Source organism: Anoxybacteroides tepidamans, assembly GCF_014201465.1.
In the GTDB taxonomy this organism is placed as follows: Bacteria; Bacillota; Bacilli; order Bacillales; family Anoxybacillaceae; genus Anoxybacteroides; species Anoxybacteroides tepidamans.
This window is the reverse complement of the sequence record NZ_JACHEP010000011.1, coordinates 1-96,381: the sequence shown is the minus strand read 5'-3', so window position 1 is coordinate 96,381 and position 96,381 is coordinate 1. Positions and strand designations below refer to the sequence as shown.

The following is a 96,381-nucleotide window of genomic DNA, read 5'->3' as shown; positions in this document are numbered from 1 at the left end:
ACAAATACGCTAATAATTGAGGTAACAAGCTTGTCACTCCTTTGTTTGGGTGGTTGTGTGTGTCGTTACCTCAATCATACCGCAAACAACAGGGGGGGCAAGCTTTTTTTATCATTGATTGCGTAAAATCAACAAAAATCAAGGGTATGTCTTTAAAACTTTTGACAGTACCAAAAAGCAAATGGAGGGTTAAATATGGAAAAAATGTTTACAGCGCAATCGACTGTCGGTGAAATCGTCGCAATTTTTCCTAAAGCAAGCGATTTGTTTCAAACATATAAAATCGATTTTTGTTGCGGAGGAAACCGTCCGCTAAAAGAGGCACTAGCCGCGAAAAATTTACCGGTTGAAGACATATTACAACAACTGCAAGAAATGTACCAGCAGTCACTTGAAAAAACTGAAAAAAACTGGCTTGAAGCATCGTATACAGAACTGATTGACCACATTATCCAAAAACATCACCGTTTTTTAATGGAAGAATTGCCGCAGCTTAGCCCGTATGTCACAAAAGTATTGCGCGTCCACGGACCAGAACAGCCACATTTAGTCAAAGTGCACAAGCTGTTCAGCGATTTAAAGACAGAATTAGAACAGCATTTAATAAAAGAAGAAACAAAAGCGTTTCCGCTCATTATCCAATTTGAGCAACATCCGACAGAAAAAAACGAACAAGCAATGAAACAAGCCATTGGTGAACTTGTAGCCGAACATGATACAGCGGGAGATCTCATCAAAGAAATTCGCGAAATCACCAACGACTTCACACCGCCTGCTGATGCGTGCGGAACGTACCAGCTTGTGTACAATCGGCTTGAAGCGTTAGAAAAAGATTTATTTATCCATATTCATCTCGAAAACAACGTTCTCTTTTCGCGCATCCTTGGTAATTAGTAAAAAATGGGATCGCTCTATAAAAGCGATCCTGTTTTTCATCCACCAATATACGACATTTCGATTTTTTTCCGCATTTTCGCTGTTTGTTCCGTTCTCTCATCGGAATAGCGGTCCGTTCTTTTTTTCCACGTATCGATCACCAGTTGCTTGAGCGCCGCTTTGTCCGCTCCTTGCCGCAACAATTGCTTTAACGAAACTCCTTCCGTCGCAAACAGGCACGTATAAAGCGTCCCATCCGCGGAAATGCGCGCCCTCGTGCAGCTTTGGCAAAACGACTCCGTCACGGATGAAATAAATCCGACTTCAGTATTTGTGCCGACGTACCGATACCGGCTCGCCACTTCGCCAAAATAAGCTTGCTCTACCGGCTCAAGAGGGTGAAAGGCCTGAATTTCTTCATATATCTCTTTTTTCGTTACCACTTGCGATAAATCCCAAGCATTAGACGTCCCGACATCCATAAACTCAATAAACCGTAACGCAATTCCTTCCTTCTTAAAATGCTTCGCCATCGGCACAATTTGCGAATCGTTCCAGCCTTTTTTGACAACCATATTCACTTTGACAACAAGCCCTGCCTCTTTCGCTGCCGCAATTCCTTTTAAAATCGGCTGAACACCGACTCCGACGCCGTTCATTTTTTTAAACACATCGTCATCGAGCGCATCAAGACTGACGTTCACCCGCTGCAATCCCGCTTCTTTTAATGGTTTTGCCATTTTGACTAAATGAACGCCGTTCGTCGTTAAAGCGATATCGCGAATTCCTTGAATGGTTGTCAGCCGTTCAATAAACGACGGCAAATCTTTTCTTAGCAGTGGCTCGCCGCCGGTGATCCGAATTTTTTCCACGCCTAATTCCGCAAAACTTTCCGCAATGAGCACCATCTCATCAAACGTTAACAGCTCGTCTTCCTGTAAAAAGCGAAAATTTGGTCCAAAAATTTCCGCCGGCATACAATAGACGCAGCGAAAATTGCATTGATCGGTCACGGAAATGCGCAAATCGCGCAACGGACGATTCCATTTGTCAACGAAAACCGGCTTTGTTTGGCTCATAGCGCATCCTCTTTTCAACATAATTTCTCTATAATAAACGGCTATTATTACTATATGAAACGACACATCATGACACTGTGACATCGCTCACACTGAAAAAACAGTATTAAATGTAAGTATACCATACTTATCATAAAAACGATGCACCGAAATCTAAAATGGAATTTGTGACATTACTGTGACAGTTTTATCATTTCACAGCATAGTGTGATATTCCTCACATCTCCACGAAACTGTTGTTTTTACAATGATAATATAGAAAACATTCCATCAACCACCACCGAGGTGAAAGAAATGTCTGCACTTCAAGCATTTGAAGAAAAGAAACGGTTTGTTCATTTAAAAGAACTGCTTCGTTCGGCCAACCATATACAAAAAATAAAAAAAGGGACGTTTTTATTTCAAGAAGGGATGATCGCCAACGAGCTGTACTTAATTCTTTCCGGCAAAATTCAAACAGGAAAAATTTTCTAAAATAGGAAAGAAATGTGCTTTCGCATTTGCAGTGTTGGAGAAATTATTGGAGAACTAACGCTTTTTACAAATGAACCGAAATATTTATTGACGGCAAAAGTCATCGAAGACGGCGAAGTCGCAGTGATTAAAAAAGATTATTTGGAAGAGCAGCTGCTTCTTAATCCGACGCTCACATTTGAATATATGCAATGGCTCAGCAATCACGCCCGCCGCACACAAACAAAATTTCGTGATTTGATTTTGCACGGCAAAAAAGGAGCGCTTTATTCGACGCTCATCCGCATGTGCAACAGCTATGGCATTCGCTTAAAAAACGGAAGCATTCTCATCGACTTGCCGCTAAAAAATCAAGATTTAGCCAACTTCTGCGGAACGACAAGAGAAAGCGTCAATAGAATGCTGAACTCATTAAAACAAAACGGTGTGATCTCCGTGTCTAAAGGAAAAATTACGATTCACGATCTCGACTATTTGAAAAAGGAAGTTCAATGCGACAATTGCCCAGTGGAAATTTGCCGCATCGAATAGAAGTTTACTCCCCCTCTCATCAGTCGAGCGAAGTGGGGGAGTCTGTTTTTTATCCTTGTAAAAAAAATAAGTGCTCAGGCGGAAGATATAGCTTTTTCTTGCTTGCAAGAAGCGAGTCCCAGTCTTTTTTCGCAACCGTTGCCTGCAGCATAAAATGTTCCGTCTTAATCATTACATCAAAATGATTCATTCGCGTTCGAGTTTGGACGATTTCGTAGTCAAACGTATTCGGACGATCATCCTCCACAAATAATAAATGATTCGCATGAACGCTAAGAAACAAAGGAGATGGCGGGACATTTACATCTTTTACAAGCAATTCAATCCCATTAATGAAAGCGACCATTCCTTCATGGCGCCGTTCAATCGAATCGACGGGAAACAAGTTTTCGTATCCGATCATTCGCGCGGCCGTCACATTCACCGGCCGAGCAAAAACGTCTTCTTTCGGCCCTGACTGTATCACTTTTCCTTCATGGTACATAATGATGCGATCACATAAACGATCCGCTTCTTCGATATTGTGTGTCACAAACAGCACGATGCCGGTAAAATGCTCTTGAATAAACGATATTAATTGTTGTTCAAGCGCTTGTTTCATGTAGTGATCGACCGCCGAGAACGGCTCATCCAGCAGCAACACATCCGGTTCGACAATAAGCGTCCGGGCTAACGCGACTCGTTGCTGCTGCCCGCCAGACAGTTCAGCTGGATAATGACGCTCATAATTTTGTAAACCTATCTTCTTAATCATCTCAGCTACTTTTTGCTCAATTTCCGCTTTCGGCTTTCCTTTCAGTCCGAACGCAATGTTTTGCTGGACGGTTAAATGAGGAAAAAGCGCATAATTTTGAAACATATACCCAATTTTCCTATCTTTCGGTTTCACATTGACTCGTTGCCTTGAATCAAAAAACGGACGGTCATTCAGCACGATCAAGCCTTCATCTGGCGTTTCTAACCCAGCGATGCATTGCAATGTCAAACTTTTCCCGCACCCGGACGGACCTAAAATGCCGGTGATTCCCTTTTCTGCTGTAAACGCAACATCTAGCATAAAATGAGGAAACGCTTTTTTAATCTTTACGTGCAGCATGCGATCCATCCCCTCGAATCATCCGCTTCTCGACGCGTTTCATCATATACAACAGCGACACGGACACGACCGTCATAATCATGACAAGCGCATTCGCTAACCGATGGTTGCCGGCAAGCAATGCGTCGTAAATCGCCACCGGCATCGTCAACGTTTCGTTCGGAATGTTTCCGGCGACCATTAACGTTGCGCCGAAATCGCCGAGCGCCCGTGCAAATACAAGCATTAGCCCAGACGCTACGCCGCGCCAAGAAAGCGGAAGAATGACAACCAAAAAAATATTCCAGTCTGAGCGACCCAATACTTTGGCGGCACGGATCAAATTAGGATCAATACTGGCAAAAGCAGCGCGCGCCGATTTAATTAAAAACGGCACAGCTACTACAAATGCGGCGATCACCGCCCCTAGCGGCGTAAACACAAGCGTCGTTCCGAACGTTTCCTCAACAAATTTTCCGATCGGGCTTTGCCGTCCAAGCAAAACGAGCAAATAATACCCGAGTACCGTCGGTGGTAAAATAACCGGCAATGTCGTCAACGTATCGACGAAGTCAGCGATTTTTCCGCGCGAACGGCTTAAATAGTAAGCGAGCGGTATGCCGATCACGGCAGCAAGCCCCGTCGCCGCTACCGCTACTTTTAACGATAAAAAGAACGGAAATAAATTGAGCGGTTCCACAATCATTGCTCCTTCGGAATCGAAAATCCGTATTTCTTCATAATTTCCCGACCTTCCGAACTGTTTAAAAAGGCGACAAACTGCTTCGCTGCTTCTCGATGTTTCGTTGCTTTCATTACCGCAACCGCTTGCTGAATTGGCTCATGCATCGCTTCATTAATAAGCTGAAAATGAACGTCGCTCGTTTTGACGAGAGAAAGCGCCACAATTCCCGCCTCAGCGTTTCCCGATTCCACGTAAGCCAACGTATCAGCAATATTTTTTCCATAAACTAGTTTGTTCTTTACTTGTTCCCAAATTCCTGCTTTTTGCAACGCCTGCTTCGCCGCTAATCCGTAAGGGGCATGATCGGGATTGGCAATCGCGATTTTTTTTACGTTTTCCTTTAACAAATCGTTCAGCGTACGGACAGAAATATCCGATTTTGCAGCGATGCCAATTCTGCCAAAGGCGTAAACATGCTCCGTCCCCTCTAAAATAAGATGTTCCTTTTTTAACTCATCAATTGCTTGAACATTGGCTGCCGCAAATACATCAAACGGAGCGCCGTTTTTGATTTGTTCCGCCAGCTGTCCGGTCGAACCGAACGAAAAAACGACCGGCGTCCCCGTCTTCGCTTCAAACCGCTTTCCGATTTCTTGAAAGGCAAGCGTTAAATCAGCAGCCGCTGCAACTTTCAACGTGGACGGTTCGTTTTTTGCACCGCATCCACTCATAAGCAAACTCAAAAGCATGATAAAAATAATTCCTCTTCGCAAGCTATTTCCCCCTCTGCCGCCGTTCGAAAAAAAGGGAATATCTTTTTAAGATATTCCCTTCTCTTCTTAACATTTCACTTCCGCATTCTTTCTAGCATAATAGTACCAGTTTAAAACGAAAGATACAACATAAAATGCAATGAAGAAATAAAATGCGGTAATTGGTGTTCCTGTACTTTGCGCCGCCCATCCGAACAATTTCGGAATAAAGAACGAACCGTATGCGGCAAACGCTGCGGTAAAGCCAAGCACCGGTGCTGCTTCTTTCGGTGGGAAGATGATCGGGATCATTTGGAACGTTGAACCTGAACCTGCACCTGCCGCTATAAATATAAACAAGATTAAGAACGAAATTAAAAAGCCGGCAAATTGTTTTTCTGTTGTAAAGTACATAACAGCGGCTGCCCCAAGCCCCATTGTAATGATGACGTATGTTGTCACGCGTGCGCCGCCAAGTTTGTCAGACAACCATCCACCGACCGGACGAGCGGCTGCCGCTAAAAAGGCACCTAAAAAGGCGAGCGATACATGTTCAGGAAACTGTGATTTTAATAAAAGCGGAAACGCAGCTGCGTAACCGATAAACGAACCGAATGTGGCGATATATAACCATGTCATAATCCACATATGTTTCCGTTTAACGATGACGAACTGTTCGGCAACCGACTGTTTCGCGTTCGGAAGATTATCCATTCCAAAATAAGCGATAATTGTGAATACAACGATTGGAATGACCCAAATGAATGCTGCGTTTTGTAACCATACTTCTGTTCCATCGTCCAACACTTGCGCTTCGCCGCCGATTGCCCCAAACACACCTGCTGTGACAATGAGCGGAGTAACGAATTGAACGACCGATACCCCCATATTACCTAACCCGCCGTTAATGCCAAGCGCTGTTCCTTTTTCTTTTTTCGGATAAAAGAAGCTAATGTTCGCAAGCGCGGACGAAAAGTTTCCGCCACCAAGACCGCAAAGCGCCGCAAGCAACAGCATCACCCAATATGGAGTCTCCGGATTTTGTACCGCCATTCCTACTCCAATCGCCGGAATGAGCAAAATTCCTGTCGAAAACACCGTCCAGTTTCTGCCGCCAAATGTACCGACAGCAAACGTATACACAAAGCGGAGCGTAGCCCCGACTAATCCTGGAATCGCTGCCAATGTGAACAATTGTCCTTGCGTAAAATGGAAACCGATATCATTTAACCTTGCAGCGACGACCGACCAAATTTGCCAAACGATAAAGGCAAGAATGTCGGAACAGAAATCCAAAGGTTGCGCCGAGCATGCTTCTTTCCTTCTTTCTCCCAAAACACCGGATCTTCCGGGTTCCAATACGAACCGATTCGTCCTTTTTTCTTCGGCGCCATATTTTCATTTTGTAAGAACGTTTTTGCTGGCTGACTCATACGATTCATCTCCTCTCGTCGTGTATGGTCCTACAACAAACCTAGGTGTTGTTGATTTCATCATAGCGAACTTCAGAAAAATTTTTTGTGAGGTTTATCACAAATTTGACAGTGTCATAGAATTGTAAAAAATAGATCGTTCGCTTATCTCCATAATTACATAGAAAAAGCCGACTCATTCTTTGAGTCAGCTTTTTCGCCATGCTTTTGGAATGTAAACGCAAAACGGTTCGCTTTCTAAATAGTCGCCGGTGACCGCATATGCCCGTGAGCGCGATCCGCCGCAAACGTAGCGAAATTCACAGACGCCGCACTTTCCTTTGTATTTGTCTGGGTTGCGCAAGTCTTGAAAAATTGGGGAGTTACGATAAATTTCAGCGAGCGGCGTTTCTCGTACGTTCCCTGCTTTCACTGGCAACAAGCCGCTCGGATAAACGTCGCCAATATGGGAAATAAAAACGAACCCGTTGCCGTCATTGACCCCTTTTGGCGCGCGCCCAAGCCCGTCGACTTGGCCGTTGAGCCCTTTCATCAGCACATCTTCATAGCGAATTTCGCCTGTTGTTTGTTTTTCGCGCATTTTTTGCTGCAAAACAACGCGGCGGTAATGTTGCCCTGCCGTCGTTTTAATGTCAAACGGTACGCGCTTACTTGTTTCATATAGCCAATGAAATACTTTTTCATGTTCTACTGGCGAAATCATGTCCGTTTCTTTTCCTCGTCCCGTCGGCACGAGGAAAAAGACGCTCCAAAGCACACATTGCAGCTTTTCAACAAGTTCAACCATTTCATCTAATACATGAACATTATATCGAGAGATGACCGTATTAATTTGCACCGGAATCTCTAATTCATGCAAATATTGAATCGCTTTCATCGTTAAATCAAATGATCCGCTCGTTCCGCGAAAATGATCGTGAATTTCAGCCGTCGGCCCGTCCAAGCTGAACGCCCAGCGCGCCAATCCTACCTCTTTTGCCTTACGAATCGCCTCTTTCGTCACGTTGGGCGTCGCGCTTGGTGTCATCGAGACGCGCAACCCTTTATCAATCGCATATTTCGCAATATCATATACATCTGGACGCATGAGCGGATCCCCGCCTGTAAATACAAGCAGCGGCTGATCCATGTCATAAATGTCATCGACTAATTTTTCGCCTTCCTCAAACGTCAATTCGCGCGGGTCGCGATGATATTGCGCTTCCGCCCGGCAATGAAGACATTTTAACTGACAGGCTCTCGTCAGCTCCCAAATCACGATAAATGGATTTTGTTGAAAGTCTCGCACAGCTTCCCCCTCCTTGTTCCCATTGTAAAACATAAGGAGAAAGGATGCGTGTGACGTTCATCACAACATATCTTCTGTCACAATATCGTCATATTCTGCCGCACGATTGATGTTGCGAAAGACACGTTCATCTTCGAAAAAATCCTCTTCCTTTACATAGCGGACACGGCTTTTTTCCAGCAACCAAAACATTCGGTTATTTCCCGCTTTCAACAGTCGCTCGATGTCGCCAATCACCCGATGATGATAGGCGCCAACAAGCGGCTGAACGCGGCCGAAATGAGCGGAAACGACGATATCGAACGAAGCGTCAATGTATGAAACCATGTTTCCGATCGTGCTTGCACGCATATACGGCATATCGCAAGGAAGCACAAATATCCACTCCGCCTCCGTTTGTTTCATCACCGTATAAATCCCCGCCAGCGGACCTTGGCCGCGATATACTTGTTCATCAACAATGACCTTTTCGCTCGTTTCTTGCTGAAAGCGCGAAACAAGCGCGGGATGGCTGACAATATACAGCTCTTGGACAAACGGGCGCAACGCCTCTACGGCACGTTGAAAAAAATAGACCCCATTTTGTTTAGCAAACGCTTTCGGACTGCCGAAGCGGCGCGACTGACCGCCAGCAAGAATCGCCCCGACAATTCGTTTCATGTTGCTCACTCCCGGCAAAAGCTTTTGTTTCACTTTATCACGAAGAAATGAAAAAGAAAAGGTTCCGACTATTCGGGAACCGCTAAATTTTTATTTTTTTCCAATCGCCACTCTCCACACTTCTCGGCCTTCCTCTAAATATTCCCATGTAAATTGTCCTTCCCGTTCCATCATAAATTGATAATGAAGCGGACGCGGGTCGTGGTCGTTCGTTAACTCCATCACTTCTCCTGATTTTAAACTGTCGAATAGACGAAAAATCGCTGGATGTCTATCTTTCGGTTCATATTCAGGGGAATAAATTTTTGCAGCAAATTCGCTCATAAAATGAACCTCCTTTATAGTATAATGATTTATATACACATCATAGCGACTAGATGTTGTCCATGAAGTGACGGGCATCACAATTCGTTATGAAAAATCTCAACATTTGCGAAAGGGGAATAGGCCCTTGGAGGAGTTCGTCGGCTTTTGTGCAAAGTGCGGCAAACCGATTCACTGTTTGTCGGGATTTTTAAACGGTGTCGTAAGCGGCGAAAAAGAAACGTTATACTGCTTTGAGTGTTATGAGAAAAAAGACATAATGAAACATTAACGAAGGAGGACGGAGAACCTCCTTTTTTTCTAAAAATAAAAAGATTGCCCTAAAAGCAAACACTTTCAGGACAACCTTGTACGTTTACTCGACCTCTTTCGCCAAGTCCGGAACTGGTAACGGTTGTTCTTCTTGATGGGTCGGTTTGCGCAACTGGAACAACGCTTTGACGCTAAAGAACTTTTGCGTAGAACGAGTTAATGACGCGCGGACGTTCCAGTTTATTTCCATATACTTCCGCATTTCTTTTCGTTTATTTCGTTTTCATTATAGCGTGGAAAAAAACACAATATGTGAAGTATCGCAAACGTTCCCTATGATTTTCGTCACACGTTCACAAAAAGTTATGATTTATGTCACAGCTCCTCCCTTCAAAACACCGTAAAATTTTGCTTAGAAATTCCATAAGGGAGTGGATCACATGACGAATGATTGGATTAAAGCAAGGCTTAAAAATGTGACACTTTTTCGCAAATTATCCGATCAAGAACTTGATTCGATTGTGAAAATTTCTCAAGTACGTGTCTATAAACCAAGAACGTTCGTCTTTATGCAAGGCGAGCCGCTAGAGCGCGTCTTTTTTATTCAATCAGGTACTGTAAAAATTTATAAAACAGATATAAACGGAAAAGAACAAATTGTGTCGATTTTGCAAACAGGCGAAATGTTTCCGCACGCCGGCTTTTTTCGTCGAGGAACCTATCCAGCCCACGCAGAAGTCATGGAAGAAGCGACGCTCATCGCGATTCCAATTGCTGAATTTGAACAAACGCTTATTTGCTATCCAGAATTGTGTATGAAATTGTTCCGCGTTATGGGAGAAAAAATTATCGACTTGCAAAACCGCTTGGAAGAACAAATTCTCCATAATACGTATGAACAAATTATTTTGCTTTTATTGCGACTGACGAAAACAAATGCGGTCTTGCAAGGACGATTTCACCGCTTAACAACGCATTTTACAAACCGTGAACTCGCCAATATGATCGGTACATCGCGCGAAACGATTAGCCGCACGCTCAGTCAACTAAAACGAAAAGGGCTTATCGATATCGATGACAACGGCTATTACTTAATTGATGCCGAGAATCTTGAAAAAGAGATTTTTTTATAAACTGTATCCGCAAGTGAAAATCAATATCATAATAAATGGCAACATGAAGAGGTGATCGCGATGGGAAAAGTAGTGGAACTAGACGTTCGCGAAGATTTGCAAAAAAAAGTTAGAGCCATTCCAGAAAATTATGAACGCTGTTCAACAGCTCGAAGCAGGCGATACGTTTTTTATTGCACGCTTCATTTCAATCAGCTATGCTGTTTGAGTCATAAAAGTAAAAGTAATTAGACAGCTATGCCGCTTATAAGCGACATAGCTTTTTTTACACATGTTGAATAAACCAATTAACCGTTTCCAAAAATGCTTCCCGTGTCACTTTATGGCCAGCCTCGTCGTCCGAAATGAACTTGAGTTTGTCGTTTGGATAAAGTGGTTTTATTTGTTGGTAAAACTCATATGTATAGTGATAAGGGACGACTTGGTCACGTTCGCCATGCCACATCATAAGCGGACGTCCTTGTAATTTTTCCGGCTGTTGGGAGAGATCATACGTCGTTAAGCGCTCCCTTTCTTTTTTCAACTGTTCGTCTGATAATGGAATCGATAGCCGCATTTGCTTCGCCATCTCAATTTGCGCATCAAAGAACGCTTCATAGTTCGGGCTGCCCATTAATGAAACAGCGGCTTTAATCCAAGGATATGTCGCAAGCGAGCCGAATGTAACGATTCCTCCCATTGAGGTGCCGGCAACACCAATGCGATCTTCTTGAACAAAGTTTTGGTCGCACAATGCTTGTTTCAATTGTCCGACTTCATGAATCGTTTGCACGACAATGTTCCAAAACGATAGTTGTAATTTTTCGTTTGTCAACTGCTGTTCGCGCTCCCCGTGATAAAGCGCATCTGGCAATACGACGCGGTAGCCTGCCTCCGCCAATAAATATCCGAAATGAAGATTATGTTCTTTCGCGCTCGTAAAGCCATGCACAAATATAATGAGAGGCAGTTTTTCTTGCCGCTTTCCTTCTTTAACAACATGCAACACCGGGATATCGGCAATTTTCTCGCTTTGAATAATGACCATACCTGCAAAAACTCCTTTTTTTGTTATTCTCTTTTCTAGTGTAACATGTAGACAAAAATTTTGGAAAAGAGTTACACTATGATAGAAAAGTGAAAGCATCGACCGCGGCACACCTGGCATTGTTCGATATGTTATATCAAAAATATACATGCAAAGGAGCTACTATGGAACGATATTTAATTGCGTTAGATTTAGACGGGACGTTGCTAAAAGATGATAAAACGATTTCTCCATTGACAAAAAAGGTGATCTTTCGGGCAAAAGAAGCAGGACATCTTGTCGTCATCGCGACCGGAAGACCGTATCGAGCGAGCAAAATGTATTATGAAGAATTGGAGCTCGCGACACCGATCATCAATTTTAACGGAGCGTTTGTTCACCACCCAAAAGACGATTCGTGGGGTATTTACCACTCTCCGCTTCAGCTCGAAACGGTAAAGGAAATTATTGAAGTAAGCGAAACATATCGCGTCAAAAACATTTTGGCGGAAGTAATGGATGATGTGTATTTTCACGAACACGATGAAAAGTTGCTTGATATAGTGAAGCTCGGCAATCCAAAAATTGAAATCGGTGACTTGCGGCAAGTGCTAAAAGCCGATCCGACAAGCGTTCTTATTCATAGCGATGAAGAACACGCCGATGACATTCAGCATTATTTGTCCTCTGTACATGCTAATGTGTTGCATCATCGCCGTTGGGCGGCGCCGTGGCATATTATCGAAATCGTTCGCACCGGCATTCATAAAGCGGTTGGATTACAGCGCATTGCCGAATATTATCAAATTCCGCAAGAGCGCGTTATCGCTTTTGGTGATGAAGACAACGATTTGGAAATGATCAAATGGGCAGGATACGGCATCGCCATGGGCAATGCGATCGACCCATTAAAACAAATCGCCAACGATGTGACGAAAACGAACGAAGAAGACGGCATCGGTGTTTATTTAAAAGCGCTGTTAAAGCTGTAACGAATTGCCTTATTATCATTCCCTCGATCCGGTTACAATATGAATGACGCAACGTTGCGTCTTTACTTTTCAAGGGGGAATGCTTCTTGGGTAAACGAAATAAATCAAAACGATTCGTCCAGCAAAGCGTCGATGCGATCGAAAAACACGATGAGCGAATCCCTTATCATATGACATATGCAGAAGCGGAAGAGCGAAAGGCGAAACAAGCGGTAGAAATGTCGCTTGGAGGGGAATGACAATTGGGAAATCGCCTATTCCAAGAAGCGCGAAAAGCGGTCATGAACGCGAAACAAGCAGCAAGCGGACAAGCGGATATCGATGTTACCGAAGCAGTTTCCATCGCCAAAAACGCCCTTTCTTCTGCCTATGCTCATTCCAACTTAGCTGAAAAAACGCAACTGCGTCAGCTGCAGGAAGAGTTGGAGCAATTATCATGAAAGCTGCGGGCTTCCCGTAGCTTTATTCTTTCCGAAAAAACCCAAATACTGCAGTCGTCTGCACAATATTGGTAAACGCCTCAGGGTCTGCTTCTTTAATAATCCGCTCTAGATCAAAGAGCTCGTACCTTGTAAGGACGATCATTAACATATCTTTCTGTTCTTGCGAAAAGGCTCCTTTCGCTGGAATCGTTGTAATTCCGCGCACGAGTTTGGCATGAATCGCTTTTTTCAACTCTCCTCCCTTATTTGTAATAATCATCGCTGTGAGCTTTTGATGGCGCGTATGAATGGCATCAATGACCCGTGTGGATGCATATAGGGTTACAAGCGTATATAGCGCTTTTTCCCAACCGTACACGTACCCTGCTGTCAAAATAATGACGGCATTCAGCGTAAAAAATAGGTGCCGATCGGACGATCTTTCATGCGCGATAACACTAAAGCAATAATGTCAAGCCCGCCGGTAGATGCTCCCCATTTGAGCGTTAATCCGACACCGATCGCTCCGATCACGCCACCAAACACCGCATTCAATAAAATATCATCGGCCACTTTTTTTATAGGAACTATTTCCAAAAATAACGACATAAACATAACGCTCAAAAAGCTGTAAAGCGTAAACGATTTTCCAACTCTTTTCCATCCTAAAATCGCCACAGGAATATTTAGCAAAAACAACAAAATCCCCGTCGAAATATGATAAGGGGTATAATCATCTACAAGTTTCGATGTAAGTTGGGCGATTCCGGCAAATCCGCTCGTATATACGTTCGCGGGAATCAAAAAAAAGTTCATCGCCACGGCGTTTAATAATGCACCGATGATAACAATCGCTAATTTTTTTACTTGTAACCAAACCATTTTTTCACCTCATTAATTAAACGAAAAATTGTATTTTTGCTTTTGAATCGTTACACTTACTTATAAGAGCAAAATTATTTTGAAGTTAAGAAGGTGAACATAATGTCCATTCACATTGTAGCCGATAGCGGCTGTGATTTGCCATATTCTTTTTTACAAGAACGTCATATTTCATTTCTTCCGCTCATCGTTCATTTAAACGAAACCGATTACGAAGATTTTGCCACAATCGATCCGAAACAAGTTTATGATGCGATGCGGAAAGGCGAAGTAGCGAAAACGTCGCAAGCAAGCCCGCTCAAAATGAAAGAATTGTTTACCGAGCTTGCTAAATCCGGCCGTCCTGCCATTTATGTCGCGTTTTCCTCTCAATTATCAGGAACATACCAAACGGCGATGATGATTCGTGAAGAAGTACTTGAACAATATCCTGAGTTTCAATTAACGATTATCGACTCCAAATGCGCCTCGCTCGGTTTAGGGCTTGTCGTAATAAAAGCGAGTGAACTAGCGCAGCAAGGAATGCCGTACGAACAATTATGCGAAACAGTTTCTGCATATTGCCAGCATATGGAGCATATTTTTACCGTTGACGATTTAGAATTTTTAGCGCGCGGAGGACGAATCAGCAAAACGTCTGCCTTTGTCGGCGGGCTTTTAAACATTAAACCGCTGCTCCATGTAGAAGATGGAAAACTCATCCCACTTGAAAAAATTCGCGGCCGTAAAAAAGTATTAAAACGAATGATTGAACTAATGGAAGAGCGCGGCGACGATTTACAAAAGCAAGTCATTGGCATTAGCCATGGCGATGATGACGAAGAAGCGGCGTTGGAATTAAAGCGGATGATTGAAGAAAAATTCGGCTGCACCCGCTTTTACATTTCGCAAATTGGCGGAGCGATCGGCGCCCATGCCGGCCCAGGCACGCTGGCGCTCTTTTTCTTAAACGAATACATCGACGCATAACCGTCCAAACTATCGGTGTATGATTAGAAAGGAGTGCACCGAGATGCCGCATACGAGCGACAACGATAAAAAAGCGCGTGACAATCAAGCGAAACATCATGAAAAAAATATGCTTCGCGAAAAAAACCGCCAAGCAGGAAAACGCGAATATTCGAAAAAAACGAACCATCTGTAAAAGAGGATGTCCCAAAAGTGACGGGACATCCTTTTTTATTACTATTATACGCACGGAATAACAACAGACAAACTATATGTTGTGTTTCGTTTAAGGGATCGCGACCTTTTGAATCATCCTCTTTTGGATCATTATTCTTCTTTAACAATATACGTCCATCCGTTTTCTTGATATACTTTGTTTGCTTTCATTAAACGCCCCAGCGCCCGTTTGAAGGCCGCTTTGCTCATGTGGAAGCGCGCTTTAATATCGTCTGGGTCGCTTTTATCATGGTACGGCATCGCCCCGCCGCGACTTTCTAAATAACGATAAATCATGTCCGCATCTTCATCTAAGCTTTCATGTTTGCGCGGAAGAAGCGACACGTTCACCGTCCCGTCTTCTTTTACCCCGATTACTCGTCCTTCGACTAGTTCGCCAAGGCGCGGTTCTTTGCGGCGTTGTGATTCATGAATAAAGCCGATATAACCGACGTCCGAGAAAAGAAAGGCACCGGCTTTTATTAAACGATACACACGTCCGCGAACATTTTGGTTAAACGCCGATTCCGGTGCTTTCACCGCTAGTTGCCTCATTACCTCATCTGTCGCAAGCTGTGCCAATAGACGTCCCCGCTTATCCGTTTTTAACGAACAATACAGCTCGTCCCCACGCTTTGGCCATAATTCCAAAAGCGGCGGCAAATCGTCGATCGATACGAGCACATCTTTCGAAATGCCGATATTGACAAACACACCAAGCTTTGGCACGACATCGGCTACCTCGACCCAATCATATGTACCGTTCGTAATTTTCGGTGTTTTCATTGTAGCGCACAACCGTCCTTGATGATCGTGGTACAAAAAAACCGTCACTTCCTCTTCGAGCGCAAGCGGGCGTTCCATTTCGCTTTTATGAAGCAACACTTCTTCCGTTCCATTCGTCAAAAAATACCCAAACGGCACTTCTCGTTTTACTGTTAATGTCATCATTTCTCCAGCTATCATGGTGGCATCTTCCTTTTTATTGTTTCTCATGCTACATTTTACTATAATAAAAACAAAATGACCAAATCTTGTTGGAGGTAATATATGTCGAAAGAAAGTTCATTTGATATCGTATCCAAAGTAGACCTTTCTGAAGTCACGAATGCGGTAAATATTGCGTTAAAAGAAATTCAAAACCGCTATGACTTCAAAGGAAGCAAAAGCGACATTTCGCTCGAAAAAGATGAGCTCATTTTAATTTCCGATGACGAGTTTAAACTTGAACAATTAAAAGACGTATTAATTGGTAAACTTATCAAGCGCGGTGTTCCGACGAAAAACATTCAATACAGAAAAATCGAGCCTGCTTCCGGCGGAACAGTGCGCCAGCGCGCCAAACTCGTCCAAGGCATCGACAAAGACAACGCCAAGAAAATTAATACGATTATTAAAAATACAGGATTAAAAGTAAAAAGCCAAATTCAAGAAGATCAAATTCGCGTCAGCGGCAAAAGCAAAGACGATTTGCAAAAAGTGATCGCCGCCATCCGCGAAGCCGACTTGCCGATCGATGTGCAATTTGTGAATTACCGTTAAGAAGGTCATATGCCTTCTTTTCTTTTTCAAAAAAGAATAGTTGAATATTTCAAAAAAATCCGTTACATTTATATATTATATATAAATATTTTTACAACTGCATACGCAATCTTATCGAGAGAGGGGGAGGGACTGGCCCTGTGAACCCTCAGCAACCTGACGCATGTCAAGGTGCTAATTCCAGACAAGCAATATGCTTGAAAGATAAGAAGGAGAAAAATAAAAGTCTTCTTCTTAGAAGGCTTTTTTATTTTATTTGGAAACGGGGGAATACAAGTGGGTCTTTTAGAAGACTTAAAGGAACGAATCGTCATCGCCGATGGAGCGATGGGCACGTTATTATACTCGCACGGAGTCGATCGTTGTTTTGAAGAATTAAATCTATCCAAACCGGATGAAATCGTTCATATTCACGAAGCTTATATCGCTGCCGGCGCGGAAGTCATTCAAACGAATACGTACGGCGCTAATTATGTCAAGCTCGCTCGCTACGGGCTACAAGATGACGTCCAAGCAATCAACCGCGCCGCTGTCCAGCTCGCTAAACAAGCAGCAATGGGACGCGCCTACGTCCTCGGAACGATCGGGGGCTTGCGCAGCATTAACAAAAGTGCCATTACGCTCGAAGAAGTAAAGCGCACGTTTCGCGAACAATTGTACGTACTTTTGCACGAAGATGTGGACGGACTGCTGCTGGAAACGTATTACGATTTGGAAGAGTTAAAGACGGTGCTCGCGATCGCCCGAAAAGAAACGGACAAACCGATTATCGCCCATGTTACCCTTCATGATGCCGGCGTATTGCAAGACGGAACTCCACTTGCAGATGCGCTGACGCAATTGGAACAACTAGGCGCTGATGTCGTCGGACTAAACTGCCATCTCGGCCCGTATCATATGATTCGCTCGCTTGAAGAAGTGCCGCTTCCGACGAATGCCTTTTTATCCGCTTACCCGAACGCAAGCCTCCCGGACTATCGCGACGGCCGCCTTGTGTATGAAACGAACGCCGACTATTTCAAAGAAACAGCATTGGCGTTTCGCGACCAAGGGGTTCGCTTAATTGGGGGCTGCTGCGGAACGACGCCAAAACATATTGAAGCGATGGCAAAAGCATTAACCGACCGGACACCAATTGAGCAAAAATGTGTCAAACAACGTGCGGTAAACATCTCCGTTCAATCGCCAGACCAAAAAACGGAACCGCCGCTTCAAGACATCGTTTGTCAGCGCCGATCGGTCATCGTTGAGCTAGACCCGCCAAAAAAACTTGGCATTACGAAATTTTTGGAAGGTGCTAAAGCGCTCAAAGAAGCGAACATCGATGCGTTAACGCTTGCTGATAATTCATTGGCAACACCGCGCATTAGCAACGTCGCCCTTGGTACGATCGTCAAACAACAAATCGGCGTTCGCCCGCTCATTCATATTACGTGCCGCGACCGCAATTTAATCGGCTTGCAATCGCATTTAATGGGATTGCATACGCTCGGCATGACTGATGTGCTCGCCGTCACTGGCGATCCGTCGAAAATTGGCGACTTTCCTGGAGCGACATCCGTTTACGATTTATCATCGTTCGATTTAATCCAGCTCATTCGCCAATTTAATGAGGGGCTGTCGTACTCTGGACAGCCGCTTGGGCAAAAAACGAACTTTTCTATCGCTGCGGCGTTTAATCCGAACGTCCGCTATTTAGATAAAGCGGTACAGCGTCTCGAGAAAAAGATTCAGTGCGGCGCCCATTATTTTATTTCCCAGCCTTTATACTCTGAGCGGCAAATTGAAGAAGTGTACGAAGCGACAAAGCATTTGAAAACGCCGATTTATATCGGCATTATGCCGCTCACCAGCGCGCGCAATGCCGACTTCCTTCACCACGAAGTGCCAGGCATTACGCTTTCCGATGACATTCGTGCGCGGATGGCGGCTTGTGCGAACGATCCAATCCAATCGGCAAAAGAAGGGATTGCGATCGCCAAATCATTAATCGATGCAGCATTTGACTTGTTTAATGGAATTTACTTAATTACACCGTTTTTACGTTACGAAATGACCGTCGAACTCGTTCACTACATTCACGAAAAAGAACGGTCCGCAAAAGAAAGGAAGGTACTTCATGGCTAGTCTACAGCTATACGAACAGCTGCAAAAGAAAATTTTAATTATTGACGGCGCGATGGGGACAATGATTCAAAGTGCCGGGCTGACAGCGGCCGATTTTGGCGGCGAAGAATACGAAGGATGCAACGAATATTTGTCGCTTACCGCTCCGCACGTCATCGAGCACATTCACGAAGCGTATTTGGAAGCGGGCGCGGACATTGTTGAAACGAATACGTTCGGCGCCACCAACATCGTTCTCGATGAATACGGCCTCGGTCATTTGGCGCTTGAGTTAAACATTCAATCAGCGAAACTCGCCAAAAAAGCGGCCGAGAAATATTCAACGCCGGACTGGCCGCGCTTTGTCGCCGGCTCGATGGGACCGACAACGAAAACGTTATCCGTTACAGGCGGAACGACGTTTGCGCAATTAATCGCTGCGTACGAAGAACAAGCACGCGGACTGCTGATCGGCGGCGTCGACCTGCTTCTTTTAGAAACGTGCCAAGATACATTAAACGTCAAAGCGGGATTTATCGGCATTTCACAAGCATTCCAAAAAGTCGGAAAAACGGTACCGATTATGATTTCCGGAACGATTGAGCCGATGGGAACGACGCTAGCCGGACAAACGATCGAGTCGTTTTTTGTCTCTGTTCAACATATGAAACCGTTCGCCGTCGGGTTAAACTGCGCGACCGGTCCGGAATTTATGACCGATCATTTGCGCTCGCTTGCCCAATTAGCCAACACCGCCGTCAGCTGTTATCCGAACGCCGGCCTTCCGGATGAAGAAGGGCATTACCACGAAACGCCGGAGATGCTTGCGAAAAAAATCCAACGCTTTGCCGAAAAAGGCTGGATTAACATCGTCGGTGGCTGTTGCGGAACGACGCCCGATCATATTCGCGCCATCGCCGAAGCGGTCCGTGATCTTCCACCGCGGGAAATTCCGTCATCGTTTGACATGCACGCCGTTTCCGGCATCGATCCGCTTCTTTATGATGAAACGATGCGTCCGCTTTTTGTCGGCGAACGAACAAACGTCATTGGCTCGCGCAAATTTAAGCGACTCATCGCTGAGGGGAAATATGAAGAAGCAGCGGAAATCGCCCGCGCCCAAGTGAAAAACGGCGCGCACGTCATCGACATTTGCTTAGCCGATCCGGACCGCGACGAAAAAGAAGATATGGAACAATTCATCCAACAAGTCGTCAAAAAAGTGAAAGTACCGCTTGTGATCGATTCAACCGATGAAAAAGTGATCGAATGCGCTCTTTCCTACTCGCAAGGAAAAGCGATTATTAACTCGATTAACTTAGAAGACGGCGAAGAACGGTTTGAAAAAGTCGTCCCGCTTATTCACAAATACGGCGCCGCGGTCGTTGTCGGCACGATCGATGAACAAGGAATGGCGATTCATGCCGAACGAAAACTCGAAATCGCCTTGCGCTCATACGACTTGCTTGTCAACAAATACGGCTTATCGCCGCACGACATTATTTTTGACCCGCTTGTGTTTCCGGTTGGCACGGGCGATGAACAATATATCGGCGCTGCCAAAGAAACGATTGAAGGCATCCGCCTCATTAAAGAACGGCTGCCGCACTGTTTAACGATGCTCGGTATCAGCAACGTTTCGTTCGGCTTGCCGCCGGTCGGACGCGAAATTTTAAACTCTGTCTTTTTGTATCATTGCACACAAGCCGGTCTTGATTATGCGATCGTTAACACCGAGAAATTAGAACGGTTTGCTTCCATTCCAGAAGAAGAAGTAAAAATGGCCGAAGCGCTGCTTTTTAACACGAACGACGAAACGTTGAATACGTTCATTCAATTTTACCGTGACAAAACGAAAGAGCCGAAAAAAACGAATGCCAACTTAACGCTGGAAGAGCGGCTTGCAAACTATGTCGTCGAAGGCACGAAAGAAGGATTGTTTGCCGATTTAGAATTGGCGCTACAAACGTACAAAAGCCCGCTTGATATCATTAACGGACCGCTCATGGCCGGCATGGATGAAGTCGGGCGATTGTTTAATGATAACCAGCTGATCGTAGCCGAAGTATTGCAAAGCGCAGAAGTGATGAAAGCTGCCGTCGCTTTTCTAGAGCCACATATGGAAAAAACAGAAACGAGCACGAAAGGAAAAGTGCTGCTCGCAACCGTTAAAGGCGATGTGCATGATATCGGCAAAAACTTAGTCGACATCATTTTAAGCAACAACGGCTTTCACGTCGTCGATTTAGGCATTAAAGTAACGCCGCAGCAGCTCATTGAAGCGGTGCGGGCCGAACAGCCGGACATGATCGGATTATCCGGGCTTCTCGTCAAATCGGCGCAGCAAATGGTGCTCACCGCCCAAGATTTAAAGCAGGCGGGCATTTCGCTGCCGATTTTGGTGGGCGGCGCGGCGCTGTCACGGAAGTTTACCGAAAATAAAATTGCGCCTGAATATGACGGCATTGTGCTCTATGCGAAAGATGCGATGGATGGACTAGCTCTTGCTAACCGTTTGCAGCAAAACGAGGTTGAATATGAGCGAAAAGAAAAAAGTGCGTCTATATCCGAGCAAACGACGCAAACAATAACGATCACTAAATCAAACGTATCAACAGACGTTCCCGTATTTGTGCCGACCGATTTGGAACGCCACGTCTTAAAAGACGTTCCGCTTGCCCATATTGAGCCGTACATTAACTGGCAAATGCTATTAGGCCATCATCTCGGCTTAAAAGGGAAAGTGAAAAAACTGCTTGCCGAGCAAAATGAGAAAGCCGTGGCATTGAAACAGCTTCTTGACGAGCTACTTGATGAAGCAAAACAGCAGCAATGGATCGTTCCATCCGCTGTCTATCAATTTTTCCCGGCACAAAGCGACGGAAATAAAATCTATATTTATTCGCCATCGGACAACAAAACCGTCATCGAAACGTTTGAATTTCCGCGGCAGCCGAAAGCGCCATACCTTTGTTTGGCAGATTATTTAAAATCCGTCGACAGCGGCCAAATCGATTACGTCGGCTTGTTTGCCGTCACGGCCGGAGCAGGGATTCGCGAACTGGCGCAACAATGGAAAGAAAGCGGGGAGTTTTTGAAAAGCCACGCGATTCAAGCGTTAGCGCTTGAAGTTGCCGAAGGATTGGCCGAGCGCATCCACCAAATCATGCGCGACCGCTGGGGCTTCCCGGACGATCCCGACTTTACGATGGAAGATCGCTTTGCCGCCAAATATCAAGGGCAGCGCTTCTCGTTCGGCTATCCGGCCTGCCCGAACTTAGAAGATCAAGAAAAACTGTTCCGCCTCTTGCGCCCTGAGGAAATCGGCATTCATTTAACAGAAGGGTTTATGATGGAGCCGGAAGCATCCGTATCCGCGATCGTCTTCGCTCATCCGGAAGCGCGCTATTTCAATGTATTGTGAAAAAGCTGGCCTAATGCGGCCAGCTTTTTACGTGCCTTTGATCGATGTCCCATATTTTTGATGAATATGTCCCTCTCTCGCTTGCTTTCGAATCTGATCCCATTTTCTTGCGCTTTTAATGCTTTTTGGCGGCATACTGCCAAATAACAATAACAACGGATGCTTTCTTTTCAACTTTACCATCACATCCTTTTTTTACCTTATATTACCTCACATTATAACATATCCAATTTTGAAGCACTTCAAATATTTTTTTTACATTGTTCCATACTAACGATGAAATAACGATTCGAGGAGGAATGACGATGGTCACAAAACAACAAGCAACGCTGCCGCCGCAGCATCAAAACCGCCAGCCGGGCTTGCAGACGGAAATGAACCCGCAGCCGATTTCTGAGGACCCGAGTTATCGCGGCAGTGGGAAACTAAAAGATAAAGTCGCGCTCATTAGCGGTGGTGACAGCGGCATCGGCCGAGCGGTCGCCATTTACTTTGCTAAAGAGGGGGCGGACGTCGCAATTATTTATTTGAATGAACACGAAGATGCAGAAGAAACGAAACGGCAAGTTGAACAAGAGGGGCGGCAATGCCTGCTCATCGCTGGAGATGTCGGTGACGAGCATTTTTGTAAAGAAGCGATCAAACAAACGGTTCAGACGTTTGGCAAGCTTGATATCGTGGTCAACAATGCTGCGGAGCAACATCCGCAAAACAGCTTACTTAACATCACATCGCAACAATTAGAAAAAACGTTCCGCACGAACGTTTTTGGCTACTTCTATTTAACAAAAGCCGCGCTCCCTTATTTAAAAGAAGGAAGCTCAATTATTAACACCGCTTCGATCACCGCTTATGAAGGACATGAACAGCTGCTTGACTATTCGGCAACAAAAGGAGCGATTGTGACGTTTACACGGTCATTGGCCAAGTCGCTCGTTCAGCAGGGCATTCGCGTCAACGGCGTCGCGCCTGGCCCGATTTGGACGCCGCTTATTCCATCGACGTTTTCGCGCGAACAAGTAGCAACGTTCGGTTTCAATACGCCGATGAAACGCCCCGGACAACCGGAAGAAGTCGCACCAAGCTATGTCTTTTTAGCGAGCGATGACGCTTCTTACATCACAGGGCAAATGATTCATGTCAACGGCGGCAAAGTTGTGAATGGATAGAGGAAGATTTTTTAACAAATTCGCACATTTAATGTTAAGTTTTCTAACATTTTTCTTGATTTTTTGTCAACAAACCGATTATGATGAAAATGTGCATTGTTTCATATTCGACCTTTTGAACGCAAACAAAAGGTCTCCCTCTCTTCCCTGTGAACTTGCAACGATTGTTGCAAGTTTTTTTATCATAAGCGTGGATTATCCATTATTATACTATTGTAGTAGCGTGGTGAAAACGAAGAATAAACTAAGTCCCTAAACAGGAATTCCAGCGGACAAATGAATGGGGGCCACAAAGCGGACAGCGGTCGAAAAAGGGCAGAAAAGCAATCGATCAACTAATAATTAATCAACACACCTAAAACAATAAAAGACCACAAACACGTGGTCTTTTTGCTTTTATTTTCGAACGTAGTCGCACGAAAACCGCTTAACCAGCTTGTGCGGGATGATGATCCGTTTGACCGGTTCGTTCGGTTTTGCAATTTTTTCGATTAAATTTTTCGCTGCTTCATACCCAAGCTGGAAAATGTGAATGTCGACTGATGTTAATGGCGGGCGCGACATTTCCGCAAGCAGCGTGTTGTTAAAGCTGACGAGCGAAATATCATCCGGAACGCGCAAATTCATTTCATCGAGCAATTTTAATACGTCAAGTGCCATTAAATCGTCAACAACGACTAAAGCCGTCGGCGGTTCGCCGAGCGAAAGCAATTTTCGCATTCCTTCTTGATTCGCTTTTTGCAAAAATTCTTCGTAAATAATATAATCTTTTCGATAAACAAGCCCTGCTTCTTGCAATGCTTCTTTATACCCTAGTAATCGGTCAGCGGTCACTAAATACGTTTCGTTGCCTCCAACAAACGCAATCCGTTCATGGCCAAGCCCAATTAAATATTGCGTCGCTTCTTTTCCAATCCCGTAGTTGTCGTTGTCAACGTGCGTAATTTGCTCGGCTCTTTGATGCGGTTTCCCTATTACAACAAATGGAAAATTGTTTTGCTGCAAATATTTCATGAGCTTATCGTTAACGCGCGAATAGAGCAAAATCACGCCATCGACACGCCGACCTTGCAGCATTTCAATAACCTCTTCATAAATCTCATCTTCTTTTTCCCCCGTCGACATTTGCAGCGCATATTTTTTTTCATGCGCTGCTTTGCTGATGCCGCGAATGACTTCAGGAAAAAATGGATGCTGCAACGCTTGATCCGCTGAACTTGGCATGACGATCCCGATCACTTGTGAAGTTTGGCTTGCTAGGCTGCGGGCGATAAAATTTGGATGGTAACCAAGCTCTTTCATCGCCTCCCGCACTTTTCGTTTCGTTTTTTCACTAATTCGCGGACTGTCTGCGATCACTCGTGAAACCGTGGAGGGAGCCACATTTGCTCGTTTTGCGACATCTTTAATCGTAACATTCATTCCACACCCCCCCTTTCATGATTTATTCGCTTTTAATCCATAATATACACCGTTCGTTGTCCCATGTTCCATATTGTTCTTTTCCATTGACCATAACTTTCGTCTGTTCTGTTGCTCCATGGACGGCAAACGACAACTTCCAGCTTGGCTCGTATGTTCCTTCCGTTTTCATAGCGATATAAATGAAATGTTCGCCATATTCCATGTCGATATACATCCGAAAATAATGTCCTTTTTCGTAAGCAAACGTCTGTCCGTCATCATCATATAACGTATACGCCGCTTTACCTTCATCAGCCTTATACACATGAATGACGCGACGCTCATCTCGCATGTCGGTGGAACGTTTCACATCCCCGAACGCAATCGCTGAACCTTGTTTTACAAAAATTGGCAATGTATCTAGATCAGCATGAATGAGATGATAGTTTCCGCCTTCGAACACATCGTTTGTCCAATAATCGACCCACTTTCCTTTCGGCAAATACACAACGCGGTGAGTCGTGCTTGGCGTCATGATCGGCGCGATCAGCACATTGGCACCGACAAGAAACTCATCATACAGATTATACGTATTTTCATCATCCGGATACTCAAACACTAGCGGTCTCATGATAGGAACCCCTGTTTCATGCGCCTCCGCAAACAGCGTATATAAATGCGGCAGCCATTCATAGCGCATTTGTATATATTTTTTAATAATGCGCTCATACGTTTCACCGAATGCCCACGGTTCTTGACGGCGGAACCCGATGGCGCAATGATTGCGGAAATATGGCATAAACGCTCCCACTTGCGTCCAGCGCGTCAAAAGTTCTCCATTTGTATGATGGGCAAAACCGCCGACATCCGGCCCGCAAAACGCCACACCCGATAATCCTAAATTCATGCACATCGGCAGCGACATTTGCAAATGCTCCCAAAAGCTGCGGTTGTCTCCCGTCCACACGGCTGCATAGCGCTGAATGCCGGAAAAACCAGCACGAGTCAACAAAAACGGCCGCTTCCCATTCAATAGCTTTCTCATCCCTTTATACGTCGCTTCTCCCATCATTAAGCCGTACACGTTATGAAGTTCGCGATGTGTTTTCCACTCCCCATCATAATCGTGCATGACCGTTACATCCATTGTTTTCGTTTCATTAAACACCGATGGCTCATTCATATCGTTCCAAATGCCTTCTATCCCTAAATCAGCATAAAATTGATGATTTTCTCCCCACCATCTTCGCACTTTTTTATTCATAAAATCCGGAAACGCGCTTTTTCCCGGCCATACTTCGCCAAAGAAAATGTCCCCTTCAATATATTTACAAAAACAATCTCGACGTACACCTTCTTGGTAAATGCGATATTCCGGATCCACTTTCACGCCAGGATCGACAATCGTCACAACGCGAATCCCTTCTTTTTTCAAATCTTGAATGAGCTGTTTCGGATTCGGAAAACGGTTTCTGTCAAATGTAAACACGCGATAGCCGTCCATATAATGAATATCTAAATAAACAGCATCTAACGGAATATCTTTTTCGATAAACGTTCGCACCAATTCTTTTACTTCTTGTTCCGTTTCATAGCTATAGCGCGATTGATGATATCCAAGCGCCCATTTTGGCGGAATCGGCATCCGCCCCGTCAAATCCGTATATTGCTCGAGCACGTCTTTCGGAGCTGGACCAGCCAAAATGTAATAGTCAATGGCTCCGCCTTCTGCAGAAAAACAATACTCATCATCAGCCGTTTGAAAATCAAACGTTGTTTTATGCGTGTTATCGAAAAACAAGCCGTGCGCCTGTCCGTTTCTTACTGTCATAAAATACGGATGCGACTGGTAAAGCGGATCCGTTTCTGGATTGTGCGGCGCATACACATCCGTATTCCACATCGTCATCTTTTCGCCACGCTTATCAAGAAATCCCGTTTTTTCACCAAAGCCATAAAAATGATCGGCTTCATCCATCCGTTTATAACAATAGACATGTCCTTGGTGCGTAAACGCCATTCCTTTTTTGCCTTCTGCGACAAGGAGGCGCCCTGCATCATCATAAACAAAGACACGGAACGGACGCTTTTGCAGCACGACGGTCAATTTCGCTGATGTGAGCGTAACGGCTTCATCTGTTTCGCGCGCTGCAACTTCCACTTTTTCCGGCTGTTTGATAACCGCAACGCTCGTTTTTAAACTCGTTTCTTGGAAAGGATGAAAAACGATGCGCACGATATCCTCACGATAAAAACGAATTTTGACAACACCTGTATCGCATGAAAAAGAAAAAACATGTTTTTCCCGCGAAAAAGCAAGCATATTTCCAATATCGATCAAGCGTCCTTCATTCGTTTCATCATTTTGTTCTGGCAAAATCGCAAAACTTGTATCTTCAAGCATCTGCCCCGCCTCCTACGTCGTCTGTTTCGACCGTTTTTTTGCATAATATAAAAACCAGCCAAATAACACGTAAATCGCTATTAACATGGCAATAAACGGAATATTCAACCCTGTCTTTTTCGCAAGCACATAAATTTCGGCAGTTTCTCGATTCAAAATTACATCATATCCATTTTGATCACTCCGAACTAAATCACCGGCAAGCAGCCCACGGAGCTCTTTTCCAGGTTCAAGTTGGTCGTTTGTCAAATGGGCTTTTTGCGTTTTTCCTGTATTGTTAATAGCGATGACCGCGGTTTCTCCTTTATACGTCCTCTTAAAGACGGCCATTCCGTTTTTCTCATAAAGCAACGTAAAATCGCCACGCCGCAATGACGGAAGCTGTTTTCGCAATTCCCCTAACTTCTTAATATAATCCACAATTTCTTGATCCGTACGGAAATTCATTAGCCGGCGATTATCTGGATCTTTTCCACCGTCTAGCGCAATTTCTGTTCCGTAATACATGATCGGTATGCCCGGTGCCGAAAACAAATACGTTAATCCGAGCTTGATTCTCGTAATCGGATTTTGTTTATTTTCTAAAGCTAATCTCGTAAAACGAACCGTATCATGATTGTCTAAAAACGTCCCGAGCAAATACGGACGCTCGTAAAATGATTCGTTTCTTTGCCACACGCTATAAAGCGGATCGAGCGACTGATCAGCCTTGCTGAAAATTTGCGACGCTTCTTTATAAAATGGAAAATCAACAAATCCGTCGATTCCGTATTTTCCGTAATCGGCAATGTAGCGCGGATCGTCATGCCACACCTCACCGAGCAGGAAAAAGTCTTTTTTGACCGATTTGACTTCTTTCGAAAATTCTTGCCAAAACGATTTTGGCACATGCTTGACTGTGTCAAGGCGATAGCCGTCGATGTCCGTCTCTTTAATCCACCATTTGGCGACATCGATTAAATAGCGTTTCACTTCCGGATTTTCTTGCGCTAAGTCCGGCAGACCGAACAGCCAGCCGTTTTCAACCTCTTGTTGATTGGTCCAGTTGAAAATCTCTTTTTTTTCATGAAACCAATCTTTTTTCGTCGGATCGTTCAACCAAGGATGATGAGGCCCGGTATGATTCACAACAAAATCTAAAATGACTTTTATATCGCGCTTATGCGCTTCTTTCACTAACGTTTTTAAATCGTCCAACGTACCGAAGTGCGGATCGACTTTATAAAAATCAGAGATCCAATAGCCGTGATAGCCGCCCGGTTCATTTTGAAAAATCGGCGTCAGCCAAATTGCTGTAAAGCCCATTTCTTTAATATAGTCGAGCTTAGCAGTCACTCCTTTTAAATCGCCGCCGTGATACGCTTTCGGATCATTTACGTTCACGTCTTGGTCATTCGTTGGGTCCATATTGTTAAATCGATCGACCATAATAAAATAAATCGCTTCATCTTGCCACATTCGCTCGTTGTTCGTTGCTGCTTGCGCCGGGATCGCAAACGAAAGCAACAGGACAGCGACAAAAGAAAAAAATGCTTGTTTCATTTCTTCCCACTCCCTATTCATTCCACATCTACTGTTTTAATATAGCTTGAAACAGTGCGAAAGGAAAGAACCTAAACGATTCTTTCCTTCTTTTCTTATCCTTTTGTTCCACCGGCTGTTAATCCAGATACGAAATACTTTTGGAATGAAAGGAAGAGAATAGCGATTGGCACGGCGATCAATACAGAACCAGCAGCAAACGTTGTAAACTCGCTTCCAAATTGTTTTGCTACTAAATCGTATAAACCGACCGCAAGCGTATATTTTTCTTTACTACGAAGCAACACACTCGCCAAAATGAAATCACCAAATGGAGCAATGAATGTAAAGAGCGCAATAACTGCAATAATTGGTTTCGCCAGCGGCATAATGATTTGAAAGAAGATACGCAAATGCCCCGCACCATCAATTCTCGCAGACTCATCCAATTCTTTCGGAATTGTATCCAAATATCCTTTCATCAGCCACGTATTCATCGGAATAGCGCCGCCAACGTACACAAGAATAAGCCCTAAATGCGTATCAATTAATCCGGTCAACAATCCAAGAACATAAATCGCAATTAACGCCGCAAAATTTGGAATCATTTGTAAAATCAAAAACGTCATTAAGCCATTTTGCCGTCCGACAAAACGATAGCGAGAAAATGAATAAGCTGTCAAACTGACTAAAATAACAGAGAAAATCATCGTTAGTGTTGAAATTTTTAGAGAATTCCAATACCAAAGTAAATAATCACTTTTCGACGTGTCAAACAGTTCTTTATAGTGAGCAAGCGTTGCATTATCAGGAATCATTTTTGATCCAGATAAACTTTGCCCTGGGTTAAATGATGAACCGATCACCCAAAGAAGCGGATACACAATGATGACCGTCATCGCCAAAATAACTAAATACGACAATGTTAAGCGGATAATTTTTTGTCTTTTCATGCTCATATTACATCATATCCTCTTCTTTAAATGATTTTGTTCTTCTAAATTGCCATAATGCTACTGATACAACAACGAGAGATAAGAGCAACGTAATGGCCGCCGCTTTTGAATATTGGGCAGATGTCATCGTTAAGCGGTAAATCCACGAAATTAAAATGTCGGTTGCCCCTGCGTTTTGCCCAGACACCGCAGGACCGCCGCCATTGAATAAGTAAATAATGTTAAAGTTGTTGAAGTTAAACGTATATTGTGTAATTAAAATTGGTGCGACTGCATACAAAACGAGCGGAAGGGTAATTTTAGTGAATTTTTGCCACGCTGTTGCTCCGTCGACAATTGCTGCTTCGTACAATTCATTCGGAATCGCTTGCAACACTCCGGTTGTCATCGCAAAAATGAACGGAAACCCAAGCCACGTTTGAATGAAAATGAGCGCCACTTTCGTCCAAAACGGATCAGTCATCCAGTCAATCGCATCGATACCGAACGCAGCCAAAATCGTTTTATTAATGACTCCAAACGATTCGTTAAACATTCCAGAGAAAACAAGAATTGTCACGAACGCTGGTACAGCCCATGGCAAAATGAAAATGGTCCGGATGATCGCCTTTCCTTTTAAATCCTTTTGATTGACAATAATCGCCAAGAAAATGCCGAGAGCGATTTGCAGCGTCGTCGCTCCAAACGTCCAAACGATCGTCCATGCTAATACGTTAATGAACGTTTTACGCCAAAGGTCAAGCTTCACTAAGTCAATAAAGTTTTGAAAACCGACCCAATCGACTAATTTGGCTGGAGGCGAATGATATAAATCGTAGTTCGTAAACGCAAGAAGTACAACGAAAATAATCGGGAAAATCACGACAAACACTAAAAGAATAAAACCTGGTGAAATCATTAAATATGGAAAACCGCTATTGACAAGTGTATGATATTGCTCGCGCAATGAATTGATTTTCAGCCCTAAATCACGCTTTTGCCCATTTTTGTACGCATCATACAAATTAAATGCGTAAAAACCAAGCCCAAATACAAGAACAATGGCCGCTAAAATTCCTTCTACAAGTAAAAAAATAGAATGGTCGCGACCGATCACTGTCCCAAGTGTCACAAGTCCCCACAAACCGATATCAAGCAAATTCCCAAACACAATATAATAGGAAGCCGCTAAAATAAGAAAAAGAATTCCTTTCACATATTGACGATTATATAATTGCCCCAGTCCTGGAACAACGGATAAGCCGAGGGCGATCTTTCGGTGTTTGGATTGATACATTAGTGTTTCCATGTTATTGTCTCCTTTCTAAAACATCGCGAGGAGCGAAAGGCAAACCGTTTTATTGTGAATAAATAAACAAGCGACAGAAAGTTGAAGCAGTACCTCTAAAAAGAGGTACCGCTCACCTTTTACTTGCTTGGGTGGTTCGTTTCAATGTTTGTTTTAATCGTTTTCACCGCGTCATCCAACGCTTTTTTCGGTTCAGCTTTTTGATTGGCGACTAGTTGAAGCGCTGTTGCCATTGGACTCCACACTTCCGCCATTTCCGGAATGTTTGGCATTGGAACGGCATATTGCGATTGAATTGCTACTGCTTTTGCTCCTTCATCGTTCGCAATTAACGGATCGTTAATTAACGATTTCACCGGCGGAATTTCTTTTGTCAACTCAAAGCGTTTTTTCGCATTTTCTTCGTTTGTAAGGAATTCAATTAATTTTGTTGCCCATTCCGGATTTTTCGAGAAGGCAGATACGTGCCATCCTTTTACACCCATAAACGTTTTGACATGTTCGCCATTTGGCAATGTCGGCATCGGCGCTACGCCGATATCAATGCCGGCATCACGCATGCCTTGGAAAGCCCACGGACCGTTCATGACAGACGCAACTTTTCCTTCGTTAAACAAGCCGTCCATCGTCGAACCGCCGTTTTCACCGATAATTCCTTTCGGGAACAACTCTTTGTACCATTTTTGAATATACTCTGTACCTTTTACTGCTCCTTCATTATTTAAACCGATGTCGTTGCGATCTAACGTACCGTTATTGTCTTTAAATACATAACCACCCATACCTGCAATAACACCGTGTGCAAAGTAGAAGTTATCCCAAAGCGCTAAGAAACCGTATTTATCTCCTTTTGTAAATCCTTTTGCAAATTGATATAGTTCATCCATCGTTTCTGGAGCTTTGTCCATCAATTTTTTATTGTAAATAAATACAGGTGTTTCAACCGCTTTTGGCAAACCGTAAAGCTTTCCGTTATAAGTTTCCGCTTTCAGCGATGACTCTGTAAACGTATCCAATACCGATTGATCTACGTTGATTTCGCGAATTAATCCTTCTGTCACAAGTTGACCGATTTGATCGTGCGGAACAGTAATGACATCAGGTCCTGTTCCTGCTGGACCGTCTAAACGAAGCTGATCGCGCTGTTTTGTTGCCATTTCTACTTCTTTGTACTCGACTTTAATGCCGTACTTTTGTTCAAACGCTTTAATAGCTGGCTCTAATGCCACTCCGCGCTTCACGTCTTCCCAAACAACAAGCTTATCTGGTTTCGGAGGCATGCCATCTTCTGTTGTGGCTGTCTTGCTTTCACCTTCGTTGTTTTTTGGCTTCGTTGCCTCTTTATCCGGACCACATCCTGCCAACACCCCTGCTGTTAAAGCAAACGATGAAAAAATAGATACCATCTTCTTCATTTTCGACCCCTCCTAATGATTTAAAAAATAAATACAAAAATACAAACGCTTTCACAATTCCACAAAAATATATGGTTGCGAAAACGATTGCACAACTCTTATTACTAATTATACAACCATTTATCGTTTTGACAACTGTTTTTTAATATTTTTTGAATGTCCGTTGACTTTTTCTTTTTCATCCTTTACTCTGAACATAAAAAGCTTGAAAGGTATTTTTTGGTCGCATATATAACAGAACAATAAAAAAAGATTTTAAGCGCAATCGATTGCACTAAAATATATGATATCGGGAGTTGATAACATGCTAAAAGAAGCAATTTACCATCGTCCAAAAGATCATTTTGCTTACGCTTATGATGACAAAACACTGCACATTCGCCTTCGAACAAAAAAAGATGATATGCAATCCGTGTTCCTTCTATATGGTGATCCATACGTGTGGGAAGATGGAAAATGGCAATTTGCTAAAAAAGAGATGATGAAAAGCGGTTCTGACTCGCTATTCGACTATTGGTTCATTGCGATTACACCGCCATATCGCCGTCTCCGCTACGGCTTTGAATTGTGCAGCGGGGAAGAAAAGCTCATCTATACGGAAAAAGGGTTTTTCAACATACCACCTTCTGACGACATCGCCTATTATTTTTGCTTCCCGTTTTTAAATAAAATCGATGTCTTTCAGGCGCCGGAATGGGTAAAAGATACGGTTTGGTATCAAATCTTCCCGGAACGGTTTGCGAACGGAAACGAGTCGCTAAACCCGCCCGGAACACTTCCGTGGGGCAGCGCAGACCCGACACCGACAAGCTTTTTTGGCGGAGATTTTGAAGGGATTATTCATCGTCTTGATTATTTAGTGGAGTTAGGAATTAACGGCATTTACTTTACTCCTATTTTTAAAGCGCCGTCCAACCATAAATACGATACGATCGACTATTTTGAAATCGACCCGCAATTTGGGGACAAACAAACGTTTAAACGGCTCGTTGACCTTTGCCATCAAAAAGGCATTCGCGTCATGCTCGATGCGGTATTTAATCATAGCGGCTATTATTTTGCTCCGTTTCAACATGTGCTCAAGCATGGAGAAAAGTCGAAATATAAAGATTGGTTCCATATTCGCGAGTTTCCATTACAAACTGAACCGCTGCCGAACTACGATACATTTGCCTTCGTGCCAACCATGCCGAAATTAAATACGGAAAATCGAGAAGTCAAACAATATTTATTAGATGTCGCGACGTATTGGATTCGCGAATTTGATATTGACGGCTGGCGTTTAGATGTCGCAAATGAAGTCGATCATCAATTTTGGCGCGAGTTTCGCCAAGCGGTAAAAACAGTCAAACCGGATGTCTATATTCTCGGCGAAATTTGGCACGATTCAATGCCATGGTTAAGAGGCGATCAATTCGATGCGGTGATGAACTACCCGTTTACGAACGGCGTATTGCGTTATTTCGCCAAAAATGAAATCACAGCAAGCGAATTTGCCCACACGATCACGAACGTACTTCATTCATATCCGAACAACGTGAATGAAGCGGCTTTTAATTTACTTGGCAGTCACGACACGCCGCGCATTTTAACGGAATGCGGAGAAAACAGAGAAAAAGTGAAGCTCATGTTCACGTTCCAACTTTCGTTCACAGGTACGCCGTGCATTTATTACGGCGATGAAATCGGACTGACCGGCGGGCAAGACCCGCTTTGCCGCAAATGTATGGTGTGGGAGGAAGAAAAACAAGACCGCGATTTATTCACTCACGTCCAAAAGCTTATTTCGCTGCGAAAAGCATACCAATCTTTCACTCGCGGCGAGCTTCGCTTCATCGAAACGAACGACGAGACCAATCATCTCGTTTATACGAAAACATATGAAAACGAAACAATTGTATTCATCATCAACAACAGCGAGCGGGAAATCGATGTTGCACTTCCGTTTTCGCTAAAAGGAAAAAAACTTACGAACCTATGGACAAACGAACAATTTGCCGCTGAAGCAGATCAGTTGAAAGCAACGCTTCCGCCATACGGTTTTCTCATTTTAAAAATCGAGGAATGGAAATAAGCGAGGGAATCCCCTCGCTTTTTATGTGCGGTGAACGGTGCGGCGATATTCAGTCGGTGTGACCCCTTCGATTTTTTTAAAAAGCCGCGACAAATAAGCGCCATCTTCTATACCTACCCTTTTGGCAATCGCATCGACCGTTTCGTTCGTTTCCGCCAGCCATTTTTTTGCTTTCGCCAGCCGGTAATGATGCAAATATTCAATCGCGCTCATTCCCATCGTTTTTTGCATACAGCGCGTAATATAGTCTGGATGAAAGCGCAACGATTGAGCGAGCAATTTCATATCAACCGGCTCCCTATAATGCTCATGAATGTATTGAATCGCTTCCGCGCACACTTTTTCCGAGGCTGTCGGAATATGCAACGCCTGCTTTTGTAGCTGCAAAAGAAAATCGGAGAAATATATTTGCTGTTTCAATGGACTATCCGGAGCGCCATCTTCATTTAAATCAACGATTTGTTGCAATAGTTGTTCGACCCGCTCTTTTTGTTTTATTTTTCCGTATTGCGGCACATGAAACGCATATTGCACGGCTTCTACATACGTCGCTTCCCGTTCGATAATATCATGCCAGCTCAGCTCCTCTTTTTCGACCATTTTATAGTGTTGTTCGATCGTAAAATGGAGCCAAATAAATAACGTGTCTTCCGTACACTCACGATAACCATAATGTTCGCGCTGTGGAATAAGAATGACATATTCCCCTGCGCCTATTTGAAAAAAACTGCCTTCTTCCGCCATGTACAAACATCCTCGTTTCACATACAACAAATCAAAAACAGAAAACGTTCGCCGAAAATGCTTTTTTCCTTTCGCAAATACCGCCTCTCCCCCTTTAATAAACGTTGGAAACGGCGGCAAATGAAACACAATATGTGCCATCTCTCTCCCTCTTTATGTCGGAAATGTACAAATTGAATCGTGTTGTTCTCTTTTTATTATGCCATAAAACCGATACACTGAATATAGTTTTTACGTCGGAATGTGTAAGGGGGTTGTCTTGTTGAAAAAAGAAAGAAAGCTATCTTTATTTGTGTTAACATGGCCGATCTTTATCGAAACACTTTTGTATATGCTCATGGGAAATGCCGATACACTGATGCTTAGCCAATATTCTGATGATTCGGTTGCCGCTGTCGGCGTAGCGAATCAAATCGTTTTCCTCGTCATCGTTATGTTCGAATTCATCGCAATGGGAACATCCATTTTAGTGGCTCAATATGTAGGGGCAAAAGACGAAAAGAGCACGGCCGAAGTATCTCTTGTATCGATTAGTGCCAATTTTTTATTCAGCCTTTTATTAAGCCTAATACTTTTGCTGTTTGGAAAACAACTATTATATGTCATGAAATTGCCTGCTGAATTATTGCATGAAGCATACTCTTATTTAGGAATCGTCGGCGGCTTTTTATTTGTGCAAGCGCTCATTATGACGATTGGGGCCATTTTAAAAAGCTACGGGTATACTCGCGATACGATGTACATTACAATTGGCATGAACATTCTTAACGTCATTGGAAACTATCTTTTTATTTTCGGTCCGTTCGGAATCCCGGTTTTAGGCGTCCAAGGAGTGGCGATTTCGACAACAGTCAGCCGGGTGATCGGACTTATTGTCATTTTCGTTCTTTTAGTAAAACGGACGAATCTGTCGTTTTCCCCATCGCGGCTTGTTTCGTTGCCGCTGCATCACGTTCGCAACTTGTTGAAAATCGGCATCCCTTCTGCCGGAGAACATTTAGCATATAATACGGCCCAGATGCTTATTACGTACTTTATTACATGGATCGGCACGGAAGCATTAACAACGAGAGTATATACACAAAATATTATGATGTTCGTCTGGTTGTTCGGAATTGCGATCAGCCAAGGAACACAAATTCTCGTCGGTCATTTTGTTGGCGCTGAGCAATATGAAGACGCGTACGAACGATGTTTAAAAAGTTTGCGCAGCGCCATCATCATTTCCATTGCGATGGCATCGATTTGCTTCGCATTCTCTGATTCTCTTCTTTCAATTTTTACAACGAACAAACAAATTATTGAAACGAGCAAAACGCTTTTATTGTTAACGGTCATTTTAGAGCCAGGACGCTCATTCAACCTTGTTATTATTAACTCGCTCCGAGCCGCAGGAGATGTCAAATTTCCTGTCTATATGGGGATTTTATCGATGTGGGGGGTGAGTGTAACTATTTCATATGTTCTCGGCATTTATTTCGGTTTAGGGCTCGTAGGAATATGGATTTCCTTCATCGCCGATGAATGGCTGCGCGGGTTGCTGATGCTATGGCGCTGGCGCTCTAGAGTATGGCAAAACAAATCGTTCGTGCACCAAAACATTGGAACTGCATAAAAAAGGAGAAGCTGCATTTGCTTCTCCTTTATTCTTTAATGTGAATTCCGTAATGTTCAAACCATTCGTGAACTTGGCATAAATACGCCAACAGCTGCGGGCCTGTCATTAACTGGCCAAACCATGGTGCTTGAAATGATGTTCCTCCCGTTTCGATCATTTTTTTTAACTTTTCCGTTTCAAAAAATTCATACAACACTGATGAGCGGTCGCTCAATATTTCTGCTAATCTTTTTTTCACGAGTTCGGTATACAAAGGGTGGTGCGTTTTCGGATATGGGCTTTTTTTCCGATATAGCACATCTTCCGGCAAAATACCTTCAAGCGCTCGGCGCAATATTCCTTTCTCGCGCTTTCCGTACATTTTCATCTCCCACGGAATGTTCCACACGTATTCAACTAGGCGATGGTCCGCAAACGGTACGCGTACTTCCAAGCTTGCTCCCATGCTCATTCGATCTTTCCGATCCAAAAGCGTTGTCATAAACCAAATCATATTTAAATAAAACAGTTCTCTCCGCTTTGCTTCGGCAGCACTTTCTCCTTCTAATCTTGGAACTTCTGCTAACGTTTCTTCAAAGCGTGTTTGTACATACTCATCTAACCGTAATCGCCGCTGCCATTTTTCCTTTAGCAACCCGATGCGCGCCTCCGTTGACCTCATCCACGGAAAACCGTTCCGCATCAAATCATCCGGGCGATGAAACCACGGATACCCGCCAAAAATTTCATCCGCACATTCTCCAGATAAACTGACAACGAAATGCTTTTTAATTTCCCGGCAAAACCAAAGCAGCGACGAATCAATATCCGCCATCCCTGGTAAATCGCGAACGATAACCGCTTCCGCTAAATAAGCGGCTAAGTCGTGCTGGGAGATCACACAACGATGATGAACTGTTCCGAACGTTTTCGCCATTTTTTCAATCCACGGGCCGTCCGCATTTGGTTGGAAATCGTTCGCCTTGAAATATTGGTCATTCCCTTCATAGTCAATCGAATACGTATGAAGCGGACCTTTTCCTTCTTTTTCAAAGATGGTCGCTGCGATTGCGGTAATCGCACTTGAGTCCACGCCGCCAGACAAAAAGGTGCAAACAGGCACATCAGAAACGAGCTGCCTTGTGACGGCATCTGTAAGAAGAAAACGGACGTTTGCGACTGTTTCTTCAAGCGAATCGCGGTGAACATCGCTTTTGACGTTCCAATAACGCCATATTTTAAATCGCTCTCGTGAGTATATGAGCACATGAGCTGGGCGCAATTCGTTGATATGGCAAAACACGCCGTGTCCAGGAGTCCGCGAAGGCCCTAATCCGAATACTTCCGCTAATCCTTCCCGGTCCAATTCTGTTTTGACATCCGGGTGGGCTAAAATCGCTTTTATTTCAGAGCCGAACAATAGGCTGCTTCCAACATGACGATAAAAAAGCGGCTTAACCCCTAAACGGTCCCGCGCTAAAAACAATTGTTCACGCTTTTCGTCCCAAATCGCAAACGCAAAAATTCCATTTAAATATTCCACGCATTGTTCCTGCCATTCGATATAAGACGTTAATAACACTTCCGTATCGGAATGCCCTTGAAACGTATAGCCTCTTTTCACTAATTCTTCGCGGAGATCCTCGGTATTGTATAACTCTCCATTGTAACAAATCGTGTAAGTGTGACCGTTTTTCTGTCTTGTCATCGGCTGGATGCCGCCTGCCGGATCGACAACGACAAGCCGTTTATGTCCAAACGCCACATGTTCAGCCAACCAATGGTTTGTATCATCCGGACCGCGCTTCGCTAACGTTTCGGTCATTTTTTCGATCGTTTTTCGTTCTGTTCGCATCTCTCGTCGGAAATCCACCCAACCGGTGATCCCACACATATGAATCAATCCTTTCTGTTCATCAACGTAAAAACATGTCACTTTCCCATATAATATGCAGCAACGCAACATCAGGCGCCTTTCCTTTTCCTGCGAAAAGAACATTTGCCTATTGCGGTTAGGCAAGTTGCCTCAGCCTCTCTCATTGTATGCAAGTGCAGGTATTTCGATGAATTGTCCGATATGGGTGAATAAAGAGAGGAAAAATCGGCGAAAACGAGAAAAGAGAAAGGAGATGAGAAATATGAATTTTGAACAGCGTCTTGCGTATATCCCTGAACAAAAACGTGCTCATATACAGGGGGAAATCGAATGTGTGAATGACGAATGGATTTTTTTTGACGAGGAAAACGAAGAAGCGGCGCTCATTGAAGAAATGACAGAGGGAGAAATCGAAATTTTCCGCTTCGGCGAATGGATTCGCGGCAAATGGCAAGAAAACGGAATGATCCATTTAGGTGCGACAACCCTTTCGCTGCATGGCGGTGAAATCGTCCGTTTTCGCAAACCGTTGCCGTATGCGTACTGTCAGTGGTTAGAAGCTCTCCCCGAGAAAACATTTTTCCATTTTGTTGAATGGCTCAATGATCTTCATTTTTCATTATATGACTGCCTTTATTGTTACAATGGTCTTTTGTTTTCCAAACATTTAGGAATGAACTTTATCATTTATGATAATACGGAATTGATCGGTAACGTCCAACATTATTATGAACGGGGGGCAACGCATAAAGACCGCTTTGAAATGACTTTTAATACAGGAAATCGGTTTATTTGCACACAAATCGGGTAAAACGACAACCTCGTATGAGATTGTCGTTTTACGAAAAAATATGAAATCCTAGCGGCAACTTTAATCCTAAATATAAAACGATAATAAACACAATCGCTAGTTGAATCCAAGCCATTTGCGTATTTTTCCCTTTTTTCGCGCGAATCAGCACCATCTCCATCGCTCCAATCACCCATAGCCCCATGACGGCTTTTACGATGTATAGCGGCGGAATGGACGCGAGCATATATAATAAAACAGCTCCGGTAGCGATGATCAAAAGATAGAAAAGGCGCAACACCATATGCACCATTTTCACTTTTGGCGAGCCCGCGTTTTGCAAAGAAAGCGCCACAAAAAATAAAATGAAAGCGATGACCCACGTTGTAATATGCGCATGCGTCATTGTTTTATTCTCCTTTCCAATACGTTTACTCCCATCATAACACGTTTTATTAAAAAAACGAAATATATAGATGCAATTTGGAACTTTAACGTTTTCATCTTTTGATTGAAGTAATCGGTATTTTTCGACTGTCGGGTGACCGAACAGCACCGCTTCCAGACAAATGCATTTGTCTTTGAAGCGGTCGGTTGTTCGGTCCTCTGTCACGCGAAGGCAAGTCACAGACTTGCCTCCGACAGTCGAAAAAAGTCGAAAAATAGGAAGTCTGCTTTTTCGTTAGCCATAAGTTAAACCTTCTATACCTCTCTAACAACCTAACAATCTTTTTGATATAATGTTATGAAGTAATGTATAAAATATTGTAAGTAGGAGGAACGTGCATGAGTAAGACGACGGAAATTATTCATTTAACTGAACAGTACGGAGCTAACAATTATCACCCACTTCCAGTTGTTCTTGCAAAAGGTGAAGGTGTATGGGTAGAAGATCCTGAAGGGAATCGTTATATGGATATGTTAAGCGCTTATTCTGCTGTCAATCAAGGCCATCGTCATCCGAAAATTATTCAAGCGTTAAAAAAACAAGCGGATCGCATCACATTAACATCCCGGGCGTTCCACAACGATCAATTGGGGTCTTGGTATGAAAAAGTGGCAAAATTAACAGGCAAAGAGATGATTTTGCCGATGAACACTGGCGCTGAAGCAGTCGAAACAGCAGTAAAAGCTGCACGACGCTGGGCCTATGATGTAAAAGGAGTACCTGCTGATCAAGCGGAAATTATCGTATGTGAAGACAACTTCCACGGCCGGACGATGACAGCGGTATCAATGTCTTCCAATCCTGAATATAAACGCGGCTTCGGTCCGATGCTTCCAGGCATTAAAGTCATTCCGTTTGGCGATGTCGAAGCATTAAAAAAAGCGATTACAGCAAATACAGCGGCCTTTATTTTCGAACCGATTCAAGGAGAAGCAGGCATTAACATTCCTCCAAAGGGGTTTTTAAAAGCTGCGTACGAAGTGTGCAAAGAAAACAATGTTCTATACATTGCTGATGAAATTCAATCCGGTTTAGGCCGTTCGGGAAAAATGTTTGCGTGCGATTGGGAAGAAGTCGTTCCGGACATGTACATTCTCGGTAAAGCGTTAGGTGGTGGCGTATTTCCGATCTCTTGCGTCGCAGCAAACCGTGACATTCTTGGCGTCTTTAATCCAGGTTCACATGGCTCTACGTTCGGCGGAAATCCACTTGCTTGTGCCGTTTCGATTGCTGCCATTGACGTACTTATCGAAGAAAAACTAGCCGAACGTGCATTAGAATTAGGTGATTATTTCCAAGAAAAACTACGTGAAATTCAACATCCAAATATTAAAGAAGTACGCGGCCGCGGGTTATTCATCGGTGTCGAATTGCAAGGACCAGCCCGCCCTTATTGCGAAAAACTGCAACAGGAAGGCTTGTTATGCAAAGAAACACACGACACTGTCATCCGCTTTGCTCCTCCGCTCATCATTACAAAAGAACAACTTGACTGGGCAATTGAGAAAGTGAAAAAAGTATTTAACGAATAAAAGAAAAGGGCCTCCCAACATTGGGCGCCCTTTTCTTTTACTCGCCAATCGCGTTGCGGAGCGTGCCAATTCCTTCGATCGTGATTTCGACGACATCGCCCGTTTGCAAAAAGCGTGGCGGTTTCATTCCTTTTCCGACTCCTGCCGGCGTTCCTGTTGCGATGATATCGCCCGGCTCTAATGTCATTCCTCGCGAAATCGTCGAAATAATCGTTTCAATTGGGAAAATAAATTGCTCGGTATTCGCTTTTTGCCGCGTTTCTCCATTCACTTTCGTTTCAATATGTAAGCGGTTTGGATCTGGGATGAGCGACTTATGAACAATCCACGGTCCCATTGGACAAGAAGTATCTAAGCTTTTTCCAAGCAAAAACTGTTGATGCCGCTGTTGCAAATCGCGGGCAGTGATGTCGTTAATAATCGTATAACCAAACACATAATCAAGCGCTTCCTCTTCTTTAATTCCTTTTCCTTTTTTGCCGATGACAACCGCTAATTCTCCTTCGTAGTCTAGTTCATTTGTTACATGCTCATGACGCAAAACCGTTGCTTCATGTCCAACAACAGTTGTCGGTACTTTCGAAAATAACATTAGATATTTCGGAATATCGTCCGCACTTCCTAGTTCAATCGCATGTTCGACATAGTTTTTCCCGACGCAAAAAATATTTTTCAACGGACGCGGAATCGGTGCTAATAAACGGACGCTCTCTAACGGATACACATATTGTGCAGAAGGATGCTCCTTTGTCCATGCAACGATCTCGCTTACTTTGTTTATAAACGCCTCCCCTAGCGCTATGCACTCGATAAGCGTTTTAGGAAGCGTTGCGTAATGATCGATCGCTTGTTCCGCTAATCGTAAATCAACAACTTCGTCATTTTCTTTCATAACACCTACAAATAACTCTCCATTTCGCTCTGCTGTGACAAATTTCATCATGCTCCTCCTTTTTTCGTTCGTCTCTATGATTATTCTCTTTTTTCTTTACAAATCCTACTAAAAAATTTGTAGAAATATGTAATATTATGTCTTATTTTAACGAATCTCTTTCCTTTTTTTCCATTCGATGTATAATGGTTATAACTAAATCAGTCGTTGTACAAACAATTGAAAGGATAATAACAAAACGTTGGTGAAAAACGATGATCATATTGATGATTGAAGAAAAGCGACAACAAATGATCAAATTAGCTTTAACATATGGTTTTACGGCAAAAGAAACGCTTCAATGCAGCCAAGAGTTAGATATGTTAATCAATCAATACGTAAAAGAAACATTACCGATGTTCTCGAATAAAGAACATCCTCTGTCACTTGTCCCTAAGTAGCTGAGGGACTTTTTTTATGGTGAACGCCGAAGCAGCGGTCGTTTCCCATACGTAGCAGTTCTCCACATCCATTCAATAGGACCCATATGAAACGACTTCAACCATTTTTCGCTAATGATAGCTTGTGTGACATAAATCACAACCGTCCCAACCGCTCCATAAAAAGGGCGGACGCTTCCATACAGCCCGAACCCATAGCTATAAAATAAAAACGTACAAAGTACTGATTGAAATAAATAATTCGTTAACGACATACGGCCGACAGAAGCAAAGTAGTCAAATATTTTCCATCGTTTCTTTTGAAGAACAAGCCAGATCACCGCTGCATAAAATATAGAGAGAGCCGGACCACCGAATACATCTTGCACGTATTCGGTCCACACGTTCTTTCCAAACAAATATGGCAATAGTTTTAACGGCATTCCGATCCATAAAGAAACGATGGCTGTTCTTTTTATTGTTGCGATCGACAGAAGCGATCGACTTTGCGCGACATAACCGCCAAATAATCCCATTGCTAACAACATCATCACGATGAATAAAAATCCTTCGATATTGTTCACATATATCCAATCACGCCAACGCTGCCAAAAAATATCGGAGATCGTCCCATCCCGGTAATTCCTTAGCGCTTCCATCGCTAATGACTCGTAATGAGCAGACGTCTCGGCTTCCCCCGATAGAACCGCAAACCCTAATAGCAAACTGATGACGAAATAAGGAATAAAGCAAATGATTGATGCTGCTAGCCACATGCGTGAAGATGCTTGGTGAAAAAGCAACAACAGTCCTCCCATCGCCGCATAAGTGATTAAAATATCTCCATGCCAGATGAAGAAGGCGTGAATACAACCGATCACAAATAAGGCAACCATTCGACGAATGAACAAGTGTGGAAACGACAATCCTTTTTCTATAGCTCGTTCACGAAACACGACCATACTAAAACCAAATAAAAACGCAAATAGCGGATAAAAGCTTGCTTGTGCCGCCACATCAATCAGCGTAACCGTCCAGCGGTCAAGCGGACTTTGCCACCACTCTTCTAGCTCGATGTACATGATCGGTGAATGAAAATCGAGCATATTCACAAAAAAAATTCCTAAAATAGAAAAACCTCTTATCACATCAATTTCCTTGATTCTCAACATAACCCTCCTCGCAAAGGAAAAAAGGCTCCGCATCGTTGCGGATGCCTCATTTTCATGTTTAATTAACATATCGCCCTATTTTTCCATGTGTTTGCCAATATTCGTTTCGTAAATGCACTTTTTGAATTTTCCCTGATGCCGTTTTTGGAAGTTCATTCACAAATGTCACGCCTGTAATCGCTTTGAAGTGGGCTAATTTCTCGCGGGAAAATGCGATCAACTCTTCTTCAGTGACGTGATGTCCTGGCCTAATCACTACAAACGCATGCGGCGTTTCTCCCCATTTTTCATGAGGAGCAGCAATGACGGCTGCTTCTAATACAGCTGGATGTTCGTAAAGAACGCCTTCGACTTCAATGGAAGAAATATTTTCACCACCACTAATAATAATATCTTTTTTTCGATCGACGATGTCAATGTTTCCATATTGATCAACCGTCGCCATATCTCCTGTATGAAGCCAGCCGTTTCGAATCGTTTCCATCGTCGCCTCTGGATTTTTCCAATATCCTTTCATGACGCCGTTGCTTCTGACAACTACTTCTCCAATCGTTTGTCCGTCACGCGGCACTTCTTCACCATGCTCATTCACGACTTTTACTTCGCAGCCGATCATCGCATGTCCCGCTTTTGCTTTCATGCGATATTGTTCATTGAGCGGCAAATGGCTTAAATGAGAGCGAATCGTTGAAACAGTGCTGAGCGGCGATGATTCAGTCATGCCATACACTTGAATAAATTCCCATCCGAGTTCTTTTTCGACGCGCGTCACAAACGCTGGCGGCGGCGCCGAACCGGCAATGACGACACGAACAGAATGGTCGATCGTCGGCACATGCTGTTCGTAATATTGCAAAAGCGAATTTAACACAGTTGGTGCCATATGCATAACGTTAACCTTATATTTTTGAATGTAGTCAAAAATAAGCTCAGGCGCCGCCTTGCGCAAACAAATATGCGTCGCTCCGTTCGCTGTATAATAAAACGGCGAACCCCATCCGTTGACGTGGAACATCGGCAATACGTGCAAATAGTTGTCACGGTCAGAAACACGAAGATGATGCATCGTCACTAACGCATGGATATAATTGTTTCGATGCGTCAACATGACTCCTTTTGGATTTCCTGTTGTCCCGCTTGTGTAAAGAAGGCTGCACACATCGTTTTCATTGATATCTGGACGCTGAAACGAGGCAGTTGGAAATTGAGCCAGCCACTCATCGTAAGCGGTTTCATTTGTTTCGTCGTCTTTATAATGAACAATGATTTTCTCAACTGTTTCCAGCTTGTCCTTAATCGGCACAATTAAATGATATAGTTCTTGGTCGACAAACAACACTTTACTTTCGCTATGGTTCAAAATAAACAAATAATCGTCAGGCTTTAAGCGAATGTTCAATGGAACCATGACCGCTCCAAGCTGGAACACGCCGTAAAAACCTTCTAGCATTTCAAGCGTATTCGGCGCTAAATATGCAACGCGATCGCCTTTCTGTACCCCTAACTCCCGCAACCCGTGCGACAGCTGGTTCACTCTTTCGTTCAGCTGCCGATATGTAAATTCATTTCCATCACAAATAACCCCTGTTTTTTCGCCATACAGCGACACGGCTCGATCTAAAAAATGAGTCAATACTAACGGCACATTCATTTTCCCCATCCCCCTATATCAAATGTTAGAAAATTCAATAAAATTATAACATATTTTTCAAGAAAAAGCGTTACAAAATTGTAACGCTTTCACTTATTGGCGACATTGCTTGATCCGTTCACATCCGCGTCGATCGTATTCGTTACACTGCAAAACGTATTCGTTTGTAAAAAATCTCCCGTGTTGCTTCCACCTGCTCCGGAATTGGATTTTGATGTACTTTTCGGTGCAATTTGCAACACATCTCCCATATTGACTGTACCGTTTCCGCCGACGCTTGTTACTTTCACCCCACCAATGATTACCGCTGGCACGTCCATCATCCTCTTCACCTTTTATTACTTTATTTTATGAATTATAAGAAGAAGCGGTATGGACATCCATCCTTATTCAACACTTTCTTTCCTGTTTCATACAATACAATAAGACGAACGGGAAAGGATGTGAACGTATGCCATCTTTTATTGGCGGACCGATCAAAATTACAAATGTCAGCGGCGACGGAACGGTGAACTTTGGTGACGTACTACAAATTACGCCCAAAAGCACAATCAAATCTCATTTAGGCTCAGGGGGAGGAAACAACGGAGATTTTATGCAAACGAATACATTTGTTAGCTTTACCAACACGGCCGATCCAGATGTCGCCGATGCAAACAATGTCGCCAACAACTAAAATCACACTTTCCCGCCCATGCCCATAAAATAGAGCAAGAACGAAAGAAAGGTGTATGGCTATGCCTGCGTTCGTTGGAGTAGTAAAGCTGAACAGTATTGGGAGCAGCGGGGTGTTCCATATCGGAGATGTTTTTGCGATTTCGCCATATAGCGTCGCCAAAACGTTTGCCGGTGCTGGTTCTTTTAATACAGGGAACGGTTTGCACATATATAACTATTACAGTAACACGAACACAAATGATGCAGATATAGCAGACGAAAACATCGTTGGCAACGTATAAAGGAGTGGAACGATGAACTTTTACATCAACCAAAGTATATGGATTTATCAATTTAAAATCGGATCTGTCTCGAACTCATCCGTGTTACAAATCGGTAGCGCTGGCAGCATTCAAGCTCATTCGACATTAAGCAATACAGGAGGGTTTGCTCAGCCCGCCCCTGAAGCAAAAATCACAGCGGCAGTCACTCCATTGGTTCCTCTTCATTCTGCGACTCGTGAAAAAACCTTTGCAGAAAGTGATGACAACAACCTATAGCTAATATACTTGAAAGAGAAGGGACCTTTGAGAGGGTGATTGTCCACATGAGCGCTTCGTTTCCACACGATTATTTTACAAAACTGCAGCAATATTTAATATGGCAAACAAATAAAATCAAACAGCTCGAACAACAGCTTGCCCGTCTTGAAAAAGAGATTCAGGAAATAAAGCAACATCCACAAACGACGATTGAAAAAATTGAATATAAATTTGATCAGCTAAAAGTCGAGACGTTGGAAGGAACGCTAAATATTGGACTCACTCCAAACGGAGCAGGGACGATTGAAGACTTTGTAGTCAGTCCGGAAAAAACAGTCGTTCCAAAGCCAGAGCCTGTGTTACTCCGCAACATTCAAGCAAAAGTGAACCAATATTTAACTAGTGATTGCAAAAAAATATTAGAGCAATTAGAAGAAAAATACGCCTATCCTCTCGATGAAACGTATCGACAATTTATTCTGCAAGACATTCATCGTCAAATAGACGAACGAATTCGTTTTTATTTGCAACAAAAAATGAACAGCGGCTATGTTCCAGATCCGAATTCTTCAGAAGATGTCGAAACGGAAATTTTCACAAAAATGAAAGAAGATATTGAACAATCTCTAGAAAGCTTTATCAAACATCTGCCAAAACAAGGGGGGAAACTATGAACTATACGGTCATTAACCGTGAAGTGCAAGTCGGCGATATTTATCTCACCGCTGTAACGAGCTCATCGATCTTTCTAATTGGCGATGTCGATACAATTCACTTATCTTCCGCTTTTGATACTCCGCCCGAATCATTGATTATCGGTCCGCTCGTTCCGCTTGCTCCAAAAGGATCATAAAATTTATTATGATGAAAGGTTGTTCATATTGTGAAACGATTATCGATGGTTCAGCAACTTAATAGTAAAACGATCCTTCTTAGCTCCGTTCTGCAAATCGGCGATTCTCGGGAAATTACCACTCGCTCGAACATTTTAGCTGTTCAACGGCAATATGAACTTTTTTTCGGAAATGAAGGAGAAGGAACGTTTCCTGTTTTTACGAAACCGATTCCTAAATTAGATGTTTCTGTACCTCTTCACATTCATCGGCTCAATGAATCACCTGTTCTTTCCGTTCGCTCGATTTACTTGATCGCCGCTTCGACGGCATCAGTCGTTCATATTGGCTCCACCTCCACTATTAACGGTGAAACTAGAATCAAACATATTCGCCAATTAGCAGATTCTTCTTCCACTTCTTCTATTCCGCAAGCGACGATTCATATAACAAAGGATGGGTGAATATGCCTGCGGTTGTTGGTCCGATTAAAATTACAAATGTAAGCAGCGGCGCCGTGTTTCAAGTCGGCGATACGTTATACATCGCTCCAAAAGTGGCGACGAAAACACAAGCAGGGTCTGGAGGGTTTAATACAGGAGACTTCATTATTACAAATAACGGTATTAGTTTTACGAACTCTTTCGATCCCGACGTGTTTGACAGTAATGTAGCCGGCAATAATTAAAAAAGGTTGAGAAAGTTTCTCTCAACCTTTTCGTTTTCCTACATAACTTCTAATGTGACGCGCGTGCCGCGTCCGGACGGTTCCGCTGGCTCGACAATGAGCCGTTTCGGCAGACGAACGCGCAATTCTTGAACATGGCTAATGACACCGATCGCCATATCGTTTGATTGCAATCTTTCTAGAGCTGAAATCACGACATCTAACAACTCGCCGTCAAGAGTACCGAATCCTTCGTCCAAAAAGAAAAACTGCAATGGATATTCGCCGCGCAGTTGAATTTGTGCGGATAATGCGAGCGCTAGTGACAAGGAAGTTAAAAATGTTTCCCCACCTGACAACGTCGTCACTGGACGGCGAACCCCGCCGTTTGCGTCGTCGCGAATGATAAAACCGCCTTCTGAGTCGACTTCAATCGCATATCTTTGCCGCGTCAATGCCCCAAGCCGCTCAGATGCATCGCGGGTGACATGTATCAATTGTTCTTCGGCAATAAACTCGACAAAGCTGTTGCCACGCAACACGTTTTGCAACTCGCGATATTGATTCACTAATCGCTCCACATCGACACGTTGCCGCTCCAGTTCCTGAAAACGAGCATGTTTTTCGATTAACTCTTCGACTTTTGCTTTCGTTGAAGCGGTGCGCTTGATTAATTCCGTCATCTTCTCTTCCTCTTCTAGACGTAACCGCTCTGTTTCTAGCCACTGCTCTTCTTTTATTTCGGCGCCGTTCATGATTTCTGTGAGCCGTTGCCATTCGTTTTGCCATTTTAGCCATTTTTCACGGTATTGCGCCACTTTATTAGAAATTATTGTTTTTTCTTCCGTTGTTAACAATGCTTGACGAATTTCATCGTTCGTGGCAAATTCGCTTCGCTCGAGTTGTTCACTCCATTCGGCATGTGTTTGTTCGAATCGCTTTTCACTTTCAGAAAGCGCCAATTGTGCCGCCTGCTGATTCGCTTCTAACATTTGATATTGCCGCTGTGAATGAGCCCATTTTTCATATGCTTCTTCTTCTTGTTTTTGCAGTTGCAACAGTTGCTGTTCGATTTCTGCTAATGAATGCTGAAGCTCTCTCCAGTGAATGGAAATCGGTAATACCCGTTCATATTCTTGATGTTGTTGCTGTTTCATTTGCCGCAACGTTGAGCATTCTGTTTTTTCTCGTGCGAGCTGTTGCCATTGTTCTTTTAACTTTTCGCGCTCCGCACTTTTTTCTTCTAAAAAACGAACACTTTTCTCAATCCTCTCTTGCAGCGATTGTGCCTCTTTTTCAGCATCCTGCAATTGTTTCATCATTTGTTCGATCGTTTCAAACGATAGATCGTGATACGTTTCCAACCATTTTTTCAGCTTTTCTTCTCGCACGCGTTCCCGTTCGGCATATTTCTCGATCCGTTCGTTGATCTCTTGCTCGAGAGCCGCTTGTTGGTGCAAAACATCTTGCCGCCTTGTTTCGAGCATTTTTCGTTGTTTAAGTATATCATTCGTGTCTTCGCGGCATTGCAAGTAATCTTGATGCAGCGCTTTTATTTCAACGGAAAGGTGGTGCAGCTGTTCAGCGATCGAACAATTTTGCTCGCTTTCCATTTCTTTTTTCGCTTTTTCTATATGGCTTATGGTAAACGGTTGTTGCTCTTCTTGCATCATCATTTCCGCTAACTGCTGAAACTGCATTTTCAACGCCTGAAATGGTTGAACAAGCGCTTGTGCTTGCTCAAACCATTCTGCCCATTCCGCCAGCTGTTGTTCGCCGGTATGACTGCTTGGCGGTTGCGCAGGAGCAGGATGATGAATAGAGCCGCAAACAGGGCAAGGGCTTCCGTCTTCTAATGTAACAGCTAGCATCGATGCCGCATGACGAATGCGTTCTTGCTCGGCTAATTTTTGTTTTTGCTTGATTTTATAGAGAAGCTTTTCTAGTTGTCCTTCGCACTCACATATGCGGTGATAGAACATTTCGATTCGTCTAAAATGTTCATGCTCTTTTTTCTTTAAGTTCTCCCATTGCCGCACATGCGCATTTTCCATTTGCACAAGTTGATCATAGCGCGCTTGCTTTTGTCGCCATTCTTCTTTAGTCTCTTGTAACAGTTGATCGAGCGTTTGAATATCCTTTTTCTCTTCATATGCCCGATACATGCGCTCTTTCACTTGCGCGTCTACTTGTTTTTGCTGCCATTCTTCTTTTAATCTTTTCTGCTTTTCTAGCGCCCGTTCATAAAGATCGGAAAGCTGTTCGAAAGCTTGTTTCGCCTGCTCTTCTTTTGCAGCGATATGTTCGATTTGTTTGTTCATCTCATCGATTTCTCGTTCGATTTGCTTCATTCGCTCCAACAGTTGTTGCGCCTGCAAGAGCTGTTCTTTTTTTTGTAACCATTTCGGTTCTTCTTCATTTTTTTTTGCTCGGATCAAGCGATATGCTTCCGTCGCTTGTTCATATTGCTGTCGCGCAATGTATAATTGCTTTTCCATCGTTTCAAGTTCGTTTGTCCATTTTTCGACTTCTCGTTTTGCTTGTTCGTATTGTTGAACGTACGGAAGCAGCCGTTCCGCTTTCTCGGCTTGCTTTTGCTTTTGCTCGAGATGAACGATCATTTCTTCTTCTTGGCGACACATTTCTAATTGATGTTTTACGTACTCTTTTTCTTTTTGCCATTGCCATAGCTGTTTTTCTCGTTCATAGCGCTCGTTTATTTGTTGAAGCCGCAACTGTTGCTGTTCAAGCTCCCGTTCAAGCGCCGATAATTGCCGTTTTTGCTCATCGACCGTTTCTTTTGAAGCATCTCCAAGCCCTGTTTGCTCCGCTCGAATCGTTTCTAATTTTGCCGTTGCTTTTGTCAGTCTTGCCTTTAATTTTTTATTTAACTCATCCCCGTATCGCTCAAGGTTAAAAAGCCGCTGTAACATTTGCCGCCGCTCGACACCTTTCAGCGATAAAAATTCAGCAAATTTCCCTTGCGGCAACACGACCGCTCGGGTGAAGTCTTTCATTTCTAAGCCAAGCAGCTGTTTGATTCGTTCATCGACCTCTCTTGCTTTATCCGCTAACACAACTCGTTCGGTTCCTTCTTCAATTAGGCGGCTTGCGGCTGTTTTTACACGAAGTTCATCGCTTCGTTTAAAACTTCGTTCAACCGTGTATCGCTTCTTCCCATTGGCGTTAGCTAACTCAAACGTAAATGAAACGGACAGTTCGTTTTCCGCATGATTCATAATTCCGTGCGTATTGTTTGCAGCTCGTTCAACATTTCCATATAGCGCCAATGTCATCGCATCTAAAATGGAAGATTTTCCGCTCCCTGTCGGCCCAAAAATGCCAAAAAGACCGCCTTCGCACAGCTTTTCAAATTCAATCGTTTGCTTTTCGCGAAAGCTATGTAATCCCGCAACCGTTAAGCGAATCGGCTTCACTGGTCGTCACCATCCTCGTCTTCATCGGCAAGTAGTTCGAGAAACAGCTGAACAAGTTCATTCGTCGGTTTCGCTCCGCCAGTTTGTTTTTCATAAAAGCGTTCAAACAATGTTTCAATCGCGACATGTTCCCGCGTTTCCTGCACCATTTCTTCTTTCGTTAAAAAATGCGGGCGAATATATATAAATCCATCATACAGCTTTCGCAAACGATGAATTTCTTCTAATGTTAATGAATGTTCGACATTAATTTCTAAGTCAATCCACGCGTTCCGGTCCTTTCCTTCGTCAAGCCACCGATACACTTGTGCTACGCCTTCGGTCGCTTTCCATTTGACAAGTGGCCGGCCGCTTGATAACAGAATTTCCGACACGTTCGCTTCCTGTCTAGGATGCACATCGACAATGGTGACTGATTTGGCGTATCCCGCTTCCGAAAAACTATAAGCAAGCGGCGAACCGGAATAACGGGCGGGCATGCCCGAACGCCCCACGCTTTGTGGACGGTGCAAATGTCCAAGTGCAACATATTGTGCCCGTGACGGAAAGCGCTCCGGTGAAACGGTGTAAGCTCCGCCGACTTCAATCGGCCGCTCCGAATCCGATGTCGCTCCTCCTGCTACATAAAGATGGCTCATAGCGATATTGACGGTATCATCGCGAAAACGTTCGTTCATCGCCGCAAATATTTCACCTACTTTTTCATCGTACTGCTTGCGCAACTGTTTTTCGTCATTTTCAGATGCAAGCAGTTGTGCCAACCGTGATTCGGATGGATACGGAAGCGCGGCAAGCACTAACGTTTCCTCACACGATGGAACGTAAATCGTCTGAACATCGGTTGTCGGCAATCCGAGCAATGTAATCGAATGTGCCGCCGCCAACACGGAGGTAGCGGAAAGGCGGTCAGGATGATCATGATTGCCGGCAATCACGACGACAGGACGTTTTCCGTTATCAGAAAGTCTTGCAATACTTTCATAAAACAATTGTTCCGCCGCTGCTGGCGGATTGACGGAATCAAACGCATCTCCTGCTATCAACACAACATCAATTTGTTCTTGTTTAACAATGGACACAAGTTCGTCCACAAATTGCTCTTGTTCACGAAATCGGCTCCGGCCTTCGAGCGTTTTTCCTAAATGCCAATCGGCGGTATGCAAAATTCGCAACGTTCTCCCCCCCTACATTGGAAACAATTGTGCACAGTCAAAGACATAGATGTAGCATTCATCGACGCGCTTTTTCCAAATTTGTTCGACCGCCCGGCGATACAGCTCCATTTGCACGTGATACCGCTCTTTGATCAACGTCTGGACGTTGTCCGCCCAACGCACATGATCTGTTTTAAAATCGATTAATACGAAACCTTGTTCATCTTCAAATACGCAATCGAATACACCTTGAACGAGTACCGTTTCTTCTCCATCTCCCCATTGTGCATATGTCTCATGGGCAGAAAGCGCTAAGTTAAACGGCACTTCGCGTTCCACAAGCGCTGCTTGGCGCAATCTCCGTCCGATGTCGGTTTGGAAAAATGTTAAAATACTTGCGATATCCACTTCTCTCGCCTGTTCCTCCGTCAGCCATTCGCCATGAACCATTTTAGTGATTTGATCGCGAATCGTTTCTTCCGTGACATCTCGTTTTAGATCGATATGCTGCATGACAAGGTGCATGACTGTTCCTTTTTCAGCAGGGCTCAATTTCTTCGCCTGCATAAAACGAGGGCGTTCGATGATTTCAGTGCGAAACGGACGCAACAAAGCTTGATCTCCATGAACCCCAAACGTTTCCCGTTGCCGTTTTAATTCAGACACCGTCTGTTTAGCGCGCGAAACGGTGGACGACAAATACGGATAAATCCAGTTCATTCGCCGAACCACTTCTTCATACAGATCGCTTTGAATCGGAATGCGCTCAACTCGTTGCATTAATTCGCTCATTTGCTCCGTTGCTTGCTCTCGCTTATTTTCTTGCTTATAAATTTCAGAAGCTGCAACAACTTGAATCACCCATTTCGACGGATGATCAGCAATTTCGTTTTCTGCGATGCGACCGTGACGAAGAATGGAGTCATCGGTGTGGCGGACGAGCGAATACCCGATCCAATCTAAATAGCACTTCGCTGACGCTCGAACATAGTCCGGCAACAACCAATCGTGATGCGCACAAACAGATTGCCAGCGTTTTTTCTCATTTTCCAGCTTTTTGACCGTTCCAACTAAATACAACTTTTCTTTTGCCCGCGTCAAGGCAACATACAAAACGCGCATTTCTTCTGCGAGCAATTCCAACTCTAGCTTTCTTTTAAGTGCCAATTGCGCAACCGTCGGATAGCTTACACGCAGGCGAGGATGAACAAAGTGCGCGGCAAAACCGAGATCTTTATCCATTAAATAGTTCCGCCGTAAATCTTGCATATTGAAGTTTTTTCCTAATCCCGCGACAAAAACGACTGGAAACTCAAGCCCTTTACTTTTATGGATCGTCATCAGACGAACGACATCCTCTTGTTCACCGAGCGATCGTGCGGCTCCAAAATCATTATTGCGCTCTTGCATACGTTCAATAAAACGTAAAAAGCGAAAAATTCCGCGAAATGATGTTTTTTCAAATTGGCGCGCCTTTTCATACAATGCGCGTAAATTCGCTTGCCGCTGCTTTCCACCCGGCATCCCGCCCACATAGTCATAAAAGTTTGTATCGCGATAAACCCGCCAAATCAATTCAGCTAGCGAGCTTTGCCGCGCGGTCGTCCGCCAAGTTTGCAATTTTTGAGCAAACGAATCTATTTTTTTATACAATGCCCGCTCTTTTTCTGTCGCCGGCCGTTTTTCTAAAAAGGCTAAAAATGCTTCATAAAACGATCCTTTCGTCTTTTCAAGACGTAAAAGCGATAGCTCGTTTTCATCTAATCCGACAATCGGAGAGCGCAATACCGCAGCAAGCGGAATATCTTGATATGGATTGTCAATCACTTTTAATAGCGACAACATAATTGACACTTCCGTCGCCGCAAAATATCCGTCGGAAAGTTCCGCATAAATCGGAATGCCTTGTTTTCGAAACTCTTCCATGATTGGCGATGCCCACGGCATAGACCGCAACAAAATCACAATGTCACGATACATCATACGCCGCTCTTTTTGCAAATGGCGATCGTATACGTAAAATGGCTCATCGATCAGTTGTTTAATTTTTTGCGCCATCCAGCGCGCCTCTAGCTGAGCATTTTCTAGTTCTTGCTGCTCGTTTTGTTCCTCTTGTTCTTCTGTACCGTTATCCGCCCGATCGATCAAAATGCATTCGACAGGCTGCTCTTTTTCCGGATAATACGTTGCCCCAAAACGCAATGCGGCATCATCGTCATACGCAATTTCTCCCACCGTTTCTCCCATGATCTGCTTAAAAATAAAGTTCGTTCCGTCTAAAATTTCACGGCGGCTGCGGAAGTTTCGCGCCAAATCAATACGAACACCTGCGCCCTCACCGCTCGTTGAAAATCGTTGGTATTTTTTTAAAAAGAGAAATGGCTCTGCTAAACGAAAACGGTAAATCGACTGTTTTACATCTCCAACCATAAATAAATTACCCATTGCTTCATCGTCGTGAATGACAAGCTGTAAAATCATTTCTTGTACCATATTGACATCTTGATATTCATCAATAAGCACTTCGACAAACTGCGCACGATAATCAAGAGCTGCGTCGGAAGGGATCGGCCGGTCAGGCGTTGATGAAGGATCGCGCAAAATTTGCAGGCAGTAATGCTCCAAATCAGAAAAGTCGACAATGCCTTTTTCTTCTTTCCGCTTTTGCAACCGCTCGGCCAATTGCTGAACAAGATCCACGATCGTCGCCACCACCGGCTTCATCTCCCGCAAATGGCGAAGCCACGTTTCAGGTTTAAAGGAAAACAATTCTTCTTTCACATCTTTCATTTTTGCTTTTGCCTTGTCTCTTAACTCTTTTATTACTTCAATGAGTTCTTCATCATATTCTTCATTTTTCGGCTTTCGTTTTGCTGTCGCCCATGCAAGCGATTGAAATGCTTCATAAAGCTTCTGCCACGAATCGTTTCTCGCTTTCTCTAATTCTTGCAATTTTATCAGATCATTTTCCAATGTTTCACGGAGATAGACTGGGCCATTCGGCTGATTCGTCAGTTCAAGCGCTTGTTGAATCATATGCTGAGCTGCTTGCAACTGAAAATCGATATATTGGAATAAATAGCGGGCAAACGGAAGCTCGTCGATCGTTGCATTATCCGCTATATCATACATCGTGACAAGCCCGTTGAGCCATTCGTTCGAATACGGATGAGAACGTGAAAATTCGTATAAGCGTAAAATAATTGTTTGCAAATCAGCATCGGTCCGGTCGCTCGTATAGCGGTCGACAACGTTCAAAAATGCCTCATTTCCTTCTTTTCCGTATTGCTCTTCAAACAGTTCCTCTATGATTTCTTCTTTTAACAATTCAATCTCCGTTTCATCAGCAATTCGAAAAACAGGATCAATATTAATGAGGTAATAATACTTGCGAATGACGTCTAAGCAAAATGAATGAATTGTTGAAATCAACGCTTTTTGCAATAAGCTGAGCTGCCGCCGCAAATGAAGCGAATGCGGATGCTCGGCAAGCGCTTTTTCGATCCTTTCCCCGATTCGTTGACGCATTTCCGCTGCCGCCGCATTCGTAAATGTCACAACGAGCAGCCGGTCGATATCAATCGGATGTTGTTCATCGAGTATTTTTTGAATAATCCGTTCGACAAGTACAGCTGTTTTTCCTGAACCAGCCGCTGCGGCAACGAGCGTATGCGCCCCATCGGTTGCGATCGCGCGCCACTGCTCGTCTGTCCAATGGACTCCTTGCGGTTTTGGCGGAAGCATGTTCCCCACTATTCTTCACCCCCGGTTTCACGCAACTGTTCTAATGCTGCATTTTTTAATAGGCGATAACGGTCTTGTTCAAGCGATTCATCAAACTGACAAACGTTTCTAAATTCGCAATATTGGCAGGCGGTCTCGTTTTTCCGCTTATATGGCGCAATATCGACAACTCCGTCTACCATTTGTGTTCCGACTTGTTGGAAAATGGTACGAACATGACGGCGTAACAGCGCAAAATCTTTTTCCGACACAACAGCAGAAGTTTTCGAAACCGACCCGTCTTTATTGATTTTCACTGGAACGATCGCCGAGCCTTTTCCTGCATCGAGCGTTTGATCCATCAATCGTATGGCTTCATCGTCATCAAGCAGCAAGCCGTTCATTTTAAAGCTTTCAAAAATTTTTTGTTCCGCTTCCTCTTCCTTTAAGAGCACATTTTTACTTTTAATCATCGGATTATGAATATGGAAATAGAGCACTCCTGCCGGCAAGGCGTTGGCGCCGACAAGCCGCTCCGCGTACTCAATGACAACGTCTAAATACGCAAGCATCTGTAGCGCCAGCCCGTAATAGATTTCAGTAAAATCTAGCTTTTTATTGCTCGATTTATAGTCGATAATGCGCAATAAAATTCCTTTCGAACTTTTTGCTTGGTCGATGCGGTCGATTCGCCCGACAAGCTCCAGCGTTGTGCCATCCGCTAGTTGAAACGTTAACGGAGGAAGCGGTCCGTTATCACCAAACTGCAACTCTACTTCTAACGGCGCAAATCCGCTCATTTTCGCTTGTTCACTTAATACGCTCGCCGTTCGCGCCATGATGTGATGCAATTTGCGCTTTACGTAATGATAGCGATGCGAACTAAACAAAATTTCCTGTTGAATGTATGGGGCAATCTGCTCGACCGCCTCATACGACAGTTTCTCGCAATCTTGTTTCGATAAACTTGCCCAGTCCAGCTGCTTCGCTCTAATGCGTTCGGTAATCATCTTGAGCGCATAATGAAACAGCTGGCCGATATCAGGGGCTTCTAGGCGAAATACGTTGCGCTCTTTTAAACGAAGGCCGTATGAAGCAAAATGAGCAAATGGACAACGGTTAAATTGCTCCACGCGGGAAACGCTCGCTTTTACTTTATGCCCATACAGCTTTTTACTAATCTCTCTTTCTAGCTTTTTCGGTTTATTTTCATAGAAAAGCGCACTTAATACTTTTTTCGCGCGTTCCTTCCATTCATTTTCTTCCGCATAAAGGTTATATACATCCCACCAAATCGGCTCAATTGGGTATTGCCGCTTCCACGCTTGCAGTTGAACCGCCAAAAACCTGAGCGTCATCAAATGGTTCGTGATGAACGAAAGCTGTTCGTCAAGAGATAAGCTAAGCGGCTCATTCCCCCACTGTTTTTCTTGAATGGCCGGAAAGATTTCTTTCATTCTTTTGATGAACATGGATGGCAATAACGATTTTCCTTCGTCGTCAGCAAGCGGATACGTCATGTACAACCGTTCTTTTGGACTGGCAAGCGCTAAATAAATCGCAAACGGTTCGTCAAGCAACTGCTCTTTGCTTGTCGGGGCGACACGCACGGAAAGATGATGAAGCAGCTCGCGGTCTTTTTCCGACAGCATGCCATCATCGCTTTTCTTTGCTGGAATCACCCCGTCGTTCACGCCAACGATAAATACGCATTTTACGTCCGTCAGGCGCGAACGATCAAAATGGGCAATGAGCACTTGGTCGAGTGCCGGTGGTACAAGCGAAAATTGCAAGCTGTCTAATCCTGTTTCAATAATCGTCGCAAACAGTTTAAGCGGCATCGTTTCATCTCCGAGTATTTCAACGTATTGATCAAGCAGTTCAATGACAGCACTCCACGCTTGTTCATGATGGCGCGCCGCAAGTAATTCTCCTTTTTGTTCTGCTTCATCGCGAAGTTTTTCGAGCTTTTTCGGAACGTGCAATTGCTCAAAGTACAAATAAAGCGCCTCGCACATTTGCTGGCCTGTTTTCGCCTTTTGTAGCCGTTTTTGCAGCGTCATAAGCGGCGCAGCCACTAGTTCCCGCCATTGGTTCAGCTTTTCTTCATATTCTTTTTCTTCATCTGTTTGTGGCACCGAAATGCCTTCAAGCCCTTGGTAGCGCCGATACGTCCATCGCTCCATCCATTTCGCACCGTAAATTCCTTGTGCCAATACATAATTTTCGAGCTGGTCTATCGCCTCGCGCATCTTTTGAAGATCGCTATCAATAGGGAAAAAAAAGTCGGTTTTCGCTGCGCGAAAAACGGCTTCATATCGCCAGTTTGTGTTAATCACATCCAAGCTTGCGCGAACGAGTTCAATAAATGGATGATGCATCATCGGCTCTTTTTCATCAATAAAGTACGGAATGTTATAATCGGCAAAAACCGTTTTAAACACATCACGATACGCTTCAGAATTGCGAACTAGAAGCGCCACATCGCGATACCGGTATCCTTCATCACGCACAAGGTACATAATTTCGCGCGCAATTCCTTCAATTTCCGCGCGGCGATGCGTCGCTTGGTACAACTGAACCGAATCGGTAGTTTCCAAAAACGGGACAGCTGGCCGGGCATCGTAATGTGTTTCTAAATGACGCAGCGCTTCGTCGCGATGACGCACATTTTCACGTAATATCTGTACTTCCTCTATCGGTACGTTGTTCAAAAGCGCCATATTACGAAGATCGTGATATGTTTTTCCCGTCATACGAAATAATTGTAGTTCGTGAGGGGGGTGTTCATTATATGGTGCATCAACAGTTAAGGCGACCGTCACACGCTTTGAAACACACAATAGCTGCTCGAGAACCATATACTCTTGCGGGGTAAAGTGATGAAACCCGTCAACATAAATTTCTGCTTCTTTTATGTAGCGGGAGTGCGGAATTTTTTCCGCAAGAAGCCGCAAATAATCTTCCGAATCGACATATCGGTGCATCAGCTGGCGTTCAAATTCGTCATAGATCAACTGCAAGTCTTTTAGCTTATCCGCTAACACTTTTTCTGCCGCATTGGCGTGATGGCGCAATTGCGCTTCTGTTTGTTGAAGTTGCACCGGTGTAATGCAATATCGCTTACATTCAATCAGCATCGCTTCGAGCTGCTCAATAAAACCGTTTTTATCTGCTGCACGCGCAAATAAAGTAAGCTCATCTTTGCATTTTTCTACAATTTTTCTTAAAAGCATGCGCACGCCTGTCTGGTTTAAATGGTAGCGGCTCATGCCGCCTGTTTCTTGTAAGACGCGCCAAGCAAGCCGGGTGAAACTCAATACTTGAGTGCGAATCATCCCGCCAAGCCCAGGTGTATGAATGAGCGCATATTCCGATTGAAATGTCATTTGCTCTGGAACAAGATAAATAATCGGTGTGCCAGTTGGTTGTTGTTTTAACTTTTCACGAATTTCATTCAAACATCTCGTCGTTTTTCCGCTTCCTGATCTTCCAATTATAAAACGAAGCGACATACAATCATCACCTTTATTTTCCATCGTTTTCTTTATTTTAGCACATATGTTCGTTTGTTTGAAAGAGATATGTCGAAAATTCCTGTTTTCCATAAAACAAAAAGAAAAAGGTATTCTTGAAATGTTATACTTCAATGAATACCTTTTCCTCAAAATCGGGTCGCAAATTCATCAAACGGCCAATAACGAGCATTGACTTTTCCGACAATTTGGTTCATTTTCACGAATCCAAAATGGCGGCTATCCCAGCTGTTTAAGCGGTTATCTCCTAATACGAACACGCGCCCTTTTGGCACCGTTTTTTTTCCTGTCATTTCTTCAAGCGTAAAATCCCCGGTTAATTTTCCATCGATCAGCCTGCGCTTATACGGCTTTAAATACGGTTCCTCTACCGGTTTTCCGTTAACGTATAGCACGTCATTTTTATAGGCGATTCGGTCTCCCGGCAAGCCGATAACACGTTTCACATAATCTTCTTGTTTGTTCGCATGAAATACAATAATATCAAACCGCTGAATGCTCCCAAACTTACTGATAACGAGTAAATTTCCATCTCGAAGCGTCGGCATCATCGACTCGCCTTCAACGACATAATTCGTAAAAAGCAGAAACCGGATGGTAAGAATAAGCAACAATCCGATTCCCCATATAACAGATTTTCTCCGATGAATTGGTCGTTTGTTCATACCATCGTCCACCCGGTTTAAGAATTTCCCTTGCTTGTTTTTTCCGTCAACGAAAATTTTGCTTCTACTTTTTTTCCCGCATACCATAAGAGGAAAATAATCACAGCAACAGCTACTGTACGAAGCGGTTGTTTGACGAGCGCTACAAGGTCATATCCGATAAAACTGATCGTAAAAATCATCACCATTTTCCCAAATAGCGCCGCTAAAATAAACTGCTGCCTGCTAATGCGTGATAACCCGGCTACTACGTTAATAATCGCTGACGGTGTAAACGGAAAACAAAATAATAAAAACAACGGACCGAATCCATGGCGCTCTACCCAATTTACGAGTTGCCTCACTTTTTGATGGCGGCTTAAAAATTGAAAAAATCGCTTTTGCCCTATTTTTCTGGCAAGCAAAAAGACAAGAATCGATCCAAGGCAAGCGCCAATCCATGAGATCATAATTCCTTGCCACAATCCAAAAGCAGCTGCGTTCGCCATTACAAATACGAACATCGGAAGTACAGGAAAAAATGATTCTAACAGCGTAACGATAATACCCGGCAGCATTCCAAAAGAGCGATAATGTTCTAGCAATTCTAATACGTGTTTTAACGTAAACCACTGTTTTAATGTTTCAACGTCCATGAATACTCCCCATTCACATTGTTCCTATCATTTTTATTTTACACGGTTGCGCGGGGAATATAAATAGAGGGAGCTTGAACAGATGTTAAAAATTTAATTCATGAATCTTTTGGTTTATACAAATCTAAATCTGAATCCAAATCCTTTATTTTGTCCAAATCTTTTGTTTTGTCCATTCGAAACAAATATTGCATTTTTCGTTCGCGAGCTTCCACGCGCTCGGACAATTTTGTTCGTAGCTGTGCGGTACGGTATAGCTGGTTCACAAATGAATGGTAGGAAACATCGAGGCAAATGCTTCTTTCATTTTTAAAATATACGGTTGTCCGTTCTCCGCGAGAGGGCTCATACTTGAGTACGTGCATATGTGAGATCCACACGCAACGCGCGTCGTTCGGAGAAGTCGTTGGAAACACATAAATTTCGTTAAGTGGTTCGATTGCAATCGGAGCTTTGTGCGTAATCCCGATAATTTCTTTTGTTCCGTCTCTTCTTCCTTTCAAATTTGCTCCATAGTACTGGCAGCTTCGAGCGATAATATCAATTGGTTTCATTTTGACGATATATTCACCGTCTTCTTCAATGACCTTCGAATAGAGACGATCATGAAAAGGATGTGGTAAAATTGCCATTGTGTAACGACTCACGATAAAACCATCGACAACAACAATTTCATTGACTTTCATCATTCATCCACCCCTTACACCATACAAATTATTTTTACGATTCCATCATATCATTAATAGTTATATTTTTCTATATTTTCAAAAAATAATGAGCGATTTTCTAAAAAATCGCTCACGAGTTATGAAAAATTTGTTTGATTTCTTCTTCCGCCAAATATTCGTTCGCTTGTTCGATTGACGTATGCTCTCCTACCGATCCGCCAGCATATGCTTCCTCATCCAAAAATGTCTGTCGAAAATGGAAATCCGTGCTCATCCGTATTTCGGGATTTAAGACCGTATCAAGCGGCAATTCGCGTTCTTTTTTCTCCATTTTGTAACACCTCCTTTTTTTAGCATGTTTCATTTTGCTCAAAACATGCACTATAAATAAAAGGCCCGCATGTTTGCGAGCCCTTTCTCTTTCTATCTATATTTATTACGTCTCTATATAAAATCCCCCATTTTCCCCTTTAAAAGACATTAAGCTGTCGTAAATTGCTCTTCTTCTGTTGAGCCTTTTAACGCAACCGTTGATGATTGACCACCAGAAATGACTTGTGCGACTTCATCAAAGTAGCCCGTACCGACTTCGCGTTGATGTCTTGTCGCCGTATAGCCGTATTTTTCAGCCGCAAATTCAGCTTGTTGCAATTCCGAATATGCCGCCATACCGCGTTCTTTGTATCCGCGCGCCAATTCGAACATGCTGTAGTTGAGCGCATGGAATCCTGCCAATGTAACAAACTGGAATTTATATCCCATTTTACCGAGCTCTTTTTGGAAGTTGGCGATCGTTTTATCGTCCAATTTTTTCTTCCAGTTAAAGGACGGTGAGCAGTTGTATGCCAATAGTTTGCCTGGGAATTTTTCATGAATCGCCTCTGCAAAACGGCGAGCTTCTTCGAGATTCGGTTCGCTCGTTTCGCACCAAATTAAATCTGCATACGGCGCATACGCTAAGCCGCGAGCGATCGCTTGATCAAGACCTGCTCTCGTGCGGAAAAATCCTTCCGGAGTGCGCTCGCCTGTAATAAATTCTTGATCGCGCGGGTCAATATCGCTCGTAATTAAATCAGCCGCATTTGCATCTGTACGAGCGATTAAGACCGTTGGAACGCCCATCACATCAGCAGCAAGCCGCGCCGCAATTAAGTTGCGGACTGCTGTTTGCGTTGGCAATAACACTTTTCCACCTAGATGACCGCATTTTTTCTCCGAAGAAAGCTGGTCTTCAAAGTGAACGCCTGCTGCTCCTGCTTCAATCATTGCTTTCATGAGTTCAAATACGTTTAGCTGCCCGCCAAATCCTGCTTCCGCATCCGCCACAATCGGCAAGAAATAGTCAAGATCTCCGCTTCCTTCCAAATGTTGAATTTGGTCAGCACGTTGAAGCGCTTGATTAATCCGTTTGACGACATGCGGTACGCTGTTGGCTGGGTATAAACTTTGATCCGGATACATGTGGCCTGCTAAGTTTGCGTCTGCCGCCACTTGCCAACCGCTCAAATAAATGGCTTTTAGCCCTGCTTTCGCCTGTTGGACTGCTTGGTTTCCTGTCAACGCCCCGAGCGCATGCACATAATCTTCCGTATTCAATAAATGCCAAAGTTTTTCCGCACCGCGGCGAGCAAGCGTATACTCGATATCAATTGATCCGCGCAATTTAATGACATCTTCCGCTGAATACGGACGGACAATGCCTTTCCATCGTTCATCCATTTGCCAGCTTTCTTCTAATTGTTTTACTCTCTCATCACGTGTCATTCCCGTTTCCCCCTCTGTTTGTGTGATTTTTTACCGTCTGCAGTTTCATAAATGACAGATCGACGGCAACATGTCTCATTCTCCCATCTTCATGCATCCATTTGCGTTCTCTCCCCCGCATGAAGAAGTAACATTTACGTCGCCATAATCCCCCGCCTCTCTTGTTATAATACAAGTAACTTTTTGTACGTTGTTATTATATAACAGAATCACAAAAAAGAAAACTGTTTTTTAAAAAAATTTCAAAAAAAATAAACAGAAAGGTGTTCCTTTCTGTTCAATCTCCGCGCTTGATCCGTTCTAAAAACACAATTCGTTCCAAAATGCTCGGATGCGTATAACGGAATATTTTCACAATGATCGGCGGATTCACTTGGTTTAGACCTTCTTTTGTTAACTTTTGAAATGAAGAAATCGCCGCATCCGCATCTTTTGTCAGTTTAATGGCATACTCGTCAGCGGCATGTTCCTCATATCTCGATACCATATTGACAACAGGGCTTACGGAAAAGTTGAGCACAGAAATAACGAGCAAAAACAGCGGAAGCGAGGCGAGAGCGCTTATTTTATGAAGATGAAAGTATTCTCCCCATCTGCGAATGAGCCAGTTCATCACCCGCCCCGCCACGAACAAACCAGCAAACGTAAGAACGATATAGCTGGCCACTCCCCAATACACATGCTTCATGACGTAATGCCCCATTTCATGCGCCATAATAAACAATACTTCCTTTTCCTGCAATCGCTGTAATGTCGTATCCCATAACACGATGCGGGCATGAGAACCGATTCCGGTTACATAGGCGTTTAAGGCATTCGTTTTTTCAGACATATTGACTTCAAACACATGATCAGACGGAATATCGGCTTTTTCTGCCAATGCTAAAATTTTGGCCTCTAGTACCTTATCTTTTAACGGATAAAAATTGTTATAAAGCGGATCAATCACAACTGGTTGAATAAACATAAAAAAGATCGTAAACGGCACCGACACCATCCACGCATACAGCCACCAGCGCTTTTCAAAGCGGCGAATGAGCCCGTACAACACAACAACGAGCAAAAACAGCATCACGGTATTAACTAAAAAATCCGTAGTCTCATCGCGCATCCAACTAAAAACCGACTGCGTACTGACGCCATATGCCCGCGAAATGCGATAGCTTATAAAATCAAACGGCAGCGTCAGCACTGACATAATAATAGAAAGCCAAAATACATAAAAAGCCGCTTGAACTACAAACGATTTCGTTGCCTTCTCCGACCATGTTTGCAGCGCTTTGGCCACCCCTAGCCATAACACCGCCAAATAAGCGAGCCAGTCATAAGGAACAGACACAAAAAATAAAAAGTTTTTCCACTGCGAATACTGCTCGCTTAAAACTTGCTCTCTCGGCGTTAAAAACGTAGCCGGATCCGCGGTCGTTCCTTTCCATTCGGCAGGAATGGACGAATCAGCAAACGAAAATAAATACCATGCCATTCCTATACAATACAAAACATAAATGATGATCGCCCAACTGATGATTTTTTTCATAAAATCCTCCTTTTTATGGACAACGCTACTATTTAGTTTAATCCTTTTTCTTTCGATTAGAACGTCAGACAAAATTCAAAATCATGATTCGTTTTTCTTTTCGTTTTCATGTATGATAAAAAACAAAGGGGGGACTCGCGTGAAAAAAATTTATTGGACGTTAGGTAGCTTGTTTGTCATTTTCGTAGGTGCCGGCATTTTTTATTTTTCTGTGTATCGCCAGTGGCAAATGGAGCTTCCTCGCAATATCACGATGGAAACAGCATGGGGAGACGAATATCGTTTTAGCGACATGAAACCGAAAGTGCGGCTTCTTGAGTTTATTTATACAAATTGCCCTGATATTTGTCCAAATACGACATTTGAAATGACAAAACTCCGCCAAAAGTTAGAACAGCAACATGTATTTGGCAACAAAGTCGAGTTTATCACAATTACAATTGATCCAAAACGCGATACGCGTGAAAAACTGCAAGCATACGCGAAAACGTTTGGCATTCAGTCAAATGATCAAGGATGGATTTTGCTTCGTGGAAACGAAAAAGATACAAAAAAAGTGGCCGATTCGTTTGACTTCCAATACCGTGACCCTGGAAACGGCATGCTCATCCACACAACCAATACATATTTGCTTAACGAGAGCAACCGGGTAATTGAACAATTTGGCATGGGCAAAAAGGGATTTAACGTTCAAGATGCATATAAAACAATTATGGATGAAATACAATAAACCACCGATGAGATCGGTGGTTTTTCTAAATCACCCCATATAGACTTAAAACCACAACAGAAGCCAGCACAACAACAATAACGTTCGCCCCGAGCCAAGCGGCCACAAAGGCGCTGATAAATCCGAGAACGCCAAACCATATATCTTCATGAATAAAAAAAATGCCCGGCACAATGAGCGCTCCTAACGTCGCATACGGAACGTTTTTTAACACCCCTTGCAAAAACGGCGGCAGCTTCACCCGATGGAAAACGGCGAGCGGAAGCATGCGCGGAATGTACGTCACAAGCCCCATGCCAAGAATCATCCAAGCGATTTCACTACGCATCATGTTTTCCCTCGCTTTCTTTTGCAATATATTGAACGATGACCGCTGCCAAGAGTGTCGCTATAACAATCGCCCATCCTTTCGACATATGGAACAATAGAAGCAAAACCGAATTCACAACCGCCGCCAGTCCAGCCAGCCAAATCGTTTTTCGCTGCTTTTTTAACGCTGGAACGAGCAGCCCGATAAACATCGCATACAAAGCGACTGACATACTTTCTTGCAAGCTTTGCGGCAATCTTGCCCCGACGAGATGGCCAATGCCGGAATTCACGACCCAGCTTCCGTAAGACAAGGTAATCAGTCCAAACATATACGAAGCGCTCACATTGCCTTCTTTCATTGCCGCCACCGAAAACGTTTCATCGGTAATGCCGAACGCATACAACGCTTTTTTCCATAGCGCATCAGATTCCGCTTTTTCGTTCAGCGAAGCAGACATCAAAAAATGGCGGATGTTTAAAATAAACGTCGTCAGCACAATTTCAAATACCCCTGTACCGAGCGACAGCAAATTTAACGCGATGTATTGCGAAGCGCCCGCAAATACGATCATGCTCATCATCACCGTTTCAGAGAGCGTCAGTCCCGTTGTTTTTGCAAGCAATCCAAATGTGAGGGCAATCGGCATGTAGCCAATCGCAATGCTTATCCCTGCCTGCGCCCCTTGGCGAAACGACGACAATTTTTTTGTGGCCAAGATCGTTTCCACTTTTTTCTCCCCCCTGTTCCTCTTCTATTTTCATAAAATTTGCTCCTTTTTTCAACCAAAATCCGCTACAAAACAAGATTTGACGATCTTCGTTCATTCTATTATGGTAGAAAATATATAGATGCAATTTAGAACTTTAACGTTTTCGTCTTTTATGGAGTAATCGGTATGTTTCGACTGTCGGGTGACCGAACAACACCGCTTCCAGACAAATGCATTTGTCTGTGAAGCGGTTGGTTGTTCGGTCCTCTGTCACGCGAAGGCGTGACGAAGGCAAGCGACAGACTTGCCTCCGACAGTCGAAAAAATAGGGAGTCTGCTTTTTCCTTAGCCATAAGTTAAACCTTCCAGTTGTATTTATATAGATTGACAAAGGGGACTGGAATCGCTATGAAGCCATTTATCATTCGTTTGCTTGTTTTTGCCGTTTTATGGGCGGGATATTTATATGAACATTTCCAACATGCTAGCAAGCTTCCGCTTCTTTTATTTATCAGCGCCTGCGCCATCGGTGTCTATTTTTTCTTATCTATCACCAAACATCCTTTCTTTTTGTTTATTTTGATCGATTTTCTGATTTTGCTGGAGGAATGGCTTAGTCCACTGCCGAAAAATATGTACGTCCTACTATTGTTTCTTTATCTTTATGTCGAGGCTATTTTCCAACTGAGCATAAAAAAGTTTCGTTTATTTACCGCGGTTACTTTTTTATTTTCTGCGATCGTCACGCTGCTTTTTCAAAACAAAGAAGTTGAATGGCTGATCGCATTCGCCATTTTTTCCGCCATTTCCATCGTCCTCAACGAATATGTATATGAAAGAGAAGAACAACAAGAAATGTATGAACGGCTATTAGGAGAATACCGGCGGCTAAAGCGGCTGAACTACGAAACGGAGCGGTCTGCACGCCTTGAAGAACGAACAAGAATCGCCCGCGACATTCACGATTCGGTCGGACATAAACTAACCGCCCTGCTCATGCAGCTTGAAATGCTGTCAATCTGTGAACCGAAAGATGAATATGAACAACTAAAAATGCTTGTACGCGACAGTCTCGAAGAAACGCGGCAGGCGGTCAAAGCGCTGCAAACCGAAGAAATTGAAGGCATTTCCTCGGTGCTGCAACTGATTCGTAAATTAGAATCGGAAAGCCATATTATGGTTCATTTCACGACAAAGCAAGGCGTTTTAACGGTGAAACTTTCGAATGAGCAAAACATTGCGCTATACAGGGTCATTCAAGAAGCGCTCACCAACGCTATGCGCCATGCGCAATCACGTGAAATCTTTGTCACATTAGGGAAATCGGCAATCGGCGACTTGGAGTTTTCTATCAAAAATCGCATTGCTGAACCGAAGCCGTTTCAATTCGGTTTTGGATTAACAAATATACAGAAACGGGTAAAAGGAGCAGGCGGAACGGTGCATATTTTTCAAACGGACTGCGAATTTATCGTTCAAGGAACAATTCCGGTCAAGGAGGGATTCAATGATTAAAATTTTATTAGCAGAAGATCAAATGCTTGTAAGGCAAGGATTAAAAATGATGATTGAGCAAGATGCCAATCTTCGAGTCGTAGCCGAAGCAGAACACGGATTGGAAGCGATGCAACAAATCGAAAAACATATCATCGATCTTGTGCTCATGGACATCCGAATGCCGGTCATGAACGGATTGGAAGCAACGAAAATAATCAAAAAACGGTGGCCAAACATTAAAATTTTAATCTTAACAACGTTTAACGATGACGAATATGCCGTTCAAGCATTGAAGGACGGAGCGAGCGGATTTTTGTTAAAAACGGCGGAGCGGGAAAAGTTAATCCAAGCCATCTATAGCTGTATGAAAGGCGGAATGGCGATTCATGAAGAGGTAGCAGCGAAAATGGTGCCGCGTTTATTAGAAAAAGAGAAACCGAAGTCGGCAAACGTTCCATTAACACCCCGCGAACTGGAAATTGCGAAATTGGTCGGACAAGGAAAAACGAATAAAGAAATTGCCGCTGCTCTTCATCTATCCGTTGGAACCGTGAAAAACTACATTACGCAAATTTTACAAAAATTAGAATTGCGCGACCGCACCCAGCTGGCCATTTATGCAGTAAAGCATGATCTTACATAACCGTCGAACGAATGAAGACGGTTTATTTTTTTGAAACATGACTCAAGTCACCGTTTTAGTCATGAAATGATGACGGAAGATAGTAAGCAGACAACGAAAAATATCGTAACATACATATCAGATGGAAGGAGGAGGAGCATGATGTTAGAAGCTGTTGAATTAACGAAACATTTTAAGCAAACAAAAGCAGTAGACCGTGTCAACTTATATTTAGAGCAAGGGGAAATTGTCGGTCTATTAGGACCTAATGGAGCGGGAAAATCAACGACCATTTCGATGATCTCGACGCTCATTCCCCCGACGAGCGGAGATGTTCGCTTTCATAACGAAAGCATCATTAAAGAACCAGCAAAACTTCGTAACGTATTAGGGATCGTTCCGCAGGAGATCGCTTTATATTCCGATTTATCAGCGAAAGAAAATTTGCGTTTTTTCGGAAGAATTCACCGTTTATCAGGCGCAGAACTAAACAAAAAAGTAGATGAAGTATTAGCGCTCATCGGTTTAACCGACCGGCAAAACGATTTAGTTAAACATTTTTCAGGCGGAATGAAAAGACGGTTAAATATCGGCGCCGCCCTCCTGCACGAGCCGAAATTGCTCATTATGGATGAACCAACCGTCGGCATCGATCCGCAATCACGAAACTACATTTTAGAAACGGTCAAACGGTTAAATCAGGAGAAGCAGATGACGGTGTTGTACACAAGCCATTACATGGAGGAAGTCGAGTTTTTGTGTGACCGCATTTACATTATGGATAAAGGATGTATTATCGCTTCCGGAACGAAAGACGAAATTAAAAATATTTTATCATCGGAACATACAGTAGAAGTCAAAGTGGAGAAAGTAAGCGAATCCTTTCTTCACGCACTACGCTCACAGCCTGTTATTCATCACATCACCGTCCAAGAGCGGACGATCACCGTTTTATCCCCTAAAGAAATCAATGTCTTCCGCCTGTTATTTCAATTAGCGGAAAAAACAAATACAGTGTTTACTTCCGTTGAAATTAAAACGCCAACATTAGAAGATGTTTTTTTGCATCTTACAGGCCGGGCATTACGGGACTAGGGGGAATCGACATGATCGGAACCTTTGTCAAAAAACAATTGCTATTATTTGTGAGAAACCGCCATGAACTGCTCATTCTGCTTGGCATGCCGTTTGTATTAATTACGATTTTAGGTTTTGCACTTGGAAATATCATGGATGGCAATGACGGCCAGCCTGCAGTTCATGCAAAAATTGCGTTTGTGAATGAAGGCGATGAACAACAAGATATACAAAAATTCACGCATGAAGTGGAAGCAATGAGGATGCCGGAAAACGAAAAACAACTGTTGATCGAAGCCGCTCGTTCGCTGTCACCAATAACGGTACTAAAACAGGATGTATTCGGCGCCAAACCGTTGAAGAAATACATTCGCATCGTCGATGTCCCGCCGGCACAGCTAAACAAGGCCCTCCAAGATGACGAATATACGGCGATCGTTCGCTTACCGGATGAATTTACGTATCAAATGCTGAAACATCTGTTTTTCCAACAAAAACAGCCGACCAACCTATTCTTTTATGTCAACGAAGAAAAAGCGTGGACATCAGAAATAGTCGGACAAATCATTTCTGAGTTTCAGCAGCATTATTCGCTTGTCTCCGCTCTTGGCAAAGCCGGAGTGAAGGAGTTCGCGATCCCTGACATTCATGTGAACGGAAAAATAGAAACGATCACTAAAAAAGAACCGATTCGCGCCGTGACGTATTATATGATCGGCATGGGAGTCATGTTTGCTCTGTACGTTGCTTCCAACGTCGGAAGCTACGCGTTTGAAGAGAAGCAATCCCACGTATTCGATCGAATGTTGCTGGCCAACGTATCAAAATGGTCATATATGACTGGCATTTTCATTTCCGCTATGCTGCTTTCGTTTTTACAGCTCATGATTTTATACGGCGCAACGTCCATCATCTATGGGATTACATGGCCGGATGTAGCCGCGTTTTTGCTCGTTACAGCTGCATTATCATTCGCTGTCGGCGGCTTGGCTGTTTTGTTAACATCCTTGAATTTCCGGACAAATTCGGAACAAGCATCCCGCTTTTTCCAAACCGTCTTAGTGACGATGTTTTCGCTTGTTGGCGGCAGCTTTTTCCCTGCCGGCCAATTATCCAATTTCATAAACACGCTCGGGGCATTTACGCCAAACGGGGCGAGCATGAGTGCTTACTTAAAGCTGCTGCAAGGATATCATTTAGCCGATGTTGCATATTCCATTGTTTATTTATGTATCTTTAGCGCAGCAACGATGGTTTTGTCCGTATGGGCCTTTCCAAAAAGGGGGAATGAAGCTTGATCAGCATTTTAACAGCAAAATTTCGTTTATTTTTAAGAAACCCTTGGATGGTCATCGTCATGTCAATCGTTTGTATCATCATGGCTACCATAATTGGCGCAGCAAGCGAAAAGAAAGTAAAAATTCCTGTTTACAGCACCCTTTCTGCTCAAGAAACAAACGAGCTTCTTCATACATTGAACGAATCTCATTCGTTTCGATTCGAGCAGATGGATGCAAAAAAAGTTCGCGCGCTCGTTCGCGAAGGGAAAGCGGCGGCAGGGCTGGAGCTGGCGGAAAATGATTTTACCTTAATTATCGCATCTCAAACAGCAAACACGTTCTTTCTTCGCGAGTATTTACAAAAAGTCTATGGCGAAAAAGGACAGGCAAACGCAATCGCCAAGCAATTGCATCTTTCAACTGAACAAACAACCAAAATCGTCAAAGAAGCAAAAAAGCATCCAGCATTCACCATACAAACAATGAGTTTTCGCAGCAAAAATGCTGTGATCATTGATCCGCAAATGCAGCCGATTTTTGGTTTTTCTCTCTTTTTCGTGATTTACACGGTGGCGTTTCAAGTGCTGCAACTGCTGAAAGAAAAGAAAGAAGGAGTATGGAACCGGATGATCCTCTCCCGTTTAAAAAAATGGGAGATATATACAGGTAATTTATTCTATAGCTTTATAATTGGCTATATGCAAGTCGCTTTAATTTTTTCGGTGTTTCGTTTTGGGTTCGGCATTGATTTTCATGGCCGATTCCCCGAACTACTATTGTTATTAGTGCCTTACGTATTTGCGATCGTTGCGTTTTCCATCCTGCTTGTCGGGCTTGTGAAAAATGAACAGCAGTTTCAAGCGCTCATTTCCTTGCTGTCCGTAAGCATGGCGATGATCGGCGGAGCATATTGGCCTTTAGAAATCGTTTCTTCCAACATCTTATTAATGTTATCAAAAATCGTTCCGCTGACGTACGGAATGGAAATGCTAAAAGGCGCCGCTGTCTATGATCGTTCACTCACGGAATTACTATACCCGATGAGCATCTTGTTTTTGATGGGTGTCGTATTTATGGGAATCGGGATTAACTTAACAGAAAGAAAAAGCAGTTAATGTAAAAAAGTACCGAACACTCGGTACTTTTTTACGCTTCTGTAGACGTTAATTGCTCTTTCAACGCTCTTCGCAAAATTTTTCCGGTCGTATTTTTCGGAAGTTCCGCTAAAAACTCGATCGAGCTTGGAACTTTATATTTCGCTAAATGCTCGCGACAATATTCGATCAATTGTTCTTCCGTTAAATTCGGGTTTCTCGACACAACAAAGCACTTGACTGCTTCGCCGAAATTCGGATCAGGAACGCCAATAACCGCCGCTTCGACAACATCTGGATGGCTATATAATACCTCTTCCACTTCGCGCGGATAAACGTTATAGCCGCCGACAATAATCATATCTTTTTTCCGGTCGACAATGTAAAAATAACCTTCTTCGTCCATTTTCGCCAAATCACCTGTATATAGCCAGCCATTGCGGATCGTATGCGCCGTTTCTTCCGGCATTTTATAATACCCTTTCATGACGTTCGGGCCGCGCACAACGAGTTCGCCAACTTCGCCAACCGGAACTTCTTCACCAAATTCGTTCACAACTTTATTCTCAACGTTCATAATGCTTGTACCAATCGAGCCTGGTTTTCTTGGGCGATCGAGCGGGTTAAAGCACGTCACTGGCGACGCTTCCGACAATCCGTATCCTTCGGAAACGATGACTTTAAATTTTTGTTCAAAGTTTTTGAGCAACGCGACCGGCATCGACGCCCCGCCAGAGATACAAAGCCGAAGCGTTTGCAAATCTTCCGCTTTTCCTTCTTCATATTGATAAAGGAAATTGTACATCGTCGGCACACCAGCAAAAATCGTCGCTTTTTCTTCTCGTGTAAGCTGAAAAATTTTCGCCGGGCTGAATTTAGGGACAATGAGCACCGTTCCGCCGTTCATGAGCGGCGCGTTTAACGCGACCGTCAAGCAAAACACATGAAACATCGGCAATGCGGCAATGACGCGGTCTTCTCCGTTAATTTTTAAATAGTTCGCCGTATCTTGTGCGTTGCTGTAAAGATTTCTATTCGTCAACATCGCTCCCTTTGGTTTGCCGGTCGTTCCTGACGTATACAAAATAACCGCGACATCGTCATCCGCAAGTTCCGGCCCTTTATAATGAGCGTCCCCCGACAACAACAATTCTGTAAACGATTTCATTTTTCCTGTCAATGAAATGCCTTGTTCTTTTCCTTGCGGTGTTTCACAAACGATGACATGTTCTACTTTCGGCAGGAGCGCTGCCATTTTCACAAATAATGGAACGAGCAAATCTAAGCCAATGACCGCTTTCACGTCCCCGTTATTCAAAATATAGCTGATTTCATCCGGCGTATAAATCGGGTTAATCGGAATGACCGTCGCTCCTGCGCGCAATGCTCCGTACAATCCGATAACAAAATACGGCGAGTTTCCTAATAATAATGCAATATGATCCCCTTTTTGAATGCCAAGATGGCGCAACCCGCTAGCAAACTGTGATACTGCCGCATTTAACTCGCCATATGTACACCGCTCCCCTTCGTACACATACGCCTCCTTATGCGGCAGCTGCCCTGCCACCTCTGCCAACCGTGAAGATAAATTCATCAAACTCCCTCCCCCATTTACTTTGTGAATGAATCATCATTCATTTTATAATTAAAAAAATTCTAAATATATTATATTTTAAAAAAGAACCATAAGCAAGGGAACGGGCTCACGAAATAGGATAATTACTCAATTTTTTAGCTGCCACTTTTTATGTAAAAAAATACTATAAAAAATAGTACTTACCTATTATACCTATCGTTGTTAAAATATATATGTAACCAAAATCATCTAGGGAGGATAGATAAATGAGCAATGATCTTAAGGAGCTATCTATGTCCGAATTAGAATTAATCGAAGGAGGGATTAGTTTTTCAAAAGTTGTTAGTACTGTAGCCTACTATGGATTTGTTGGTGGGATAGGAACAATCAGTGGATTAGCTGGTGGAGCAATTGGCGGACCAGTAGGTGGAGCAATCGGAGCAAGGGTAGGTGCAGCCGCTGGAACCATTGTAGGCGGATACGTTGGGGACCTAATCTGGAATGCGACCCACTAATGGCTAGTAAGTTTTTTTATTTGTTCGTTGCATTTTTGATTGCGTTATTTCTTGAATTATATGTAGAAACGAAATTTAAAATTAGGCAAAATATTATAAAAAGGCTAGGTCGTTTCCCAACTATCATCATTTTATTTTTCCTTATCATATCCATCCACTATATCGTAGCAGCGATTAACCAAACAATAGTCGAACATCCTTTATTTATTTATATTATTGTTGTATTAATCGGCTATTTTATTCCAAAGAAAGGAGATCAATTGTGAGTAATTATGTAGAACTAAATGAAAAAGAGTTAGTAGAAGCATATGGTGGAGGGCTTGCTGGCGCGCTTATTGGCGGCTTTCTCGGCGCGGGGATTGGATTTACAGCAGGATATGCTACAGTAATTGCGGGACTCGTATCAGGGAAAATGACAGGAAAAGAAGCAAGAGGAGTGCTAAAAGATATGTCAATGGGTGGATTTGGGATAGGGGCTACAATCGGTGGCGTTTCACCTACCCCGTAACATTGTTGACAAAAGTGGCTGAGCCAAAAGATCAAAAATACAATAGTTGTAAATGTGTTTCACGCATATATACGGCTATAAAAAAGGGTGCCCGTTACTTTTGGGACACCCTCTTTTGCCGCTCATGGCAAAGGAATATATCCATTATGAAACTGTTTTTCTTCTATCTGTAGCAAATAATACGACATTAATTGTAACGTGTAATCCTTCTTCGCTTTGTCGACATTCAACATCAATCCTTTATAGTCGTGTTCAGAGATCAAACCGATTTGCCATTGTTTTTCGTAATAGTCTTGCTCTGACAGCGTTTGTTGATACACATCATATGCATCTTCGTATTTCGCATATAAACGATCAAATTCTTCATATCGTTTCGCTAAAAATTTTTCTAGATTTTTTGCTGTTGCATTTAATTCTGCCTCTGCCATTTTTACATACTGCTCCATTTGTTGCTTTTCGATTTGATTGGTTGCCTGACCTTTTTTGTCATTTGCTAATTTTAAGCTTTCTTGCTTCTTTAAATACACAAAGGAACGCTGAACAAGATTCTTCATATCTTTTGGGTTCTCGATTTTACGAAAAAATGAATCTGGGACAGATTGGAATGTAACTTGCTGTGTCATCGGGATATTTAAGTCTATTTTTAGTTGGAGCTCTAGAACTCCCCTTTCTTTCTGAACATTTTCGATCTCCTTCCTCTTATTTTCCCATTCCCGTTGCTTTTTTCTCAACTCGTCTTCACTCGCCTCTCCTATCTTAACCATTGCTTCTACTCGCTTCACGTCGTCTGCTAAAAATTGTACTTCCTTTTGTAAGTAGGCGATTTGTTCATCGTATGACAAAATGGAAATATATTTTTTCGCAAGTTGATATCGAATGAACTCTTTTGCTTCTTGTTCATCTATTTTCGTTACGTTTTGGTTGCTTTCTAACTCCTTTATGAGCAATGCTAGCTGTCTTTTCTTTTCTTGTATATCTTTTTGCAAAGCCTTTATTTGTTCTTGAGAAGCTTGATAGTTTTGCTGAATGATTATATTAAGCGATTGGTTAATGCCGATCTGAATGGCAATTTGTTGATCAATGATTTGCTTTTCTTCTTCGGATGCTTTCTCATAGTTCGGATATAGTGTTAAAAAATACTCTCTTGTCGTTGGTAATAACTTCAACGGCTCTAGCGTAGGTTCCTTGAGCTCATTTAAGCTTTCTCGAACAGTTTCTTTTTGTGCATTTAGCATCGCCCATTTATACGTATAAACGAGAACATCGTTTGATTGCTTTACACCTTCGTCTAAAACATAATCCAATGTCAATTGTCTTGGGATTACTTCACTCGCCTTTACATGCATAGGGAAAAGAACAAATATGAATAAAATAAAACTTAGCTTCATCCTCGACATCATTTCTCACCTAACTAAGCAATAAAGTACTAAAAACAAATGCATTCCAAATAATATGGTACATTATTGAAGTATATAACGACCGTGTCAAGCGATAAAGTACAACCGTAATAACTCCTATAATCGCTCCATTAATAGGATAACCGAAGTGTGCTAATCCAAATATAATTGAAGACACAACAAGCCCTACATAAAAATGATACTTTTTCTCTAAAAAACGATGAAGAACGCCACGGAATAGCAGTTCTTCTTTAATTGGCGTAACAAGGATAACAGCTAACCCAATAAGAACGAATTCGAACGTGCTTTGCGCTCCTTGAAGCCCCATCACTTTTTCTTGCGCTTCCGGATTTTCAAATCCAATCACACGGAATGAAATAAATTGTACAGCGTACGTTATGAAAATTGCCAATAGGATATACAAATACGTTTTCCATTCATAAATTGCCTTTTTATCGAAACTCCCTCTAAGAAAAACACGAACTTTTTTAAACAAGAGAAGTGCTATCCCAAACATAAGCGCATCAATAAAAAGCCCTACGTACCCTTGAAGTGCATTCAACAATCTTTCATTATTTGTTACACCGCCAATAATGCCAAAAATAACTCCAACCGCAAACGACATTCCCAAAAACGAAAGGAAAAATAAAATCATCGTTTTCCACGAAAGAGCCCGTCCTTCTTTTTTTTCCGTTACTAATGATTGTTCTTGCTCTTGTTGTAATAATTCACTCATTTTTCTCTCTCCTATTCTTTTAAATTTATTTTTTCTAAAATATAGTGCAAAATCTTTTTCGAATCTGTGACAACAAGCGCCTCTGCTTGCATTCCGACTTTAATCTTTGCTTTTTTTCCTTTATAGCTCCGTAAAAATTGATTTTGAACGGTTGCTTCTACGATATAGTAGCTCATCCCATCCTCTTGATTAACCGTTGAATCTGTGCTTATTCTCATAATTCTTCCTTCAAGCTCCCCGTACTCTCGATATGGGAGTGCAGCAAAATGATAGTTTACTTTATCACCAACTTTCATTTTGCTTATATCTTTATTCAGTACATAAATGATCATTTTATATTGGGACTGGTGATCTGGAATCACAGTTAAAATCGGGTCATTCGGATGAATCATATCTCCCTCATTGACGGTTTTAATGGTATTGACAACTCCATTAATCGGCGCGGTAATGCGATAATTTCGAAGTTGAACAAGAACGTCATTGAGTTTTCCTTCAAGATCTTTTACAAGTCTTTCTTGCTGCTTGATCGATTGGTTAATCTCTACCAATTTATCTGTTTTGAATTTTTCTAATGAGGTCTTTTCTAAGTTTTCTTGCAAAGAAATTTCTTGATTGAGAGATTGCGTTTTCTGCTGTAAGTCATTTTTTAACGATTGAATTCCTTGTAGCTGTGGCTCGATTGTACTCGCTTTTTGCAGTTTTTGCAGTTGGACATTCATTTCATTGAGCTTCTGTTTGTTCGTTTGTATATCTAACCGAACCGATTGTAATTTCCCATTAATATAATTTTCCAACTCTAATTTAGCCAGTTCATACTCTATTTTGCTTTGTTCAATTTTACTCTTTGGAACATATTGCTCTCCTAAAAAAATCAATCTGTCATACTCATTTTTCTTTTGCTGTACTGTTTTTTGCAGTTTAAGAACAGTATTTTGAAAGTCCATATATTGATTTGCATAAACAGACGTTGCGTTCGTAAAGTAATTTTTATTTTCTAAATAACTTTTTTCAAGCCGTTGTAGATCGTGGACGATATTACTGAAACGTTCGATTTCTTTATGTAACGATTGGATGGTGAGTTGCTGCTCTCTTTGTGTGGCAAACAGTACTTGTTCTTTTTCTTTCGTTTCATTTTGTGAAAGATTCACATTTTGTTTTTCTTTCATTAATCCAAGACGAATTTGTTTCAATTCACCACTTAATTTTTCATAGTCTACTGCGTACTTCATGTATGCTTCATAATAGTCATTATCGTTTTTCGTAAACAAATTTTTATGTTGCTCAACACTTTTTTTAAACGTACGCAGTTGCTCTAACTCTTCTTTCGCTTCTTGGAGCTGTTGCTCAATCATTTGTTTTTGAACATCAAGTTCGCTTGCATCTAGCTCGAGCAATACGTCTCCTACGTGTACTTTCTTCCCTTGTACATAGTTCACTCGCTTCACTTTTGCAGATACAGGCGTCTGAATCGTGCTAACGTTTTCATTTGGTCGAACAACAGCCTTCGCTTTCGCAACAATATCCATCTCACCAAAATAAGCCCACAACATAAACGACACAACAAACAAACATAGCAAAGCAATAAAAACAGGAACAAACGGATGCGGTTTTGCTTCTAGCAATTCTCTGCTATCCGTTAACTCATTCATCTCTCGTATATAAGCGTTCATGTTTAACACCCTTTACATTGTTGCAATTGGACTTGGTTCATGTGGAATTTGGTTTTTCCATAGTTCATAATACTTTCCTTTCATATTCATCAGTTCATCGTGTGTCCCTGTTTCAATAATTTCACCGTGCTCCATCACATAAATTTTGTCGCATCTCATAATTGTACTTAAACGATGGGCGATAATAATGGTCGTCATCTCTCGGCAATATTCATAAATCGTTTCAGATATTGCTTTTTCCGTTGTAGAATCAAGATTGCTCGTCGCTTCGTCCATAATTAAAATATCAGGCTTTTTTAAAATGGCTCTCGCGATGGCTAGACGCTGTTTTTGTCCACCAGATAAATTAGACGCGTTTTCCTCAAGCATCGTTTGATAACGTAACGGCAAATGATTGATAAATTCATGGGCATGACACACTTTCGCCGCGTCGATAATTTCCTCTAATGAAACGTCGCGTTCCATCCCTAAACATAAATTTTCTTGAATCGTTCCACTAAAGAAAAAGTTTTCTTGCGGAATATACGCAATTTTTCGTCTTAATCGTTCTAAGTTCATATCCTTAATGTTGATATCATTAATTAAAATATCGCCCTTTTCATAGTCATAAAATCGCATGAGCAGCTTAACAAGCGTTGTTTTTCCCGAGCCGCTCTCGCCGACGAGTGCTATTTTTTCTCCTTGGCGGATATGAAGGTTAATATTTTTCAATATGACATCTCTCGTTCCGTAACGAAATTGTAAATCTCTAATGACAATGTCGCCTTTTAAACTTTCCACTTTTATTTTTTTCTCTTCATCTTTCGATTTTTCGATTTCTAAATCTAAAATTTCCCCTAATCGATCTGCTGCAACAACGGCTGATTGGATCATCGGCTGTAAATTAATTAAGTTTTGGATCGGTTCAAGAAAATAAGCTAATAAAGCGTTATAGGCAATCAGTTGCCCGACCGTCATGTTTCCTTTTAGCACTTCATTTGCCCCGACCCAAAGAATGATGATTCCTCCGACAAGTTGCAAATATGTTTTTAATGATGATTGGAAATTGTTCATCATCCCATGCGAAAATACAGTCTTCAGAAACGAAATAAACTTTTGCTCTGTTTTAAACTTCGCTTCTTCTTCCGCATGATACGCCTTTACCGTCTCAATTCCGTTCATTGACTCTACAATATAAGATGTTAACTCCGCGTTTTTCTCCATTTCTTTTCTATTGACATTTTCAAACGGTTTATGGAATGCCCATACAATCAACGCATATAACGGAACTAACAAAACAGTAACACCGAACAGAAACGAATTTTGTGCATATAAAATCGCTCCACCGATGACGACCATGAACGTATCAATCATGATTGTCAACGTCGCTCCAGAAATCGCATCTCGAACCTTTGAAGCGTCCATTAGTCTCGAAATGATTTCCCCTACTTTTCTCGTATTGAAAAAATTCATCGGCAACGATAAAACGTGATGGTAGTATCCTAAAACGAGTCCAAGATCTAACTTTTGGCTTAAGTAAATTAAAAGATATGTACGAAATGCGTTCAACAACACCTTAAATGTATATAAAACGATCATGCCTATCGATAAAATATGTAGCGTCTTTTCAAGGTTTTCCGATAAAATATCATCAATCAAAAACTGGAAATAAAATGAACCGACAACCCCTAATATCGTAAATAAAACACTCGCTAAAAAAATTTGCAGAAGAATGCCTTTTTGCGGCTTAAGCATGCCAATGAAACGCTCAAATAATCCTTTCGTTTCATCCCTTTTTTCAAATGTCGGAGCTGGTACGAGCAATACAAGAATCCCCGTCCATATTTGAAAAAACTCCTCAGGCGACATTTTCTTTAACCCTTCGGCAGGATCGGCAATAACAATTTCTTTGTTTGTAATTTTATGAATGACAACATAATGCAATAAACTTTGATTCACAATGACATGAGCAATCGCTGGTAACGGAAAAGGTTGAAAAAGACTTTCTTGGTTTCCTCGAACCCCTTTTGCTGTAAACCCAAGCTGCTCCGCCGCTTTAATTAAACCGTATAAATTCGTTCCTTGCTTATCTGTACCAGCAACTTCTCTTATTTTCGATATCGGCACTTTTAACCCATATTGCTTGCATACCGTAGCCAAACAAGCTGGTCCGCAGTCTTTGATGTCGTGTTGTTTGATACAGTAGTATTTGTTGAAAAAAGAAAACATAGTGACTACACCTCAAAAAGTTAGAAAATGAAAGAAGAACTATTTATTTTTGAACATTTATAAAATCACATACCGTCTCTCTTTATGATCTTTACTGTTTCAAATGTCAAAAATCCAAAAACTATCAATCCTATTACGATCATAAATGTATTTTGCACTTCATTCGATTCATCAACGATTCCTTCTGGAAGCAGCCCATCAATACACAGCAACGAGAACAGAAACAATTCAAAAACAAAAAAAGGGATATAAATCTTTTTTTTACTCACATAATAAAAATAAGCGATTAAACAAAACATAAAATAATTCGCAAACGCCAATGGATCCCAGATCCTTAGAACAATAACGAAAGCACCTAAAAAGAGATTAATGAAAATAATGGTCGCAACCCACATATGCGTATTCCCTCTCAATCATAACTCCCCCTTCTATACTTATACGGATCGCCGCACTTCTAATGCTCCTCTTGGATAACATCACCTGTACAAGCAATAAGTTGCAATTAGGTATTTTAAAGGCTCTTCACCAAAAATTGTACTTGATTTTTTCATAACATACCTTACTTATGCTTCCAAGAAAAAAACAGTAAACAAATAATTTTTTGCATACACTTGTTCAGAGAAGTGTACCGTCTGTCAAGTACATGTTGTGGTGATGAACCATTTTAAATGTTTCGTTTTTTCATCTCGAAACAAGATATGGTGATTGATCAACTGGCAGGAAAACAAAATTACAATCTATACTCGTGGTGCTAGTTGAACGCTAGCGTTCAAACGGCAACCTATGGCTTTTGGAACTTGACCCGGTCTGCAGGAACAGGAAAGCGCTCTTGCGTGGGTGATTCTCCTTTGGCATGGTAGGTCGCACTTTCATTCTGCAGGTGATCGACCAGGCAAGGACTTTTTTGGCGTTGGCTCAAGTTTATCTAGCACCAGGGGTAATCCATATATTTAGTTTTTCGCCGAAAATAAACAATGTTCATTTACAAAACAGAAGTAAGAAATGGTAATAAAGTGCACTAGTTTAAGAACCAGTGCACCTCACATTATTATCTAAATTTAATCATCATTCCTACCATTTAATCGCCTTTCCCACCGTATATCCTGCAAAGGCAGTTCCTGATAAGCCAGCTAACGCGATTACACCAACAGGAACTGTTACAGGAGCACTAGAAATTGCAAGCATGGTTGCTCCAAAATATGCAACTCCTTCTAATACCTGTCCCCATTTAACTTTAACCCCACCATCCACCAGAACCATTTCCTCGAAAGTTAGCTCATTGAATCCAATTGACACATTTTGTAACATACTCTCCCTCATCCTTTCCTATATAAAGATTATTATTATGTAAAATTCCCCTCGCTCTGTTTTGATAACTCGAAACGGAGCGTATCAGGAATTTTAAACAGAGTAAAGTCAATTTTCCAAATCGATATCATAAAAATACAATTTTTTCAGAACACAATTGATGTATTAGTTTAAGTTGATTGAGAAAACGGTTTACATATGTCAGAAAAATCAATCTCTATTCATATACAAACTGAAGTTTTATCTTACATCCAATTGTCCGCTAATCCTGTTACGTACCGACCTATATTAACATGAGTACAGAAACAGAACGATATCGCAACTTATATAAACAATTCATATTTTAGAAGGATTAATACCGATATACACATCAATAACAGGTAGCTCCCCGTTAAAAAAGCTTGTATCGTTTATATATACATTATAAGCTGTTGTAATGGGTTGCAATTTATTTCGACTGATGAATCCAATCAATTGATTATATACGTTTTGTAATCCAACAGGATCACCAATATATCTTGTACTAATGGCATTAACAAGATGAAAAACTTCCTTGAAGACATATCCTTTCGGTAATTCTATCTTCTTATCGATTGGAATCAATATCTCCATGTCGAATACACTTTCATCTCCCACTGATTCAACATTAAATGTTGTAGTTATTAGAGGTCCTTCCTTATTTACATTCATTCCCTCTAGTACCTTTATCATTCTAGTAAGCACGCCATTAAACTGAGATTGCTTAATTTTCCCTCTGTAAGAAACAACATTACCGAATATAATTTCTTGGTTCGTTAATATCTCGAGCATATACCTTCCCTCTTTCAAATATAGAAACATTGCATTGGTTCTACATACACAATAAATAGAATACATAAAACTGTAAAGTACTAATTTTTTTAGTACCCTCCTCCTGTATATGAAATAAAAGTTATTTAAGTTAAATTTTTTAAAAATATATTGAACTTTTTTATAAGTCGTGCTATTATGAAACCGTCATTTTTTACCTTTCTATCCAAAGGAAGTGGGAGTATTCGTAAGTGGGTGGCATGCTTGTTAGATGGGATTGGCTTATATTTATTGCATCACCAAAAAAGCAGCAATTCTCAATTTACACGTTATGACCGACCTTTTTCTCACAATATACATTGGAATATTGTTTATCCGACGCCGGAAATACCTGATGTCCACTTTGAATGAATTATGAAATTCACCGTTTTTCATTTCAAAGTCCGATGAAATCTGGAGATGAGATAAACGATCGGGTTCAAGGGAATGTTTATTTCCACTCTTCTCGCTCTCCTGTTCACATTGTTGTTGTCCACGGTTGGAGAATGGATCAATGGGAAAAAATCAATCGATTATTCTTAAATCCCTTTGACAAATCGGGATTTCACATGTGGCAAATGATTCTTCCTTTCCATTTTGACAGAGCTTATTCCACATATAGCGGGGAATATATGATTAGCGCAAATATCAAGCGTTCCGTTTTTGCAGTTGGGCAAGCTTTGTTATCCTTTATCTACTCCCACTCATTATTATCGAGGAGTGTATCATTTTGCTTCTATTATTCGTTCTGTTATGGGTTGGTGGGACGACCATTTTACTTATCGACCATCGAAATTCCGCTTCGAAATGGGCAAGCGCTGTCGCTTTCGTCGGTGGTGCCGGCGGATTATCTGTCGTCATCGAAGAAAATATGTTGCCACATACCACCTTTCCTACCGTCGTAAAACTTATCATAGATTTATTATCATTCATTTGCCATTATGTAACACCTTACGCGTTTCTTATGTTTTCCATCACATATTCTGGACTCATTTCACCGATCTATCAAAAGCGATTAGCATACATTCTTTTTATACCGATTTTATTTATGGCAATAAAGTATCCGATATATCCAATATATATCGTCCCTTACCACATCGCATTATGGTGGGTCGTTCCTTATATCTTGTTTGGAGTGTGTCTCCTTTTATTTGCTTACATGAAAGAAACACATCCTATCTTAAAACGAAATCGTTTCTTTACAAATCTCATTTTTATTCCTCCGATTTTATTTGCCGTAACAACAAACTATATTTTACGTGCATTCGGTAATCATGATAGTTGGCGCTATAACGCAAATATCATTATCATTTCTTTTATGCTTTTTATTGTCATCTTATTTAAATATGGGTTACTACATATTCACTTGAACGCGCATCTATATGGAAAGCGATCGATGCAATCGATATTTACTGGAATAGCGATGCTCAACCATAAATTAAAAAATGACATAAATAAACTTCAATTATTTTGTCACACTATTGAACAATGCGCCAATGAACAAAATGATGATGACATGCTTACAAATATACAAAATATGAAGAGTACCATTGAACGTTTGCAACTTACACTTTCCGATTTTCAGTCGAAGATCACCATTCGTTCATCCGAGAAAAAACGTGAAAATATCGCAGAAATTATGGAAGAGAGCATTTTATCGCTTCAACCAATGCTCCAACAAATTCAAATAGAAAAAAATTATGATCGACCTATCGTCCTTTACTGCGACAAACAACAATTAAAGGAAGTATTTACAAATATGATCGTTAACGCAATTGAAGCAATGCCAAATGGCGGGACAATTAAAATCAACTTTCAAGAAAACTTTCGCTATTATATGATACAAATTTCTGATACAGGAACAGGCATAGACAAACAAACGTTGCCACATATTTTTGAACCGTTTTTCACGACGAAACGAAACAAAAGTCAAAACTATGGAATTGGACTAGCGTATTGTTGCTATGTCGTTCAGCAGCATGGTGGGTTTATTGACGTAGAGAATACAAAATGTGGTACAACATTTTCACTTAAATTCCCAAAGTGCTCTTTTTTGAAGTAAATGGAGGAACAAAGATGAGTAACATTCACGTATTACTTGTCGAAGATGATCAAGATTGGATTCAAATTATTTCAGAAGAATTGAATCGTTATCAAGGCATTGAGATTATCGGTGTAGCGACTTGTAGTGAAGAGGCATTGACAGTCATTCATAAAAAAAATGTTGACGTTGTGTTGATGGATATTTTTTTAGAAGATGACTGTGACGGCATCCAATTAACTGCTCAACTATTAGAAATGAAAAAAGATATAAAAGTCATTATGCTCACTTCTTCAGATGAAGATGCGATCATTTTCCAGGCTTACATGGCAGGAGCAATTGACTATGTCATCAAATCAGAATTTTACGAAATCATAGACGCTATTCGTGCTGCGTACAAAAATCGCTCTCCTATACGTCCAACGATTGCACATAAAATAAGAAAAGAGTTTTGTAGGTTAAAAAAAAAGGAACAAATGACACGCCCCCTTACGAAAACAGAAGTTGCTATTTTAAAATTGATCGACCAAGGATACACCCAACAAGAAATCGCTAATCATTTAGTGATATCTGTGCAAACGGTGAAAAACCACGTAAATCGAATTTTAAAAAAGCTAAATGCGAAAAACGGCAAGTGTGCGGCGAGCAAAGCAAAAGATATAGGGCTATTTGGAAATAAATAGCCCTACCAAGTTGCCCTCAAAAAAACGAAAATGCATCATTGCTAGTTAGTCCTCGGCATCTCCCCTAAAAACATTTGCTAAATCAATCGAAAGTCCTTCAAATAAATGAACAGAGATACGGTCGTCTTTAAAATATGTGCCTCGATGTGCAAAAACCCCGCTTTCAAGACAATACACATCAATCGTTTCATTAAGAAGGATCTACAATCCAATATTCCTTTACTCCCGCTCTTTGATAGCGATTGAACTTAATGACTTTATCCTTTTTGACCGTTAATTTAGAAATAATCTCAATCACTAAATCAGGCGCACCGACAATCCGTTTATCGCGAATTTTGTTTTGGTCGCATACAACAACAAGATCAGGTTCAACCCATTCTTTTATTTTGGTTACATCGTGATCTTCATCTGTCAAACATACGTCGATGGGAGCCCCAAACACACTGCACGGTTTGCCTCTGAGATATATATTAAATTCTGTCAATAACTCTCGTTGTACTGCTTGATGCCTTGTCGTTGGAGCAGGTGACATATTATAAATTTGGCCGTCGATCATTTCATATCTGACATCTTCCTCTAAAGCTAAATACTCTGCATAAGTAAGAGAGTCCTTCCCTTGAGGTATTGCCATATGTTCCACGCTCCCATCATCATATGATCTTATTTTTCATTATGTCACCAAAGCTTTAATTTTCCTTGTAATCTATTTTAGCCGATTTTATGCTTCCCACACCAATCCTGTTTTCGCAAGTTGTACCGTTCCTGCGAACACTGCGCTTGCCTCGCTGACCAGTTGCGTATGTTCACCAAAGTGCGGCAAGTGCGTAAGCCAAAGTTCGCTGACGTTGGCATCGCGGGCAATGGTCGCTGCTTCTTCGCTCGTCATATGCCCCGCTTGCGCCGCATTTTGCCCTGCGTAAAAGTTGCATTCGCAAATAAGCAGATCGGCATGTTGAGAAAACAGCGCAAACTCTGGGATGTAACTTGAGTCAGCGGTATAGACGACCGTTTTGCCGCCAGCCGTAATCCGCATCGCATAACAAATCGCCGGATGCACTGTTTTCATAAACGTAATCGTAAACGGTCCGACCGCTAGCGGTTTTTCCGGATCGTACGCGATCGCTTTTGTCACTCCTTTATGGGCAAGCCTTGTAAACCCATCGCGGTCGAACGAATGCGCGTAAATCGGAAGCTCAGGCAAAGCAGCTCCAAGATTCGTCTTAATGAGCCGCGCATACTGTAACGGCCCGATATCAGCGACATGATCGTGATGGTAATGCGACACGATCACCGCATCCAACTCTTCCACTGACACATAATGTTGCAGTTTCGAAAGCACGCCGCTGCCGCAATCGACTAGCAGACGAAACCTGTCATGCTCAAACAAATAGCCGGACGTTGCTTCATTGACAGCTGGGAAGCCACCCCAATAACCAATAACCGTCACTTTCATTAATATCCACCTCAACTATGTATTCTTTCTTTTATGATACATAATTCTCCAACATTTTGCATCATTGCAGAAATTTGTTTTAAAACAGATATTGACTTATTTGATTCTGTTATAATACAATATAATTAACAAATCAACGGAGGCGATCGAAATGTTAATGAAAATTTCCGAGTTTTTCAAAAACCTACCGCGCAAAAAATGTGCAGAATGCGGAAAAGAAATCGAAGAACAACATGAATGCTATGGAAATAAGTGCAACGACTGCTTAGGCATTACGTATCATCATTAATATAAAAAAGGATGCTCTCCATGTGAGCATCCTTTTTAGTTGAAATCGATTCCAGTTCTCCCTTATTCTTTTACCGATCCAGACGTTAAACCAGATACAATCCGACGTTGGAACAATAGCACCATAATGACAAGCGGAATCGTCACAATCACCGTCGCTGCGGAAATTTCTCCCCACGGAATCGTATACTGCCCTTGGAACATCGCAATTCCGACCGGAACGGTTTTATATTTTTCTGCTGTATTAATTGTTAGCGCAAATAAAAACTCGTTCCATGCCGCAATAAAGACGAGAATCGATGTCGTAAACACTCCAGGCACGGCCAGCGGCAAAATGACTTTAAAGTACGTTTGCATCGGTGTCGCGCCGTCCATTTTCGCCGCTTCTTCTAAATCAAACGGAATTTTGCGGAAAAACGTCACTAACAGCCAAATTGACAAAGGCAACGCAAACGTCGTATACGGAATAATCAACCCTAAATAACTGTTCGTTAAGCCGAATTTTTTCACAAACATATAAATTGGTGAAATCGTCGCAATTTGTGGAAACATCGACACCGCTAACACAATCCCGAGAATCACCGCTTTTCCTTTAAACTCAAGCCGGGCGATCGCATACGCTGCAAATGCCGCGACAAACACCGTATAAACGGTCGTAATTGTCGCCACAACGGTACTGTTCCATAAATAGCGTAAAAACGGGTAGTTCACAAATACAGACACATACGACTTCAATGTCGGATGGCTTGTAAACCAGTTAAATGCTTTGTCACCAAACAACTCGCTCAACGGTTTAATGGAGCTAAGCAAAATCCATAAAAACGGAAACATCACGAAAAACACGAACACAGCTAAAAACACGTAAAATAGCGGGCCTGCTTTTTTCTGCATAATCTCACCCCTTCTTTATCTTTTCGCACTATCAGAGAGTAAGTCCGCACCTAACAATTTAATATAAATAATCGAAATAATGGCGACGCAAATAAAGACGATAACCGCTAAAGCTGAACCGCTTCCAAAATTCGTTTGCGAGAACATGACTTTATACGCCAAAATCGAAATCGTTTCCGTCGAGTTTGCCGGACCACCGCCCGTTAATACGAAAATTAAGTCGAAGACACGGAACGCATCGAGCGTGCGGAATAATAGCGCTACTAAAATGCTTGATTTTAATAACGGCAACGTAATTTTCGTGAATTGCTGCCATTTTGTTGCCCCGTCAATTGAAGCCGCTTCATATAAAGAGCTTGGAATCGTTTGTAAGCCCGCAAGCAACAATAATGCCATATAAGGAGTCGTTTTCCATACGTCAGCGAAAATAACGGCAAACATCGCACCAATATCTGTCGTCAACAAATCTCCCATTCGATTGACAAGACCGATATCTTCAAAATATTTCGCAACAATCCCGTTTTGACCGTCATATAAAAACTTCCACATTAACGCGGATACCGCCGTCGGAATCGCCCACGGAATCAAAATCGTCGCCCGCACGAGCCCGCGGCCGAAAAACGCTTTATTAATTAAAAGCGCAATTGCTAATCCTAATACAAGCTCAGCGGCAACCGAAATGACCGTAAAGACAGTTGTATTCCATAATGCTTTCCATAGACGCATATCGCTCAGGCTGTCTTTGTAGTGTTTCAATCCGACAAAGTTTGGTTCAATGATCACATCTTTTAACCCTTGAGCAAGCCCGACGACTTTGTCTGGCTGTTTCAATTCTCCTGCGTCCCTCATCTGTTCAAGTGTTTTGACGACATCATGTACCGCATCGGTAAATTGATTGGCCGCTTGTTTATCGAGTTCCACAATTTTGATATCATCACTTGGGGATTCAAAGTTATTTAATGCTTCATCGACTTGGTCGTACCGATTCGCTACTTCTTCGTTCGCACGAATCGTTTTATCCATTTTTTGCAGTTTTTGTTCGACGTCGGACAACTTTTCTTTGGCGTTTTCATCAGCAGTCGCCATTTCCCGCTTTAACGAACTTTTTAAAAATGGATAGTTTTGCAAATACCCTTCTAAATCAAGGCTATAATTTAAGTGAATCGACGATTTAGTTGGATCGTTTAACCGGTAGTCAAACAAGCTATAATAAAACGATTGGATAACCGGCCAAATCGCTACTGCTAAAATGAGCAACATCGCCGGCGCCACAAGCGAATAGCCTAATATGCGCTCCGTCCGCTTTTCGTTCCTCATCGATGCTTCTTTTTTCACTGATCTTCCCTCCTAACATAAAGGATCAGGCGTGTTGATTAACCAATTAAAACCGGTTGACATCGCTCTATTCCTAGCTTTTCTGCCGTTGTCGGCAAACGAACCGTTTGCCGACTGGGCATGCTGTACGCATGCCCTCCTCGAACAATGAACGCTTTGCAGGCAAATGACATTTGCCCGCCGGCGTTCTTGTTCGAGGGATGTGGCAGAAAAGCTTGTGTTCAGCCATATGATTCTATGTTTTTTATTAAAATAATGGATAATAAACACTCGTGACTTGCAGCATAAAAACACCCCTATGTGTTCTGCTGAAATTCAATCATAAAGGAGCACTTAGATGAACGGCATTACGACACATATTTTAGATTTAACACATGGAACACCTGCTAAAAATGTAAAAGTCTCATTGTTTTTCCTAGAACATGGGCTGGAAACGAAAAAAAGACTGTTACAAACAACGACCACTAACCAAAATGGCCGCGTTGACCAACCTTTATTAAAGCAAGATGAAATGATTCCGGGAGAATACGAACTTTTATTTTACATCGGTGATTATTTTCGAGAAAAAGGATTGAAACTAGAGGTACCTATGTTTTTAGATAAAGTGGTTGTTCGCTTTGGAATTTCCCAACCGAATTCCCATTACCATATTCCGTTGCTCATCTCCCCTTGGGGATATCAAGTATATCGAGGAAGCTAAATTATGAGGGCTGATTCAAGTAAACATTGAATCAGCCCTTTATTACGTTCTCATCAATCACCATAAAAATAAAAAATCCCGCACGTTTTGGCGGGAAAACCTGTATTATGATTGACTTAGTTTCTGAACAGCCCTGATGATTCCACCGTAGCCGGTACATCTGCAAAGATTCCCTGATAATCCTTCGAGAATTTGCTCCTCAGTCGGATGTGTATATTGATCAAACATAGCTTTTACAGCCATGATCATTCCTGGTGTACAGTATCCACATTGAAAGGCTCCTTCCTCCAAAAAAACCTTTTGAATCGGATGAAGGCCATTCTCTCCTAATCCTTCAATTGTTATAATTTCTTTTCCATTTGCTTGGTAGGCTCTCACTAAACAAGAATTGACTAATTTTCCATCCATCATAACTGAACAGACACCGCAACGGCCAATTCCACAAGAAATTTTTGTACCTGTTAATTGTAATTCTTCCCTTAAAATATCAACAAGACGCATAGTTGCATCGACAACTAATTCTCGTGGTTGTTCATTAACAATAAGAGATATTTTGATCAACGAGGAACTGGATTTTTCTGCTATTTTGTTGTCAGCCATTTTCTCAACTCCCTTCTGTTCACTGCTTTCACAATTTCTTCACGAGACAGGGGCAGCTTAGTAACCCACAAGCCAATCGCATCATAAACAGCTTTAGCAATCGCCGGAGCAACAGCCACCGTTCCAATTTCACCTACACCTCTTGGACCGTACGAATCTCCCTCCCACAATTCCTCTATAGCTGTTATATCCATAGAAAGCGGAATATCGTTTATAGTAGGAATAAGATAAGAATCGAAATTTTCTGTCACATACTTTCCCTTTTCCATTACCGCTTCTTCTAGCAACGTATATCCTAATGCCATCACTGAACCGCCTTCAATTTGTCCTAAGTAGCCTGTTGGATAAATGACAGGACCTGCGGCAACCGCCTGTTCTAAATGTTTCACTCGTACTATTCCTGTTAATACATCTACTTCGACTTTCGCCGCACAAGCAGCAAAAGAATATAGATAATGCCCTCCAGGAATGGAATGAGGGGTTGTTGGGAAATGAAACTCCGTCTCGATTTGGATAGGATCATCCTTCGTTTCATCGGCCATTTGTTTATAAGTGATAAGGAGCTCTGAATCCGATTTATGCCGGCACCAAATGCCGATTGGTCCTAAATACAATCGATCGACCGGCACCCCAGTATATTGTGAAGCTTTCTCTAATAGTCGTTGTGTAAAAGGAATTTTCATTCGTTGCAGCGCATGCCATACCATGCTCGTTCCCCGTGAAGCGGTAGAAGAACCGGAACGAGGAACATGATCCGTATCGCCAATTGTGATTTTTACATCATTTGCTGAGCAACCTATTTCTTTTATTACGAGCCGTTCAATGACGGAAAGCAGCCCTTGGCCAAATTCTTCAAATCCGAAAGCAATTTCAATTTTTCCATCCTTATTTAACGATAGACGTCCCCCTGCTGGATCTAAACGTCCAAATCCAAGTCCTCCTCCGTGCATCGCAATGGCAACGCCTACACCTGTTTTTGTCCACGGATTGGTACTTTGCTCTCTTTCACTTAAAAGAGGAGATTGACTAATCGCTTTTAAAACTTGTGCCGCCCCATCAGTAGGGGCAATTTCTTGCCCTACCGGACCTAAATCATCAGCTTTGCGAAGATTTCGTTTTCGCAACTCCATTGGACACATTCCGAGCTCGACTGCCAAACGATCCATTTGCCCTTCCAACGCAAAGGTTACTTGATTTCCTCCAAATCCTCGGAACTCTCCAGCAACACCGTTGTTTGTATAAACACTTAACCCTTCAACATACACATTTGGTATAATATACGGTCCTGTTGCATGCTCGACAGCAAAATCCAATACGGCTGGACCTAACGTAGCATAAGCACCCGTATCAGCAATAATCCGCACTTGATGAGCAACAATTTTGCCACTGCGATTAGCACCGGTCTTCATCGTAATCTTCATTGGGTGCCTTTTTAGTCCAGATCTAACAGATTCGCGTCTGCTTTGGTGAATTTTCACCGGACATCCAGTTTTGATTGCCAATAATGCACCGTACGGTTGAATATTCAACTCATCTTTTCCGCCGAAAGACCCGCCCATCGGACTAGAAACCACTCTAATTTTACTTTCAGGAATAGCTAAAATTCGGGCTAATTGAAAGCGATCTTTATATCCATGCTGCGTTCCAACATATACAGTAATTCTTCCGTCCTTTTCTGGAACAATGACCCCTCCTTCTGTTTCCATATACGCATGCATTTGACGAGGTAACTCATACGTTTCTTCCACAATACAATCACATGTTCGGAAAGCTTCTTCCACATCTCCTTTTTGATAAGAAGCTTGATGCAGAATATTTCCGTCAGGATGTAATCGAGGTGCTGAAGGAAGAAGAGCCTTTTCTGGATCATCGATAACAGGCAAAGGCTCATATTCTACTTCAATAAGTTGCAGCGCTTTTTCCGCTATTTCTTCCGTTTCTGCTGCCACAGCGGCAACCGCATCTCCTACATACCGCACCCGTTCATCACACAAAACCGGTTGATCTGGAAAAATTAATCCAAAACGATTAAGCCCCGGCACATCTTTACTAGTAATAACCGCTTTCACTCCCGGCAGTTCTTCCGCTTTTTTGGTAGAGATAGAAATAATTTTTGCATGAGGATACGCACTACGCAAAATTTTTCCATATAGCATATTAGGAAAAGAAAGATCTGTTAAAAACTTTAAATTACCCGTTACTTTATCTACCCCATCTGGTCGGATGAAGGAACTCTGTAGATTACTAGAATAGCTAAAATTCATGTTCACGTTCACCCCTCCAATCTACTTAATTCGGAAATAACGATATTGGCTGCCGTCCAGCGCCGATAGTCACCAGAATAAAAAACATCAGAAATGGGATGAAATTCATTAAGAATCGTGTCATATACATTTTTTAACAACAAAGGCTTTATCATTTGACCTATGAGCAATTGCTCAGTTTCTTTTAACCGTTGCGGGCGATTATCTCCCCCACCTACTGCCAAACGAACAAAATCAATGATCCCCGCATCATTTTGGCCTATCACCCCTGAAACGGTTACAACCGATCCCGAAAAAGCCTCTCTTCGGCCTACCTTTTTATAAAATTGAGTAACAAATGAAGAGTGACGATATTCCGGCAGAATGACGCCAGTAAGGAGAACCTCATTATTTTGTCTTGTGTTCAACCAATGATCTAGTTTTTCGATTTTTATTGTTTTGCCATCAAAGTATGATACTTCCGCATCCAGCGCTAAGAGAGCGGGAATAGCATCACCAAATCCATAAACTACATTTCCACCAATCGTTCCTAAGTTACGAATGGCTGGTGCAGCAATTTGCTGAATTGCTGTTGATAATAAAGACCACTTTTCTTTAATAACAGGATGATTGCGGCAAGTAGCCAATTTTGTCATCGAACCAATCTGCAGAAAACGTTTTGCTCCTTCTGTTTTGTAGTTCATTCTCTCAAGTTCTTCGACTTTTTCAAGACTTATCAATTGAGGTGGATAAGATACCCCCTTTTCCCATTGAGTTTGCAGCAACGTTCCACCAGCAACAAAGCACGATTCCAAATGAAACTTTTTTCGTAATGACCACGCCTCTTCAATATCCGTTGGGGTCCAAACTTTTGCCGCCAATACTCTCATTTTTAACCCCTCCTTCTCTTGCCAATTGATAGTCTTCTTTTGTATCAATATCAAAAAACGCTTTCCGATCTTTATAGGTAATGGAGATGCCGTTTAGATTCGAATTTTGACGTATCATTTGTTGCGCACCCACATCTCCTTTTAATGTCTTTAATGATTGAAAAAGCCTTTTAGATAGCAAAACGGGAGGCCTCAACACCCCTTGAAACATAGATGCAACAAAATCTAATTGTTCATCGGTGTTTAAATGTTGTTCATATTGAAAGATTAGTTCGTTAATCATGTCTGTCGTAATAAATGGTTGATCAGCAAGAAGAACTACAACCCCATCTGCTTTCTCCTCTTCCGCCTTACATAAACCCGCTTTTAAAGAAAACGATTGCCCCTTTCCTGCTTCGCGACAAGGAACAACCGTCCAACGATTTCTTAATTTTTCCGTTCGCAATCCATAGTCAATCCAATCTAGAGGGTCATCTTCTCTTGTTATAACGAAAACATGATCAAGCTCAGATGTAACGGCTGTATATAGAGACACGCTTCCGATTGCCTTATCCTTAAGAGGAAGCGAAAGTTTATTTTCTCCCATTCTCTCGCTTTTTCCCGCTGCTAAAAAAATTCCGGTAATTTTAACGAATTTCATAACAATGGCACCCTGCCTTTTAACGGTTTCTTTTTTAGGTGAATTAATTCAGCGAGAATACTAATCGCAATTTCTTCAGGACCTTCAGCGCCAATTGACAACCCGACCGGTGTGCTAATTTGAGGCGGCAATTCTGTAAAATTAAGCAATCGGGAAGTTCGTTGTTTAGAGCCCATAACCCCAATGTACCGTAAATCTTTTTCTATTAACAATTGCAGCAGTTCTTGATCTCGTTGAAATTGATGGGTTAAGATCACTACAAAATCTCGGGAAGTAAACTGTAATTTCATTACGGTTTCTCGAAGGGAACCAACAATAAGCTGGTCTGCGTCAGGAAAATTTTCTTTATTGCATAACGCCGCTCTCCAATCGCATACAGTAACAGAAAAACCAGTTTTTGCTGCAAAACTAGCAAGGCAAGCCGCATCACGTCCAGCGCCGAAAATAATAAGCCGCGGTTTTGGTTGGAAACAATGAAAATAACAAAAAGAAGATAGTTCTTCGACATAAACTAATCCACTTTTATGATTCTTTAAATCTGGTATATTCTTTGGTATAGAAACATTCCATTCTCCAAACATATTCGTATCATCTACATAAAATAAGTAGTCAGATACTGAGAATTTGGCTGTGAATTTTTTTATAATTACAACTGATATACCGCGATCTAGAAAATCTTTTAAAGTACGGAGATGCTTTCGAAAACGGTCATCTATACACTCTAAAAGCACATGGACAACCCCATTGCAACCTGCGCCTTGTCCCCATGATAAGTCATCTTCGCTCTTCATATCATATTTAATACATTGTGACTGTCCTTCCCTTAACAATTTTGCCCGCTCTACTAAATCATTTTCGAGACAACCGCCGCTCAAAACCCCGATTTGCCGGCCATCCTCCCGAATAAGCATAGACGTGCCTTCTTTTTGATAAGCAGAACCTTCTACATGAATAATCGTAGCTAATACGTCTGATGCGGAAGGTATGGTTATAACCTCTAAAATGTCATGTATATATTCCACAAAAATCCCCCTTCCAAATAAGGTCATTGCCTTATTTTCACTAAATTAGGACAGAAAATCTAGGAATAGAGCGATGTCAACTGGTTTTTAATGGTTAATCAACACACCTGAAACAATTTATAAAAACGGGATGCCCTTTTTCCGCGAGCACCCTTTTTTCGTTCTATTCTCTTAAGAATACAAAGTATGCAAGGAAAATAAAGAACAGTATATAGAGAATCGGATGCACTTCTTTGCCGCGCCCTTTTAAAATC

At 42.4% G+C, this 96,381-nt stretch carries 90 protein-coding genes, 3 pseudogenes and 1 riboswitch; of the genes and pseudogenes, 38 read left to right on the top strand and 55 right to left on the bottom strand.

Annotated features, from left to right (window positions below):
* Positions 1-195 precede the first annotated feature (195 nt).
* Positions 196-894 carry an iron-sulfur cluster repair di-iron protein gene (ric, locus tag HNQ34_RS10765; RefSeq protein WP_183254368.1) on the top strand — a complete coding sequence of 233 codons (699 nt, stop codon included), beginning with the start codon at positions 196-198 and terminating at the stop codon, positions 892-894.
* 38 nt (positions 895-932) lie between these two features.
* Here ric and moaA read toward each other — a convergent pair whose 3' ends face one another.
* Entirely contained in the window at positions 933-1,955 is a 1,023-nt protein-coding gene (gene moaA / locus HNQ34_RS10760) for a GTP 3',8-cyclase MoaA (protein WP_221277389.1), read from the bottom strand.
* 294 nt (positions 1,956-2,249) lie between these two features.
* On the opposite strand from moaA, the pseudogene HNQ34_RS10755 reads away from it, so the two are divergent.
* Positions 2,250-2,960 (top strand): annotated as a pseudogene (locus HNQ34_RS10755) (Crp/Fnr family transcriptional regulator).
* A 49-nt stretch (positions 2,961-3,009) separates the two neighbouring features.
* Here the strand turns inward: HNQ34_RS10755 and HNQ34_RS10750 are convergent.
* From HNQ34_RS10750 to HNQ34_RS10720, 7 genes and pseudogenes are all read right to left on the bottom strand, one after another.
* Positions 3,010-4,056, bottom strand: coding sequence for a sulfate/molybdate ABC transporter ATP-binding protein (locus tag HNQ34_RS10750; RefSeq protein ID WP_183254364.1), 1,047 nt, complete (start codon positions 4,054-4,056; stop codon positions 3,010-3,012).
* Positions 4,037-4,735: a molybdate ABC transporter permease subunit gene (gene modB / locus HNQ34_RS10745; protein WP_183254362.1), complete on the bottom strand. Its 699-nt coding sequence runs from the start codon at positions 4,733-4,735 to the stop codon at positions 4,037-4,039. The genes HNQ34_RS10750 and modB overlap by 20 nt, the downstream gene beginning before the upstream one ends.
* A gap of 2 nt (positions 4,736-4,737) precedes the next feature.
* Positions 4,738-5,493 carry a molybdate ABC transporter substrate-binding protein gene (modA, locus tag HNQ34_RS10740; RefSeq protein WP_246364071.1) on the bottom strand — a complete coding sequence of 252 codons (756 nt, stop codon included), beginning with the start codon at positions 5,491-5,493 and terminating at the stop codon, positions 4,738-4,740.
* Positions 5,494-5,559: 66 nt separating this feature from the next.
* Positions 5,560-6,866, bottom strand: a pseudogene (locus HNQ34_RS10735) (NarK family nitrate/nitrite MFS transporter).
* Positions 6,867-7,092: 226 nt separating this feature from the next.
* Entirely contained in the window at positions 7,093-8,193 is a 1,101-nt protein-coding gene (locus HNQ34_RS10730; protein WP_183254360.1) for a TIGR04053 family radical SAM/SPASM domain-containing protein, read from the bottom strand.
* A 60-nt stretch (positions 8,194-8,253) separates the two neighbouring features.
* A complete protein-coding gene (locus HNQ34_RS10725) occupies positions 8,254-8,853 on the bottom strand; it encodes a molybdenum cofactor guanylyltransferase (protein ID WP_183254357.1) in 600 nt (199 codons plus the stop codon).
* A 90-nt stretch (positions 8,854-8,943) separates the two neighbouring features.
* Positions 8,944-9,177, bottom strand: coding sequence for a DUF2249 domain-containing protein (locus HNQ34_RS10720; RefSeq protein ID WP_183254355.1), 234 nt, complete (start codon positions 9,175-9,177; stop codon positions 8,944-8,946).
* Positions 9,178-9,304: 127 nt separating this feature from the next.
* Here HNQ34_RS10720 and HNQ34_RS10715 point away from each other — a divergent pair, with 127 nt between their 5' ends.
* On the top strand, positions 9,305-9,448 hold the full coding sequence (locus HNQ34_RS10715) for a hypothetical protein (RefSeq protein ID WP_183254353.1): 144 nt from the start codon (positions 9,305-9,307) through the stop codon (positions 9,446-9,448).
* A gap of 84 nt (positions 9,449-9,532) precedes the next feature.
* On the opposite strand, the gene HNQ34_RS10710 is transcribed toward HNQ34_RS10715, so the two are convergent.
* Positions 9,533-9,679 (bottom strand): hypothetical protein, encoded by a 147-nt coding sequence (locus HNQ34_RS10710; RefSeq protein ID WP_183254351.1) that lies wholly within the window; start codon positions 9,677-9,679, stop codon positions 9,533-9,535.
* A gap of 190 nt (positions 9,680-9,869) precedes the next feature.
* On the opposite strand from HNQ34_RS10710, the gene HNQ34_RS10705 reads away from it, so the two are divergent.
* Positions 9,870-10,562 (top strand): Crp/Fnr family transcriptional regulator, encoded by a 693-nt coding sequence (locus HNQ34_RS10705; RefSeq protein ID WP_183254350.1) that lies wholly within the window; start codon positions 9,870-9,872, stop codon positions 10,560-10,562.
* Between the two features lie 265 nt (positions 10,563-10,827).
* Here the strand turns inward: HNQ34_RS10705 and yjfP are convergent, their stop codons facing one another.
* Positions 10,828-11,589, bottom strand: a complete 762-nt coding sequence (gene yjfP, locus HNQ34_RS10700) for an esterase (protein WP_183254347.1) — start codon at positions 11,587-11,589, stop codon at positions 10,828-10,830.
* A gap of 164 nt (positions 11,590-11,753) precedes the next feature.
* On the opposite strand from yjfP, the gene HNQ34_RS10695 reads away from it, so the two are divergent.
* The 3 genes from HNQ34_RS10695 to HNQ34_RS10685 all read left to right on the top strand — a co-directional run bounded on the left by HNQ34_RS10695 (position 11,754) and on the right by HNQ34_RS10685 (position 13,000).
* On the top strand, positions 11,754-12,560 hold the full coding sequence (locus tag HNQ34_RS10695; RefSeq protein ID WP_183254346.1) for a Cof-type HAD-IIB family hydrolase: 807 nt from the start codon (positions 11,754-11,756) through the stop codon (positions 12,558-12,560).
* Between the two features lie 86 nt (positions 12,561-12,646).
* On the top strand, positions 12,647-12,799 hold the full coding sequence (locus HNQ34_RS10690; RefSeq protein ID WP_183254344.1) for a hypothetical protein: 153 nt from the start codon (positions 12,647-12,649) through the stop codon (positions 12,797-12,799).
* A gap of 3 nt (positions 12,800-12,802) precedes the next feature.
* Entirely contained in the window at positions 12,803-13,000 is a 198-nt protein-coding gene (locus HNQ34_RS10685; protein WP_183254342.1) for a DUF3813 domain-containing protein, read from the top strand.
* 22 nt (positions 13,001-13,022) lie between these two features.
* Here the strand turns inward: HNQ34_RS10685 and HNQ34_RS10680 are convergent.
* Positions 13,023-13,864: pseudogene (locus HNQ34_RS10680) on the bottom strand (YitT family protein).
* Positions 13,865-13,966: 102 nt separating this feature from the next.
* On the opposite strand from HNQ34_RS10680, the gene HNQ34_RS10675 reads away from it, so the two are divergent.
* Together HNQ34_RS10675 and HNQ34_RS10670 are read left to right on the top strand one after the other, a co-directional pair.
* Complete coding sequence (locus HNQ34_RS10675) at positions 13,967-14,833, top strand: DegV family protein (RefSeq protein ID WP_183254340.1); 867 nt, start codon at positions 13,967-13,969, stop codon at positions 14,831-14,833.
* 43 nt (positions 14,834-14,876) lie between these two features.
* On the top strand, positions 14,877-15,008 hold the full coding sequence (locus tag HNQ34_RS10670) for a DUF3941 domain-containing protein (RefSeq protein ID WP_183254338.1): 132 nt from the start codon (positions 14,877-14,879) through the stop codon (positions 15,006-15,008).
* 131 nt (positions 15,009-15,139) lie between these two features.
* On the opposite strand, the gene HNQ34_RS10665 is transcribed toward HNQ34_RS10670, so the two are convergent.
* Positions 15,140-15,994 carry a CvfB family protein gene (locus tag HNQ34_RS10665; RefSeq protein WP_221277386.1) on the bottom strand — a complete coding sequence of 285 codons (855 nt, stop codon included), beginning with the start codon at positions 15,992-15,994 and terminating at the stop codon, positions 15,140-15,142.
* 84 nt (positions 15,995-16,078) lie between these two features.
* Between HNQ34_RS10665 and HNQ34_RS10660 the strand changes: the two genes are divergently transcribed.
* The 3 genes from HNQ34_RS10660 to metH all read left to right on the top strand — a co-directional run bounded on the left by HNQ34_RS10660 (position 16,079) and on the right by metH (position 22,100).
* A complete protein-coding gene (locus HNQ34_RS10660) occupies positions 16,079-16,570 on the top strand; it encodes a YajQ family cyclic di-GMP-binding protein (protein WP_183254337.1) in 492 nt (163 codons plus the stop codon).
* Between the two features lie 108 nt (positions 16,571-16,678).
* A riboswitch (SAM riboswitch) is annotated at positions 16,679-16,781 on the top strand.
* Between the two features lie 65 nt (positions 16,782-16,846).
* Positions 16,847-18,697 carry a bifunctional homocysteine S-methyltransferase/methylenetetrahydrofolate reductase gene (locus HNQ34_RS10655; protein ID WP_183254335.1) on the top strand — a complete coding sequence of 617 codons (1,851 nt, stop codon included), beginning with the start codon at positions 16,847-16,849 and terminating at the stop codon, positions 18,695-18,697.
* A complete protein-coding gene (gene metH, locus HNQ34_RS10650) occupies positions 18,690-22,100 on the top strand; it encodes a methionine synthase (RefSeq protein ID WP_183254333.1) in 3,411 nt (1,136 codons plus the stop codon). The genes HNQ34_RS10655 and metH overlap by 8 nt, the downstream gene beginning before the upstream one ends.
* 27 nt (positions 22,101-22,127) lie before the next feature.
* Here the strand turns inward: metH and HNQ34_RS10645 are convergent, their stop codons facing one another.
* Entirely contained in the window at positions 22,128-22,283 is a 156-nt protein-coding gene (locus HNQ34_RS10645) for a hypothetical protein (RefSeq protein ID WP_183254331.1), read from the bottom strand.
* Positions 22,284-22,405: 122 nt separating this feature from the next.
* Here HNQ34_RS10645 and HNQ34_RS10640 point away from each other — a divergent pair, with 122 nt between their 5' ends.
* Positions 22,406-23,269, top strand: coding sequence for an SDR family oxidoreductase (locus tag HNQ34_RS10640; protein WP_183254330.1), 864 nt, complete (start codon positions 22,406-22,408; stop codon positions 23,267-23,269).
* Between the two features lie 396 nt (positions 23,270-23,665).
* On the opposite strand, the gene HNQ34_RS10635 is transcribed toward HNQ34_RS10640, so the two are convergent.
* From HNQ34_RS10635 to HNQ34_RS10610, 6 genes are all read right to left on the bottom strand, one after another.
* A complete protein-coding gene (locus HNQ34_RS10635; protein WP_183254328.1) occupies positions 23,666-24,691 on the bottom strand; it encodes a LacI family DNA-binding transcriptional regulator in 1,026 nt (341 codons plus the stop codon).
* 22 nt (positions 24,692-24,713) lie between these two features.
* Positions 24,714-27,077, bottom strand: coding sequence for a glycoside hydrolase family 31 protein (locus HNQ34_RS10630; protein WP_183254326.1), 2,364 nt, complete (start codon positions 27,075-27,077; stop codon positions 24,714-24,716).
* A gap of 12 nt (positions 27,078-27,089) precedes the next feature.
* A complete protein-coding gene (locus tag HNQ34_RS10625) occupies positions 27,090-28,619 on the bottom strand; it encodes an alpha-amylase family glycosyl hydrolase (RefSeq protein ID WP_183254323.1) in 1,530 nt (509 codons plus the stop codon).
* 95 nt (positions 28,620-28,714) lie between these two features.
* Positions 28,715-29,557: a sugar ABC transporter permease gene (locus HNQ34_RS10620; RefSeq protein ID WP_183254321.1), complete on the bottom strand. Its 843-nt coding sequence runs from the start codon at positions 29,555-29,557 to the stop codon at positions 28,715-28,717.
* Between the two features lies 1 nt (position 29,558).
* A complete protein-coding gene (locus HNQ34_RS10615) occupies positions 29,559-30,842 on the bottom strand; it encodes a carbohydrate ABC transporter permease (protein WP_183254320.1) in 1,284 nt (427 codons plus the stop codon).
* 119 nt (positions 30,843-30,961) lie between these two features.
* A complete protein-coding gene (locus tag HNQ34_RS10610) occupies positions 30,962-32,257 on the bottom strand; it encodes an extracellular solute-binding protein (protein ID WP_183254318.1) in 1,296 nt (431 codons plus the stop codon).
* A gap of 304 nt (positions 32,258-32,561) precedes the next feature.
* Here HNQ34_RS10610 and HNQ34_RS10605 point away from each other — a divergent pair, with 304 nt between their 5' ends.
* Positions 32,562-34,331 carry an alpha-glycosidase gene (locus tag HNQ34_RS10605; protein ID WP_183254316.1) on the top strand — a complete coding sequence of 590 codons (1,770 nt, stop codon included), beginning with the start codon at positions 32,562-32,564 and terminating at the stop codon, positions 34,329-34,331.
* Positions 34,332-34,352: 21 nt separating this feature from the next.
* On the opposite strand, the gene HNQ34_RS10600 is transcribed toward HNQ34_RS10605, so the two are convergent.
* Positions 34,353-35,216: an AraC family transcriptional regulator gene (locus tag HNQ34_RS10600; RefSeq protein ID WP_183254315.1), complete on the bottom strand. Its 864-nt coding sequence runs from the start codon at positions 35,214-35,216 to the stop codon at positions 34,353-34,355.
* A gap of 121 nt (positions 35,217-35,337) precedes the next feature.
* Between HNQ34_RS10600 and HNQ34_RS10595 the strand changes: the two genes are divergently transcribed.
* The gene (locus HNQ34_RS10595) at positions 35,338-36,690 is read left to right on the top strand and encodes an MATE family efflux transporter (RefSeq protein WP_183254313.1); all 1,353 of its coding nucleotides are present in this window, start codon (positions 35,338-35,340) and stop codon (positions 36,688-36,690) included.
* 28 nt (positions 36,691-36,718) lie between these two features.
* Here HNQ34_RS10595 and asnB read toward each other — a convergent pair whose 3' ends face one another.
* A complete protein-coding gene (gene asnB / locus HNQ34_RS10590) occupies positions 36,719-38,566 on the bottom strand; it encodes an asparagine synthase (glutamine-hydrolyzing) (RefSeq protein WP_183254389.1) in 1,848 nt (615 codons plus the stop codon).
* Positions 38,567-38,810: 244 nt separating this feature from the next.
* Here asnB and HNQ34_RS10585 point away from each other — a divergent pair, with 244 nt between their 5' ends.
* Positions 38,811-39,359, top strand: a complete 549-nt coding sequence (locus tag HNQ34_RS10585) for a DUF2777 domain-containing protein (protein ID WP_183254311.1) — start codon at positions 38,811-38,813, stop codon at positions 39,357-39,359.
* Between the two features lie 28 nt (positions 39,360-39,387).
* Here HNQ34_RS10585 and HNQ34_RS10580 read toward each other — a convergent pair whose 3' ends face one another.
* On the bottom strand, positions 39,388-39,744 hold the full coding sequence (locus HNQ34_RS10580; protein WP_183254310.1) for a YisL family protein: 357 nt from the start codon (positions 39,742-39,744) through the stop codon (positions 39,388-39,390).
* 380 nt (positions 39,745-40,124) lie between these two features.
* Between HNQ34_RS10580 and HNQ34_RS10575 the strand changes: the two genes are divergently transcribed.
* Entirely contained in the window at positions 40,125-41,318 is a 1,194-nt protein-coding gene (locus HNQ34_RS10575) for an ornithine--oxo-acid transaminase (RefSeq protein WP_183254308.1), read from the top strand.
* Positions 41,319-41,355: 37 nt separating this feature from the next.
* Here HNQ34_RS10575 and HNQ34_RS10570 read toward each other — a convergent pair whose 3' ends face one another.
* The gene (locus HNQ34_RS10570) at positions 41,356-42,258 is read right to left on the bottom strand and encodes a fumarylacetoacetate hydrolase family protein (RefSeq protein WP_183254306.1); all 903 of its coding nucleotides are present in this window, start codon (positions 42,256-42,258) and stop codon (positions 41,356-41,358) included.
* 206 nt (positions 42,259-42,464) lie between these two features.
* On the opposite strand from HNQ34_RS10570, the gene HNQ34_RS10565 reads away from it, so the two are divergent.
* On the top strand, positions 42,465-42,650 hold the full coding sequence (locus HNQ34_RS10565) for an aspartyl-phosphate phosphatase Spo0E family protein (RefSeq protein WP_183254304.1): 186 nt from the start codon (positions 42,465-42,467) through the stop codon (positions 42,648-42,650).
* 14 nt (positions 42,651-42,664) lie between these two features.
* Here HNQ34_RS10565 and HNQ34_RS10560 read toward each other — a convergent pair whose 3' ends face one another.
* The 3 genes from HNQ34_RS10560 to HNQ34_RS10550 all read right to left on the bottom strand — a co-directional run bounded on the left by HNQ34_RS10560 (position 42,665) and on the right by HNQ34_RS10550 (position 45,766).
* A complete protein-coding gene (locus tag HNQ34_RS10560) occupies positions 42,665-43,798 on the bottom strand; it encodes a DUF418 domain-containing protein (RefSeq protein WP_409978367.1) in 1,134 nt (377 codons plus the stop codon).
* A gap of 61 nt (positions 43,799-43,859) precedes the next feature.
* Entirely contained in the window at positions 43,860-45,452 is a 1,593-nt protein-coding gene (locus HNQ34_RS10555; protein ID WP_183254300.1) for a long-chain-fatty-acid--CoA ligase, read from the bottom strand.
* Positions 45,453-45,541: 89 nt separating this feature from the next.
* Positions 45,542-45,766 carry a spore germination protein gene (locus tag HNQ34_RS10550; protein ID WP_183254386.1) on the bottom strand — a complete coding sequence of 75 codons (225 nt, stop codon included), beginning with the start codon at positions 45,764-45,766 and terminating at the stop codon, positions 45,542-45,544.
* Between the two features lie 137 nt (positions 45,767-45,903).
* Between HNQ34_RS10550 and HNQ34_RS10545 the strand changes: the two genes are divergently transcribed.
* The 7 genes from HNQ34_RS10545 (at position 45,904) to HNQ34_RS10515 (ending at position 48,172) form a co-directional block, all read left to right on the top strand.
* Positions 45,904-46,128: a spore germination protein gene (locus HNQ34_RS10545; RefSeq protein WP_183254298.1), complete on the top strand. Its 225-nt coding sequence runs from the start codon at positions 45,904-45,906 to the stop codon at positions 46,126-46,128.
* A 61-nt stretch (positions 46,129-46,189) separates the two neighbouring features.
* Entirely contained in the window at positions 46,190-46,411 is a 222-nt protein-coding gene (locus tag HNQ34_RS10540) for a spore germination protein (RefSeq protein ID WP_183254296.1), read from the top strand.
* Between the two features lie 12 nt (positions 46,412-46,423).
* A complete protein-coding gene (locus HNQ34_RS10535) occupies positions 46,424-46,669 on the top strand; it encodes a spore germination protein GerPB (protein WP_183254294.1) in 246 nt (81 codons plus the stop codon).
* A 47-nt stretch (positions 46,670-46,716) separates the two neighbouring features.
* On the top strand, positions 46,717-47,325 hold the full coding sequence (gene gerPC, locus HNQ34_RS10530) for a spore germination protein GerPC (RefSeq protein ID WP_183254293.1): 609 nt from the start codon (positions 46,717-46,719) through the stop codon (positions 47,323-47,325).
* Entirely contained in the window at positions 47,322-47,504 is a 183-nt protein-coding gene (locus HNQ34_RS10525) for a spore gernimation protein GerPD (RefSeq protein ID WP_183254291.1), read from the top strand. Before gerPC ends, HNQ34_RS10525 begins: the two co-directional genes overlap by 4 nt.
* A 30-nt stretch (positions 47,505-47,534) precedes the next feature.
* Positions 47,535-47,948, top strand: a complete 414-nt coding sequence (locus HNQ34_RS10520; protein WP_183254289.1) for a spore germination protein GerPE — start codon at positions 47,535-47,537, stop codon at positions 47,946-47,948.
* Between the two features lie 2 nt (positions 47,949-47,950).
* On the top strand, positions 47,951-48,172 hold the full coding sequence (locus HNQ34_RS10515; protein WP_183254286.1) for a spore germination protein: 222 nt from the start codon (positions 47,951-47,953) through the stop codon (positions 48,170-48,172).
* A gap of 38 nt (positions 48,173-48,210) precedes the next feature.
* Here HNQ34_RS10515 and HNQ34_RS17795 read toward each other — a convergent pair whose 3' ends face one another.
* The 10 genes from HNQ34_RS17795 to HNQ34_RS10465 all read right to left on the bottom strand — a co-directional run bounded on the left by HNQ34_RS17795 (position 48,211) and on the right by HNQ34_RS10465 (position 65,270).
* Complete coding sequence (locus tag HNQ34_RS17795; protein WP_183254285.1) at positions 48,211-51,588, bottom strand: SbcC/MukB-like Walker B domain-containing protein; 3,378 nt, start codon at positions 51,586-51,588, stop codon at positions 48,211-48,213.
* The gene (locus tag HNQ34_RS10505; protein ID WP_183254283.1) at positions 51,585-52,760 is read right to left on the bottom strand and encodes an exonuclease SbcCD subunit D; all 1,176 of its coding nucleotides are present in this window, start codon (positions 52,758-52,760) and stop codon (positions 51,585-51,587) included. The genes HNQ34_RS17795 and HNQ34_RS10505 overlap by 4 nt, the downstream gene beginning before the upstream one ends.
* 12 nt (positions 52,761-52,772) lie before the next feature.
* Positions 52,773-56,486 carry a helicase-exonuclease AddAB subunit AddA gene (gene addA / locus HNQ34_RS10500; protein ID WP_183254384.1) on the bottom strand — a complete coding sequence of 1,238 codons (3,714 nt, stop codon included), beginning with the start codon at positions 56,484-56,486 and terminating at the stop codon, positions 52,773-52,775.
* 8 nt (positions 56,487-56,494) lie between these two features.
* Positions 56,495-59,980: a helicase-exonuclease AddAB subunit AddB gene (gene addB, locus HNQ34_RS10495; RefSeq protein WP_183254281.1), complete on the bottom strand. Its 3,486-nt coding sequence runs from the start codon at positions 59,978-59,980 to the stop codon at positions 56,495-56,497.
* 149 nt (positions 59,981-60,129) lie between these two features.
* A complete protein-coding gene (lepB, locus tag HNQ34_RS10490; RefSeq protein WP_183254279.1) occupies positions 60,130-60,666 on the bottom strand; it encodes a signal peptidase I in 537 nt (178 codons plus the stop codon).
* Positions 60,667-60,683: 17 nt separating this feature from the next.
* Positions 60,684-61,301, bottom strand: coding sequence for a TVP38/TMEM64 family protein (locus HNQ34_RS10485; protein ID WP_183254277.1), 618 nt, complete (start codon positions 61,299-61,301; stop codon positions 60,684-60,686).
* A 98-nt stretch (positions 61,302-61,399) separates the two neighbouring features.
* Positions 61,400-61,987: a competence protein ComK gene (locus HNQ34_RS10480; RefSeq protein ID WP_183254382.1), complete on the bottom strand. Its 588-nt coding sequence runs from the start codon at positions 61,985-61,987 to the stop codon at positions 61,400-61,402.
* A 112-nt stretch (positions 61,988-62,099) separates the two neighbouring features.
* Positions 62,100-62,300 carry a hypothetical protein gene (locus HNQ34_RS10475; RefSeq protein ID WP_183254275.1) on the bottom strand — a complete coding sequence of 67 codons (201 nt, stop codon included), beginning with the start codon at positions 62,298-62,300 and terminating at the stop codon, positions 62,100-62,102.
* 149 nt (positions 62,301-62,449) lie between these two features.
* Positions 62,450-63,733 carry an isocitrate lyase gene (gene aceA, locus HNQ34_RS10470; RefSeq protein WP_183254273.1) on the bottom strand — a complete coding sequence of 428 codons (1,284 nt, stop codon included), beginning with the start codon at positions 63,731-63,733 and terminating at the stop codon, positions 62,450-62,452.
* Between the two features lie 277 nt (positions 63,734-64,010).
* Positions 64,011-65,270 (bottom strand): M48 family metallopeptidase, encoded by a 1,260-nt coding sequence (locus tag HNQ34_RS10465; protein ID WP_183254271.1) that lies wholly within the window; start codon positions 65,268-65,270, stop codon positions 64,011-64,013.
* 139 nt (positions 65,271-65,409) lie between these two features.
* On the opposite strand from HNQ34_RS10465, the gene HNQ34_RS10460 reads away from it, so the two are divergent.
* Positions 65,410-66,000: an SCO family protein gene (locus HNQ34_RS10460; RefSeq protein ID WP_183254269.1), complete on the top strand. Its 591-nt coding sequence runs from the start codon at positions 65,410-65,412 to the stop codon at positions 65,998-66,000.
* A 25-nt stretch (positions 66,001-66,025) separates the two neighbouring features.
* On the opposite strand, the gene HNQ34_RS10455 is transcribed toward HNQ34_RS10460, so the two are convergent.
* Both HNQ34_RS10455 and HNQ34_RS10450 read right to left on the bottom strand, forming a co-directional pair.
* Entirely contained in the window at positions 66,026-66,328 is a 303-nt protein-coding gene (locus tag HNQ34_RS10455; protein WP_183254380.1) for an AzlD domain-containing protein, read from the bottom strand.
* A complete protein-coding gene (locus tag HNQ34_RS10450) occupies positions 66,321-67,040 on the bottom strand; it encodes an AzlC family ABC transporter permease (protein WP_183254267.1) in 720 nt (239 codons plus the stop codon). Before HNQ34_RS10450 ends, HNQ34_RS10455 begins: the two co-directional genes overlap by 8 nt.
* 390 nt (positions 67,041-67,430) lie before the next feature.
* On the opposite strand from HNQ34_RS10450, the gene HNQ34_RS10445 reads away from it, so the two are divergent.
* From HNQ34_RS10445 to HNQ34_RS10425, 5 genes are all read left to right on the top strand, one after another.
* The gene (locus HNQ34_RS10445) at positions 67,431-68,537 is read left to right on the top strand and encodes a sensor histidine kinase (RefSeq protein WP_183254265.1); all 1,107 of its coding nucleotides are present in this window, start codon (positions 67,431-67,433) and stop codon (positions 68,535-68,537) included.
* Positions 68,530-69,162: a response regulator transcription factor gene (locus HNQ34_RS10440; protein WP_183254263.1), complete on the top strand. Its 633-nt coding sequence runs from the start codon at positions 68,530-68,532 to the stop codon at positions 69,160-69,162. The genes HNQ34_RS10445 and HNQ34_RS10440 overlap by 8 nt, the downstream gene beginning before the upstream one ends.
* Positions 69,163-69,303: 141 nt before the next feature.
* Positions 69,304-70,236, top strand: a complete 933-nt coding sequence (locus HNQ34_RS10435; protein ID WP_183254378.1) for an ABC transporter ATP-binding protein — start codon at positions 69,304-69,306, stop codon at positions 70,234-70,236.
* Between the two features lie 11 nt (positions 70,237-70,247).
* Entirely contained in the window at positions 70,248-71,516 is a 1,269-nt protein-coding gene (locus HNQ34_RS10430; protein ID WP_183254261.1) for an ABC transporter permease, read from the top strand.
* Positions 71,513-72,613, top strand: a complete 1,101-nt coding sequence (locus tag HNQ34_RS10425; protein WP_183254259.1) for an ABC transporter permease — start codon at positions 71,513-71,515, stop codon at positions 72,611-72,613. Before HNQ34_RS10430 ends, HNQ34_RS10425 begins: the two co-directional genes overlap by 4 nt.
* A 31-nt stretch (positions 72,614-72,644) precedes the next feature.
* Here HNQ34_RS10425 and HNQ34_RS10420 read toward each other — a convergent pair whose 3' ends face one another.
* On the bottom strand, positions 72,645-74,189 hold the full coding sequence (locus HNQ34_RS10420) for a fatty acid--CoA ligase family protein (RefSeq protein WP_183254257.1): 1,545 nt from the start codon (positions 74,187-74,189) through the stop codon (positions 72,645-72,647).
* Between the two features lie 248 nt (positions 74,190-74,437).
* Here HNQ34_RS10420 and HNQ34_RS10415 point away from each other — a divergent pair, with 248 nt between their 5' ends.
* The 3 genes from HNQ34_RS10415 to HNQ34_RS10405 are packed head-to-tail and all read left to right on the top strand — an operon-like array spanning position 74,438 to position 75,194.
* Positions 74,438-74,686: a hypothetical protein gene (locus tag HNQ34_RS10415; protein ID WP_183254255.1), complete on the top strand. Its 249-nt coding sequence runs from the start codon at positions 74,438-74,440 to the stop codon at positions 74,684-74,686.
* Positions 74,686-74,952 (top strand): hypothetical protein, encoded by a 267-nt coding sequence (locus HNQ34_RS10410; RefSeq protein WP_183254254.1) that lies wholly within the window; start codon positions 74,686-74,688, stop codon positions 74,950-74,952. Before HNQ34_RS10415 ends, HNQ34_RS10410 begins: the two co-directional genes overlap by 1 nt.
* Positions 74,949-75,194 (top strand): hypothetical protein, encoded by a 246-nt coding sequence (locus HNQ34_RS10405; RefSeq protein WP_183254252.1) that lies wholly within the window; start codon positions 74,949-74,951, stop codon positions 75,192-75,194. Before HNQ34_RS10410 ends, HNQ34_RS10405 begins: the two co-directional genes overlap by 4 nt.
* Positions 75,195-75,316: 122 nt before the next feature.
* On the opposite strand, the gene HNQ34_RS10400 is transcribed toward HNQ34_RS10405, so the two are convergent.
* From HNQ34_RS10400 to HNQ34_RS10370, 7 genes are all read right to left on the bottom strand, one after another.
* Positions 75,317-76,591, bottom strand: coding sequence for a TolC family protein (locus tag HNQ34_RS10400; RefSeq protein ID WP_183254250.1), 1,275 nt, complete (start codon positions 76,589-76,591; stop codon positions 75,317-75,319).
* 10 nt (positions 76,592-76,601) lie between these two features.
* On the bottom strand, positions 76,602-77,327 hold the full coding sequence (locus HNQ34_RS10395) for a CPBP family intramembrane glutamic endopeptidase (RefSeq protein WP_183254248.1): 726 nt from the start codon (positions 77,325-77,327) through the stop codon (positions 76,602-76,604).
* Between the two features lie 11 nt (positions 77,328-77,338).
* Complete coding sequence (locus tag HNQ34_RS10390; RefSeq protein WP_183254246.1) at positions 77,339-78,997, bottom strand: HlyD family efflux transporter periplasmic adaptor subunit; 1,659 nt, start codon at positions 78,995-78,997, stop codon at positions 77,339-77,341.
* 12 nt (positions 78,998-79,009) lie between these two features.
* Positions 79,010-81,205 carry a peptidase domain-containing ABC transporter gene (locus tag HNQ34_RS10385; protein WP_183254244.1) on the bottom strand — a complete coding sequence of 732 codons (2,196 nt, stop codon included), beginning with the start codon at positions 81,203-81,205 and terminating at the stop codon, positions 79,010-79,012.
* Positions 81,206-81,270: 65 nt separating this feature from the next.
* Positions 81,271-81,618 (bottom strand): hypothetical protein, encoded by a 348-nt coding sequence (locus HNQ34_RS10380; RefSeq protein ID WP_183254242.1) that lies wholly within the window; start codon positions 81,616-81,618, stop codon positions 81,271-81,273.
* Between the two features lie 658 nt (positions 81,619-82,276).
* Complete coding sequence (locus tag HNQ34_RS10375) at positions 82,277-82,513, bottom strand: hypothetical protein (RefSeq protein ID WP_183254240.1); 237 nt, start codon at positions 82,511-82,513, stop codon at positions 82,277-82,279.
* Between the two features lie 336 nt (positions 82,514-82,849).
* A complete protein-coding gene (locus HNQ34_RS10370; protein ID WP_183254238.1) occupies positions 82,850-83,323 on the bottom strand; it encodes a GyrI-like domain-containing protein in 474 nt (157 codons plus the stop codon).
* A gap of 748 nt (positions 83,324-84,071) precedes the next feature.
* On the opposite strand from HNQ34_RS10370, the gene HNQ34_RS10365 reads away from it, so the two are divergent.
* Together HNQ34_RS10365 and HNQ34_RS10360 are read left to right on the top strand one after the other, a co-directional pair.
* The gene (locus HNQ34_RS10365) at positions 84,072-85,403 is read left to right on the top strand and encodes a sensor histidine kinase (RefSeq protein WP_221277383.1); all 1,332 of its coding nucleotides are present in this window, start codon (positions 84,072-84,074) and stop codon (positions 85,401-85,403) included.
* A gap of 14 nt (positions 85,404-85,417) precedes the next feature.
* Positions 85,418-86,065 carry a response regulator transcription factor gene (locus tag HNQ34_RS10360; RefSeq protein ID WP_183254236.1) on the top strand — a complete coding sequence of 216 codons (648 nt, stop codon included), beginning with the start codon at positions 85,418-85,420 and terminating at the stop codon, positions 86,063-86,065.
* Between the two features lie 190 nt (positions 86,066-86,255).
* On the opposite strand, the gene HNQ34_RS10355 is transcribed toward HNQ34_RS10360, so the two are convergent.
* The gene (locus HNQ34_RS10355; RefSeq protein WP_312856121.1) at positions 86,256-86,696 is read right to left on the bottom strand and encodes a Uma2 family endonuclease; all 441 of its coding nucleotides are present in this window, start codon (positions 86,694-86,696) and stop codon (positions 86,256-86,258) included.
* An 87-nt stretch (positions 86,697-86,783) separates the two neighbouring features.
* Positions 86,784-87,518, bottom strand: coding sequence for an MBL fold metallo-hydrolase (locus HNQ34_RS10350; RefSeq protein ID WP_183254234.1), 735 nt, complete (start codon positions 87,516-87,518; stop codon positions 86,784-86,786).
* 151 nt (positions 87,519-87,669) lie between these two features.
* Between HNQ34_RS10350 and yhfH the strand changes: the two genes are divergently transcribed.
* On the top strand, positions 87,670-87,807 hold the full coding sequence (yhfH, locus tag HNQ34_RS10345) for a protein YhfH (protein WP_221277382.1): 138 nt from the start codon (positions 87,670-87,672) through the stop codon (positions 87,805-87,807).
* A 62-nt stretch (positions 87,808-87,869) separates the two neighbouring features.
* On the opposite strand, the gene HNQ34_RS10340 is transcribed toward yhfH, so the two are convergent.
* Both HNQ34_RS10340 and HNQ34_RS10335 read right to left on the bottom strand, forming a co-directional pair.
* Complete coding sequence (locus HNQ34_RS10340) at positions 87,870-88,697, bottom strand: carbohydrate ABC transporter permease (RefSeq protein ID WP_183254232.1); 828 nt, start codon at positions 88,695-88,697, stop codon at positions 87,870-87,872.
* A 15-nt stretch (positions 88,698-88,712) separates the two neighbouring features.
* Complete coding sequence (locus HNQ34_RS10335) at positions 88,713-90,014, bottom strand: ABC transporter permease subunit (RefSeq protein ID WP_183254372.1); 1,302 nt, start codon at positions 90,012-90,014, stop codon at positions 88,713-88,715.
* 355 nt (positions 90,015-90,369) lie between these two features.
* Between HNQ34_RS10335 and uraH the strand changes: the two genes are divergently transcribed.
* Positions 90,370-90,732, top strand: a complete 363-nt coding sequence (gene uraH, locus HNQ34_RS10330; protein ID WP_183254230.1) for a hydroxyisourate hydrolase — start codon at positions 90,370-90,372, stop codon at positions 90,730-90,732.
* Between the two features lie 105 nt (positions 90,733-90,837).
* Here the strand turns inward: uraH and HNQ34_RS10325 are convergent, their stop codons facing one another.
* Genes HNQ34_RS10325 through HNQ34_RS10305 form a run of 5 tightly spaced genes read right to left on the bottom strand, consistent with a single transcriptional unit; the run spans position 90,838 to position 96,127 of the window.
* Positions 90,838-91,332 (bottom strand): (2Fe-2S)-binding protein, encoded by a 495-nt coding sequence (locus tag HNQ34_RS10325; protein ID WP_183254227.1) that lies wholly within the window; start codon positions 91,330-91,332, stop codon positions 90,838-90,840.
* Positions 91,314-93,596 (bottom strand): xanthine dehydrogenase subunit D, encoded by a 2,283-nt coding sequence (gene pucD / locus HNQ34_RS10320; RefSeq protein WP_183254370.1) that lies wholly within the window; start codon positions 93,594-93,596, stop codon positions 91,314-91,316. The genes HNQ34_RS10325 and pucD overlap by 19 nt, the downstream gene beginning before the upstream one ends.
* Before the next feature lie 8 nt (positions 93,597-93,604).
* The gene (locus HNQ34_RS10315; RefSeq protein ID WP_183254225.1) at positions 93,605-94,465 is read right to left on the bottom strand and encodes an FAD binding domain-containing protein; all 861 of its coding nucleotides are present in this window, start codon (positions 94,463-94,465) and stop codon (positions 93,605-93,607) included.
* Complete coding sequence (locus HNQ34_RS10310; RefSeq protein WP_183254224.1) at positions 94,422-95,105, bottom strand: nucleotidyltransferase family protein; 684 nt, start codon at positions 95,103-95,105, stop codon at positions 94,422-94,424. The genes HNQ34_RS10315 and HNQ34_RS10310 overlap by 44 nt, the downstream gene beginning before the upstream one ends.
* Positions 95,102-96,127: an XdhC family protein gene (locus HNQ34_RS10305; protein ID WP_312856120.1), complete on the bottom strand. Its 1,026-nt coding sequence runs from the start codon at positions 96,125-96,127 to the stop codon at positions 95,102-95,104. Before HNQ34_RS10305 ends, HNQ34_RS10310 begins: the two co-directional genes overlap by 4 nt.
* Between the last annotated feature and the right edge of the window lie 254 nt (positions 96,128-96,381).

What these genes read in the sequence shown, in the direction of transcription:
- ric (WP_183254368.1), top strand. Translation starts at nt 196, where the DNA reads ATGGAAAAAATGTTTACAGCGCAATCGACTGTCGGTGAAATCGTCGCA.
- moaA (WP_221277389.1), bottom strand. Translation starts at nt 1,955, where the DNA reads ATGAGCCAAACAAAGCCGGTTTTCGTTGACAAATGGAATCGTCCGTTG.
- HNQ34_RS10750 (WP_183254364.1), bottom strand. Translation starts at nt 4,056, where the DNA reads ATGCTGCACGTAAAGATTAAAAAAGCGTTTCCTCATTTTATGCTAGAT.
- HNQ34_RS10725 (WP_183254357.1), bottom strand. Translation starts at nt 8,853, where the DNA reads ATGAAACGAATTGTCGGGGCGATTCTTGCTGGCGGTCAGTCGCGCCGC.
- HNQ34_RS10720 (WP_183254355.1), bottom strand. Translation starts at nt 9,177, where the DNA reads ATGAGCGAATTTGCTGCAAAAATTTATTCCCCTGAATATGAACCGAAA.
- HNQ34_RS10710 (WP_183254351.1), bottom strand. Translation starts at nt 9,679, where the DNA reads ATGGAAATAAACTGGAACGTCCGCGCGTCATTAACTCGTTCTACGCAA.
- HNQ34_RS10705 (WP_183254350.1), top strand. Translation starts at nt 9,870, where the DNA reads ATGACGAATGATTGGATTAAAGCAAGGCTTAAAAATGTGACACTTTTT.
- yjfP (WP_183254347.1), bottom strand. Translation starts at nt 11,589, where the DNA reads ATGGTCATTATTCAAAGCGAGAAAATTGCCGATATCCCGGTGTTGCAT.
- HNQ34_RS10695 (WP_183254346.1), top strand. Translation starts at nt 11,754, where the DNA reads ATGGAACGATATTTAATTGCGTTAGATTTAGACGGGACGTTGCTAAAA.
- HNQ34_RS10675 (WP_183254340.1), top strand. Translation starts at nt 13,967, where the DNA reads ATGTCCATTCACATTGTAGCCGATAGCGGCTGTGATTTGCCATATTCT.
- HNQ34_RS10670 (WP_183254338.1), top strand. Translation starts at nt 14,877, where the DNA reads ATGCCGCATACGAGCGACAACGATAAAAAAGCGCGTGACAATCAAGCG.
- HNQ34_RS10665 (WP_221277386.1), bottom strand. Translation starts at nt 15,994, where the DNA reads ATGATAGCTGGAGAAATGATGACATTAACAGTAAAACGAGAAGTGCCG.
- HNQ34_RS10660 (WP_183254337.1), top strand. Translation starts at nt 16,079, where the DNA reads ATGTCGAAAGAAAGTTCATTTGATATCGTATCCAAAGTAGACCTTTCT.
- metH (WP_183254333.1), top strand. Translation starts at nt 18,690, where the DNA reads ATGGCTAGTCTACAGCTATACGAACAGCTGCAAAAGAAAATTTTAATT.
- HNQ34_RS10645 (WP_183254331.1), bottom strand. Translation starts at nt 22,283, where the DNA reads ATGGTAAAGTTGAAAAGAAAGCATCCGTTGTTATTGTTATTTGGCAGT.
- HNQ34_RS10640 (WP_183254330.1), top strand. Translation starts at nt 22,406, where the DNA reads ATGGTCACAAAACAACAAGCAACGCTGCCGCCGCAGCATCAAAACCGC.
- HNQ34_RS10635 (WP_183254328.1), bottom strand. Translation starts at nt 24,691, where the DNA reads ATGAATGTTACGATTAAAGATGTCGCAAAACGAGCAAATGTGGCTCCC.
- HNQ34_RS10630 (WP_183254326.1), bottom strand. Translation starts at nt 27,077, where the DNA reads ATGCTTGAAGATACAAGTTTTGCGATTTTGCCAGAACAAAATGATGAA.
- HNQ34_RS10625 (WP_183254323.1), bottom strand. Translation starts at nt 28,619, where the DNA reads ATGAAACAAGCATTTTTTTCTTTTGTCGCTGTCCTGTTGCTTTCGTTT.
- HNQ34_RS10620 (WP_183254321.1), bottom strand. Translation starts at nt 29,557, where the DNA reads ATGAGCATGAAAAGACAAAAAATTATCCGCTTAACATTGTCGTATTTA.
- HNQ34_RS10615 (WP_183254320.1), bottom strand. Translation starts at nt 30,842, where the DNA reads ATGGAAACACTAATGTATCAATCCAAACACCGAAAGATCGCCCTCGGC.
- HNQ34_RS10610 (WP_183254318.1), bottom strand. Translation starts at nt 32,257, where the DNA reads ATGAAGAAGATGGTATCTATTTTTTCATCGTTTGCTTTAACAGCAGGG.
- HNQ34_RS10605 (WP_183254316.1), top strand. Translation starts at nt 32,562, where the DNA reads ATGCTAAAAGAAGCAATTTACCATCGTCCAAAAGATCATTTTGCTTAC.
- HNQ34_RS10600 (WP_183254315.1), bottom strand. Translation starts at nt 35,216, where the DNA reads ATGGCACATATTGTGTTTCATTTGCCGCCGTTTCCAACGTTTATTAAA.
- asnB (WP_183254389.1), bottom strand. Translation starts at nt 38,566, where the DNA reads ATGTGTGGGATCACCGGTTGGGTGGATTTCCGACGAGAGATGCGAACA.
- HNQ34_RS10585 (WP_183254311.1), top strand. Translation starts at nt 38,811, where the DNA reads ATGAATTTTGAACAGCGTCTTGCGTATATCCCTGAACAAAAACGTGCT.
- HNQ34_RS10580 (WP_183254310.1), bottom strand. Translation starts at nt 39,744, where the DNA reads ATGACGCATGCGCATATTACAACGTGGGTCATCGCTTTCATTTTATTT.
- HNQ34_RS10575 (WP_183254308.1), top strand. Translation starts at nt 40,125, where the DNA reads ATGAGTAAGACGACGGAAATTATTCATTTAACTGAACAGTACGGAGCT.
- HNQ34_RS10570 (WP_183254306.1), bottom strand. Translation starts at nt 42,258, where the DNA reads ATGAAATTTGTCACAGCAGAGCGAAATGGAGAGTTATTTGTAGGTGTT.
- HNQ34_RS10565 (WP_183254304.1), top strand. Translation starts at nt 42,465, where the DNA reads ATGATCATATTGATGATTGAAGAAAAGCGACAACAAATGATCAAATTA.
- HNQ34_RS10555 (WP_183254300.1), bottom strand. Translation starts at nt 45,452, where the DNA reads ATGAATGTGCCGTTAGTATTGACTCATTTTTTAGATCGAGCCGTGTCG.
- HNQ34_RS10545 (WP_183254298.1), top strand. Translation starts at nt 45,904, where the DNA reads ATGCCATCTTTTATTGGCGGACCGATCAAAATTACAAATGTCAGCGGC.
- HNQ34_RS10540 (WP_183254296.1), top strand. Translation starts at nt 46,190, where the DNA reads ATGCCTGCGTTCGTTGGAGTAGTAAAGCTGAACAGTATTGGGAGCAGC.
- HNQ34_RS10535 (WP_183254294.1), top strand. Translation starts at nt 46,424, where the DNA reads ATGAACTTTTACATCAACCAAAGTATATGGATTTATCAATTTAAAATC.
- gerPC (WP_183254293.1), top strand. Translation starts at nt 46,717, where the DNA reads ATGAGCGCTTCGTTTCCACACGATTATTTTACAAAACTGCAGCAATAT.
- HNQ34_RS10525 (WP_183254291.1), top strand. Translation starts at nt 47,322, where the DNA reads ATGAACTATACGGTCATTAACCGTGAAGTGCAAGTCGGCGATATTTAT.
- HNQ34_RS10515 (WP_183254286.1), top strand. Translation starts at nt 47,951, where the DNA reads ATGCCTGCGGTTGTTGGTCCGATTAAAATTACAAATGTAAGCAGCGGC.
- addA (WP_183254384.1), bottom strand. Translation starts at nt 56,486, where the DNA reads ATGCTTCCGCCAAAACCGCAAGGAGTCCATTGGACAGACGAGCAGTGG.
- addB (WP_183254281.1), bottom strand. Translation starts at nt 59,980, where the DNA reads ATGTCGCTTCGTTTTATAATTGGAAGATCAGGAAGCGGAAAAACGACG.
- lepB (WP_183254279.1), bottom strand. Translation starts at nt 60,666, where the DNA reads ATGAACAAACGACCAATTCATCGGAGAAAATCTGTTATATGGGGAATC.
- HNQ34_RS10485 (WP_183254277.1), bottom strand. Translation starts at nt 61,301, where the DNA reads ATGGACGTTGAAACATTAAAACAGTGGTTTACGTTAAAACACGTATTA.
- HNQ34_RS10480 (WP_183254382.1), bottom strand. Translation starts at nt 61,987, where the DNA reads ATGAAAGTCAATGAAATTGTTGTTGTCGATGGTTTTATCGTGAGTCGT.
- HNQ34_RS10475 (WP_183254275.1), bottom strand. Translation starts at nt 62,300, where the DNA reads ATGGAGAAAAAAGAACGCGAATTGCCGCTTGATACGGTCTTAAATCCC.
- aceA (WP_183254273.1), bottom strand. Translation starts at nt 63,733, where the DNA reads ATGACACGTGATGAGAGAGTAAAACAATTAGAAGAAAGCTGGCAAATG.
- HNQ34_RS10465 (WP_183254271.1), bottom strand. Translation starts at nt 65,270, where the DNA reads ATGAAAAAAATCATCAGTTGGGCGATCATCATTTATGTTTTGTATTGT.
- HNQ34_RS10455 (WP_183254380.1), bottom strand. Translation starts at nt 66,328, where the DNA reads ATGCGTAGTGAAATCGCTTGGATGATTCTTGGCATGGGGCTTGTGACG.
- HNQ34_RS10445 (WP_183254265.1), top strand. Translation starts at nt 67,431, where the DNA reads ATGAAGCCATTTATCATTCGTTTGCTTGTTTTTGCCGTTTTATGGGCG.
- HNQ34_RS10440 (WP_183254263.1), top strand. Translation starts at nt 68,530, where the DNA reads ATGATTAAAATTTTATTAGCAGAAGATCAAATGCTTGTAAGGCAAGGA.
- HNQ34_RS10435 (WP_183254378.1), top strand. Translation starts at nt 69,304, where the DNA reads ATGTTAGAAGCTGTTGAATTAACGAAACATTTTAAGCAAACAAAAGCA.
- HNQ34_RS10430 (WP_183254261.1), top strand. Translation starts at nt 70,248, where the DNA reads ATGATCGGAACCTTTGTCAAAAAACAATTGCTATTATTTGTGAGAAAC.
- HNQ34_RS10420 (WP_183254257.1), bottom strand. Translation starts at nt 74,189, where the DNA reads ATGAATTTATCTTCACGGTTGGCAGAGGTGGCAGGGCAGCTGCCGCAT.
- HNQ34_RS10415 (WP_183254255.1), top strand. Translation starts at nt 74,438, where the DNA reads ATGAGCAATGATCTTAAGGAGCTATCTATGTCCGAATTAGAATTAATC.
- HNQ34_RS10410 (WP_183254254.1), top strand. Translation starts at nt 74,686, where the DNA reads ATGGCTAGTAAGTTTTTTTATTTGTTCGTTGCATTTTTGATTGCGTTA.
- HNQ34_RS10400 (WP_183254250.1), bottom strand. Translation starts at nt 76,591, where the DNA reads ATGTCGAGGATGAAGCTAAGTTTTATTTTATTCATATTTGTTCTTTTC.
- HNQ34_RS10395 (WP_183254248.1), bottom strand. Translation starts at nt 77,327, where the DNA reads ATGAGTGAATTATTACAACAAGAGCAAGAACAATCATTAGTAACGGAA.
- HNQ34_RS10390 (WP_183254246.1), bottom strand. Translation starts at nt 78,997, where the DNA reads ATGAACGCTTATATACGAGAGATGAATGAGTTAACGGATAGCAGAGAA.
- HNQ34_RS10385 (WP_183254244.1), bottom strand. Translation starts at nt 81,205, where the DNA reads ATGTTTTCTTTTTTCAACAAATACTACTGTATCAAACAACACGACATC.
- HNQ34_RS10375 (WP_183254240.1), bottom strand. Translation starts at nt 82,513, where the DNA reads ATGTTACAAAATGTGTCAATTGGATTCAATGAGCTAACTTTCGAGGAA.
- HNQ34_RS10370 (WP_183254238.1), bottom strand. Translation starts at nt 83,323, where the DNA reads ATGCTCGAGATATTAACGAACCAAGAAATTATATTCGGTAATGTTGTT.
- HNQ34_RS10360 (WP_183254236.1), top strand. Translation starts at nt 85,418, where the DNA reads ATGAGTAACATTCACGTATTACTTGTCGAAGATGATCAAGATTGGATT.
- HNQ34_RS10355 (WP_312856121.1), bottom strand. Translation starts at nt 86,696, where the DNA reads ATGGCAATACCTCAAGGGAAGGACTCTCTTACTTATGCAGAGTATTTA.
- HNQ34_RS10350 (WP_183254234.1), bottom strand. Translation starts at nt 87,518, where the DNA reads ATGAAAGTGACGGTTATTGGTTATTGGGGTGGCTTCCCAGCTGTCAAT.
- yhfH (WP_221277382.1), top strand. Translation starts at nt 87,670, where the DNA reads ATGTTAATGAAAATTTCCGAGTTTTTCAAAAACCTACCGCGCAAAAAA.
- HNQ34_RS10340 (WP_183254232.1), bottom strand. Translation starts at nt 88,697, where the DNA reads ATGCAGAAAAAAGCAGGCCCGCTATTTTACGTGTTTTTAGCTGTGTTC.
- HNQ34_RS10335 (WP_183254372.1), bottom strand. Translation starts at nt 90,014, where the DNA reads ATGAGGAACGAAAAGCGGACGGAGCGCATATTAGGCTATTCGCTTGTG.
- uraH (WP_183254230.1), top strand. Translation starts at nt 90,370, where the DNA reads ATGAACGGCATTACGACACATATTTTAGATTTAACACATGGAACACCT.
- HNQ34_RS10325 (WP_183254227.1), bottom strand. Translation starts at nt 91,332, where the DNA reads ATGGCTGACAACAAAATAGCAGAAAAATCCAGTTCCTCGTTGATCAAA.
- pucD (WP_183254370.1), bottom strand. Translation starts at nt 93,596, where the DNA reads ATGAATTTTAGCTATTCTAGTAATCTACAGAGTTCCTTCATCCGACCA.
- HNQ34_RS10315 (WP_183254225.1), bottom strand. Translation starts at nt 94,465, where the DNA reads ATGAGAGTATTGGCGGCAAAAGTTTGGACCCCAACGGATATTGAAGAG.
- HNQ34_RS10310 (WP_183254224.1), bottom strand. Translation starts at nt 95,105, where the DNA reads ATGAAATTCGTTAAAATTACCGGAATTTTTTTAGCAGCGGGAAAAAGC.